Genomic DNA, 110500 nt, shown 5'->3' on the forward strand with positions numbered 1-110500 from the left:
TAGTCACCTGCGTGGGTTGGGTTCGGCGGTTCGGTCACCTGCGTGGGTTGGGTTCGGCGGTTCGGTCACCTGCGTGGGTTGGGTTCGGCGGTTCGGTCACCTGCGTGGGTTGGGTTCGGCGGTTCGGTCGCCTGCGTGGGTTCGGCGGGTGATTCGCGTACCGGCTTGCGTGGGTTGGGCAGTCCGCTCACCTGCGTGGGTTGGTTCGGCTGTTCGGTCACCTGCGTGGGTTCGGCGGGTGGTTCGCGTACCGGCTTGGGTGGGGTTGGCCATTTGGCTCCGCGGGGTGGCTGTGGCCGGCTGCTCACCTCGCAGATCTGCGGAGCTCGCACGGTGCTTGGCCGCACTTTTTGTGTGGGTTGGGCGGTTGGTTGCTTCTGGGGGTGGGTTGGGTGGGTTGCTCGGTGGCTGGGGGCGGATCCTGGGATTGTGTTCGGCCTTCATCGAACTGGTGTACGGTGAAGATCAAACACTAGTGAAGGGGTGGGGTTGTGCGGGCTTTGGAGCAAGGGGGTTGGGGTGGGGCGGGGGAGATGCGGGTGGTGGAGGTTGAGGCTCCTGCGGCTGGGGCTGGGGAAGTGTTGGTGCGGGTGGGGGCTGCGGGGGTGAACTTTGCTGATGTGATGCGGGCGCGGGGGACGTACGACGGTGGGCCGCGGCCGCCGTATCTGGCTGGGTTCGAGGCGGCGGGGGAGGTTGTTGCTGTGGGAGACGGCGTGACCGGCGTGACTGTTGGAGACCACGTGATCGGGACCGGGTATGGGGCGTTTGCGGAGTACATGGTGATGGCCGATTTCGTGCCGGTGCCGGTGGGGTGGGCGGATGAAGAGGCGCTCGGTCTGGTGTTGAACTGGGCGACGGCGCTGGCCGCGCTTCGGTCGCTGGGGCGGGTCAAGCCCGGCGACACGGTCCTTATCCACGCGGCCGCGGGTGGTGTCGGCCAGGCGGCGGTGCGGATCGCCAAGTACTACGGGGCAACGGTGATCGCGACAGCGTCTGCGCCGAAGCATGACGTCGTACGGCGGCTTGGCGCGGATCGGGTGATCGAGCTCGGTGACCTGAAGGCCGAGATGGGCGATGGCAGCGTCGACGTCGTTCTCGAATCGGTGGGTGGTGAAACGTTCCGGCGGAGTATCGAGGTTGCACGGTGGGTGACGGGGAAGGTCATCGTGATCGGTGCCGCCGCAGGAGAGTCCTCGATCAGCAACTGGGAGTTGAACTTCAAGCATCCGGTGCAGGTGATCGGGCATCACCTGACCACGTTCATCCAGCAAGCGCCGGAGCTGTTCGCCGACGTGATGGCCGAGCTCGGCAAGCTCATCGACGCCGGTGTGTACCCGCCCGGCAAGCCGACTGTCTACGACCTGGAGGACGGGCCGAAGGTGCTCGCGGAGCTCGAGGCGGGCGTCACGGTTGGCAAACTCGCCCTCAAGCCGTGAGAACAGACTGCGCGACCCGAAACCCGAGATCCTCGATCGCGAAGGTCGGGTGGGAGCGGCGGCGGACGGTTGAGCCGACGGAGCGTTCCGGGTCCGCGAAGCCGGCGCCGCGGAAGATCCGGTAGGAACCGTAGGTGTCGGGGTCGTACAGATCCCAGCACCACTCCCAGACGTTGCCGAGCATGTCGTGCAGCCCCCAGGCGTTTGCTGCCTTCCCACCGACGGCATGGGCCCGCCCATCGGAGTTCTCGGAGTACCACGCGATCTCGTCGAGCTCCCCATAGCGGTACGCCGGAACGCCCGCCGTGCAGGCCCATTGCCATTCCGCCTCGGTCGGCAACCGGTAGCCCGGGGAAGTCCAATCACAGCTCACGTCCGAGCCGGAGATCTCGTAGGCGACCGGCAGCCCCGCATCCACGGACATTTGGTTGCACAGGGCAACTGCGGAGTACCAGCTGACGCCTGTGAGCGGTACGTCGGCTGCCGTCACGGGATAACGCCCCAGCCGGAACGCGGGCAGGTCGACGTGCCAGCGCCGGCCGGCGCGATCGTCGCGGAGGAAGATCAGGCCGGCAGGAATGTCCACCAGATCCATCAGTAGAACTGCCGGAGCTTCGGCCAGAGCACCGACCACGGCTCCGCCGGCGCGTCGCACAGGACGAGCGCAGTCCCGTCCTCATCGTTGGAGACGATCGCATCGACAGTGCCGACCTGCTTGCAGTCCCGGAAGTGCGCTTCGAAGACCGGCGTCCGCTGGATCTCGACGAGCAGGACCGGGCCCGTGTTCGTGTCCGGCGGGCGTTCCCAGTCGGCGAAGCTCATGTGCCCGGAGTACGCCGTGGGCAGGCCGTGCGACGGTCCGTAGCGTCGCAGGGCGCCGGCCTCGCCGTAGTTACCGGTGAAGATCGTCGCCGTCGACCGCTCGGCCGGCGGGATCTGTTCCCACGCGGTCGCGACCGACTCGGTGAAGGCCGGCCAGCCGATCTGCTCGCCTTGCTCCTTGTTCACCGGGATGACGAAGTCGGCGGCTGATGCGGGGAGCACCGGCAACGTGAAGAGGGCCGAGGTCAATGCCGTGAGCACCAAAGCGATGACGGCCTGGATCCGATGCTTGTCGACCCATCGCAGCGTCGGCTCGGAGCCGGCCGCGACGAGGACGAGCAGCAGCGGCAGGGCGTAGTACGACTTCCCGCCGGCGAGCAGGACTGCCACGCAGAGCACGGGGTAGGCAAGCGCGATGGAGCGGGCCCACTGGAGTTTCCGCCACAGCCGGAGGAACCCGGCCACCCAGATCGGGACCAGGAACGGCGACAGCTGAAGGATCTGCAGCGGGATGAACATGATGCGGTTTTCGGTGCCGTCGTCCTCACTGATCCCGCCGGCTACCGTGAGTTGCGGCCAGCCGTGCTGGAACTGCCACACCACGTTCGGCAGCGCGACCACCCCGGCCACGGCGACGCCCGCGAGCAGCCACCACGAGCGCAGCACGCTGCGCGGTCCGACGATGAGCAGCGCTACGAACAGCGCGCCGACCGGCAGCACCACGAGGTACTTGTTCTCCAAGGCGATCCCGGCCGTGAGCCCGAGCGCGAGCCACCAGCGCCCGTCGCGCGTGCGCAGCAGCTTCACCGCGAACAGCGCGATCAGCATCCAGGCGAGCAGGTCGTACGTCGCTGTGGACACCATGTGACCGACGCCGAGCACGAACCCGGACACGGCGGCGCAGATCGCGGCGAGCACCTGACCGCGCCGAGAACTGCCGAACTCGCGGGCAAGCAGCGCGACCACGATGATCGTCGCGACGCAACTCAGCGTCGACAGCACCCGCAGACCCACGACGGTGTCGCCGAAGATCGTGGTCGAGATGCGAGCGATCAGCGGGGTCAGCGGCGGCTGGTCGATGTACCCCCAGCTGAGGTGCCGTCCCGCAACCAGGAAGTAGAGCTCGTCGCGGTGATAGCCGTAGCGCCCGGACAGCGCCGTGAGTACGACACCGACGAGCACCGCGACGCCCACCACGGGCCGCGCGGCAAACGGGTGCACCGGCTGAAGCGTCGTGGCGTCCGGTGTCTGAGTCGTGGTGGCCGGTGGGCGCGTCATGGGCGCATGTTGTCAGTCGGACGGGGTCGCCGCTAGTAATTCAGGATCGGCGGCGCGATTCAGCAGGAGGACGCGGCCGGTGAGGGTCTGGTCCTCGACGAAACGGATCACGCCGTCGGTCACTGCCTCGAGCGGAACCAAGGCCGGCCCACGCTCCGAAGCAGGGAGCGCCTCGCGCTCGCGCACGCCGCGTTCGGTCGCCACCCAGTCCGGCACGACGCAGTTGACCCGCACACCTTCGAGCGACGCCAGCGTCGTCGTCAAACGGATCAGAGCCGCCTTGGCCGCGCTGTACTCCGGTGACACGTGCGGCCCGAAACCCAGCCCAGCGGTCGATCCCACGTTCACCACCGCGCCGCCACCGGCCGCCCGCATCCCCGGCAGAGCCAGCTGCGTCGTCAGCATCGGCGCCCTGAGATTCACCAGGAGCGAATCGGTCCACCGCTCGACCGAGGCCTCCGGGAAGCACGGTCTGAGCACAGCGCCACCGCCCGCGTTGTTGACCAGGATCTGCGGTTGGCATGCCATCAGCTCGCCGACCGCGTCATCGTCCCGCATGTCCACCTGCACGAATCGCGCGGACGGCCCGATCAGCTCCGCTGTCCGCGCGCCACCCGAAGCGTCGATATCAGCGACGACCACCGACGCGCCCGCCGCGGCGAGGCGTTGGGCGATCGCGCGGCCGATGCCGACCGCGGCTCCGGTAACTATTGCGACCTTTCCGGTGATGTCCATGCCCGAAGGCTGCCACCGGCCACCGACAGTCCGGGATGATTGGATATGTCAACCAGACAACGGGCGAGGGGACACGCAGGTGGCACTGCTGTACGAGCGGATCTGCGCTCACGTCCTGGAGCAGCTCCGGCGCGGCGCCCTCCGGCCGGGGGACCGGGTGCCGTCGGAGATGGAGCTGGCGACCCAGTTCGGGGTCAGCCGGATCACCTCCAAGCGCGCCCTGGAGGTACTGCGTGAGGCCGGTCTGGTGGAGCGCATCCGTGGCAAGGGCACCTTCGTCGTACGCCGGCTGCCGGACCTCACCGACCTGACCATCCCGCTCCGCCCGACCCCGCGTCGGGAGGCCCGCTCGATCGCGCTCATCGTCCCGGACATGTCCGAGGCGTACGGGCTGGACCTGCTCAACGCGATCGAGGAGCGCTGTGCGGAGTACAACGCTCACCTGGTCGTACGGCGAACCCATGGGCGCCAGTCCGATGAGGAGAAGGCAGTCGACTCGCTCGTAGCCACTGTGGACGGCCTGATCGTGTTCCCGGTGCACGGCGACTTCTACAACGCCAGTCTGCTCCGGCAGGTCCTGGACGGGTTCCCAGTGGTCCTTGTCGACCGTCATCTGGCTGGAATCCCAGTAGCCGCCGTTCACACCGACAACGTGGCGGCAGCCCGCGCACTAACAACCCGCCTGCTGGACCAGGGCCATGAACACATCGCCTTCGTCTCGCCACCGCCGGTGAACACGTCCTCGATCGAGGACCGTCTGGAAGGCTTTCGCGCCGCCTTCACCGCTCGCGGCCACGCGTACGAGCTGACCGACCTCCGCAGCACCCTGCCAGGCTCGACGACCACTGAAAGCGTGCGCGCGGACCTGGACGTTATCCGTGCGTTCCGCGACCGCATGCCCCAGGTGACGGCGTACTTCGCCTGTGAGTACAACCTGGCCCGCATGGTCGACCGCGTTCTCGGTGACCGGGTCGTCGCGTGTTTCGACTCGCCTGGAGACTCGATCGGCGGACCGCCGTACCTGCACATCCGGCAGAACCAGACCGAGATGGGACGTCGTGCCGTCGACCTCCTGCTCGCCCAGCTCCGTGGCGAGGCGGTGCCGAACCTCTCGCTGGTCCCGTTCGAGATTGTCGAGGCTGCACCTGACTTTCGGCAGTAGGGCGACCTTCTCGCGACTGTGTAGCGTCTACCGCATGAAGTGGCGGCGTCTGGGGGACGTGGGTCTGTGCGCCGCGTTCAGCTTCCTGGTGCTCGCCGAAAGCGGCGCACGGCACGATCCGTACTGGTTCCGGGCCGCGTGCATCGCAGTACTGGCGTTTGCCGTCTACGGCCGGCGCAGGTGGCCGCTGGTAGCGCTGGCCGCGGTGGCGTGGGCAGAGATCGTCATCCTGGCCCTCGCCCTTGGTACGACGAACGGCGTGCAGATCGCACTGGTACCGGCGATCAGCCTCCTGAGCTATCTGGCCGGTCGCCGCGAGACGCAGCTCAAGCACTTCGTCTTGCTGTGCAGCTGGTCGCTGCTCGGCATGCTGATTCTCGCCTTGACCGTCAGCCGGGGTGCGCAGGCGACTGAAGCCGTTCTGACGTGGCTGTTGATGCTCCTGCTCGCTCTGCTGCTCGTCGTACTGCCCTGGCTGATCGGGCGGTACCGCGCTCAGCAAGCGCTGCTCGCCACGGCCGGCTGGGAGCGGGCCGAGCGGATCGAGCGCGAGCAGCAGATGGAGATCGACCAGGAACGGCTGCGTGAGCGGTCACGCATCGCCGAGGACATGCACGATTCGGTCGGCCATGAGCTCAGCCTGATCGCACTGCGCGCTGCGGCGCTCGAGCTCGACCCCTCGCTGCCCGACGCACACCGGCGGGCGGCGGGGGAGTTGCGTGAGTCCGCAGCCACTGCGACTGAACGGCTCGGCGAGATCGTCGGCGTACTGCGTGATCAGGACGCACCGACGATGCCGCACGACGAATCCGTGCGGGAGCTGGTGGAGCGCGCCGCAGCCTCCGGACTGTCGGTCCAGCTGACCGGAGACGTCGACGGTGAGCTGTCGCCGATGGTGGACCGTGCAGTGCACCGCGTGGTCCAGGAGTCGCTGACGAATGCGAGCAAACACGCACCCGGCGCATCCGTGACGGTCACAGTGTCCACCGAGGACGACGACGTACACGTGGAGGTCGTAGACACCGGAGCTGCCAGGCCGGCGGCTGCGTCATCGGGTGGACGAGGACTCGACGGCCTGCGGGAGCGGGTCCGCCTCGCTGGTGGCTCGCTGGCAGCCGGTCCGAGACCAGATGGCGGCTTCACAGTCAGAGCGACGATGCCTCGAGCCGGCGGTCGACCTGAGCCTCCGACAGCCGCAGTAGAGCGAGCCACGGTACGACGGAGCGCCCAGCGCGGGCTGATCACCGCCATCGCCGCACCGCTGCTGCTCGGTGCCGTAGTAGGCGCGGTTGCCCTTGGCTACTACCTCGTTGCGGGCTACAGCGCGATCCTGCGACCCGCGCAGTACGACCAACTCAGCATCGGCCAGTCCGAGGCAGACGTAGCGAAGGTGCTGCCTCGGATGCAGATGGTCGATGCGCCGTCGGAGGGATACAGCCCACCAGTCGGCTGGAGCTGCCGGTACTACCGTCCGGCCGCGCCGTTCTCCAGCAACTACGTGTACCGCCTGTGCTTCGCCGACGGCGCACTGGTCGCCAAGGCGGTGGTGGCGAGCGGATCCGTCGCACCAACCCCGGAGGGGAACGGATGATCAGGGTGATGCTCGCCGACGACGAGGCGATGGTGCGGGCCGGAGTCCGCGCGATCCTCGGCACCGACGAGGAGATCGAGGTAGTTGCCGAGGCAGCCGATGGTGTCGAGGCCGTCGAGGCGGTACGCCGTCATCGGCCGGACGTCGCCGTACTGGACATCCGGATGCCACGGCTGGACGGACTCGCTGCGGGCGCAGAGATCCGGAAGGCCGTGCCGGAGACGGCGGTCGTCATCCTCACCACGTTCTCGGAGGACGCGTACATCGCCCGTGCGCTCGGCGACGGCGCGAGCGGCTTCCTGCTCAAGTCAGGAGACCCTCGCGAGCTCATCGCCGGACTGAAGGCGGTGGCCGACGGGGCCGCGTACCTGTCGCCCAAAGTGGCGCAACGAGTGATCGCCGAGCTGAGCGCCGGATCCGGTGGCGGAGCGATGGCGCGGGCGGCTGCCGCGAAGGAACAGGTCGCCGTACTGAGCCCGCGTGAGCTGGACGTGCTCGGACTGGTCGGTGCGGGGCTGTCGAACGCCGAGATCGCGGCCCGCCTGTACCTGGTCGAGGGGACCGTGAAGGCGTACGTCAGCGCCGTACTGCTGCGGCTCGGCGTGAAGAACCGGGTCCAGGCCGCGATCGTCGCCCACGAGGCCGGACTGGTCACCTCCTGACCTCTTCGCGTCAGGCCGATGCGTGCCCCTCGCCACTCGGGATACTGGTCACGGAACGCTCCGGGTGGTGACGTGGTGAGGACACCCGGTCATGGGATAGTGGTGCCTCCCGGAGCCCTCACCCTCCGGACAACTCAGGACAACTCAGCAGAAGACTCCAGGGGCCACCCGCCCCCTCACAGAATCGGGGATCCAGGTCGTGACCGACTCGCACAACTCCGGACAGCACAAGGACCGGGAAGCGGCGGCGGCCGAGGTCCGGAGAATGTGGCAGCCGACCCCCTCCTGGACCCAGCCGGACCCTAACGACGCCGAGCCGGCCGAGGAGAAGGACGAGCAGCAGCCCGACGCGCTGTCCCAGGAGTTCCCAGCCGACTCCTGGTCGACACCGGCCGCCGGCCAGCCGGTCGACCAGCCCGCGCCGTGGACCCAGCCGCAGGCCACCCCGCCGGCGCCGTCCTGGACCCAGCCGGTCGCCGAGTCCGCCGCGGCGTCGTGGACTCAGCCGGAGGAGTTCGACGAGGAGCCTGTCGAGTCGCAGTCGACCGACACGGCCGAGCCGGCAGCTGAGCACCCGGACCAGACCCCGGCGGCCCCGAACAGCCCGGTCTTCGGCGGTTCCTCCTTCCACGGCTCGGGTTCCGGTCTCGGGCCGGAGCAGGGCCCCGCCGGCCAGCCCCAGCCCGGCCAGGCTGGCCAGGCAGGCCAGCGCCAGGCGGGTCAGCCGGGTCAGCCCGGTCAAGGCGGACCGCAGCGTGGTCAGGGCGGTCAGCCGTTGTCCCCGGCGGCGCAGCACTTCTTCCCGCAGGGCATCCCCGGCCAGCAGCCTCCGCAGCCGCCGCAGAACCTCTCCTTCCGCACCGACGACCTGATCCAGGCTCTGCCGTTGCCGCGCGAGGCTCCGGCCGAGCGTGGTGTCCGCAGCATGCTGAAGCTCCGTCCGGGCAGCGCCGAACGGTCCGAGCGGATCGCGCGGGCGACGGCTGCGACGGCGTTCCGGCGTCCGGTAACGATCGTCGTGGCCAACCCGAAGGGCGGCTCCGGCAAGACGCCGACCACGCTGCTGCTGTCCGGTGCGCTCGGCCAGGCCCGTGGCGGCGGTGTCGTGGCTTGGGACAACAACGAGCTGCGCGGCAACATGCACCTTCGCACCCACGACACCAACTCACGGTCCACCGTGACGGACATGCTGCAGGCGATGCCGATGCTGACCCAGCCGGATGCCCGGCTCGGTGACGTCGCGGCGTACTTGCGGCACCAGGTGTCCGGTCAGTACGACGTGCTGACGTCGGCGACCACGACGTACGCCCAGATCGAGGCCAACGACTTCGACCTGATCCACCGCTTGCTGAGCCGGTTCTACAAGGTGCTCGTGATCGACACCGGGAACAACGAGGGCTCGAGCAACTGGCGTGAGGCCATGAAGGCGGCCGACGCCCTCGTCATCCCGATCAAGTGGAAGAGCCTGTCCTGCGCGGCCGCGGTACAGATGCTCGAGGAGCTCGACAACCAAGGCCCCGAGGCGCAGCGGCTGATCCGCCGCGCGGTGATCGCGGTCTCGAACGGTCCCGGCGACGTCAACAAGGAGGTCGAGAAGCAGCTCCGTCCGTACTTCGAATCGCGCGCGGCCGCCGTCGTCGACATCCCGATGGACATGCACATCGCCGCCGAGGGCCCGCTCGACCACTCCGCGCTGCAGCCCGCCACCCGGCGCGCTGCGCTGGAGCTGGCCGCCCGGGTGTCGGAGCAGGTGACGATCGCCCTCAACGCTCCGCGGTGAGCACTGCAAGACTCAACCGGCTGAGGCGGGCCGGATCGGCCACCACGTCGTACGACGTGATCCGGTCCGTCTCGCCGGTAAAGGTGAAGGTGAGGGCGAGCAGTAGCTTGCCGTGAGGGGCGAGCACCACGCCGACCCGGCCGTTCACCAGCGCGAGCTCGGCCAGCTGGGAACGTGCGGCCAGCGCCGCCGTGCCTTCGGCGACTGCCCGCGCGCCGCGTAGCTCGGCGGACATGCCGGGAGACAGCACCGTGGCGTCGACCCGCCGGACGACGTCCGGATCCAGCACCGCCAGGATCGCGTGGAGATCGCCTGCTCGAGCGGCATCGAGGAACGCGGACACCACCCGGCGCTGCCGGTTCAGCTCACCGTTGGGCACCGACGGCGTGCCCTGGACTTTCTGACGCGCGCGGCTGGCCAGCTTCTTCGTCGTGACCGGGTTCCGCTCGACGATGGGGGCGATCTGAGCGAACGGCACGGCGAACATGTCGTGCAGCACGAACGCGATCCGCTCGGCCGGCTCCAGCGTGTCCAGTACGACGAGCAGCGCCCGGCTGACCGAGTCCGCGACCAGCGCCTCCTCCTCCGGAGTGCGCCGTACCGTCGGCAGCTGCTCGAGCTCGTCGGGATCCTCGGGCGGGGCTTTGCGACCGCGCAGCATGTCCAAGCAGATCCGCGTCACCACTGTGCGGAGCCAACCGCCCAGATTGTCGATGCCGTCCGTGCGGTCGAGCCGGATCCACGCCTCCTGCACCGCGTCCTGAGCCTCACTGTGCGAGCCCAGCAGGCGGTACGCGATCGCCTCCAGCTTGCTGCGCTCGGCTTCGAAGGCCTCGGTCAGCTGGTCCACTTGGTCACCTTTCCGCGCTACCCGCCGTCACCCAGTCTGACGACCACGAGACGACGAAGGTGACCATGCTGTTGCATCTGGATTCCAGTGCCAATCGCTCCGACGAGTCGGTGACCAGGAGGCTGACCAGACTGTTCGCGGACCGTTGGCGGTCCGACCACGGCTCGACCGAGTACCGGTACCGGGACCTCGCAGCGGACCCGGTGCCGCCCATCGACACGGCGTACTGCCAGCTCGGCCGGCGTTCCGAGCGGGAGGGCCTGGTACCGCTCGAGCTGGTCGGAGCCCTGGTCGAGAACGCCGCCGAAGCTGATGCCTGGGCCTTGACCGAGCCGCTGATCACCGAGGTACTCGGGAGCAGCACGATCCTGATCGGGGCGCCGCTGTACAACTTCTCGCTGCCCGCCGCGCTCAAGGCCTGGATCGACCGCATCACCTTTCCGGGCGTGCTGGCGCTCGGTGACACCGAGGTAGTAGTGATCACCAGCCGCGGCGGCGCCTATGGTCCGGGGACGCCGCGGGAGGGCTGGGACTACGAGGTGCCCTACCTGCGCGCGTACTTCACCAACTACGGCGTCCGAGACGACAACATCCGGTTCATCACCGCGGAGCTCACCCTGGCCGGGCTGGTCCCGCGCCTCGCGCACCTGCGTCCGTTGGCGGAGCAATCCCTGGCCGAGGCGATCTCAAGCATCGCGGCGGGTCAGCACGCGACAGCCGAGCGCTAGACCACCCAAAGCCCAAAGGACCAGGACGACCGCGCTCAGGGTGGGGGAGAGCGGGTCTGTGGTGCCGGTCAGATAGTTCTGACCGGCACCGCCGGGCAGCAGCGCGGCGACCCAGACCAGCGCGCGGAGTGAGCTCTGGCTGAGCATGAGCGGGACGACCAGGAGCAGCAGGAAGGCAGCCGTCAGTGTGCCCGCCGTACTGCGAACCACCCAGGCGATCCCCGCGACGAACAAGCCGGCGACAGTCGCGTAGAAGCCGACCGACAACAGGTCGACGACGAATCCGCTTACGTCCCACTCAGCCCAGGAGCCCGCGGCCAGACCTCCTGTCACGGAAGCGATCGCGGCCACCAGCAGTCCGTAGCAGAACAGAACAGGTGCCAACACGGCCGCCTTCGCCAGCACGACGTTCCGCCGTACCGGAGTCCACTGCAGGGTCGAGCGGATGCTGCCGGTGGCGTACTCGGATGTCACGCTCAGCAGTGCGAAGGCGGCCACCACCACCTGCACGATCAGGATCACCGAGGCGCCGAACTCGCCGACCGGCTGCGACTCGGCGTGCGCGCGATGGGAGTTGTCGTAGGCAAGGCTGAACCCGTACTGCATCCCGAGCAGCGCTGTCAGCAGGACGGCCCCCACGATGTTCAGCCAGCTCGACCGAACCGTCCACAGCTTCGTCCACTCCGACCGGACCGCGTTCATCGCCTGCCTGCTTCCACGGGTTGAGGGTCTACTTGAGGTTGAGGCTTGCGCTTGCGCAGGCGGTGGCGGACCAGCTCGACGATCAGCGTCACGGCGAGCGCGAGACCGATGCCGAGGACGACGCCCTTGAGCGGGTTGTCCTCGAAGGCTTTGCCGCCGATGAAGCCCACCAACGTGCAGTACGCGCCCCAACTGATCGCGGCGAGCGCTGCGAACGGCGTGAAGCTCCGGAGCGGGAAGCGGACGGAGCCCATGGTCAGCGTGACCGCGGTGCGGCCGCCAGGCACGTAGCGCGCGACGACGAGGACCAGACCGCCGCGCTCGTCCAGCGATCGCCGGGCCCATTGGACGGCGGCGTGCCGCTTGGTACCTGGCTTGACCCGGTCGAGTAGCCGCCCGCCGGCGCCGCGGCCGAGGGCGTACGAGACGTGGTCACCGATGAACGCACCGAGCGCCGCGACCACGATCACGGCGTACAGGTTGGGCTCACCGGTCGACGCGGCGAAGACCCCGGCCGTGACGACCAGCGTCTCGCTCGGGATCGCCGGGAAGAAGCCGTCCAGCGCCGCGAAGCCCCACAGCGCCAGGTAGATCCACCACGAGGACATCAGCTCGTCGGCGAAGTGCAGGATCGCGTCACTCACGATGCCACCCCATACTCCACGCTGTCGGCCGTGAGCTCCATGTACGCCTCCTCGAGCGACGCCCGCTCGGTGTGCAGCTCATGCAGCCGTACGCCGAGCTCGTGCGCGAGATCACCGATCCGCTCCACCGGTACTCCGGTCACGATCAGCCGGTCGTCGACGGCGTCCACGCGCTCCGCCTCGGCCGTCAGCCGCTCCCGGAGTACTGCGTGATCCCGCAGATCGGGAACGCGGACGGCGACCGTACTGCGGGACGAGCCCGAGATCACCTCCGCGATCGGTGCGTCGGCGATCAGCCGGCCGCGCCCGACGACGACCAGCTGGTCGGCGGTCAGCTGCATCTCGCTCATCAGGTGGCTGGAGACGAAGACCGTCCGGCCCTCGGCCGCGAGCGAACGCATCAGCTCACGGACCCAGCGGACGCCGTCCGGGTCGAGCCCGTTGACCGGCTCGTCGAACATCAGCACCTCGGGATCCCCGAGCAGCGCGCCGGCGATCCCGAGTCGCTGGCTCATGCCGAGCGAGAACTGTCCGGCCCGCTTCCGGCTGACCGGATCCAGGCCGACGATCGACAGGACGGCATCGACCCGGCTGGCCGGGATGCCGTTGCTGTGCGCCATCGCGATCAGGTGGTTCCGCGCGGACCGCCGCGGGTGCAGCGCCTTGGCGTCGAGCAGGGCGCCGACCTTGGTCAGCGGCGCCGGCCACTCGGCGTACGGGCGGCCGTCGACGAGCGCGACGCCGGCGGTCGGGGCGTCGAGGCCGAGGATCATCCGCATCGTGGTCGACTTGCCGGCGCCGTTCGGGCCGAGGAAGCCGGTCACCCGGCCGGGCGAGACGATGAGGTCGAGCGAGTCCACGGCGCGGGTGGCGCCATAGGTCTTGGTGAGTCGTTCGAGGGTGATCACGCTGTCGAAACTACGAATCCGGGCACCCCCGGCACATCGCACCAACGGCTGGCCCGACCCCCGACTTTCGTCAGGTACGGCGGGCCTGTGGATACGCCGTCGGGTCGGCGTCGCGATGTCGATACCATCTGTGGCGTGACCGGCAATCGGCCGGGAACGCGCAACCAAGGAGTGCACTGTGTCGGAAGTCAAGGTCCATCTGGTCGGCGTCGAGGGCGAGGCTGAGCGGAGTGTGACCGAGACGACGACGATCGGGGAGCTGTTCGCCGAGATCTTCGGTCAGGACCGCTCCGCCATCGCCGCCCGCGTCAACGGTGAGCTGCGCGACCTGTCCCGGGTCGTCGCCGACGGCGACGAGATCGAGCCGGTCAAGGCAGCCTCCGAGGACGGCCGCGCGATCATCCGGCACTCGACCGCGCACGTGCTCGCGCAGGCGGTGCAGGACGTGTTCCCGGACGCCAAGCTCGGCATCGGCCCGCCGGTGGAGAACGGGTTCTACTACGACTTCGACGTGCCGACGCCGTTCACGCCGGAAGACCTGACCAAGCTCGAGAAGAAGATGCAGCAGATCATCAAGGAGCGGCAGCGGTTCAGCCGCCGGGTGGTCAGCGACGACGACGCCCGCGAAGAGCTCGCCTCCGAGCCGTACAAGCTCGAGCTGATCGGCATCAAGGGCTCGGCGGCCGACGCGGCCGAGGGCGCGAGTGTCGAGGTCGGCGGCGGCGAGCTGACGATCTACGACAACGTCCGCCGCGACGACAGCGTCGCGTGGAAGGACCTCTGCCGCGGCCCGCACGTGCCTGCCACGGGATACCTCGGCAACTTCAAGCTGATGCGGACCGCGGCGGCGTACTGGCGGGGCAGCGAGAAGAACCCGCAGCTCCAGCGCATCTACGGCACGGCGTGGGAGTCCCGCGACGAGCTGAAGGCCTACCTGAACCGGTTGGAGGAGGCCGCCAAGCGCGACCACCGCAAGCTCGGCACCGAGCTCGACCTGTTCAGCTTCCCGGACGAGATCGGCTCGGGACTCGCGGTGTTCCACCCCAAGGGCGGCGTCCTGCGGAAGGTGATGGAGGACTACTCCCGCCAGCGGCACGTGGAGGACGACTACGAGTTCGTCTACTCGCCGCACATCACCAAAGCGCAGCTGTTCGAGACCTCCGGCCACCTCGACTGGTACGCCGACGGCATGTATCCGCCCATGCACCTGGACGAGGAGCGTGGCGCGGACGGGCAGATCCGCAAGCAGGGCCAGGACTACTACCTGAAGCCGATGAACTGCCCGATGCACAACCTGATCTTCGCGGCCCGCGGCCGGTCGTACCGCGAGCTGCCGCTGCGGCTGTTCGAGTTCGGCACGGTCTACCGGCTGGAGAAGTCCGGTGTCGTGCACGGCATGACCCGCGCCCGCGGCTTCACCCAGGACGACGCGCACATCTACTGCACCCGTGAGCAGATGCGCGACGAGCTGCGCAACCTGCTGACCTTCGTGCTCGGCCTGCTCGCCGACTACGGCCTGGACGACTTCTACCTCGAGCTCTCGACCAAGAACCCTGACAAGTTCGTCGGCTCCGACGAGGTCTGGGAGGAGGCCACCGAGACGCTCCGTGAAGTTGCCGAGGGCTCCGGTCTGGAGCTGGTCCCGGACCCGGGCGGCGCGGCGTTCTACGGCCCGAAGATCTCGGTCCAGGCCAAGGACGCGATCGGCCGGACCTGGCAGATGTCGACGATCCAGCTGGACTTCAACCTGCCCGAGCGGTTCGAGCTCGAGTACACCGCGCCGGACGGCTCGCGGCAGCGGCCGGTGATGATCCACCGGGCGCTGTTCGGCTCCATCGAGCGGTTCGTCGCGGTGCTGACCGAGCACTACGCGGGCGCCTTCCCTCCGTGGCTCGCCCCGGTCCAGGTCATCGGCATCCCGATCACCGACGGGCATGTCGACTACCTGTTCGAGGTCGCCAAGCAGCTGAAGGCGCAGGGCATCCGGGTCGAGGTCGACGCGTCCGACGACCGCATGCAGAAGAAGATCCGCAACGCCCAGAAGTCCAAGGTGCCGTACATGCTGATCGCCGGCGACGACGACATGGCGGCCGGCTCGGTCTCGTTCCGCTACCGCAACGGTGAGCAGAAGAACGGCGTGCCGATCGCGGACGCGGTGACCGAGATCGTCGAGGCCGTCAAGAAGCGCGTCCAAGTATGACACCGGACCACCCGGACTCGCCGTACCAGCCGGAGGAGCTGGTGCGGCAGGACGGGGTCGGGGAGCCGGACGAGTTCATGCGGCTGTGGACGCCGCACCGGATGGCCTACATCGAGGGCGAGAACAAGCCGACCAGCTCCGAGGCCGGATCGGGCTGCCCGTTCTGCCGGCTGCCGGGGCTGCCCGACGCGGACGGGCTGATCGTGCATCGCGGCGACGCGGCGTACGCCGTCCTGAATCTGTACCCGTACAACCCGGGCCACCTGATGGTCGTGCCCTACCGGCACGTTGCCGACTACACCGAGCTGACCGAGGCCGAGGTCACCGACGTGGCCGAGCTGACCCGGCAGGCGATGCAGGCGATCCGCAGCGTGTCGGGCGCGCAAGGTTTCAACATCGGCCTGAACCAGGGCGAGGTCGCTGGTGCAGGCATCGCTGCGCACCTGCACCAGCACGTCGTCCCCAGATGGGCCGGCGACATGAACTTCATGCCCGTGATCGCCGGCACCAAGGTCCTCCCACAGCTCCTGGCCGACACCAGAGCCCTACTCGCCAAATCCTGGCCGTAAATCCGGATCAGTCGCTACTCCCCGAAGAGCTTCGGGTCGGTGTACTTGTGCCAACTGAAGTACGCCGGGTCCGTGAAGCTGCCCGGCACCTTGCCCAGACCCTTGATGACGGTCGCCAGACCGTTGGCATGGCCAACGGAGTACAGGTAGCCGGCGCCGGTGTCCTTGTCGATCGCGAGAACGGTCGAGCCTTGACCGCACGGCGCCGCGACCAGGGTCTCGAACACCTGCCAGGTCGACATCCGGATCGGCTTCACCGTCGACTGCATGATGTGCCCGCCGGCCACCGGGAACCGCGCGGTGTACAGCCGGCCGGTGCTGTGCGTCATCAGGAACGTGTCGTACGTCGCTGTCTGGCTGATCAACGCCAGACCCTTCACCCCGCGGAAGTTCGACTGCCACCCGTCGTGGTGCCGGTACAGGTGGCCGTTGGCGTCGGTCTTCACCGTCCGGCGTTCCATCGTCCCGTCGTTGCGCAGGGACCACTCGGTCGTCCGGCTGCCGTAGCTCGACCGGTCGAGGCTGCGGTAGTTCTGCCATCCCGGCCCGACGCGGGCGAGCACCTTCTGCGACACGGTTCCGCCACCGACCGGCGTGCGGTACGAGACGTCGTAGAGGACCGATCCGACGACGGTCTGACCGGTGTGCAACTCCGACCCTTCACCCGGGCCGTACCGGACTGCGGCACTGAGCCTCGTCTGACCGTCGGCGAAGATGTCCTTCCCGACGATCTTGTCGGCGATCTTCGTCACCGGCGCCGTCGCGGAGAACGTCTGCATCCGATGATCCCCGCCGGCCGTCACCGAACCGACCGAGATCGTGCACGGCGCCATGATCCTGCCCTGCCCCGCCGTCGCCGTAACCGACGTGAGCAGTCCCGTGGTGAGCACTCCGGCGGCCATCAATCCGCCGTACTTCGCGAACGTGCGCATTACCACCACCCCCTGTGATGATCGTTGGTGGTGGGACGCCGGACTGGACCGGAAAGTTCTCAGGTACTTCTCAGCGCAGGACAGCGCAGGATCAGCGCAGGAACAGCGGCAGCATCGGATCGACGATGGTGGTCAGCTCGTCCAGCGTGACCTCGCGTGGCGGGTTCGTCAGCGCGGAGACGCGGACCACGCGGCGGCCTTGCCGGAAGACGAGTTCGCCGGCCTCGGGAAGGTAGTAGCCGGGCTGGCCGATCGGGGCGAAACGAGGCGGCGGCACGCGTTGCGACTCCGGGATCGTCGCTTGGTCAAACGCCTCGACAATCGACACCGTCGCGTCGAACGTCCCCCAGATGCACGTCAACGCGCCCTTCACCCGATAGTCGCGCCGCAGCTGAACCTGCAGCCGGACGAACTGCTCCGCCTGCGGAGTCGACAGCTGACACGTCTCGTCCGACTGCCGGGCCGGACGACGATTCTTCGGTACGGCGTCCCGCACGGCCAGCGCGATCGCGACCGCCTTCGCCCGGTCGATCCCGTCCGCGTTACTGCGATCGATCCCACCCGCCGGCGTGATCCGCACGGCCCGGTCGCCCACGTGGAAGACCAGCCGCGAGCCCGCGATGAATGCCTCCGGTCCGAGCTCCGGCAAGGCCTCGAGCGCGCCGGCACCGTCCATCAGGCGGCTGAGGGTGTCGGGCTGACTGGGCAGAGCGCTCACGCCGACCGTCACGGCCCGGTCCTCCAGCAACAGCGTGCACAGGTCCATCGCGGGGAGGCCGCCGTCGTTCCAGGCGTTCGGCTTCGCGGTGACCGGGACCCGGAGCTTCGTGGCCAGCGTGCGCGTGATCGCCGTACAGACCTGGGGTCCGGGCGCCCCCGCTGTACCGTCCAGGCCCTCGGGTTGCTGAGGCGCGATGACGGTCGGCACGACCGCGGTCGGAGGAACGGCAGGCGGCCGCGAGTCGTTGGCGCGCTGGGCGACCGTACAGCCGCTGGCCATGAGCAGCACGAGCACGCCGGCCAGCAGACGCATCCCACCCACCTCCTCGCGTCCAGCATTGCGCGGATTCACGTCCCATGCAGGTGGAATCGAGTGGCATGTCACCGGATGGTGACGCGTCTGGACTACGATCGCGTCGCCATGCTTAACAGATTCCGGCAGTTCTGGACCAAGGTGATCACGCCGATCGCCACCCTCCTGCTCAAGCTCGGCGTGACCGCCGACATGGTCACGCTGGTGGGCACCATCGGTGTGTCCGCCGGCGCGCTGATCTTCTTCCCGCGCGGCCAGCTGTGGCTCGGCGTGGTGGTCATCACCTGTTTCGTGTTCTCCGACCTGATCGACGGCTACATGGCCCGGACGTCGGGTACGTCGTCGAAGTGGGGCTCGTTCCTCGACTCGACGCTGGACCGGATCGCCGACGGCGCGATCTACGGCGGCCTGGTGATGTACTACGCGAACTCGCACGAGGGCAACTCGACGCTGATGGCCGCGGTGACGCTGTGGGCGCTGGTGATGGGCGCGGTCACGTCGTACGCCCGGGCCAAGGCGGAGAGCCTCGGCCTGAAGGCGAGCGGCGGCCTGGCCGAGCGCGCCGACCGGCTCGTGTTCACGCTGATCCTGGCGTTCTTCTCGGACGTGTTCAACCTGCCGATCCTGCTGGAGATCGTCATCTGGTACGTCGCCGCGGCGAGCACGATCACCGTCGTCCAGCGGTCGCTCTCGGTGCGGAAGCAGGTCCTGGCCGACCCGGCGAACGCGGGTCTGGACACCCCGCCGCCGGCGGAGCCTAAGAACGACTGACGATGGAGGGTCTCAAGCAGCGGGCGGTCGACGCGGCCTTCGCGCTCGCCTGGACCCTGGTACGACGGTTGCCCGAACGCACCGTCACCTGGCTGTTCCGCCAGGCCGCTGATCGCACGGTCCGCCGCAACGGCCGAGGTGTACGGCGCTTGCGCGGCAACCTGGCCGTCGTACGCCCGGAGGCCACCGAAGCCGAGCTGGACGCGCTCGTGCGGGCTGGTATGCGTTCGTACCTGCGCTACTGGCAGGAGACGTTCCGGCTGCCGGAGTGGTCGGACGAGGAGATCGTCAACAGCGTCCGCACAGTCAATGAGAAGCTGCTCCGCGACGCGCACGCGGCCGGACGCGGCGTGATCTGCGCGCTCCCGCACCTCGCGAACTACGACCACGCCGGCGCCTGGGCCGGCCTGACCGGGATGCCGGTCTCGACCGTCGCCGAACGCCTCAAGCCGGAGTCGCTCTTCGACCGCTTCATCGAGTACCGCAAGAAGCTCGGCATGGAGGTCCTTCCGCTGACCGGCGGTGAGGACGACGTGACCGCCGTGCTCGCGGACCGGCTACGGGCCGGCGGCTTCGTCTGCCTGGTCGCCGACCGGGACCTGTCCGAACGCGGTATCCCGGTCACGTTCTTCGGCCGCCCGTCGCGGATGCCCGTCGGCCCGGCCGCGCTGAGCCTGAAGACCGGCGCGCCGCTGATCCCGGCGACGCTGCACTACGACGGCCCGGACCTCGTCATCACGTTCCACGACGCGATCGAGCCCGACGGCGGCGCGGCCGCGATGACCCAGCGCTGCGCGGACGCGTTCGCGATCGGCATCGCCGCCCACCCGCAGGACTGGCACATGCTGCAGAGGATTTTCCTGCAGGGGTGAGAATCATCCTGTGAGGATCGGCGTGGTGTGCCCGTACTCGCTGGGCACGCCCGGCGGAGTGCAGAACCATGTCCGCGATCTCGCCGATGCGCTGCTCTCGCTCGGCCACGAGATCTCGGTCCTGGCGCCGGTCGACGACTTCGACAAGGTCCCGCCGTACGTCGTCTCGTCGGGTCGCGCAGTCGGCGTGCCGTACAACGGGTCCGTCGCGCGGGTGACGTTCGGCCCGCGTACGGCGGCTCGCGTGAAGGGCTGGCTCGCCGACGGGGACTTCGACGTGGTCCATGTGCACGAGCCGACCACGCCGAGCGCGTCGATCATCGCACTCTGGTCGGCAGACGGGCCGTTCGTCGCGACGTTCCACACCTGGCAGGTCCGCTCCCGCGCGATGAGTGTCGCGTCGAGCCTGCTCCGCCCCGCGCTGGAGAAGATCGACGCCCGGATCGCGGTGTCCGAGAACGCCCGCTCGATGATGGTCCAGCACGTCGGCGGTGAGGCCGTCGTCATCCCGAACGGCCTCTACACCGCCCGGTTCAAGGGCATCCCGCGACCGGAGTGGATGGGCCCGGACGGCACGATCAGCTTCCTCGGCCGGTTGGACGAGCCGCGCAAGGGCCTCGGCGTACTGCTCGACGCCGTACCGCTGCTGCTCGCCGAACGCCCGCACCTGAAGGTGCTCGTCGCGGGCTCGGGACAGGCCGACGAGGCCCGACGCTCGCTACCGCCGCGCTACCGGGAGAACGTTCTGTTTCTCGGCGCGATCGACGACGAGGCACGTGCCGACATGCTCGCCGGATCAGACCTGTACGTCGCGCCGCACCTCGGCGGCGAGTCCTTCGGCATCGTCCTGCTCGAAGCGATGGCCGCCGGCGCACCCGTAGTCGCGAGCGATCTGCCCGCATTCCATCAGGTCCTGGACGGCGGCCGCCTGGGGGAGCTGTTCGAGCCGGGCAACTCCGCCGAGCTTGCTGCCCGCGTCCTGCGCCTGCTCCGGCGCCCCGACGACCGCGAACGCCTCCGCACCGCGGGCCTCGTCGCCGTACCGCAGTACGACTGGTCGGTGCTGCTCCCGGAGCTGCTGTCCGTGTACGAGCTGGTGGCTAGGTGAGCTTCGCTGCGGTGGCGTTGATCTCTTCCAGGTCTCCTGACGTCGGGTGCCAGGGGAGCTGGAGGGGGTCGTCCTTGTAGCGGGGGATCACGTGCAGGTGGGTGTGGAACACCGACTGCCACGCGTCGGCGCCGATGCAGCTGAGCAAGTTGGCGCCGTCGGCGTCGAGACGCTCGATCACCCGGCCGACCAGCGACTGGGCGAGCAGGGTCGCGGCCATCAGGTCCTCGGCGGACGCCTCACGCAGGTCGGTGGAGTGGGTCCGCGGGATCACCAGAAGGTGACCGCGGGTCGCCGGGTTGATGTCCATGAACGCGATCGCGCGGTCGTCGGACGCCACCTGGGTCGACGGGATGGTTCCGGCCACGATCCCGCAGAAGATGCAGTTCTCGCTCATCGGCACAGGCTATACACTGCGCGAGCATCACATGGTGCCGAGCCTGTCCACCCGAGGAGCCCGATGCCGGACGAACTTCTGCGCCCGACGATCGGCGCGGGTGTGGACATGTCCGTGCGCCCTTGGCGGCTGATGTCCCAGGCGTACGTCGCTTTCTTCGGCGGCGTGATCGCATCGACGGCCGTCGCCTTCCTGAACTCGCGCCGGCTCGGTGTCGACGCGGCCAAACGCCGACTGATCCTGCTGACCGGGCTCGTCGGCCTGATCGCGGTTGTTGCCCTGTTCGTCCTGCTCGACGGCGAGAGCCTGCAGGTCAGCTCACGCGTGGTGGCGGTGCTGTGCTTCATGGTCCAGCTCCGGCTGCAACGCCCGATGGACCGTGCGTTCCAGCTCCGCGGCACGGACTACGGCTCGCTCTGGGCCGTCGGGATCGGGCTCACGATCGCCGGGGCTGTGACAGAGGGTCTGATCCTGCTCCTGGTGACGGTGATCCGATGAACGAACCGAGTGAAGCGCGTCTGCAGATGGCGGCGCACTGGCTGCGGATCGGCCACCCGCAGCGCACCCTGGACGAGCTCGAGGGGCTGACCGGCGAGACGGCCCTCGACTACCGCGCGTACCTTTTCCGCGGCGCCGCTCTGCACGCTCTCGACCGAAATGCCGAGGCTGTCGGCGTACTGCGTGACGGCCTGGCGCAGCACGGCCCGTTCCCGGCGCTGCTCCACATGCTCGGCTCGGCCCTGCGCTCCGAGGGGCGCCTGCCCGAGGCGGAGGCCGCGTTCCTCCAGGGGCTGAGCCTCGATCCGAACGATCCCGATCTCCTGCTCGGTTACGCGCGCGTCTGCCTCGCTGCCGGCCAGGCCGACAAGGCCGGTGCACTGGTCGAGCGCGCGGCGTCCCATGCGCCGGAGAGCGCGGCGGTCTCGGCGGCTCGTGCGCAGGTCGCGTTCGCGCTCGGGAAGGACCGCGACATGCATCGCCACAGCACGGAGGCCCTGGCGCACGACCCAGAGGACCCGAACGCGCGGGCCTTGCACGGCACGGCGTCCATGCTCACCGGCGACTCGCGGTCCGGCTACACCTCACTCGCCTCCGCAGCGGCGTCCCAACCTGGTGACGCCGACCTGCGCGCGGCGGCCCGCCAGGCGAAGCTGATCAACCATCCGCTGATGCTTCCGTTGCGCCCGTTCTCCCGGGTGAATCCGCTGGTCGTCTGGATCTGTGTCGTCGCGATCATCTACGGCGTCCGGGCCGTGGGTCTCGCGCCGGTGTCGTTCGCGTTCGCCATGATCTGGCTGGCGTTCTGCGTGTACTCGTGGGTGGTCCCACCGCTGGTCCGCCGCTGGATCAACCGAAAGTGGGGCTCATGACTGTGTTGAATGCCGCGACTCCGTCGCGGGGGTCCTGGGGCTGTTGCTCCCGGCCTTCCCTCGTCGCTCCGGTCGCTTCGCTCCCTCCGCTCCTCAGTCCAGGCCGGGAGGCCCCATGACCGGCGACCGGATCAGCGCGCTGCGCAAGGCTGTCGAGGCGAGCCCGGACGACGTGATGCTGCGGCTGCTCCTCGCCGAGTCGCTGGCCACGGCGGGTGAGCACGAGGAGGCGCTCGACCAGTACGTCGTACTGCTTGACCAGCAAGGTCTTCCCGACGACCAGTTCGTACCGGTGGGCGAGCTGGCCGCGGCGAACGGACGGCTCGCACTGCTGCGGAACCTGCTCGAAGCTGCCCGCCAGCAAGGTGTCGTCGAGGGGACGGGTCGGCTGCAGCAGCTCGTCGACGGCATGATCGCCGAGCGCAGTGGCGTACGGATCAAGGTCGGTCCCGAGGCGGAGGCGGATCCGCTGAGCGCCGAGGCCGCGAAGGAGACGACCACCTTCGACCAGGTCGGCGGGATGGACGAGATCAAGCGGGTGATCCACCGAATGGTGATCCTGCCGCTGAGCCGCCCGGAACTGTACGAGAAGTACGGGCGCAAGTCCGGCGGCGGAGTGATGCTCTACGGCCCGCCCGGCTGCGGCAAGACGCTGCTCGCGCGGGCGACGGCGGGGGAGTGCGGTCTGCCGTTCATCAACGTCCGGATCGAGGACGTGATGGACCCGTACCTCGGGGTGTCCGAGCGCAATCTGCACGCTGCCTTCGAGCGCGCCCGCGCCAACGGGCCGTGCGTGCTGTTCCTCGACGAGCTGGACGCGCTGGCGTTCGCGCGGCACAAGCACGGCGGGTCCGAGGCGCGGCGGCTGGTCGACGTACTGCTGCAGGAGCTCGACGCGATCGGCTCCGAGAACGACGGCCTGCTCGTGCTGGCCGCGACGAACGCGCCGTGGGACGTCGACGAGGCGATGCTCCGGCCGGGCCGCTTCGACCGGGTGATCTTCGTACCGCCGCCGGACGAGCCGGCCCGCGCGGACATCCTGACCGTGCTGACCAAGGACGTGCCGGCCGACGGCCTCGATGTGAAGGCGCTCGCCGCGCAGACACCTATGTTCAGCGGTGCGGATCTGCGGGCGCTGATCGAGCGCGGCGTGGACAAGGTCATCGACGAGGCGCTCACCAGCGGTGGCGAGCCGCCGCTGGACATGCGTCATCTCACCGAGGCGCTGGCCGCGGTGAAGCCGTCGACGCTCGACTGGCTGCACCGCGTCCGTTCGTACATCGAGTTCGCCAACCAGAGCGAGCGGTACGACGATGTGGCGGCGTACCTCAAGTCCCGCGACGTACGCCGCCGCCTCAAGCCTTAACTCATTTCAGTTTGGCCGCGGCCGATTCCGGCATCGGCTCGTAACGGGAGAACTGACGGCTGAACGTCGCCGCGCCGTGGGACAAGGACCGGAGGTCGATCGTGTAGCGAGTGATCTCCACCTGCGGTACTTCGGCCTTCACCAGCGTCTTGTCGTCGCCGACCTTGTCCGTGCCGAGCAGCCGCCCGCGCCGCCCGGACAGGTCGCTCATCACCGCGCCGACCAGGTCGTCCGGCACGAGCACCGAGACCAGATCCACCGGCTCGAGCAGGCTGACGTGCGTAGCGGCCGCCGCCTCGCGGAGAGCGAGCCCGCCGGCCATCTGGAACGCCATATCCGACGAGTCGACGCTGTGCGCCTTCCCGTCCAGCAGCGTGACCCGGATGTTCACCATCGGGTACCCGGCGGCCACGCCCTTCTCCATCTGGGCCCGCACACCCTTCTCGACGCTCGGGATGAACTGCCGCGGCACCGCCCCGCCGACCACCTTGTCGACGAACTCGAAATCCGATCCCTCCGGCAGCGGCTCCACCTCGATGTCGCAGACGGCGTACTGACCGTGGCCCCCGGATTGCTTCACATGCCGCCCGTGGCCCTTCGCCTTCCCGCCGAAGGTCTCCCGCAGCGGCACCCGCAACTCCACGGTGTCGACGGTCACGCCGTACCGGCTGGACAGAGCGTCGAGTACGACATCGGAGTGCGCCTCGCCCATGCACCACAGCACGATCTGGTGGGTCTCCGGGTTCTGCTCGATCCGCAGTGTCGGATCCTCGGCCGCCAGCCGCTGCAACCCGACCCCGAGCTTGTCCTCGTCGGTCTTCGCGTGCGCCTGGACGGCGATCGGCAGCAACGGCTCGGGCATGTTCCACGGCTTCAGGAGCAGTGGATCCGCCTTGTCGGACAGCGTGTCACCGGTCTCCGCCCGGGTCAGCCGGCCGATCGCGCAGATGTCACCGGCGACCACCTGACCGGCCGGGCGCTGGGTCTTGCCGAGCGGGAACGACAGCGCGCCGATCCGCTCGTCCTCGTCGTGGTCCTCGTGCGAGTTGTGCTCACCGAAGAACGACGTGAAATGGCCCGACACGTGAACCGTCGTGTCGGGCCTGATGGTGCCGGAGAACACCCGCACCAGGCTGACCCTGCCGACGTAGGGGTCCGACGTCGTCTTCACCACCTCGGCGAGCAGCGGACCGTCCGGGTCGCAGGTCAGCCCCTTACGGGCGACACCGTGCGGCGTGAAGACGTCCGGGATGGTGTGCTCGGGCGGCGACGGGAATCCGCTGGTGATCACCTCGAGCAGCTCGAACGTGCCGATGCCGGAGGCGCTGCAGACCGGGATGACCGGGAAGAACGAGCCGCGGGCGACCGCCCGCTCGAGGTCCTCGATCAGCACCTTCTGGTCGATCTCCTCGCCACCGAGGTAACGGTCCATCAGCGACTCGTCCTCGGACTCCTCGATGATTCCTTCGATCAGCGTGCCGCGCAGTTCCTCGATCTCATCGGCGTACGCCGCATCCGGCGCCGAGGTCGAACGTTTGCCTCCGGAATAGCCGTAGTACGTCTGGGAGAGCAGCCCGATCAGCCCGTCACCAGCGGGCAGGTAGAGCGGGAGGACCTTGTCGCCGAAGGCGGCCTGCGCGGTGGCGAGCGCGTTCTGGTAGTTGGCCCGGGCGTGGTCGAGCTTGGTGATCACGACCGCTCGCGGCACCCCGACCTGCGCACACTCCTGCCAGACCGCCTTGGTCGGCTCGTCGACGCCCTCACTGGCCGAGACGACGAACAGCGCGCAGTCCGCGGCGCGGAGGCCGGCGCGCAGCTCGCCGACGAAATCGGCGTACCCAGGGGTGTCGATCAGGTTGACCTTGACGCCGTCGTGCGGCAGCGAGGCGAGCGACAGGCCCACCGAGCGCTGCTGCCGGAGCTCGGCGTCGTCGAAGTCGCACACCGTGGTTCCGTCCAGGACGGTGCCGGGTCTGTTCAGGACTCCGGAGGCCACCAGCAGGGCCTCGACGAGGGTGGTCTTGCCGGAGCCCGACGGGCCGACCAGGACCACATTGCGGATGGCGGCCGGACTGTCCACAGCGGGCGCGGCTCCGGTGCCTTGGGAAGCATTCGTCTTGTCTGCCATGACGTTCCTCCTGGTCCACCCACGATTCCCCTAACAGACACTTCGCACAAGAGTCTTCAGGTCGCGGATTCGTGACCGCCTCCCACTCCCGGACCCTCGCGCTCTGTAGTGTCGCCGCCATGCTTAGAGCGCGTCTCCCGATCCCACGCCTACTGCGCGGCACTCGGCGGGCACCTCGCCGTGCTGGAGCGAAGGGAACGATGGCACCGCATCGACCCCTCCGCTCCAGCACGCCGAGGCACTCCGCCGAGCACCTGCTCGCTACGGCGTGGAATCGGGAGACGCGCTCTAGGGCACTCGGGGTCGTCGTCAGCACGTTGTTCGCCGTTCTGGCGCTGGCCGGTTTCGCGGTACCGGCGAGCGCCGGGACGGCGGACGCCGGTGACGAGATCAGGAACTTCCGGATCGACTACACCGTCACGGCTGACGGCGTGCTGCAGGTGAAGGAGACGATCGACTACGTCTTCGGGAGCACCGGCCGGCACGGCATCTACCGGGACCTGGTCACCCGCGAGCCGTACAAGGACGACGACTCGAAGGACCAGGAGTATCAGGTCTCGGAGATCAAGGTCGCCTCGCCGACGCCCGGAGTGAGCACCGAGTTCACCACGCAGACGTTCAAAGAGAACAACCAGCGCAACCAGAACACCCAGATCAAGATCGGTTCGGCGGACCGCACGGTCCCCGGCAACGAGGCGACGTACGTGATCTCGTACGACGTACGCGGTGCGCTGCGGCACTTCGCCGACCACAGCGAGCTGTACTGGGACGCGACCGGCAGCGCTTGGTCCGCAGTGATCAACCAGGTGACGGTCAACGCCACAGTCCCACAGGGCGTGACCCGGGTCGACTGCTTCGCAGGTGTGGCCGGGTCGACGCAGACGTGCCCGCAGAAGTCCATCGTCGGTCAGCGCGGCGTGTTCGGCGCCTCCCAGCTCGAACGCGGACAGCAGCTCACGATCGTCGCCGGCATCACCGCGGGCGCCGTACAGAACGACACCCCGATCCTGGTCGACCCGCCGAACTGGCTCGAGCGCAACGGGCTGTCCTGGCTCTCGCTCATCGGCGCCGGCGTGGTCACCGCGGTCTCGATCGTCCTCGCCGCCGTCTACGCCAAGTTCGGCAACAAGGACCAGCGGTACGCCGGAATGCCGCCGGGCACGTTCCCGCCGGACGGCGTTGCGGCCGAGCCGGTGAAGGACGAGCTGAGCAAGGACCAGATTCCGGTCGCGTTCTCGCCCCCGAGGATCCCGGTCGCCGAGGGAGGCCTGCTGATCGACGCCAAGGCCACCACGGTCGAGACCGCGGCGACGCTGATCGACATGGCGGTGCGCGGCGGCGTACGGATCGACAACACCGGTGACTCGCAGAAGGCCGTTCTGCTGAACCCGGCGGTCGCGACCGCACCGCACGAGCAGGCGCTGATGTCCGGGCTGTTCCCGACGCTGCAGCCGGGCTCGGAGGTGCTGCTCCAGCGCGGTGCCGTCGGCGACAACACCATGCGGAACGCGCACAACGCGATGATCGCCGCGCTGCGGGAGCAGGTGAAGCAGCGCGGGTGGTACCTGCGGATGCCGCGGGCCGGCGGCGGATCGCCGTTCAAGAGCGGCTTCGGATGCGCCTGCATGGCCATGATCGGGCTGTGGGTGGTCGGCGCGGGCTTCGCCGGCACGATCACCGCGGCGGCGACCGGCGGTGCCGGCCGGGCGGTGGTGATCGCGATCCCGGTGATCGCCGTGATCGTTGCCATCGGCATCTGGATCGGGATCCGTGGCCGCGGGCAACGGAACCCGGCCGGACGAGCGGTGACCGACCAGCTGGTCGGCTTCGAGAAGTACCTGGCCACGGCCGAGGCGGACCAGCTGCGGTTCGAGGAGGGCGAGGACATCTTCTCGAAGTACTTGCCCTGGGCCATCGCTTTCGGGATCGCCGACCGCTGGCAGCGGGTGTGCGAGCAGCTCGTGGCCGCGGGCCGGCTGACGCCGGACCCGGTCTGGTACTACGGTCCGTCCTACTACACGTCAGGCTGGACCGCGGGCGCGGTGGGCGCGACCCTCGCGAGCACCTTCGACCCGCCGCCCACACCGTCCAGCTCGGGCGGAGGAGGCGGCAGCTCGTCAGGCTTCAGCGGCGGGTCCTCCGGCGGCGGAGGCGGCGGCGGGGGCGGCGGCAGCTGGTAGGCGGCGCCGCCTTGCGCGCGGTCGGAGCGACGACCGTCAGACGGTCCCACCGGCGGCCACCGGAGCCGTCGGGTCGCTCGCGGCCTGGGCGACGACCTCGCGGGCGAGGAAGTCCTCGAGGTGGAACAGGTTCTCGCCGGCCCGGTTGGCCACGTTCACCAGGGTCTTCATCGCGGCGACCTCCTCGACCTGCTCCTTGAGGAACCACTGCATGAATTGCTCGCCGATGTAGTCGCTCTCGTCCCGCGCGGTCCGGGCCAGCGTCTCGATCTGCTTGGTGACGGTGATCTCCTGTGCCAGCGCGAGCTCGAGCGGCTCGAGCGCGGTCTTGAAGTCGGACTCGACCTCGCCCACCGACGGGATCTGCGGCCGGATGTCGTTGTCGAGCAGGTACTGCACCATCATCATCGCGTGATTGCGCTCTTCCAGGGACTGCTTGTAGAAGTGCGAAGCCAGCCGGGGCAGGTCCTGCTCGTCGTACCAGACAGCCACTGCCACGTACTGCTGTGACGCCGTGAATTCGTTACGGATCTGCTCCTGCAGAAGTTTTTCGTACGTGCTCATGGCGTCAATCTAGTGCCGACGTCCCAGTTGGACGACGCGGACACTGCCGTCCGGCAGGCCGATCCGCACCGTCGTACCGTCCACCGTCACGTCGAGACCCTCGGCAAGCGCCTCCGGTCGCAGCGCGTCCCGCGTCAGCAGCACCGCGTTCACCAGCACGAGCGGTTCGCCGTGATGCGGGGCGGTGAGGTACGGCGTAGCCGAGTGCGCACCGAACGGGTTCGCGCCGAGCCCGCGATGCACGCCGGCCTCGTCGTACCCGTGCAGGCCGACGACTGCCGACACCAGCCCGTCCGCGTTCCGCGCCGATGCGGCCGCCGTACCAACTGTTGCCTCAGGCAATGGCTCGCCGGCGACCGCGAAGCCGCCGCTGCGCACCGACGCACCGTCCGGCCCCTCGACCAGCGCACACCGGATCTCCCACCCGTTGTGCACCACGGACGTGATCTCGATCGCCCACGGACCTTCGGAACCAAGCCATGCCTTGTGCCATGAGGACGCCGTCTGCTCATCCACTCCGAGCCGCCGGATCCGGCCGCGGCCGCTGGTGACACCGTCGGGCGAGACGAGCGAGATCAGGTTGTCCACCTGCGGCTCGTGGTCGGACAGGTCCGGACCGGCGTGGTTCGCGTACGCGAGCCGGTTGTAGTGCGGGTCGCCCGCGGGCTCCACGCCCTCCGGCTCGGCGACCGGCGCGTGGTCGGCCCCGTGGTTCACCAGCTGCACGACCTGGTCGTGGCGGCTCGCGTGGACGATCCATCCCGGCTTCGGCATCGCCCGTTGCTGATCCGCGTCGTCGAGCGGGATCGAGTCCTCCGGGTCGGACCACACCGGGTGCTCCGGCGGCAGGATAAGCCCCACGAACCCCTTCGAAGCCCAATACGGCGAGCCGGGTCCGGAGTACTGCTGTGTCGTCGGCAGGAACGTGTCGTACCACCCGAGGGTCAGTACGCCGCGCTCATCCGGCACGCCATGCTGTACGAAGTGCCGCGCGATCCCCGAGCACAGCCGCCGCGTCTGACCCGGCGTCAGGGGAGTGGAGTCGAGCAAAGCGCCCATCCAGTACGGCGCAGCCGCGGCCATGCGGTAGGTGAGCGACCGGCCCTGGTAGATCGGTGCGCCGTCGTTGCCGACGAGGTGCACCGCGTCTTCCAGGAAGAGATTGATCCGCTCGCGGTACAGCTTCAGCCGGTCCTCGTACTGCGCACCCGGCGTCGCGGCGGCCATCCGCGCCCAGAGGCCCGGGTAGAGGTGCATCGCCCAGCCGATGTAGTTGTCGAAGTTCTGCCCGTCGCCGTCGGAGTACCAGCCGTCACCGACGTACCAGTCCTCGATCCGGTCGAGGCCGCCGTCGATGTCGTCCTGCGAGTACGGCGCACCGACGGACGCGAGGAACTGTTCGCTCACGACCTGGAACAGCCGCCAGTTGTTGTCGTGCGTCGTGGACCCGTTGAACCCACCGAGCCATTCCGCGACGTGCTCCTGCGCCCGCGTGTCGAGCCGGTCCCAGATCCACTCGCGCGTCTCGTGCAGCGACACCGCGATCGCCGCCGCCTCGACCATCTGCTGCGACCGCGGGGTGAGCCGCAGCCACGCCTCGGGGTGGTCCGGATTCGCTCCGTTCGCGACACCGCGCGCGTACCGCTCGATCAGGTCTTCGCAGCCCTTGCCCTGTACGCCGGCGATCCGGAACGCGGCCAGCATGAACGACCGGGCGAAGCCTTCGAGCGCGTCCGACGCCGTACCCGATCGACTCGGCCGGCCGGGCAGCTCGACGAGCGAGGCGCCGGGGGAGAAGTACGGCACGAGCGAGTCGAGGAGGTGATCCGCCAACGCCTCCCAGTGCGCACGGCTCCACCCGGTCTGGCGGGAGAGCACACGGTCGGTATCGGGCAGTACGAGGCGGCTCATGCCAGCCTTCCGAGTTCGTTGGCGGTGATGGCGTGTTGGAGGGGCTGACCGGTCGCTAGGCGTTCGAGTTCGCTGACGGCCATCTCGCCCAGGCGGGCGATTTCGTTGCCGACGGCACCGGCGACGTGCGGGGTAACGAAGACGTTGGGCAGGTCGAGCAGCGGCGAGTCCGGCGGGAGCGGCTCGGGATCGGTGACGTCGAGTACGGCGTCGATCCGGCCGGAAACGCACTCGTTCAGCAGCGCGTCGGCATCGATGATCTTGCCCCGGGCGGTGTTGATCAGCACCGCGCCGTCCTTGAGCAGACCGAGCAGCCGCCCGTCCACCAGGCCGACCGTCTCGGGAATCAGCGGCGCGTGCACGCTGAGAATGTCGCTGCGCTCGAACAGCGCGTCGTTGCCGACCAACTCCGCACCGAGCGCGGCAGCCTCGTCCGCGGTCAGGTACGGGTCGCTGATCAGCACCTTGAGATCGAACCCGCGCAGCCGCTCCGCGACCATCTTCCCGATCCGTGACGCTCCGAGCAGGCCGACCGTCGTACCGTAACTGCCCGGCATCCCGTGCGGGTCGGCCTTCCGCCGTTCGATCCGGTACTGCGCCGCGAGCCGGAACGCCCGCTTCCCGGCGAGCACGATCGCGGCGACCGTGAACTCGGCGACCGGCTGTGCGTTCGCGGTGGCCGCCGACGAGACCCGGATGCCGCGGTCGAACGCGGCCGGGTCGACGATCGCCTTGACCGAACCGGCCGCGTGCAGGATCGCCTGCAGCTTCGGCGCCGCGTCGAGCACCTCCGGACCGATCCGCGGGCAGCCCCAGCCGGTGAGCAGTACGTCGACGTCCGGCAGTGCCGCCCGGACGGCGGGATCGGCGAGGAAGCTGGACCCGGGGCCGACCGGGAGCACGGTGGCGATCGCCTCGAGCCGCTCCCGGACGTGTGGCACGAGGACGCGGGACCTGGCGTCGTCGTGCATCGCCAGCATGACGGTCAGGGCGGAATCTGGTTCGCTGCTCACGACGCTAACCTAGCAAGCGCTTTCCCGCCTGTCTCGGCGATGGCCGAGTCTTGGAACATCCTGAATCTTCGCCGCGGCCGGAATTTGTGCCCCGAGTGACGGCGTTGGACTGGATGAACGGCAGGATAGAGGGGCCTACCCGCCCTGTTGGCGACTGCGTGAAGGAGAACGACGATGCTGCGACCGGACGACCTCTACGAGATCGTCGACGAGTCGGTGGCGACCGGCCCGGCGGCGACGCCGAAGGTCATGGTGCACTCGCTGGACGGGTTCATGGACGCGGGACAGGCCGGCCGGGTGACCGCCGACCACCTGCTCGAGGTGCTCGACCACCGGCTGCTCGCGCGCTTCGACATCGACCTGTTGCACGACTACCGGGCCCGGCGGCCCGAGGTGACGTTCGCCGAGGACCGGTTCACCGACTACACGCCGCCGCACCTGAGCCTGCACCTGCTCACCGACGACGCCGGCGTCGAATTCCTGCTGCTCGAGGGCGCGGAGCCGGACAACCACTGGGACCGGTTCGCCGGGGCAGTGCGCCAGCTGATCGAGCGGTACAACGTGACGCTGACGGTCGGCGTCCATGGCATCCCGATGGGCGTGCCGCACACCCGTCCGCTCGGCCTGACCGCGCACGCGACCCGGCCCGAGCTGGTCACCCGCTCGAACATCTGGGACGGCGAGATGGTGCTGCCCGCGAGCGCCGGCACGATGCTGCAGGTGCGACTGGGTGAAGCCGGCAAGGACGCGATGGGCTTCGCCGTCCACGTCCCGCACTACCTGGCCGAGAACCGCTTCCCGGGCGCCGCGCTGGCCCTGGTGCACGCGATCTCCGCCGCGACGGGCCTGCTCCTCCCTAGTAAGGCCCTGCTCGACGAGGCCGCCGTCACCGGTCGGCTGGTCGACGAGCAGGTCGAGGCTTCCGAGGACGCAAGTGCGGTCGTGAAGGCGCTCGAGACGCAGTACGACGCCGCTGAGGGTTCCTTGTCCCGCAAGAGTCTGCTGGCTGACTCGACGCCGTCGGCCGACGAGCTGGGCGCCGAGGTGGAGCAGTTCCTGGCGGAGCTGAACCGCGAGGACAACGACTAGCCCGCTGCGGGTTCTGCGTACGGGCCTGTCAGGATGAGGCATGCCTGAGTCGCTGGAGGACCTGGTCGAGCTGCTCGACCTGGAGATGATCGACGTCGACCTGTTCCGGGGCCGTCAGCCGCAGACCTCTATGCAGCGGGTGTTCGGCGGTCAGGTGCTGGGACAGGCGCTGGCCGCCGCCAGCCGCACTGTGGATCCGGAGCGAGTCGTGCATTCGCTGCACGGCTACTTCCTGCGGGCGGGCGACACGTCCGTGCCGATCGTTTACCGTCCGGAGCCGACCCGCGACGGTGGCTCGTTCAGCAGCCGGCGCGTCGTGGCCTCGCAGAACGGCAAGCCGATCTTCTACATGTCGGCGTCCTTCCAGCGCCCGGAGCCAGGCCTCGATCACCAGGATCCGATGCCGGACGACGTCGTACCGCCGGAGGAGGCGCCGCGATTGGCGACCGTCCTCGAAGCGCGGTCGGGCCGGCCGGCGGCGGACTGGGATCGTGAGTGGGCGGCGCTCGACGTACGACTTGCCGGGTTGACGGGCCGCCAGTTCTGGATCCGTGCCGCGGGCAAGCTTCCCGACGATCCCGCATTGCACGCGTGTGTGCTCGCTTATGCGAGTGACCTCACGCTGCTCGGTGCCAGCCTCCTGCCGCATGGCATCGTGATCGGCGACCGTCGCATCCAGCCCGCGTCGCTGGACCACGCGCTCTGGTTCCACCGCCCGTTCCGCGCCGACGAGTGGCTCCTCTACGACCAGTCGTCCCCGTCGGCCTCGGGCGCCCGGGGCTTCGCGACCGGCCGCCTGTACGCGCAGACCGGCGCGCTGATCGCGTCGGTTGCGCAAGAGGGTCTCATCAGGCCCGTTGGCCTGGACTCCGATCTGCTAACGTAGAAACGTGATTAAGCGCGCAGTAGTGACGACGACGCCGAGGTTCGTCCCGGCGCGCTGACATCTGACTGTCTACCGAAGCCCCGGGGCGAGTGCCCCGGGGCTTTGTTGTGCTCGGTGGTCGCTCGCTCCAACTCTCTTGGAGGAATCATGTACGACCACCGCAAGATCGGCCGCGAGCTCGGCCTGTTCGACTCCGACCCGCTGATCGGCGCCGGCCTGCCGTACTGGCTGCCCGCCGGTGCCGCTGTCCGGCGTGCCCTGGAGAGCTACATCTCCGAGGTCGAGCGAAGAGCCGGCTATCAGCAGGTCTATTCGCCCGTACTCGCGAAGCGTGAGCTGTACGAGATCTCGGGCCACTGGGCGAAGTACCACGACGACATGTACCCGCCGATGGATATGGGCGCTGAGCAACTGATCCTGCGGCCGAGCATCTGCCCGCACCACGCGCTCATGTATCGCTCTCGCTCGCACAGCTACCGCGAACTCCCGCTCCGGTACTCCGAACTCGGCGGCCAGTACCGCGCCGAGCTGTCCGGCGCGATCGGAGGTCTCAGCCGGGTCCGCGCGATGCAACTCAACGACGCGCACATCTTCTGCCGCCTCGACCAGGTCGCTTCGGAGGCCGCTTCCGCGTTGGCCCTGATCAACCAGGCGTACGCCGACATGGGCATCAGCGCGTCGCGCTACGTCCTCGCTCTCCCCGCGGAGGACGCGCAGTTCGGCGATCCATCCAGCAAGTACGTCGGCGACGCCGCGAGCTGGGCCGAAGCCGCTTCGTTGCTCCGGGACGTCCTGGAGGCGGCCGGCATCGACTACGAGGAGGTGCCCGGCGACGCGGCGTTCTACGGGCCGAAGATCGACATCCAGCTGGAGGATTCGGCCGGCCGCGAGTTCAGCCTGTCGACCGTCCAGATCGACTTCCACCAGCCGGCGGCGTTCGGCCTCGAGTACATCGGTGCCGATGGCAACAAGCATCGTCCGGTGATGGTGCACCGGGCGATCGTCGGCAGCATCGAGCGGGCGATGGCGCAGCTGATCGAAGTACACGGCGGGGCGTTCCCGGCGTGGCTCGCCCCGGTGCAGCTCGTCGTACTCCCGATCTCGGACGACGAGGAGAAGCGTGCCGTCGAGGTGGCCCGCCGGGCGGTGGATCGTGGTCTTCGGGTGGAGATCGCGCACGCGGACGAGGGCAGCCTCGGCGCACGGATCCGCGAGAACCGGTTGGCGCCGTACCAGGCGGTCATCGGTGCGCGCGAGGACGAGGCCGGTCTGCTCGCGATCCGTGAGCGCGACGGCGGCCGGTGGGATCCGGAGGCGATCGGCGAGGTGCTCGATCGGATCGTGGAGCTCAGTTCTCCTGCAGCTGTCCGATCAGGTGAGTGACCTCATGGGACTCGTCGTACAGCGCGAAGTCGATCGTCTTGCCGGTTTGCTGGTACCCGAACTGGACCCGGGACGGCAGTAGCAATGGCTTGCGGAAGTCGACGCGGACCGTGAAGGCGTCAGGCAGGTGCCCGGCGCGCTGGAGGGACGCGAGCGCGGCAGCCTTGGCCCACATCCCGTGCGCGATCTGGCGCGGGAACCCGAACGCCTGAGCGGTCAGCTTGAACAGGTGGATCGGGTTCCGGTCGCCGGAGGCGCCGGCGTACCGGCGGCCGAGGTTGCCGCGCAGATCCCACCACGCGTCCGCCGGCAGGACCGGGTCGGTGAGCAGGTCCGCGTGCGCGCCCGGAGTGCCGGCCGTGCGGCTGAGTAGCGTGGTCAGATCGCTCCACACCAGCTCGTGGTCGACGAAGACCTCGCTGATGATGTCGAAGACCGTGCCCTTCGGGTGCGCGCGTTCGGGCGTGCTGTGCACGCGGATGGCCGGTTCGGCGTGGATCGGGATCGGCTGCTTCTGCGTGATCGTGTTGGACAGATGCACGATCCCCATTGGCTTGTACGGGAACGAGGGGTCGGACATCAGGTCCAGGTGCAGCGGAAACGCCAGCACATGCGGGTACGTCGGCGGCACCGCCGGCCCGGCCTGGAACCCGGTGACATCGCGGTACGCCGTGAGGTGGTCCTGGTCGATCGCCGACCGGGGCAGCTCGAGCGTCAGCCCGTCCTCGTCGGGCTCGTAGTCGGCCCTGCGCAACGTGGCCCGCACGGTGCGGGCGTAGAGCGCGCCGAACTTGGGGGAGTCGTCGTACCGACGGGTCGGCATGTCATGCGCCCAGGATGCTCTGGCCGCAGACGCGGACCACGTTGCCGGTCACGCCGGCCGACGCCGGATCCGCGAACCACGCGATGGTCTCGGCCACGTCGATCGGCAGCCCGCCCTGTTGCAGCGAGTTGATCCGGCGGCCGACCTCGCGGATCGTGAACGGGATCTTCGCGGTCATCTCGGTCTCGATGAACCCGGGCGCGACCGCGTTGATCCGGATGTTCCGCTCGGCCAGCTTCGGCGCCAGCGCCTGGACCAGACCGATCACGCCGGCCTTCGAGGTCGCGTAGTTCGTCTGGCCGTTGTTGCCCGCGATCCCCGCCATCGACGAGACCCCGATGATCGAGCCGCCGTCCTTGAGCGCGCCGGACTCGATCAGGTACTCCGTGATGCGCTCCGGGGCGCGGAGGTTCACGTCGAGGACGGCGTCCCAGGCGTCTGTCCGCATGTTTGCCAGCCGCTTGTCCCGCGTGATCCCGGCGTTGTGGACGATGATGTCGAGCCCGCCGTACTGCTCCTGCGCGTGGGCTGCGATCCGCTGTGGGGCGTCGACCGCGGTGACGTCGAGGAGGAGCTCGGAGCCTCCGAGCCGGGTCATGACCTTGCGCAGCGCGTCCGCGTTCTGCGGTACGTCGACGCCGATGATCGTCGCGCCGTCGCGGGCGAGCGTGTCCGCGATCGACGCACCGATACCGCGGGCCGCGCCGGTCACCAGGGCTGTGCGACCGCTCAAGGGTCGGGTCGGGTCGTTGCTTACTAGCGGGCCGGTCCCGATCCGCGCGACCTGGCCATCGACGTACGCGGACTTGGGGGAGAGGAAGAAGCGGAGCGTCGAGTCGAGCTGCTCGTGGGCGTCCGGGGCGACGTACACCAGGTTGACCGTGGCGCCGCGCTTCACCTCCTTGCCCAGCGAGCGGGTGAAGCCCTCGAGCGCGCGCTGCGCGACGTGCTGCTCGGTGGAGGTGGCGAGCTCCGGCGTACGGCCGACGACGATCACGCGGCCGGCCGGCGCGAGCTGGCGGATGACGGGGGAGAAGAAGCGCTGCAGGCTGGTCAGCTCCGCGGTCGTGGCGGCGCCGGTCGCGTCGAAGACGAGTGCCTTCGGGCGGATGCCGATCGACGCGACGCCTTCGGTCGCCGTACTGAACGAGGCGCCGATGTCGCGCAGCAGGGCCTGGATCGCCTTGCCGGCGTCGGTCTCCCCGATCGCGCCGAAGACGACCGGCCCGTCGATCACCGGTGACCCCTCGACCCAGCGCTGCAACGGCGTCGGGTCGGGCAGGCCGAGGTTCTTCACCAAGGTCTGCCCGAGCGGTGTCCGGGTGAAGGTCTGGTAGCGGTCCGTCATCTCAGCTCCTACTTCTCGAGGATGGCGACGACACCCTGGCCGCCCGCGGCGCAGATCGAGATCAGGCCCCGGCCGCCGCCGTTCTCGTCCAGTTGCTTGGCCAGCGCGGCGACGATCCGCCCGCCGGTCGCCGCGAACGGGTGGCCCGCGGCCAGCGAGCTGCCGTTCACGTTCAGCTTGTCGCGATCGATCTCGCCGAGCGGCGCGTCCAGGCCGAGCCGCTCCTTGCAGAAGATCGGATCCTCCCACGCCTTCAGCGTCGACAGCACCTGGGACGCGAACGCTTCGTGGATCTCGTAGTAGTCGAAGTCCTGCAGCGTCAGCCCCGCCCGCTGCAGCATGCGGGGCACGGCGTACGCCGGTGCCATCAGCAGGCCCTCGGCACCCTTCACGTAGTCGACCGCGGCGGTCTGCGAGTGCGTCAGGTACGCGAGGGGCCTCAGCCCGTGCTCCTGCGCCCACTCATCGGTGCTCAGGAGAACGGTCGACGCGCCGTCGGTCAGCGGGGTCGAGTTGCCGGCCGTCATGGTTGCGGTTTCGCCTTTGCCGAAGACCGGCTTGAGTTTGGCGAGCTTCTCGAGTGTCGTGTCGGGCCGCAGGTTCTGGTCCTTCTCGAGGCCGAGGTACGGCGTGATCAGGTCGTGCTGGAAGCCGCGGTCGTAGGACTTCGCGAGGTTGATGTGGGAGTTGTAGGCGAGCTCGTCCTGCGCCTCGCGGGTGATGCCCCACTCGAGCGCGGTCAGCGCGGCGTGATCACCCATCGACTTGCCGGTCCGCGGCTCGGCGTTGCGCGGGATCTCCGGCACGACATCCTTAGGACGGACGCGGGCGAGGACCTTCAGGCGGTCCGGGTACGTCTTGGCGCGATTGAGGTCGAGGAGGACGTTGCGCAGGTGATCGTTGACCGCCACCGGCGCGTCACTCGCGGTGTCGACGCCACCCGCGATGCCGACGTCGATCTGACCGAGCGCGATCTTGTTGCCGACCAGGATCGCCGCCTCGAGCCCGGTCCCGCAGGCCTGCTGGATGTCGTACGCCGGGGTGGTGGCGGCGAGCTTGGAGCCGAGGACCACCTCGCGGACCATGTTCCAGTCGCGGGCGTGCTTCAGCACCGCGCCGGCGACCACCTCGCCCACCTCCTGACCGCCGAGGCCGGCCCGGTCGACCAGACCGTTCAGCGCGGCGGTGAGCATGTCGGAGTTGGAGGCGTGCCGATACGTCTTGTCCTGCCGGGCGAACGGAATCCGGTTTCCGGCGACGACGGCCACCTTGCGGGTCTCGGTCACGATGTCTCTCCTTTGGACTTTCGTGCGGTGGCGGAAGTTCGCTGGATCTTGAGTGCTTTGCGTCCAACAGCTGTTGCGAGTGTTGCCGTGATGGCAGTCTCTCGCACGGTACCGACATCCGCGTGATGCACCACCGGGTGTCCGGGCTGTCCGCTCGACACGATCAGTCCGACCCTTGCCATATGCAACGATCCGAGTGTCTGTGTGTACAGGTGATTGGCCAGGTAGGCGGTGTCGACCTCGTCGAACACACCGGTCCGCTGCCCGGCCTTGAGGATCGCCGCGATCCGCTCCAGCGGCGCGGCCATCGCCGTACCGAGTTTCAGCATCACCGGCTCGGTGATCTCGCCGAACAGCTCCTCGCCGGTCCTTCGGAGCAGGCTCATCGCGCAGTCCGTGAACGCCGGGTAGGCCAAGCAGAAGTCGACGAAGGTCTCGCTCAGCGCCTTGAGCCGGTTGAGCGGCGCTTTGCGCGGGTTGTCGGCGCTCGTCAGCTGGTCGTTCAGCTCGCTCAGGTAGTCGACCAGCGTGAGCGCGAACAGCTCTTCCTTGCCGGCGAAGTGCCGGTAGATCAGCGCCTTGTTGATACCGACCCGCTTGGCGATATCGTCGATCTGGGCGTCGATCGTGCCTCGCTCGTCGAACAGTTCGCGGGTGGCCCGGATGATGTCCCGCTCCCGGTCGCGACGACGCTCCGCCGTGGTCCGGCGGCGTCCGATCGCGAGCAGCGCGGAGCTCATGGATCGATCTTAGCCACAGCGGTACCCCTCAGTGCAAACGACGGTTACACTCATCGGTAACATCGTACTGCCGCCTGTTGGAGGATGTTGATGACCATGACCGATCCGAAGTCCGCGGTCTCCGCCGACGTGATGGCGTTGGCCGGCGAACTCGGCGCCGAGCGGTCCCGAGCGGGCTGGAGTTCGTTCTCGCTCCAGCTGAACGACGAGCAGCGCGAGATCCGCGACTGGGCCCACGCGTTCGCCGCGGACGTGATCCGCCCGGCCGCCGCCGAGTGGGACGAGCGCGAGGAAACGCCCTGGCCGGTCATCCAGGAAGCCGCCAAGATCGGTCTGTACGGCCTGGACGCCAACATCAACCTCTTCATCGACCCGTCCGGTCTGCTGATGCCGCTCGTCCACGAAGAACTCTTCTGGGGCGACGCCGGTATCGGCATGTCCCTGAAGGGCACCGGCCTCGCGTCGTCCGCCATCTTCTCCAACGGCACCCCGGAGCAGTGGAGCGAGTGGATGCCCCGCTGCTACGGCACGGCGGACGACGTACGTGTGGCTGCCTTCTGTTCTTCCGAGCCGGGAGCCGGCTCCGACGTCTCCGCGATCCGCACGCGGGCCGTCTACGACTCGGTCAGTGACGAGTGGGTCATCAACGGCCAGAAGGCCTGGGCCACGAACGGCGGCATCGCCGACATCCACGTCGTCGTCGCGACCGTCGATCCTTCGCTGGGCACCAAGGGCCAGGCCGCGTTCGTCGTACCGCGCACCGAGGTTCGTGGCCTCGAAATGGGCACGAAACTCAAGAAACACGGCCTCCGCGCCTCCCACACCGCCGACGTCTTCTTCGACAACGTCCGCATCCCCGCCGCAAACGTCCTAGGCGGCAAGCAAAAACTCGACGAGCGATTGGCGCGCGCCCACGAGGCTCGCAAGTCCGCCGCTGCCGGCTCGTCCGGCCGCAACGCTTCCATGGCCACCTTCGAAATGACCCGCCACATCGTCGGCGCCCAAGCCATCGGCATCGCCCGCGCCGCGTACGAAGTGGCGCTGGACTACGCCAAAACCCGAGAACAATTCGGCCGCCCCATCATCGACAACCAAGGCATCGCCTTCAAACTCGCCGACATGGCAATGGAGATCGACGCCGCAAGGTTGTTGGTCTGGCGAGCCGCCAACATGTCCGCCGCCCTCATGCGAGGCGAAACCCCCGACTACCGCCACGGCGAAGGCTCCATGGCCAAACTGAAGGCCGGCGAAGTAGCGGTCAAGGTCACCGAAGAAGCCATCCAAATCCTAGGCGGCAACGGCTACACCCGCGAATACCCAGTAGAACGCATGCACCGAGACGCCAAGATCTACACCATCTTCGAAGGCACCTCCGAAATCCAGCGCCTGGTAATAGCCCGAGCCATCTCCGGCATGCGCATCCGGTAGACGTTTCCGCAGGTCACAGGCTGATCTGAGGTTGGTCAGGGTACAGGCCGTCGTCCGGCTCCCAGGAGGTAGTGGGGGATCGTACGACGGCCTGCTCCGTGACTGCTCCGTGAGATTTCAGAGAGAAGAGACGAGAGAGTCTGGAATCCACAGCCTTCCGCGCCCGCTCGTGCGACGACGGCAGCATGTGCGTGTAGAGCCTCAGCGTGAACCCCGGGTTGCTGTGACCTAGGTACTCGGCCAGCTCCTTGATGTTGACGCCGTCCGCGAGGGTGATGCTCGCGAAGTAGTGCCGAAGCGCGTGCATCCCATTCTTCCGGCTCGAGACGTACTGCCGCCGACCCCGCCGGTCCGTTTTCTCCCAAGGCAAGGTGTACGGGCGTGGCTCGCGCGCCTCGATGTGCTCCTTGAGAATCAGCGCCGTCCCGTCAGACATCGGCACCGTCCGCTCGGTGTCGTTCTTGGGCAGCGCAAACACGAACTCTCTCCCGAGCTTCTTCACCTGCCGCCGAACGTGGATGACCATCTCCTCGAAGTCGATGTCCTCCTCAGCCAGCCCAAACAACTCACCCTGCCGCAGCCCACACGCCGCCCCGACGGATGCAATCGGCCGGTACTCCGGGGCGTGACCCTCAACGATCCGGAGCACGACATCGTCGCTCCATGCGATCGTCCGTCCACCCTTCTCCGCGGGCACCTTGACCGCCCGCCCCTTCGCCGGATTCTTCTTGATCGCCTCGTCATCCACCGCGATCTCCAACGTCCCGTGCAAGACAAGAAACGCCGTACGCGCAGTCGACGGCCCGAACCGCGCATCCAGATCAGCGACCCATGCAGCAATCTCCGACGGCTTGATCGTCCGCAACTGCCGCCGCCCAAACACCGGCTCCACATGCAGCCTCAACGACGATTCGTACCGGATCAGCGAAGCCGGATCCACCACCCGCGAAGCCAACCACCGCCCCGCAACCTCCGCGAACCGAACCTTCCCCGCCTCCGGATCGATGTACTCCCCACGCTCCCGATCCGTCTCCATAGCATTCGCATGCCGCTCAGCCGGCCCCTTCGTACTGAACGCCTTCGTCCGCTCCCGCCCCTCCGGATCCACCCACCCCGCCAACCACCGCTTCCCCTTCCCCCACCGCTCATTCCGAACCCGCACCGTGCTGCCGTCAGCCTGCTCCACCGGCCGAGTCCACAGATCCTTCACAAAAGCCACCGCACCGCACCTCCGCCGTTGTCGATGTGTGGCTGATCAACGCATGGGGGGAGCGGATCTGGGAGCAGGTACGACTGTATCGCTGCGGTGTCGCGGCCTTCGAGACATCTGGGAGTGCCGCCTTGACGCGGTCTACTGCTGGAAGATTCCGGCCAGATCGGTCGCTGCCGAGACCAGGCCGGCGAGCGTCGCTATGATGGCAGCCCAGAAGAGGACACTGTCCCGCACATCGTGCGGTCGCCTGGCGCTCTTGCCCTCCTGGCGAAGCTGCGGGTCAGGTCGTGCACTGGCTGTCCGGCCCGGCGGGTTTGGCTGTGCGGATTTTCGACGCCAGCCGAAATGACCGAAAAACTTCGCCCAGGTATGGCCTTCGGCGTTACCACATCCGAACAGCACGCCGTTGCTCGGGTTGGGACACCGTCGGCCAGTTCGCGTTGTCACGCCGCAGCTGGTCGGCGCCTTGAGGGCAATCAACCAGCAAGGCACCGCGACGGCCACGGAGCCTGTCCACAGCGCGGAACTCCAGTCGTGCTGGTCGATCGAATAGATCGAATATGCGGCGGCGGCAATCGCTGTCACGACGACCGCGAACGCGGTCTCGTGTTTCCGCTGTCGTGATCTGGCCATCTATCACCCCCGTGTCGCGTGAAAGGATCATGCGGCGGAGCACGATTCTCTACCCGGTGGCGCCGCGTGGCACCTCGTCCGGCGAGTCATGGTCGACCGAACGAAGTTCAGACCGGTGTGCCATCGAGGCCTCTCAGGTGATGGCCCGACGGCAGGTCGTGACGTCTGTCGGGTATTCGACGGCGAATCCGAGGATCGCTCGGGCCTCTCTAGCAGGTCGGCATACGTCGAGACTTGAGCCGACTGAGGTGCGCGTTGTACGAGCATGTCGAGGCGGTGACAGGATCTTAACCACACGCCTTGACCTTGAACCGGCGTCCAGGAGTTGCACCGTGTGGTGGCAAGTGGGCCGGTCTGCATGCTCTCCTACGCAACGGTCGTGGGTAGATGGCCGCTGTCCCGACCGAGCTCCTGGGCGGACCTACGGCTCGGAAGACCCGCCCTACCGCGTAGGCCCTGCGGCTAGGTGAGTCGATGGGTGGCCTGTTGCGACTCCGAGTTGGCACTCCAGATCACAACCGTCGTTTAATGCGCACGATCCGCAACTCTGAGCTTGGCAACAGAACGTGATGGGTGCATAGTGCTATGCCAAGCAGGCTGCGTGCGGCAACTGGGGGGCCAGGGCCGCACCTGCTCGGAACGTTGGGGGGTTCGGTTTGTTGCGGTACATCTGCATGCAGTCCCCTCAGCACATAGGGGAGGAACTGGATGTACGAGATCGACTTTCTACCTGTAGAGAGTGCCAACGGCCCAGGCAGCAAGAGCGGCGACGCTATCGCGATGAGGTTCAGCGTCGGCTCGGATTCAGCCGTGGTCGTGATCGATGGCGGGTTCACAGACACGGGCGACGACCTTGCGGCCCATATCAAGAAGTACTACGAGACAGCTTATATCGACCTGATGATCTCAACTCACCCCGACGCAGATCACATCAACGGTCTTGCGCGCCTGATGGAGCAGACCACCGTCGGGGAGCTGCTAGTGCATCGCCCCAGACTCCACGCTCGTGATGTCACAGAGTTCAGCAACATCGAGGCGGTGGACAACCTCATCAAAGTGGCGACTGACGCTGGCGTCAAGGTGACTGAGCCGTTCACCGGACTGACTCGATTTGGTGATCAGATACGGATACTAGGCCCGACTGAGGCGTACTATGAAGATCTTCTTACACAGTCGCTGGACCAAGAACGTTCTGGTTTTGCCGCGAAGTCTCGCCTGCTTGCCTCGCTAGAACTGTCGAGTGAAGTGGACTTCCTGAAACGTTTCCTCCAGTTCATGCCAGAGGAAACTCTGACTGATGAAGTCGAGACTAGCCCAAGAAACAGCACGTCCGTAATCACACTTCTCACAGTTGATGGTCATCGGTTCATGTTCACCGGCGACGCCGGCATTCAGTCCTTGGAAAAAGCAGCGGATGAATATGAAAGAGTATACGGAGCATTCAATGTTCGTGGACTGAAATTTTTCCAGGGGCCGCATCACGGTAGCCGACGCAATCTCGGGCCCACTATCCTCGATCGGATGTTCGGCACCGAGAGTTCGCCCTTCGGTTCGTTCGATTCAATCATCAGTTCGGCAAAGGCCTCGACGAAACACCCGTCGCCGAAGGTCGTCAACGCATTGAAGCGGCGTGGCGGCAGAGTGTACGCCACTGAGGGGACGACGATTTGCGAGCCTAGTATCGATGCTCCGAGTCGGGGATGGATTACGTTGGACCCGCTGCCGACGCTCGTTGAGGACGACGATGCCGAGTAGTCTTGCCGATCTGTTCGATCTTTATAGCCTTCGGGCTCGGGTCTATCCAGGCCTTCTGGCGCTCGCTCCTGCCGTTGGCGCCGTCTACCTCATCTGGAGTCCGCCCGGTTTTCAAAAAATCTGGCCAGCATTCGTTGGGGCTGGAGGTTCCTTTCTTCTGGCAAATCTGGTCCGAGGTCGCGGAAACAGCGTTGAGGGCAGATTGATCGAAGATTGGGGCGGTTGGCCCACCACCCATGCGCTCCGCATGGCGACGCATCAGAACACAATCATTCGGGATCGTCGCCGTAAGCGGCTTGAGGAAATCGCCGACGTTAGACTTCCCGACCTTGCTATGGAGCGATTGAATCCGAAGGCAGCGGATGACGAATATTATGCGGCAACCCGTAGGCTAATCGTACTTGTACGCGCCAAGGCCGAGAAGTTTCCTCGTGTTCAAGAAGAGAACACTCACTTCGGCTTTCGACGAAACATGTATGCGATAAAGCCCGTCGCGTTGGGAATCTTGACGCTGACCCTCATTCTGTGCGCCGCCAGCATAGGTACTCGTGGGCTGCATTGGCCGACGGCCGTCAGTGTCGCAGTCGCTTTGGCGCTGGCTCCGGTGTGGGCGTTCGCGGTTAGGTCAGGATGGGTGCGACAGGCAGGCGAGAAGTATGCGGAGCGACTACTCGAAACGTTGGACGACCCCACCTTGACCGAATAGCGCGATTCTGTCGCGTTACTTGCCAGGGTATGTTTCTCCTCTCCAGGACACATTGGCTTGAGGTCGGCGAGTAGATGCAGTCGGTCGAGGTTGGAAGCCGTCAGGTCGCTGTCGAGAAGGGTGCGGCGGCTGGAGAGACGGGCCGGCTTGTGGTGGAGGTCGATGTTGGGGCGTGGGGTCGCTCGTGGTTGGTTCTCGTCTCCGGGCGAGTTGGGCTGTTTGGCCTCAAGGTCGCCTGGCCGTCGGTGAGAGCGTTGATGGGGTAGTGACTCTTTACGCTGTTGAGGTGCAGGGCTGGAGTCGGGCGCGGGAGACGTGATTCGTACAGGCCGGGCGTGTCAGAATGCCTTGCATGCCCCTCGAAGGACTCGGTGACTCCGGTCCACTGTTGGAGACTAGCGCCGCAGTCGGCGCAACCCAGGTGGCCATGACGTCGCCGGCTGCGTGACGACCATGTACCTGGTACGCCGCGCGAGCTTCGCAGTTGACGGCCCTCCCAAGCAGGCCGCGGTGACAGTCCCGAGGACGTACTCTGGCTCCGATCCGCCGCAGGCGAGACCGACGAGATCCGTACCTGCAGCGTCTGTCCGGCCTCAGCCAACCCTGGTGAGGTCCCTTCAGCGTTGTGGAAATGCGCTTGGAAAGAGCGTCTTTCGTGGCCAAGCCATCGACTGCGGGCGACTTATACTGCGTGGCCGTCGTGGAGGTAGGCGACTGTCTTGGACTCGTCTGCGTCGAGAGCTGCTTGAAGACGTAGCCACACATATGGCCGTAGGCGATTCCGTGCTTCGTCTGGCGTGAGGAGTGCGTATCGCGCTAGCTCGTTGTGGTTCGGCTCGAGGTCTGAGATCTGCCCGGACGTAAGCTGGCCGGCGTCGAAGATGAGCATCAAAGAGTCGTCCCAAGGACCATGGGGTGAGACCCAGTCGATGCACACGAGCGTCAATTGGCCAGCTGTCACCTCGAGGTTCAGCTCCTCCTTGAGTTCCCTGATGAGGCCGTCGATTGGTGGTTCGTTTGCCTCGATCATGCCTCCGGGAAGGTCCCAGTCGGGTTTGTAGTCGGGGTCGACGAGGAGGATTCTGCCTTGTTCGTCTCGGAGGATCGCGTCGGCGCCGACCCGTTTTCTGGCCTGCCTGGCGTTTCCTTCGGCGAGGTGTTTCTGCCACGCCTCGGGGTCGCGTCGGTAGAGCGGTTCGTCGGCAGTCATCGTGGCGTTGCCTGGGCTTCGAAGGCGTCTGAGGCGATCCATTGCTGGAGCCAAGTCCGCTGTCGCATGGTGTCCGCGAGGAGCTGTCTGGTTTCGTTGACGGTTGGCGAGTCGGCGTACGGCGAGAGTTGGTCGTTGATCTCTCTGAGTTGCTGAACGACGAGCTGGGAGCCTAGCGATTGGCTTGAGTCGATGACGTCGCGTGTGACGCGGCACGCCTCGTCAGTCTCGCCTTGTTCGATCAGGGAGGTGATCAGGAAGAGCTGTCCGAACGCGTGGCTCCGTGTGCGATTGGACGGGCGGAGTTCGAGGATGAGCTGCGCGTGCTTCTGCGCCTCCGCCGGCTTTCCGAGGTGCTGCATGCATCGCGCAGCCTCGCTTGCGAGGCTTCCACGGTCGAAATGGCTGACCCAATCGGACGGCGCCTCCTCCTGAGACCCGCCGAGCGCAGCTTCAGCCTGTCCCAGGAGCACGCGGGTCTCCTGATCGTCTCCAAGGGCGGCTCGTCCTCTGGCTTTCATTGCTAGGAGACGCGCAGCTAACTCGGGATTCCGGGGGCCTTCGGCGAGCGCATCTTGGCCGGCTTGGGCGAAGCGAATGGCGTCGTGCGGGTCGACTCGGTGGTGTGCGAGGTGACTGAGACTGGCGAGTACGTGGACGCCGAGCTGGCGGTCCTGGCCGGCCTTGGAGAGGTGGAAGGCGCGCAGGAAGTGGCTGTACGCCCGGTCGTCGCGTCCCGCGTCGTGAGCCATCCAACCGGCCATCTCGGTCAGCCCCGCGGCGGCCGTGAACACGGCGGGGTCTTCGACCACCGAATCGCCGCCGAACAGCCGCGGACCTACCTGAGTGTGCAGGTACTTGACCACGGCGGCGTACAGGTGGCCGCCACCGACTTGCCGGTCAGCGGACCGGAAGGCCTGCATTGCGAGCACGTCCGGTCCTTCGGCGCGCTTCGCCAAGAATGCGTTAGCCCCGTGTTGCTGCGGCCGCAGTTCAGTGGAAGGCAGGGGCGTAGGCCCGTTTCGAATCGCCTCCGGCTCAGACGTCGCCCCTGGACTCAAGAGAGTCTCCAATCGAGCGGCGAACCGCGACTTCTCGTCATCGCTCGCCGCCGCAAGGAGCGAGTCCAGACCTTCTTGGTTAATCGGTCTCGGGCGGATGTTGGCTCCGCCGGCCTCCCAGCGGGACACCATTCGTTCGCTCACGCCGATGCGTTGGGCGAACTCGCGAATGCTCAAGCGCTGCGATTCGCGCAGCGCCCGTACTTCGCGGCCGGACCAGGCCTGGACCATCACGGCCTCAGTCTCCCATCGTCCGACCCGCGCATCTACCTGGGCCGCGCCGTGCAGGTTCGGTGGAAGTTCAGTGCTGCGTCAGCGGCAATCCATGGTGCGTGCTGTGCGGTCTGCTCGACGCTTACGTGTACCGATCAACAGCCAATCGAGCGCTGAAGAGCAACGGGGTTAGAGACAGATGCGAGTGGCCTTCGGGTACTTCAAGAAGCACTTCCTGATGAGCGATCCCGAGATCGCGGCGCGTCGGCAGGCGATCGTCGGTTGCGCGGGAGCGAACGATTGCGTGCTTGTCGCGCTCTTCATCGATGAATTGGAGACTGCGGCCGATGAACTGCACAAGGCGCTCGCTGCCGTGTTGGAGGTCGACGAGGGCGTCCTGATCCTGCCGAACCTTCTTCATCTTGCGGCAGCCGGAAATCCGATCGAGCTTCGTCGGCACCTCCTTGCCAGCCACGTCGAAGTCCTGCTGTCGGAGGTTCCCAAGCTGGCGGGGCGGGTGTGCTGAGAGGGGTCCCCTCCTCAATGGCCCTGCACTCCGCGCCCGTTCCGCCCTCCATCAGAGCCTCATCGCCGGATCTCCTCACGGATCACGGGGCGAGGATCTGAGCCCGGTCCGGTTGGCGCTGACACCTCTCAGCGCCAACCGAACCGGAGCACCGCTCGCTGCCGACACTCGCGGACCATTTGGTGAGCTGAAGCGGAGTTCCGCCTACATCCGATCCCACCTGCGGTACGGGTTTCGAGCCGATATCAGGCGCGTCTGTGCGCGGCGTACGGCATCGCGGAGGTTTGCGTTGGCGCGCTGAAGTTCGGTGACTTGGTGCTGCAAACGCACCACTTCTGTGAGCAGCAGGGTCACGTGTTCGGCCTCGAGCGCTTCTGCTGAGCGGACCCGTTTTCGGCTTCGCCAGTTGCGGAGGCGGCACCGATCTGAGCAGAACCGTTGGTCGGATCTGGAGGCGGTGTAGGTGTCGGCGCAGTGCTCGCAGACGTGTTGGCGGGCGGTCAGATCGTGGCCGAGCGGGGGTGGGAGGTCGTCCATATATGTTCAACGTGCGGCGCGTGAAGTTGACGAAATACGCGTTGCACATCGCCGAAACGCCTCGAATGCCAGATGTGTGCCGGTCGTGCTGTCGTCGTTTCGGCGGGGCGAGGGTGTGTTGGCTGCCTCGAACGTCTGGCAACTTGTTGAGCCTTCACCTACAGGTCAGGTGACCAAGCCGCGCTGGTTGGTGGCAGAGTGTGCAGGGTCTCGAGTTGGATCTGGACCCCGAATCCGATTGGTGGAGATAGCGGCCTGCGCGGGTTACGCATACGAATGCGTGCCGAGCTCGTGCAGGTTGGGGCAACTCGTCGACGGCGCGATCTTCAGTCGAACGGCTGACTGCGACTGCGTCGAGGAGAGCAGGTTGCCGGAAGCGCTCGCACCGGCGGACTCTTTGACGACTCGGTCAGTCGGCATGCGCTGAGCCGGGTCGACCTGGCGGGGGTCGCGTCGATCCTCCGGAGCGGGGTGCAGCCGAGCAGAACCCGACCGAGACCAGTTGGGAGATGCAGGTCTGCGTCTCCGTTCGCCGGAGATTTCGCTTGCTCACGGCACGCGGCAGCCTCGGTCGTCGCGTTCACGATGAATGAGTCGTCGTTGTCGTTGGCTCTCGACGCCATCGGACACTACGAACCGAACCGGGGTACGCCAATCGAGTACTCCGACGACGCCGGATCGACCTGGCGCCAGGCGCCGATCGTCGGCGGCAAGGCAATGTTCCCGACAGCCGCCGGGAACATCGTCTCAGTGCGCTCGACAGCAACCGACGCAATCGGCAACACCACGAAACAGATCGTGATAGCCCCGTACAGCACGCGGCAAAGCAGGTGAGGGCTCCGGGACTCGGTCCCGGAGCCTTTCACTGCCCGGGAGGTGGTTGCGCCGCTTTCGCCTGTGAGTGTTTGGCTTTTGCGACGCCGGACAGCGCGTCGAACAGCTCGTGATAGCCGGAGCCGGCGGCTCCGATCGCGAGGCCGGTCAGTAACGGTCCCCAGTTGCGTTCGCCGGTGCCGGAGAACGCGTTGACCTCGAAGGCGTACGCGAGACCGATACCGATCGCGAACCCGCAGACCTGCCAGACCCAACGGGGGACTGGCCGATCTCCCCAGGTGCCGTCAGTCTTTTCCTTCCCGATGGTGTTGCGGAGAAGGTCAACCAGTTTCGTCACGATCGCGCCGTAGGCAGTGACTGTTGCCAGTAAGACGCTCAGATCCATCTCCATCTGATTCCGCCTAGACCAGCGCGGCGATGACTGGCGCGACGACCTTGACCACCTCGATGATCTGGCCGATGGCGCGCGCCTGGAATTCCCAGTCCAGGTTCATCATGACCCGGACCGGCGGTCCGCCCATGCCGCTCCGGATCAGCGGCTCGTTCCAGAAGACCGTCCGGTCGCTGCGTTCGGCGCCGAAGATCGTGCCGTCGACACCGAGCGTCTGGGGGTTTGTCCATCCGACCACGGTGCCGGCGGCGTCCACGACGATGGCCTGGTGGACGTACACGATTCCGCCGAACCAGGTGTGTACCTTGCCTCGGGTGCGGCCGATGACGCGGTCGTCATAGTACAGATCGGCGTACGCCCACATCGAGTGGCCGGAGCCCAGGTACCTGTAGACCTCCTGCCCGGGGTCTCCGCCGGTGGATGCGATGACTGGCCAGGTGGGCATCAGGACCACCTCCTGTCCGCCGGTGCGGTGTCTTCGGGCGCAGGGTCGTCGGCGTACATCGACCGCACCAGGGACTCCTGCAGCCATACCGCGGTGACCTGTCCGTCGTAGGCCGCCTGCTGCAGCGACATCGGGTCTGGAATCGGGTGGAGGCGGTTCTGCTTCGCGCGCCACAGACCTGTGTCGGTCTCCACGATCGTGTCGTCGTCCAGCTTCGGCGCCGGCACGGCTGACGGTATGGCGTCGCCGAGCTCGAGTTCGGCGAAGTCAGCGTCTTCGAGCACTTGGAGAGATGTCGGTGACAATCCCTCCGCTTGCATCGTCCACGCATCCGGTATCCATCGCAGCTTCCCGTCCCTGAGCACGTACACGTGATGGTCGCTTCTGCTCGTGACGAGCGCGTTGTCCTGCAGGTCGTTCATGCCAGCCCCCAATCGATCTGTCTGGATCAGCAACACCTTCACGATGCGGCGACGAGGCATGCGTCTGAAATGGGCACATCTGCTCATGCCGCGGGAGCGTTGGCCGGCAGTACCGTTGGACGAACCAACTATGATCGGAGGATCGGTCATGCCGGCTGTACGAACCGTCCAGCTACCCGCTCGAGCCGACGCCGTCTGGTCGGGCGGCGCAGCGGAATACCGGAGGCTTCTCGAGTTCCCGGCGGGCCAGTTGGCTCACCTTCGCCTTCCTGCCGGCGCAGTGTCGGGGGCGAGTCGCATGTCGGCCAGCGTCGAGTGGCTCTTTGTCATCTCGGGGCGCGGCCGGCTCTGGCGCGGGGACGGCAATGAAGCATCGGTCGACCTGGTCCCTGACCGGTCCATCCGGATCGCACCGGGTACGCCGACGCAGTTCCGAGCTGATGACGCGACCGTCCTTGAGATCGTGGTGGCTGTTGTACCGGCCGTTTCTGATCCCATGTCCGGCGAGGCACAGCTGCAGGTCTGGGATCCCGCGCCGGATGACAAGTCCCGCAGCTACAGGGCGCCCGACGGCTCGCACATCCTGACGATGGGTGAGGGGCCTGCTGGTGGTGTGGCGATCTGCATCCTGAAGCCGGGCGGGGTCTCCAGGCCGGTCCGGCATCGAACCGTCGAGGAGATCTGGTACGTCGTGAACGGCAGCGGGCAGATCAGCCGCCGGCACGGGACGCTGAATCCCTGGATCGACGATCTCTCGCCCGGAACGGCCGTCGACATCGGAACGGGTCTGACCTTCCAGTTCCGATCCTCGGGGACGGAGCCGCTACGAGTGGTGATCCTGACCCTGCCACGATGGCCGGGCGCCGACGAGTCGATCGACGAACCCGGGTTGGCTACGTGGTGACCCCAACTGGGATCGGCGACAGACCACCTGCGCCGTATGGACGAATCGGGCTGGCTGCCGTCGGCAGGAGACCTCCCGACTCGAAGTTCGGGTAGGCGACCGGTGACGCGAATACTCGCACGGTGACCTCGCTGCTGATCTCAGGCTCAGAGTCGAGTTCGCGGAGCAGCCCGCCCTCGTGGGCCACCGCCACAGCTCGGAGACGGTCGGAGACAGCAAGCTTCCGATAGATGCTCTGCAGGTGGCGATGGACGGTCCGCGGCGAAATCCTCAGCCGGTGCCCGATCGCCGACGCGGTCAATCCGTCGGCCAAGAGCCGCAGTACGGCGAGCTCGCGTCCCGTAAGCGAACTCATGTTCTCAGCCGTACAGCGTCGCAGTACCGCGCATTGCCGATCGAGCAGCAGAAGAAGCGTCTGAATTCGCAGCGCGACCCGGAGATCCTCTTCGCTGAAGTCGTCGTCCCCGCGAGCCAGGATGAATGCCCGGTGCTCGCATGGACCGAAACGATAGGGAATGGACAACTGTTGCTCCATCGCGATCGGCACGAGGTAGTCCTTGACGGTCTGGCGCCCGAGGTCGGTGATCAATGACTGCGGAACCCGGCCGATGGACATCGGTGCGGGATCCCCGCTGGCCACGTACCACGCGACGATCGGATGGTGACCGATTGCATTGCGAAAGTGGGAGACGACATCCGGTGTGGGCCATCCTCGGATCGGGGTATGGAGATCGAATCCTGTCTCCCCGCTCGGATCCATCCAGTCCCACGACACCTGGGTTCCGAATGTTGTGGCCAGTTCGTTCGACACCGCGATACGTGGGAACGTGCTGGTTGGTCGCGCAAGCAACTCGCAGACAACCTCGAGCCACCAAGCAGTACGCCGTTCGGCCGCGCTCATGTCAGATTCTCCCTTCGCGCCCTCACATCTCTCGATGCGACGCTCCGCGCGGGAGTTGCTTCACCACCGCTGCCGTGACGCCGCCAGTTCTCTTCAAGCGCCTGAGTTAGCCCGACGAGGGTCGACGTTGTTGGTCCAAGATTGTGAGGATGGCGGGGATGTCGGCGACAGTACGAGCGGCGAGGCCGGCGATCGTCTCCTGGGCCAGGATGCACCAGAGGTCCTTGACCTGGGCAACCAATTCCTCGCCGCTCTCGGTGACAGTGACCGAGAACAACGGGTTCAGGCGCGTGCCCTTCGTGTTCTCGTTAGCTGGGACTCTCCACGACGAGGGCCTCCACACACTGCAGGTGACGTGCAATACCGGTGCGCGACTTGGCCAAAGACCTGAACGTTCGCATCAAGCCCATCAGCGCGGGACGCTCCCGAGTGAGCTCCGCTCTCGACCCCGGAGGTCGGTTGCCGCTCGCAACAAGTCAGGTTGCCGGTGCGTCCGCCGCGCAGTTCCCGCCGGTCTGCGCCAGCCGTGGCTGGGCCGCCGGATTGACTTCTTCAGAATCAGTGCGCGCCGCAAGCGGCGCGCTGCGCAGCCCGGGCTTACGACTAGCGGCCGACGCCCTCGACCTCGCGCACCATCTGCGTGCTGTAATCCTGAACTGCCACTACTCGCCGGAGCGGAGTGGCCTCGAACCGAACGCTGGCGGCTGGCCCCTTGGCCGCTCGATTGTCCGGCCATCAAGAGCGCTCCTCATGTCTCCGGGTTCGGCAAGCCGACTCTTGACGCGCACCGCGCTGACCTGGTTGGGCAGCTATGAGGGGACGGGGCAAGAATGGTCGAAGGCTGAGGAGACTGCGAAGTGACCGAATCGGACGAGTGGGACAAGATCGAGCGGCTGTGTCAACAGGCCATGGATCATCCCGGCCGCCGCGCGTTCGTTCAGTGGTCCGCGTGGCGGACAGTCGTCGACATCCTCATTCTGAACCATCGTGATCTGGTTGCTCACCTCAACGAGCCGAACGAGAAGCTCTGCGCAGCGCTGGAGGTCATCCGGAACGTTGGGCCTCGCAAGGACCCGGACTACCACACAGAGTTCTACCGACTGCTGCACAACTACCTGGCCTCGGTGAAGACCCTCGTCGATCACTCGCGGAATCTCTCCAAGCGGCATCCCGACAGGACCGAATTCCAGAGCGAGTACCAGGATCGCGTGGACCGCATCCGGGAGATTCCACTCGCGAAGTTCGTCCAGGAACTCCGGAACGTGGTGCTCCATGCACAGCTCCCTCAAATCGTCAGCACCGTCACCTTCGACGCGGCAGGAGGTCCGCTGCACGAGCTGACGGTCGATCGGGCCGCTCTCCTCCAGGCGTCGGACTGGTCGGCTCCCGCGCGTGAGTACATCCAGGGCCAGCCGGATCAGTTCGCCCTCCGGACCGCGATCGACGCCTACATGACCGAGGCGATGACGCTCTCGGCCTGGATCGACCGGCAGTTCCGGGAGCTGCATGGGCCTGAGTACGAGGATTACGAACGACTGCTCGACGAGCTGCGGGGACCCAACGCAGGGCGCGACTGACTTTCGCGGGCCGGTCCGACCCTGGGGACAGGATGTCAGGCTCGCCGGACGGTGGCCACACTCCGCAGCGTTGCTAACAAGGGTGCTGGATCAAAATGGACGAGTGTGGACGGACGGGCCCGTTGCTGCGCCTGGGCCGGCGATCTGAAAGGGGGGCGGTGTACGCCGGTCGGGGCACACGTAATGAGACGGTCGACAGACGGGTACGAGAACGGGTCTTGGAGGCCATCCAGCGCCGGCCAAGGCCTATTAGAACTATGTAACGGTCACGTCGTGGCTACCTGCTGGCAACGCCTCCAGCCGTTCGGCTGGCTGCTGCCGTTCCTTCTGTGAGAGATTTCGAACCTGTCTAGGACCAGGTGGGGGGCGCCGCAGAGTGCCCAATCGGGCTCCTGGCTGAATGCACTGGACTGCCTTCGAACTCACGGCTCTGCTGCCGTCCAAACGTTGCTATGGGCAAGTGCCTGCTCCGTCACAGCTCCGTGGAACGTTGACAGACCGTGGTCACTGCTGAGCATTGACGCCACAAGAAGCCGCAGGTCAGAGGCCCTATTCGCCGACTGGCGCCGAGGCGACCGCCACAGTGGAAGAGATCTACTCCATCTTCGAAGGCACCAGCGAAATCCAACGCCTGGTAATAGCCCGAGCCATCTCCGGCATGCGAATCAGGTAGTTGAGAGCCGGGCGAGTGGATGAAAGTCCCCGCACCCACCGCAGGCGCTCCGTCGCTCCGCTCCTCCCGCACCTGCTACGCGTGCCCCCACCCACCCCCCGGCTCATCGCCGGCGCATCCCTTCCGGCTACCGCCGGGACCTGCGGGCTGCCGCCCGCGCTGCGGTCGCTATCGCTCGCCTGTGACGGCCGCGTGCTGCCGCCCGACCGCCATGAGGCGCGTCCGCACCCACCGGGTCGCCCGCTCGGTGGCCGATCGCTGACTACCTCTGAGTGGCCTTGCCCGTCGTGTCGGCGTCTACGACCAACTGTTGCCGCTCGTCTGGGTCAAGCAAATCGTCGGTGGCGACCGTGTGGCCATGGAGGTTGCTCGAACGTGGGAGCGCTGTCTCACCTTCACCCACAACGGTGAGCAGAATGTGAGTCAATCGCGGATCGAACAGGCGCGAGCCGCGAAGCGAAGCTTCAGCCCCGTATCCGGCGCTGCGCCGATGATTTGGGCCCTTGTCCACACCCGTACATCGCTCCGCCCTTCGAGCCACTGCCACCCTGCGCTGAGCCGACGAGAGTTCCTGCTGGATGGCCACTGTGGAGACGTGCCACCGTCTGCGATTGGGCGGCCCTTAGGGCATGGCCATACGGGCAGATCCTCGTACTCTCAGTCTCTGGCCGACCGGAAGTACCACGGGTGTCATATTGCGGCGTGTCGGCGCCGGAGGTAGTAATAGCCCCTATTCATCCTACCGCTTGCCCCTTGCAGCGGCCTGCCGTCAAGGGTGGACTGTTCTCAACCGCCTGTTGGCGTCGTCTTGAAGGCGGCAACTGGAGCGCTCGTCGAGGCTAAGGGGAAATGATGGCGGCATCTTTCCGCTCCCGAAAGACTGCGTCGAGATTGGCGCTGTCACCCACGCTCGAGCGGCAGAAACTCTCGGGTCGCGCCCGCTTCCTCGTGATCCTGCTGCTCAGCCTCACGATCGCTGCGATCGTGATCGCAGTCGCCATGGCTCGTCGGGATCTCGACCACGACACGCTGTGGTATGAGATCGGAAAGCTCGTGGCCCAGGCCGGCATCCTGACGGGGTTCGGTGCACTCTTATCACTCCTTATTCATGAATTCCAACAGGACCAAGTGCAGGCGCGGCAGCGCGTGGACGAGGCAAGCCAACGATTGTCCAGTCGGCACGAGTGGCTACGTGACTTCGCGGCACGTGTTACCGACGCCTACACCAACCTTAAGCAGGCACGCCGCCGTCTTCAGTGGGCTTTGTCCTCAACGTCCGAAGGTAGGTTCATTGACGGGCGTGTATACGAGCATCAGATGCGGAGGATTAGCGCCGTTCAGGCAGAATTCGAGGCCCTGCTCACGCAGGCTCAGACCTACTTCACGGAGGGGGATTGCGCGAAGCATGTCGAGACTTACCTCAAATTCATCGAGGACCGCCTATCCGACCTCGTTTCTGAGCGGAAGGACCAGCCTGCCGTAGATTCTCTGCAACCGGCTCGGGTGTTCCTAAGCGATCGAGAGTCGATGAGGAAGTTCGTCGCCGAGTCGGATGATCTCGATTCGGATTTTAACAGGACAGGTGGTTTCGGTGAGATCAAAACCAACTACAAAGCAGTCTTGGTTTGGATCATCACCGAACTCCGCGGGGGACACCGCGCTAATGGTGAGTAGTCCTCGATAGCTCACTGGGACGCAACGGGTGAGATGAAAATTCGAATCCTCGGCCAGGCTTGACACCGGGTTCCGCAGGCGTGGATCGAATCACCCGATAACCACACGTCCGACGGACGCTCTTAGCGTTATAGGCGTGTTCCCACGAATACGCGACCTTACCTGAGTGCTTCCTGGCAGAATTGTGATCACGCCGACCGTCGCCGCACCCCGAGCGGCGGAAGGATCGCTCGGTGGTGGTGCCGCAGCGTTGGACCGCTCCGGCATCTGCCAGGGCTGCCGCCGGAGCTGCCAGGGTATTTCACAGGCTGACAGGCGCCGCCTCCGTCGGCCCGTCCACCTGATGTCAAGCCAACCTGCCGACGGGTCCGACCTGCCCGATCTCGACGGTCGGTTGTGCATCCGATGAATGCGGGCGGGTCGAGTCGTGCTTCGATGCCGTCGGGATAAAGATTCGGTGATAGATCGCGAGATAGAGCGCGTGAAGTCGCCGCGGACTCGATTCGATCTATGGAAGTTCCCGAGTGCGGCCCCGTGTCAGAGCGACGAGCGGTGTATGTCGGATTCCAAGAGTGCTGAGGCCGCGACCGCCATCATCTGTCATGAGTTGTGGCGGCTTCGCTGCTTAGACGGGTGGGCCTGCGGCGATGCGGTGATGGAGTTCGGTTGGTGAGATCTCGGAGCCGTCTTGGAACCACCAGGTAACGCCGGCCTCCTCGTACTGTGCGGCTGTTTCGGCGTTGGGCGCGCTGGCCTCGTTCGGGGACCAGATCGCGATGTCGGCGTGCGGGCGTCCGCCGGCTTTCTCGAAGTCGGCGCGGATGGTGGCCAATTCGTCGATGGTGGGCAGCCGGAAGTCGTCGGCCTCATCCCTGATCTGCGGGAAGAGTCCAGTCGCGTCGCGCGCACCTCGTACGGGGCCGGTCCGTGGCCAGAATCCACTGGTCCAAATGGGTACGTCGCTGGCTGGCATACGGACGTCTGTGGCCTGGTAGTACTTGCCGGCGTGCTCAACGGGGTCCCCGGCAAGGAACTTGTGTAAGAGCTCGGCCCCGTCGTCGAGGCGTTCAGCGAGTTCCTTGCGCCTGGCGGACTCACCGAACCGGGTGTAATCCCATCCGGCTCCTGTGCCGAGGCCGAGGATCAGACGCCCGTCCGAGAGCTCCTGAAGCGTGCCGGCCTCCAGCGCCAACTTCGCCGGTCGTCGCCGCGGCAAGGGCACAACCATCGGGCCGATGAAGATCCTGCTGGTCGCTTGGGCGATCGCGGCAAGCGTGACCCAAGGATCGGCAACTGGTGGTTCGTAGGTGGGTGCACTGAGCAGGTCCCAGACAAAGAAGCCGTCCCATCCGTGCTCCTCGCTGGCTACGGCAAGATCCCGCAACACTTTCGGGCTCCCGTACTCACCGAACGACTTCGTATAGACCCCATAGCGCATGGCGCTGACAACCTCCCTCTTCCAGACGCTATTCCCCGCAAGTCCCGAAGGCCCGCTTCCGGCTGGTCAGCCATACGTAGCCTCGGTGCGGTGATCGTCCTCGATGGTGGTGGGGTCTTCGTCGGGGAAGTACGCCTCGATTCCTACGACAGTTGCGCGAGCCGGTGGCCGCGTGCTGCCGACCGCGATGAGGCTCGTCTGTGCCAGCGGGCGCGGACGAGCGTCATGGGTTCGCAGCACCAACGTGTTCGATTGCGGGTGATGCCCGCTCGTGCCGGATCGCTGACTGTCTCCCGGTGGTTTGCCCGCCGTGTCGGCTTTTACACTGAAGCGATTGCCGCCCACGTAACAGGCGCATAGCCCGCGGCGTACCTTCTCCGAAGATCGACCCCGCGCTGCCCGGCGCGAGCTCAGCATCCCGGATGGCCATCGTGGAGGTATGCCACCGTCTGAGCCTCGGCGGACTTCAGGGCGGCTTCCACGCGGAGCCGAACGTGTGGTCGTCGACGCTGTTGCGCTTCCTCGATGTTGGCGAAGTAGTTCGTCGCGGTTGCCTGCGCTGCGATCTGTACCGGCTCATTTGCTCTCACGCGTTTGGTGTCGTGGGCCCACATTGCGATCTCCACGCGGTTGCGGGTGCCGAGCTTGGTCATCAGGGATGCGACGTGGGACTTGACCGTGCTCAGGCCGACGAAGAGTTCGGTGGCGATCTCGGCGTTGGTCCGGCCCCGGGCCACCAACGCGAGTACCTCCTCCTCGCGCTCGGTGAGCGGGGTGATGGGCTGGACCGGTACCTCCGACGCCTGGCCCGCGAAGGTCGCGAGGAGCCGGCGGGTGACGTTGGGGGCGATCAGCGCGTCCCCGCTGGCTGCCGTGTGGATGGCCTGTACGAGGAGTTCCGGACCGGCATCTTTGAGCAGGAAGCCGCGGGCGCCGGCGCGTAGCGCGCCGAGGACGTACTCGTCGAGGTCGAATGTGGTGATCACGACGACCGCCATCGGGTCCGTCACGTCGGGACCGGCCAGGCGCCGCGTCACCTCGACGCCGTCGAGCCCGGGCATCCGGATGTCGACGAGGAGGACATCGGGACGCAACCGGGTCGCCATGTCGAGTGCCGCGAGCCCATCTGCTGCCTCGCCGACGACCTCGAGGTCGGGTTGCGTGCCGAGGATCATTACCAACCCGGTCCGGACCAGGTCCTGGTCGTCGGCTACGACGACACGGATGCTCATCCCAACGCCTCCACCGGCAGTACGGCCTCGACCACCCAGCCGCCCCCGCGCCCCGGGCCGGCGGAGAGCGATCCGCCGAGGAGCTGGGCGCGCTCTGTCATGCCCAGCAGGCCGAACCCATGTCCCAGGACCGGCCCTGGCTCGGCCCGTCCATCGTCGCTGACACGCAGTCTGACGGCGTCGCCCTCCCGGCGTACGTCGATCCCGACGCGGGTCGCGCTCCGGGCATGTCGTACGGCGTTCGTCAGCGACTCCTGCGCGAGTCGATAGAGCGCGGCGTCCACGGGTGGTGCCAGCCGGGGCAACGAAGCGTCCAGCGTGACCTCGACGGTGGGCGTCGCGTTCGCGCGCGCCAGAGCAGGCAGGTCCGCGACACCCGGCTGCGGTGAGTAGGCGATGGCTTCCTCCTCACGCAGTACGCGCACCATGGATCTCATCTCCGTCAGGGTTCGCGACGCCTCACGCTCGATCGCGGTCAGGACCTCGGCAGCCTTCTCAGGCTGGATGCCGGCGACCACACGACCGGCCTGCGCTTGCACCGCGATGGCCGAGACGTGGTGGGCCACGGTGTCGTGTAGCTCGCGCGCCAGCGCCACCCGCTCCTGATTGCGGATCTCGCGCTGCTGGCGACGCCAGAGGTCAGCGCGATAGCGGAACACCACGGCGAGGGCGACGAACAACAGCACGAGGACGGTCCCGCCGAAAACCTCGGCCCGGCCCGCGGAGGCGGCGTACATCCCCAGCGCGACGACGACTGCCACGAACGCCGTACCCAAGACGATCTCCCGGCCCGAGCCCCACCGCACCAGGGAGTACAGCAAGATCACGACGGCCGTCATGGAGTCGAGGCCGAGGTCCCCGGCGTTGGCAGCCAACTGGAGGACCGAAAGCAGCCCTGCGACGCCCCACCCGACCAGGGCAGCCGTCAGGGGGCGGTACCGCCGCCAGAGCAGGGCAGGTATCAGCGCCAGCGCGAGTACCGTCACAACGGGTCGCCAGGCCAAGCCGGGCCGAGCGATGCCCTCGAGCAAGGCGGCGGCCGCGAACACGCCCACCAGCAGCCAGTCGAGCCGACCGACGGGTGGGGCGTCAGCAGGCCGCGGCTCATGCCAGATGGAGCGCCGGAGAGTCACCACGGCTCCAGCCTAGAGATCGGCGTGCCTCGGCGTACCAGCCGAAAGAACTAGAGCCAGACCATGCCATCGGCCAGGCGAAAGCGAGCCTCCGGGCCGAGGCGCCCGCCGCCGGGCCAGGCGATCGTGGATCTACCGATCCAGACCACGACAACGGAGGTCATGATGAGAACACGTACCACCCTGGAAGAGCAGCCGATCCCAGTGCGAGCCAAGCTCGCCGCGACGTGGACAAGCTTCATGTTCCTCTACGCGTACGTGGACATTCTCAACTTCTTCACCCCCGGCGTAGTCGAAGACATCCTCGACGGCAGGGTCTTCGAGTTCGACCTCTCCCAGACCTTCTCGACCGCGGCGCTGGCCCTGATGGCCATCCCGATCCTCATGGTCGTCCTGTCGGCGACGCTGCCCGCCAGGGCGAACCGCATCACGAACCTCATCGTGGCTTCGCTCTTCGTCCCCGTCACGGCATTCAACGCGGTGGGCGAGTCCTGGCTGTACTTCTACGGTCTTGGCATCGTCCTGGAATTGATCCTTCTCGCCCTCATCCTGCGGTTCGCCTGGACCTGGCCCCGCGCCGCACCGTCCGCGATCAGCCCGGACCACGAAACCGTTCGCGCGCAACAGCAAGCGTGAACCAACAGCAGTCCGTCCTGTTCGGAGCCAACCGACTACCCACTGAGTCGGCTCTGTCGGCTTCTACGGTGAATCGTTGTCGCTCGGGATCGGCACCTCTTAGGTCGAGCGGCCGGTGAGTTTGTCGCGGAGGCGGTCGACCAGTCCTACGCCGGGGCCGACGAGTTTGTGGAAGAGCTCGGCGTTCGGTGCCCCGGGGTGTGGCCTGGTGGGGGCGAGCTTTTTCGCGTGCTCGACCTTGTCCTTCAGTTCGACCAGGGTGGCGGCGGGCAGGTTGGCCCGCAGCTGCGGGAAGTGCTCGGTCTCCTCGTCCTGCACATGGTCGATGAGTACCTGTTGTAGTTGCCGGAGCGTGTCCTCGAACTCCGTGGTTCCGGCGTCAGCGCCCTCGAGCTGCTTCATGAGCGTCTCGAGTTCTTTGTGCTCCCTGATGTCGTGCTCGACAGCCTGGTCGCCGTCGGGGAGGTGGTCGCGCATCGCGGGGTAGACGTACATCTCCTCAGCGACGGAGTGCCTGACGAGCTCGGCGATGAGCTGGTCGGTCAGTTCCCGGCGTTCGTCGGCGTCGCTGGATGCGCTGATCTGGTTAGCAAGCTCCCGGGCCTCTCTATGGTCCTCGGTCAGGACGTCGATCACATCCTGGTCAGTGCTGCCGCCGGTGGAAACCATCAGCTTCTCCTTTGTTCTCAGTGATGATCCGCGCCGGTACCCACCCCGGAAAGTCGAAAGCTCCCGAGGCTGCGCCGTTCAGAGGCAAGCGCGCAGTCAGCTCTTCGAGGCAGCCTTGCCGCCCTTGCGGCCGGCCTTCTTCTTCTGGGCGGTCGTGCCGCCCTGGCTGCTGTTGCCGCCCTTGCCGCTCTGCTTGCCGCCGTGTTCGCTCGACTTCCGGGAGTTGGCGATCTTCGCCGCCCGCTGTTTCGACATCCCCTTGTCCTTCAGGGCTTCGTACTGCTTCTCGTTCTTCACGTTCGCTGACTTTCCGGGCATCGGTACCTCCACAAAGACGTGGTCCGTTGTGTCGCCGGTACCCAATCGCGAAGCCCGAGCAACTGAACAGCCGGAGTCGGTGCCGCTTCCATCGGCCGGCGCGTCGTTGAAGGTTGGCTCTCGAGTTTGGGGGTACCGAGGGGCTGGGTTCGAAGGAAAGCCCTACGACGACGGGCGCGGCAGCGCTCGGCATCGACGAGGGGCTTTCCATGACCGACGCCAGGTCCGCCCACTCCCATAGTGGGGTGGGGATCTGCGATCCGCTGCTCAGGCCGCCCGGGCGGGATCCAAGAGGAGCGCAGGCGTCCGTCGGGGTCTCGACCTCCGGCCCGCGGGGTGGCGAACCGTTCGACGCCGCGCTGGTTGGGTCGTTGTTCTCGAGCACTGTCCCGGGCACGGTCGGGTTCGAGGAGAAACTCGTTCACCGCCCCCTCCGCGACGCCGCCGAGCCCTGCGCGCCCAACGGTCTAGACGACGTACGTGAGCTGGTCGGGAACCAACCGGTGGACCGCCTGCGCGCGCTCGGCCCCGCACACGTGGTCCCGCGGCTCGCGGAGGCGTTCACCTCATGAAGCTGCTGACTCTTCCCGGTGTCTTCGCTCCCATCTCCGACTCCTGGATGCTCGCTGACGCCATTCGCGAGGAGGCCATCGGCCCAGGATCGCTTGCGCTCGACGTCTGTACCGGAAGCGGTGTCCTCGCCCTGGCCGCGGCGAAGTGCGGTGCGACCACGACCGCGATCGATGTCTCTCGGCGAGCTCTGCTCACCGTCCGGCTCAACGCGATCCGGTCCGGCGTCCGTGTCCGGACGCTCCGGGGGCGAACGTTCGCGCCGGTGGCCGGCCAGCGGTTCGACCTGATCGTGAGTAACCCGCCGTACGTACCGTCGCCCAGGCGCGAGGTGCCTCGTTATGGTGCGTGCCGGGCGTGGGAGGCGGGCCACGACGGCCGGATCGTCGTCGACGCGCTGTGCGACGAAGTCGCCGCCCATCTGAACCCCGGTGGAGTGCTGCTCCTCGTGCATTCGTCTCTCATCGGTACCGATGCCACCTTGAGCCGGCTGCGCCGGACCGGCCTGGTCGACGTCGAGGTGCGAGCGTGCGTCCGAGGCCCGCTGGGTCCGCTGATGCGAGCGCAGCAAGCCGTAGGAACGGTCCCGGCCGATGTCGACGAGGAGGACGTAGTGATCATCCGGGCGAGTGCCCCACGGACCTCACGTCTGAACGGCAGTGCGTGAATGACAACCTGACCGAGGTGCTGGGAACGTTTCTGCCTGGGGGACACGACGCCGACGAGAGGGCCGTCGTCGACGCCTGAGGTGGTTGCCGCTCGTGTGGATCAGGCGTCGGTCGTGGCAGCTCGGATCGGGATTCAGCCGTTGTTGCTAAGGGCAACAAGGCGATGTCGGATGGCATTACCGGTCATTGTGGCTTGCCGTTCTCGCTCCACTGCTGGAACAGGTCGACCCGCTCGCTCGGCCAGGCGCTGTCGCACGGCATCGTGCCTTCCCGGAGACGGGCCAGGATCCGGTCGGCGTGCAGGCTGGCGTCGTCGTACGACCAGAGGTCGAAGCGGTTCAGCATCGAGTTGCGGTCGCGTTCCCGGAACAAGGGTTTGATGGCGGCCTCGAAGCCCGTTGGATCATTGGTGTTGTCGGCCATGTCTCCTCCTGCCGTCCAGCGTGGACCACAGCGTAACCCCTGGCCGGACTCGTGCTAGCTGTCTCGGCGGGCGAGGTGGATGTCTATTTGGGCGTTGATTTCTACGGTTTGGGGGAGGGCCTCTAGGGATCGGCGGAAGACTTGGGCTCGGTCGGTGGGTGGGAGCATTACGTACGCCGAGACGGTTGAGAGGTAGCCGATGTAGTCGTGGGCCGTCATTGTCAGGCGGCGTTCGATCGTCGTCTGCTGGACGTCGGTGAACCGCTTGGACTGCTGGAGTTCTGTGCCGGGCCATTTCATGGGGCGGTCTGCGGGTGTGCCGTCCGGGGACGGGACGCCGTCATCCTGCAGGTACGGCGCACGGGCGGCGCGTGCGGCCTCATCGAGCTCTGGGTCGGCCAGCCCGATAGGTACGCCGAACGAGGCGAACACGCCACCGGGCCGGACGAGCGCGGCCATGCGGTCCCAGCGGCCTTCTGGGTTGGTCCAGTGGAGGGCAGCGGCCGAATAGACCAGGTCGTACGCCGTGTCCAGCGGCAGGTCTTCGAACGCGGACTGCAGCGTGGTGACGTTGGCGGACAGGTGCTTGTGGATCTCCGCGAGCATGGCCGCGTCGGGCTCGGTCGCGGTGATCGCGATCCCGCCCTGCGCGAACAGGCGGGTCGCCTTGCCCGTCCCGGCGCCGATCTCGAGCGCGGTCCGGATCGGCTCACCGGCGTACGACGTCACCAGATCGAGGAGTTCGACGGGATACCCGGGCCGGAATCGTTCGTACGCCTCTGCCACGGCCCCGAAACTCAACGCGCGCACAACCATGCCCGGCATCCTGGCACCATCCGCGACTCAGCGCTTGTCAATTTCCGGCCATCAGGCGGTCGCCGAGGTCGGAGCGGTGGTAGAGGACTGAGCGGCCGTGGCGGGCTGAGGTCAGGAGGCCGGCGGCTTGTAGGGCTCGCAGGTGTTGGTTGATGGCGGTGGGGGTGACGTCGAGGCGGACGGCCAGTTCTGTTGTGGACGTTGGGGTTTCCAGTAGCGACAGGAGGCGGGCTCGGGCTCGGCCGATCAGGTTTGCCAGGGCAGCCGGAGCCGTTGCTGTGGAGGTTTGCCAGAGGGTGCCCAGGCCTCGGGCTGGATAGATGAGGTGAGGTGGCTCGTCGGGGGAGATGGGGGTTGCGGCGCGGCGGCTGAAGAGGGAGGGGGTGAGCGTGAGGCCGCGGCCGGCAGTTGAGGTGCGGTACGAGAGGTCGCTGCGGAGGTGGATCCGGAGAACGGTGTCGTCCAGCCGGACATGGGGGTCTATGTCGGTGAACATCGCCGCCAGGCCGGCGTTCGCCATGACTCGGCCGCGGTAGACGATGTCGGCCTCGAGGATCGTGCGCATCCGCGTCCAGTACGGCTCGAAGCAGGCGTCCCAGTAGTCGCGCAGCGCGGCCAGCAGACGGCGGAGGACCGTGGCCGGGCGACCCCGGAGTGCCGACGGCAGAGCGCCAGGATGGACCTCAGCGAGGTCCGCGCGGACGACGCCAGGATGAGTGTCCACGAGAGCCGTCAGCTCGTCCTCGATCCGACCCAACGGGCTGTAGGGCCGTGGAGTGAGGAAGTCGGGCGTCCACAACGCCTCGTTGGTCAGTGCCTGGAGCAGCTCCAGGTCGAGCCCACTGCGTGCCGGCTCGGTGGCCCGCAGCCAGGGCAGTTGCAAGGGGAAGCGGCCGGGGTCGCGCAGGGTCCGTAGGGAGAGCACCAGCTCGTGCAGCGGCGAGATCGCGAACCGCACCTCGCCGAGATCGTTGCCCGCGAGCTCGTACTCGATCATGAAGTAATACGCTACATCTCTGGCCCTCGAAAGCATCCGATGCGACAACTGTCGGGTGCCTGAACTCCTCCGTGATCCCGTCGAACGCGCGCTCGCCTCAGCCGTGGCCGCGCTGTCGCTGTCCCGCGGCATGTTCTTCGCCGTCAGCGCCCTGTACTTCACCCGCGGAGTCGGACTGTCCGCAGCCACCGTCGGCCTCGGGCTCACCACGGCCGGCGCGGTTGGCGTCCTGGCGTCGTACGTCGGTGGGCGGCTGAGCGATCGCTACGGCGCAGACCGGCTGCAGCAGTGGACGCTGACCGCGAACGGAGCCGCATTGCTGGCCTATGCCCTTGCGGGCAACGTCGTCAGCTTCATCCTCATCGCAGCCTGCGTCTCGGCCACGCGTGGGCTGCAAAGCACCGCTCAGGTGACGTTGCTCGCCCGCTGGTACGTCGGCCCTGAGCGGGTCACGGTCCGAGCCAGGCTGCGGGTGGTGATGAACGTCTTCATCGGCGGAGGCAGCCTCCTCGCGGGACTAGCGCTGATGGTCGACACGACAGCGGCGTACCGCCTGACGGTGGTCCTCGTCGGCGCGGTCACAATGCTGGGCACACTGCCGTTGATCGGTCTGCGCCGCAGGGTCAAGGGATTGGCCGCACGCATGGACGCGTCGAGCGGCGCCGTGGCATCTGTGAGTGGACGATCCCCGTTGCGCGATCGTACGTACGTCGCCTCGACGATCCTCAACGCCATACTCGCGATCCAATTCGGACTGACGTCGGTCGCCATACCGCTGTGGGTCGCTGACCACACCGAAGCACCAACGGTCGTCGTATCTGCGCTGCTGCTGGTCAATACCGCTTATGTGGCGCTCTTCCAGGTCCGTGCCTCCCGCCGTGCACAGAACCTCCGGACCGCTGGGCAGTCGGTACGACGAGCAGGCCTGTTCCTGCTGGTCGCCTGCGTGCTCTTCGCGTTCGCTGGGTACGTCGGCGCAGCAGCAGCAACTGCCATCCTGCTCATTGCCGCACTTGCTGCCTCCGCGGCCGAGACCCAGGGCGAGGCCGGAGGGTGGACCATGGCGTTCGATCTCGCCGACCCCGCTCGCGCCGGCGCGTACCAAGGGCTCAGCCAAACCGGCTACGCGGTCGCTCAGATGCTGAGCCCGGCCGTTGTCACCACCAGCGCGATCGACCACGGCACACCCGGCTGGATCGCCCTCGGCGCCCTCTTCGCAGCCACCGGCGCTGCCACCGCAGTACTCGCCAACCACGCAGCCACGCGCAGAAACCAGCCCCAACCCATCTCCGGAATGTCTGTCAGCCAATAGAGTCGGTTCCGGACCAGCACGATGAGGAGTTCCGGATGGACAGCGTGGGTGTTCGCTACATCGTGGACGACGTGGCAGCGGCGGTGACGTTCTATACCGAACGGCTCGGTTTCACCGTGGAGATGGACTATTCGCCAGGGTTCGCTGCGGTGACGCGGGACGGGCTGCGGTTGATGCTGAACAACGTCGGAGGCGTCGGCGGAGCGTCCCAGCCGATGCCGGACGGCCGGCTGCCTGAGCCCGGCGGCTGGAACAGGTTCCAGCTTGTCGTCGACGACCTCGCCGCAGAGGTCGCGCGACTCCACGCCGAAGGCGCGACCTTCCGCAACGAGATGGTCGTCGGTATCGGCGGCTCCCAGATCCTCCTCGAGGACCCGGCGGGTAACGTGATCGAGCTGTTCCAGCCGGGACAGGGGTGAGCAACCGGTCGTGCGCGGCGACGACCGTCGGGTCATTCGAGGGTGTGTTGGACCGGGATGGTTTGCGGTAGGTCGGTGAGTTCGAGGGCGGCTCGGAGTGGGGAGTCCGGTGGGACGACGATGCGGAGTTCCTGGCGGCTGTGGGTGAGTCGTTCGGCGAGTCGGAACAGCATCGCGATGCCGGAGCTGTCGAGGTAGGCGGTCTCGGTCAGATCGACGGCGATGACGGTTGCGTCGAGGGACGCCACGCGACTGATGGCGTCCCGTACCTCGGCGGCGTTGGTGAGGTCGACTTCGCCGGAGATCCGCACAACCTGGACGCCATTGCTCGTCCAGGCATCGACCTCCGCGTACGCCGTCACTGCTCGTCCCCGACGGCTACGTTTCGTCGCATGAAGATCGTCGTACCTTCCGGATCGCTGTCGATGTCCACCGAGTCCGACAGCCCGTGGATCAGTGTCAGGCCCAAGCCTCCGCCGCGGTCCGCCGGGAGCCGCCACTGACCCTGATCGCGTACGGTCAGCTCGACCGAGCCGTCCACCAGCCGCGCCTCGATGTGCATGTCGCCCGGCGAGGCGCCGTACGCGTGGCGTACGACGTTGCTGCAGGCCTCTCCGCAGGCGATCGCGATCTCCCCGGCAATCTGCGCAGTGACACCCGACTCGCGGAGCCAGCGACGCAACGCATGCCGGACCTGGAAGAGCATGCGCGCCTCGGCGGGTACGTCGAGTGACAGCGGCGCTCCGGCCAGCGCGAGAGGTCTGAGCGCGATCAGTGCGATGTCGTCGGCCACCTTGCCCGTCTCCGCCAGCGCCGAGAGCAGATGGTCGCAGAGCGCGTCGAGGTCCGGCCATTCGGAGCCACTCGCCTCGGCGAGCAGCCGATCGAGTCCGTCCTGGATCGACAGCGTGCGCTTCTCGACCAGTCCGTCGGTGTAGAGCAGCAGAGTCGCGCCGGGCTGCAGCCGGTGCGTCGCCTCGGCATAGTCCCAGTGCGCGAGTACGCCGAGTGGTGGGGCGAGCCCGCCGTCGAGGTACTGCGTGCTCGCGTCGTCGATCAAGAGAGCCGGCGGGTGTCCGGCGCTCGCGAAGCGCACGGTCCCGGTGTCCGGGTCGTACAGGACGTACAGCAGGGTCACCATCTCGGCCATCGGCAGTTCGCGGGCCAACTCGTGCAGTCGGCTCATCACCGCTACTGGAGAGGGATCGTGGATGGCGTACGCGCGCACCGCCATCCGCAGCTGGGTCATCGCCGCCGCGGCCTGGAGACCGTGGCCGGCAACATCACCGATGACGAGACCTATCAGGCCGGCGCGGAGCTGGATCACGTCGTACCAGTCGCCGCCGACGTGCAGGTCGGCGGTCGCGGGGACGTAGCGGGCGGCCACCACCAGGCCGGGGATCTCGGGCATCCGGTCTGGGAGCAGGCTGCGCTGGAGAGTTTCCGCGATCTGGTGCTCCCGGCGGGTCTTGGCCTCCTCCCTGCTCAGCTGCTGCTGGGCCTCGTGCCGGTGGTCGATCTCGCGCCCCAGCCGGTCGTTGGCCGCTTCCAGCTCGGCGGTGCGCTCCTTGACGCGTACCTCCAAATCGGCGGCCGCGGTCATCAGCGCGCGAGCAAACCCGATCCGCTCGGTCACGAGCGCGGCGAGGAAGAACGATGTCAGCGCCACGGTGGCGTTGAAGGCCTGCAGCGTCAGCATCTGCTCCAGCAGCGACTTACCCGCGAACGGGCCGAGGTCGCGCGTCGCCGACCAGGTCGCGATCAGTGACGCGGTCAGCGCAGCGGGTGCGGCTCCGCGCAATTGCAGACGCCACGACGCCCAGCCGAGTAGCGGCAGCACCAGGAACATCAGGGGTACGTCGATGTGGGTCGTCCACCACACCAGGACGATCGTCAGCGCGAGGATGACGCCGGCCTCGAGCCAGCGCGCGGTCGACCACCGTTCGAGCTCCCAGAACAGAGGGATGCACAGCAGGAACGGGGTCACGGTGAGGACGCCCATTGCGTCACCGGTCCACCAGACCGCCCAGGCGCCCCCCAGTCCATCGGTGCCTTTCGACGTCGTGAGCGTGACGGCGCCGATGGTCGCGCTGATCGTCATACTCGCGAGCGCACCCAGGAAGACGATGGCCAGGGCATCACGCCAACGATCCAGCTGACGGCGGAACCCGACGCGCTCGAGCACGATCGCTGCCACCAGCGGTGCAAGCGTGTTGCCCATTGCGGTCAGAAGCGCGGGAACCGGGCCGGTGCTGATCGGCAGATTCACGGCCAGAGCGGCAAGCGCGACGCCCGGCCACATCTGCCTCCCCAGAATCAGGAAAGCTGCCAATGCGATCCCGCTGGGCGGCCAGAGCGGCGTGACGTTCCGCTCCACCAGCGACAGGCTCAGACCCAGACGCGCGCCGAGATAGTAGGCCGCGCCGACCAGCACCACGGCCGCGGCGGTACGGCCCAGATCCGCCGGTAGGCGCGGCCTGCGTGCCGTCGAGGCCCAGGAACCGTGCGTGCGCTCAGCCATGGCTCTTCTACGGCGTCACTGTCGACACGTGTGCGGTGGCTGTAGACACCCTGTCCAACTCCCCGGCCGAGCCCCTCGGCGCTTTAGCTCATGGGACGCTGCGGAACCCGGCTACGTCAACCCATCACCCTGGGGCGGCGGCCTGAGGGGCTGAGCCGGACAGGGACGTAACTGTCAACGTGTCGAGCCGCGACCCACCTGTTGCAGTAGGTTGCCTAACGCAACGAAACCGTAGTCGTCGCGTCACCGACAGTTCCTTTCGGCATTGACGTTTCGCGGTCAGAGGGAGACGCGACGGCGCGAGCGCAGTACTCTCGATCGGTGGCATCGAGCCGGTCGGGCGCCGGACTGGTCGGTCGGCGAGACGTGTGTCAGGTCCTGGACGACCTTGTGGCAGGCGCCAGGGCCGGCCGGAGCGCGGCTTTGGTGCTCCGCGGCGAGGCCGGCATCGGTAAGACCGAGCTGCTGGACTACCTGGCCGGACGTGCTGCGGGGTGCCGGATCGTGCGGGCGGCCGGCATCCAGTCCGAGATGGAACTCTCGTACGCCGGTCTGCACCAGCTGTGCTCGCCGCTGCTCTCCGGGCTGGATCAGCTGCCGGAACCGCAACGGAATGCGCTCGGTGCAGCCTTCGGTCTTCGGGCTGGGACCGCGCCTGATCCGTTTCTCGTCGGCCTCGCCGCGCTGACCCTGCTCGCGCACGCCGGTGCGGACCAGCCGCTGGTCTGCCTGGTCGATGACGCGCAGTGGCTCGACCAGGCGTCCTCGCTGACACTGGGGTTCGTCGGCCGGCGACTACTCGCGGAGTCGGTCGTCCTGGTCCTCGCGGTGCGCGAGCCGGTAGCGCGGGAGTCGTTCGCAGGCGTCCCCGACCTGACTGTCGACGCGTTGCTCGAGCGCGACTCCCGGACGCTGCTCGACTCGGTCGTCACGGCGCCGCTCGACAGACAGGTCCGCGACCGTATCCTCGCCGAGGCACGCGGGAACCCCCTCGCCCTGATCGAGCTGCCGCGCAGATGGACCGCGGCAGAGCTGGCCGGCGGATTCGCCCCGACCAGGGCGAACCGCGTGGCCGGCCGGCTGGAGCAGGAGTTCGGCCACCGGATCGAGGCGCTTGCGGACCAGACCCGTTGGGTGATGCTGATCGCGGCGGCCGAACCGCTCGGTGACGTCGAGCTGTTGCGGCGCGCGGCCGGACGGCTGGGCGTCGACATCGACTCCGCGACCGCCGGCGCGGACGATCTGATCACGCTGGACTCCAGGGTGCGCTTCCGGCATCCGCTGGTGCGCTCGGCGACGTACCAGGTCGCATCGCCGGCCGATCGCCGTACGGCGCATCGTGCGCTGGCCGAGTCGATCGACGCCGACGTGGATCCCGATCGCCGTGCCTGGCACCGGGCGCAGGCTGTGACCGGCTTCGACGAGGACGTCGCCCTCGAGCTCGAGCGGTCGGCCGCCCGCGCCCAGGCCCGCGGCGGTCGCGCTGCCGTCGCCGCGTTCCTCGAGCGGGCGGCAGAGCTGACAGGAGATCCAGGTCGCCGGGCGGGCAGAGCGCTGGAGGCCGCTCAGGCCAACTACCAGGCCGGAGCGTTCGAGGCGGCGGCGGATCTCCTGACCACCGCCGGTGCGGACCCGCCGAACGAGCTGGCGCACGCGCGGATCGAGGTACTGAATGCCGGTCTCGCGTTCGCCCAGGGGCGGGGCCTGGAGGCTCCGGCGCAGCTGCTCGCCGCGGCGCACCGGCTGTCCGGACTCGACGTACGGATGGCTCGCGACACCTACCTGGAGGCTGTGTCGGCGGTGATCTTCGCCGGTCACCTGGCGCGGAGTCCCGGGTGGGAAGAGGTGGGAACGGCGGCGCGCGGTGCGCCGCCGTCGCCGCAGGCGAGTGCCGCGGACAAGCTTCTGGACGCATTGGCCGTACGTCTGACGGGCGGTTTCACAGCATCCGTCCCGATGATCAGGAGCGCCCTGGAGGCATTCTCCGCCGACGACTTGCCGGTCGAGGAGTCTCTGCGATGGCTCCTGCTCGCCGGGGTCATCGCCGCGGATCTGTGGGATCTCGAAGGTTGGCAGGCGGTCACGACTCGGCATGTGGCGCTGACACGGAGCACCGGCACCATCAGTGGACTGCCACTGGCCCTGGACTCGTCCGCCGTCGTACTCGTCTTCGCCGGTCAGCTGACCGCGGCCGCGTCGGTGGTCGAGGAGGTGCGAACGGCGAGTACTGCGACCGGAACCGTCCAACCGCCCTTCGGGGCACTCGCACTGGCCGCGATCCGTGGCCACGAGACCGAGGCACGCGCGCTCATCGACGCGGCAGTCACCGAGGGGGCGTTGCACGGGCAGGGTCTCGGTGTCACCGTCGCGCACTGTCATCAGGCAGTGCTGTGCAACGGCCTCGCCCAGTACGGCGAGGCGATGACCGCTGCTCGGGCGGCCGCGAGTCACCAGGAGCAGTTCGGTGCGCCGAGGTGGGCCTTGGCGGAGCTGATCGAGGCGGCGGTGCGCGGTGGATCGCCCGAGGCCGTGGGGGACGCGCTGGAGCAGCTCTCCGAGGCCGCACGGGCCAGCGGCACGGACTGGGCGCTCGGCGCCGAGACGTGTGCACACGCTCTGCTGAGTCAGGGAACAGCCGCCGAGGACCTGTATCGAGAGGCGATCACGCGACTCGAGCGGACCAGAGTGCGCGTGAACCTTGCTCGCGCGCATCTCTTGTACGGCGAGTGGCTTCGCCGCGAGGACCGTCTTGCTGACGCCCGTGAGCAGCTCACGGTCGCGTACGACATGCTGAGCCGGTTCGGCGCCGAGGCATTCGCCGAACGTGCCCGGCGGGAGCTCCGAGCGGCAGGGAAGAAGGTTGGCGAGCGCAATGTCGTGAACCGTCCGACGCTCACTGTCCAGGAGGCGCAGGTCGCGCGGCTCGCGGGTGACGGCCTGACCAATCCCGAGATCGGAGCCAGGCTGTTCCTCAGCCCGCATACCGTGGATTGGCATCTCCGCAAGGTCTTCTCGAAGCTCGGCATCGCGTCCCGCCGGGAGATCGCGGCCCGGCTTGCCCAGGTTGCCACCGCAGGATCGTGAGCCCCGCAGCTGTTTTGGGTACTAACGGGTAATAGGAGACTGCAAGCGAGGAGGCGGACCGGTGACGGCTACGACGCGGCAGGTTGGGGAGCGGGAGGCTCGGGAGGTTGCGGAGGCGGCGCGGGAGAGCGAGTGGACCCGGCCGAGTTTCGCCAAGGGGCTGTACCTCGGTGACTTCGACCTGTCGCTGATCCATCCGCAACCGCATGCCGTCGCGCCCGATGACGCCGTCCGCGGCGAGGAGTTCATCGCCCGGTTGGCGACGTACTGCGAGACGCTCGACGGTCTGCTGATCGAGCGGGAGGCCAAGATTCCGGACGAGTACCTGCGCGGCCTCGCCGAGCTGGGGACGTTCGGTATCAAGATCCCGACCGAGTACGGCGGTCTCGGCCTGCCGATGTCGTACTACGGCAAGGCGCTGATGCTCGTCGCGTCGGTGCACCCGAGTCTGAGCGCCCTCGTCTCCGCGCATCAGTCGATCGGTGTTCCGGAGCCGGTGAAGATGTTCGGGACCGACGAGCAGAAGCAGCGGTTCCTGCCTCGCTGCGCTGCCGGCGCGGTGACGGCGTTCCTGCTCACGGAGCCCGATGTGGGTTCGGATCCGGCCCGGCTGGCGTCGACCGCAACGCCGACCGACGACGGTACGGCGTACATCCTGGACGGAGTGAAGCTCTGGACGACGAACGGCGTCATCGCCGAGCTGGTCGTGGTGATGGCACGTGTACCCGAGCACGAAGGCGGACGGGGTGGCATCAGCGCGTTTGTCGTCGAGGCCGACTCGCCGGGGATCACGGTCGAGAACCGCAACGCGTTCATGGGGTTGCGCGGGATCGAGAACGGCGTGACCCGCTTCCACCAGGTCCGGGTGCCGGCCGAGAACCGGCTGGGCAGGGAGGGCGACGGTCTGCGGATCGCTCTCACCACGCTGAACACCGGCCGCTTGTCGATCCCGGCGACCACCACGGCGGCGGCCAAGTGGTGCCTGAAGATCGCCCGGGAGTGGTCCGCGGAGCGCGTCCAATGGGGCCGGCCGATCGGCGCCCACGCAGCCGTCGCCGAGAAGATCTCGTTCATCGCCGCGACCACGTTCGCGCTCGAGGCCGTGCTCGACCTGTCGGCGAACCTGGCCGACGCCGGCACCAAGGACATCCGGATCGAGGCGGCGCTGGCCAAGCTGTGGTCCAGCGAGATGGCCTGGCGGATCGCCGACGAGCTGGTGCAGATCCGCGGCGGACGCGGGTACGAGACCGCCGACTCGCTGGCGGCCCGGGGCGAGCGCGCCGTACCGGCAGAGCAGATCCTGCGCGATCTGCGGATCAACCGGATCTTCGAGGGCTCGACCGAGATCATGCATCTGCTGATCGCGCGGGAGGCCGTCGACGCCCACCTGTCCGCGGCCGGCGACCTGGCCTCACCGGACGCCGATTTGCAGGCCAAGGCGAAGGCCGCGGTGAACGCGAGCGGGTTCTACGCCAAGTGGCTGCCCAAGCTGGCCGTCGGCAAGGGATCGGACCCTCGGTCGTACGGCGAGTTCGGGCCGCTGGCCAAGCACTTGCGGTATGTCGAGCGGGCGTCGCGCAAACTCGCGCGGCAGACGTTCTACGGCATGGGCCGCTGGCAGGCGAAGCTCGAGTACCGGCAGGGCTTCCTGGCCAGGATCGTGGACATCGGCGCGGAGTTGTTCGCGATGGCCGCGTCGTGTTCGCGGGCCGAAACGCTGCGCGAGCGGGACGCTGCCCAGGGCCAGTCGGCGTACGAGCTGGCGGCGGTGTTCTGCGATCAGGCGCGGCTGAGGGTCGATCACCTCTTCGAGCAACTGTGGAACAACACCGACGATGACGACCGACGGCTGGCTCAACGGGTACTCGAGGGAAACTACAGCTGGCTCGAGGCCGGCATCGTCGACCCCTCGGAGGGAACCGGCCCATGGATCGCGCAATGGCAGCCCGGCGAATCGACGGCGGAGAACAAGTCGCGCCGCTACCACTAGCGTCAATCGGCCGGTGTTTGCGCCGCGTCGAGGCGTTCGAAGGGTGTTGGGCCGCTCCGGTTTTTGGGTGGAGCGCCTAGATGGCGCGCGCGGAGGTCGTCCATCAGGGCTTCGATGAAGGGCCGGCCCTGGTCGTGCATGAACTGCTGGCGGGCGTGGAGTTCGTTGGCCGCGGGACGCCAGGTGAGTGACCAGTTGCCTAGGGCATCGAGGATGGGCAGGGTCTGGATGCCGGCCTCGGTGAGGCTGTACTGCGCTCGCTGGCCGCGGGCCGCCGTGCCGCGGCTGAGCAGGCCGGCTTCGACCAGGCGGACCAGCCGGTCGGCGAGGATGTTCGAGGCGATGCCTTCGGGGGAGCCGGTGAGCAGCGCCCGGAAGTAACGGCGGTCGCTGAAGATGACGTCGCGCAGTACGAGCAACGACCAGCGATCGCCCAGTACCTCGACGGCTGCGTTGATCGGACAGTCTGATCGTGGTTCCACGACTCCTCCTTGACAGCTCCGGGCATCGCCATAATAGTGATTGCAGATTGCAAGCACTAGTCGGAAGGGGGGACGATGGGCAAGTTCGTATACGCGATGAACGTGTCCCTCGACCTGCGGATCGAGCAGGTGCCCGAGGACAACGGCGCGGGCGAGTGGGTGCGCATCGACGAGGAACTGCACCGCGAGGCCAACGCGCGGACCCGGGAACTGGCGATGATCGCTCACGGCCGCGTCATGTACGAGGTGATGGAGGAGTACTGGCCGCGATCCCGCGAGGACGAATCGCTGCCCGACTTCATGCGTGAGTATGGCGAGATTTGGACCGCCATACCCAAGGTGCTCGTCTCGCGCACGCGGCAGACCGCTGATCACAACACCCGGATCATCGGGGGAGACGACGCGATCGAGCAGCTCGCCGTACTTCGTGCCGAGACCGAAGGCACGATCGCGGTCGGCGGCGCGGCACTCGCCACCCAACTGCTCCGCGCCGGGCTGCTCGACGAGCTGCTGCTCACTACGCATCCCGCGATCCTCGGCTTCGGCCGACCGCTGTTCGACGACTACGACCTGCCGATCGACCTCGAACTGCTCGATCAGCAATTGTTCGGATCGGGCGTCACGATGAACCGCTACGCGATCCTGAAAGAGGCCGGCTGATGCTGACGCACCTTGCGGACGGCGTACGCGTCCACCAGAGCGAACCGATCCGGAACAACACCGTCGTCGTACGAGGCAGCGCCGGTGTACTGCTCATCGATCCCGGAATCACCGGCGACGAAATGGCTTGCCTCGCGAAAGATCTCGCGGGCGAACCCGTCGTAGCAGGGTTTGCGACGCATCCCCACTGGGATCACGTGCTCTGGTACGCCGACCTCGGCGAGGCGCCTCGGTACGGCACGGCGCGCTGCGCGGCTGATCTCGAAGAGTTCCTGTCGGAGGCTGACTGGAAGTCCGGCATGACCGAGGGGGTGCCACCGGACATCGTCGACGATGTACCGCTCGACCTGTTCGGTCTCATCACCGGTCTGCCCGCCGGAACCACTCATCTCCCGTGGGACGGCCCACGAATCCGCATCATCGAACACCAGGCCCACGCCCCCGGCCACGCGGCGCTGCTGATCGAGGAGCACGGCGTTTTAGTTGCCGGAGACATGCTTTCCGACGTCCTGATCCCGATGCTCGACGCCGAAAGCCCCGTCGACCCGATCGACGAGTACCTCGCCGCTTTGCAACTGTTCGACGACGTGGCCGACGACGTCCAGGTCGTCGTACCGGGGCACGGATCCGTCGGCGGAGCGGACGAACTGCGCATCCGGATCGACCAGGACCGCGCCTACGTCCAGGCCTTACGCGACGACCGAGACATCACCGACCCACGCATCGGCCCATCCGCCAAGACCGGCTGGGAATGGGTAACCGACGTACACACGGGCCAACTCCAACGCCTCGCCGAAAGAACCACCCGCGACGCATTGTGAACAGGGCGTCCGGCGGGGGATGAGCCGCTGAGCGGACGCCACCTCAGCAACTCCTGCAGCCATGGCCGGGTTTAGAGTGAGTTTCTCGCTTGGACGTGGGGGCTGCCGATGGAAAGACCTGGTGGGCGGCGTTCCTTCAGTCGACCGCATCGCTCGGTGGAGATGCGGGACCGGCAGGCGGAGCGCCAGGTGATGACGGAGTTCCTGGGGGCGGTCCGGGCTGGCGATGGCCGGGCGAGTCCGCGCTCCTGGACTATCTGGTGGAGAGCGCGTCCGGCTGCAGGTTGGCACGTGCCGCGGGCGTCGAGTCCGAGATGGAACTGGCGTACGCCGGTCTGCATCAGTTGCTGCAGGCGACGGCCGAAAAGGGACAGCAGCACTGAATCCCCCGATGTGGCGTCTGGGGGCCATCGTCTGCGCGATGGCCTCCAGAGTCCGTGGCGAGTCAAGAGACTGCGTGGGCGAAGCGGTTGAGGTTCTTCTCGATCGTGCGGCCTTCGCGGCGGGCGACGAGGGCGGAGACGCCGTAGAAGATGCTGTAGAGGCCGAAGACGATGGCCAGGGAGACGGCGCCCAGGTCCGGGCGGATGAACAGCGCCACGGCGAAGACGATGGAGACCAGGCCGCCCAGGATGAACCAGGCGCGTTGCCCGGCCCTCTGGCCGCTCCGGAACGCCATCGCGATCTCGACCAGACCGGTGAACAGCGCCCACCAGCCGATGATCAGTGTCAGTACGAGCGCGGTCGGGCCCGGGTAGACCAGCGCGATGACCCCGGCCGCCAGCGACACCAGCGAAAGCAGGAGGTGGCCGACGACCGACCAACCACCGTCACTGCTGAATGCGCGAACCGCGTCCATCACGGCGGCCATGAAGGCGTAGACAGCGAAGAGGATGACGAAGGCGCCGACGGTGATGTTCGGCCAGATAACGGCAACTGCCCCAACCGCGATCGCCAGCAATCCACGCCACAACACAGCGTTCGAGATCCGGCTGGCCACCTTCGAGTCGGTGCTTGTGGTGGTACTCATGATGCACTCCCTACTCTCGATCTGGTTGCGGTATCAATTGATCCCGCTACCCATGAGGCTGGCAGTCGCCGGCCGGCCTTCGAGCCAGTAGGAGCCCCTGGCCCGTCCACTGGTGAGTAGTAGGGTGCTCGGATGCCTGTTACTCGTGTGCGGCGGCCTCGGCCGGCTGATATGACGGTGCCGGTGGGCGCTCGGTCCGTGTTTACGGATGGGGCTTGTTCGGGGAATCCGGGGCCGGGTGGGTGGGCCTGGGCGTTGTCGACGACGGAGTACGCCGCTGGGCACGAGGCGGTGTCGACGAATCAGCGGATGGAGATTCGGGCGGCGCTGGAGGCTGTGCGGGCCAACGCGGGGCCGCTGCTGGTGGTGTCCGATTCGACGTACGTCGTGAACTGCTTCCGCGACCGCTGGCACCAGGGGTGGCTCGAGCGCGGCTGGCTGACGTCCGCCAGGAAGCCGGTTGCCAACCAGGACTTGTGGGAACCGCTGGTCGCGCTGGTGATGGAGCGCGGCGACGTGGCCTTCCGCTGGGTGAAAGGCCACTCCGGACATGAGATGAACGACTTCGTGGACCGGTTGGCGGTGGCTGCGGCTCAGACCGCGGGATAGAGCGCGGCCTAGCGGGGTTCGGCAAGCGCAGCTCGCCACTCGGGGGCTTCGAACGGGTCAGCGAAGTACTGCGTCTCGCGGATGACGTGGTCGCCGTCGAACTCCATCACGGAGATCGAGTACGTCGGCACGCCGTCGTACCTGATCGTGCACTCGCTCACCCAGAGGTCGTCCCGGCCGACGATGCGCAGCACGGTGAAGTGGCGGTCCGCCGGGTGGCCGCCGCGCTGTGCCGCGATCGTCGCCCGGCCCCGGAACCGTTCCCCGGACTGCGGGTACTCGAGCAAGGCGTCGACCGCATAGATCGCGTGCTCCGTATCGACGTCGCCGCTCTCCGAGGCGCGCCAGTGCTCCTCGACGACGGCCCGCCGCGCGCGGTCCGGGCCGAGGTCGGGATTCTTGGTTTTCACGGTGATGCTCCCTGCTGTCCTGTGAGTAGTCATGACGGTGAGCTCGCAGACCGGATGTGTGTCCAGGCGGCGTCGGCGACGAGGAACCCGAGCGCCATCGCCAGCAGTACGAGCGCTGCCGAGCTCGCGTTGTCCGCGGTCTCGACCAGGAGTTGTCCGCCGGGCGCACCTGCTGTCGACGGCAGCTGCGCGAAGCCGGCCAGCGCCCGGAAGAGGAGCACGCCCGGCAGGAGTGATACGACCGACGCGAAGCCGATGGTGGAGAACGGCAATTGCCATCGCGCGCAGACGGGCACGAGCACCAGCCCGGCGAACAAGCAGGCAAGGCCTGCGCCGACCCAGGCATCTGCTCCCGTTTGGGCGACGGTCCAACGCACGGCGTGAGCCGCGCCTCCGACCAGGCACGGCCAATAGAGCACCCGGAGTGGTACGCCGTAGAAGACGCCGTACGCGACAGCGAGAAATCCAGCAGTCGGTACCTCGACCCAGAGCGGCACGCCAGGTCCGGAGATGTCGGTGGCGAGGTGGGCCTGGCCGAGCCGGAGACCCACGAGGAGGCCGGCGGTGATTGCGGTCATCACGGCTGCGGCGTACACCAGACGACTGGCGCCGAGGGGGATCCGCAGGGCGGCGATGTCCAGGCTCCCGTTGAGCAGGTGCGGTCCGGGTACGAGGATCAGGCACGGACACAGGGCGATGAGTCCGACGGCCGAGCCGGCGCCGCCCGATATCGCTGCGCCGAGACCGGCGACCAGCGCGGCCGCCGCTGACTGGGTGTAGGCGTTGGCGCCTCGGTGTGCCAGGCCGCGGCGGACGAACGCGCCAGCCGCGCAGCACACGGCGATGACAGCAAGCGCCGTCGTGCCGCGGATGCCGAAGATCACCGCCAGCCCGCACCCTCCGGCAACGCACGCCGCCGCGAACACCGCGAGATGAGGCGGCGGCAGTACAGCGGCCCACCGCAGCCGCTCCCACGCATCGGCGAGTGCGGCCAGGCCGGTGTCGAGCTCGTTGATGATCCGGTCGACGGCGAAGACGCGGTTCGACGCAACGCCACTCGGGACCGCGCTGCTCCCGCGGACGCTGTGGTCGCCGAACGAGAAGTCCGACCACGACCAGCCGAGCTCGACCCGGGCGTTCAGACCGAGCGCGTGCGCCAACTGACGGGTACGCCGCTCGGCCCGCTCCGACTCGGCGCCGTTGGCGTGCAGGACGCTGATCGCCTCGACCAGGAAGCTCTCGGCGTCCCGCCCCGGACTCACGATCGTCTGGCGCAGAGTGTCCATCGTGGTCGACCGGCTAGCCGTCGATGCCGGGGTAGCGGACAGGTACGCCGAGGAACGGGAACTCGGTGAGCATGTCGTCATGCGGTTTCAGACCGTCAGGTTCGATCCGTCCGTTCGACATCCACGCGAAGCGGGCGCTGAACACGTCGTCGGTGATCGCCCGGCCGTTCGGGTACGCCGCCGGCCGGCTCCGGTCGTAGCGGAGGATGTCGGGCAGCACGATCAACGCCGCGCGCCGGGCCTCCTCGGGCGAGTAACCCCCGTTGTCCTCGAGGAACTTCGCCCACAACTCCAGGTAGTTGGCCACGTCGTCGACCGGTTGCCGCAGGTTGTACTCGTTCTTGACGTTGTTGGGGTTCACGAACGGGTTGATGGTCGGATGGCCGCCGCGATCCACCTGCACGACTGTGCCGTCCCGCCGTACGCCGACCGTGGCCCACAGACCGATCGCGGGATCCGCGCCGAGCAGCTCGTTCGGCACCTCGAGCGCGATCGACAGGATGTTGCGATCCGCGAACGCGTCCTGCCCGGTCCACTTGAAGCCGTGGAAGGAGCCGTCGGCGTCGGCGAAGAACGGGTCGCTGCGTACGCCGATGAACAGTCTGACCGGGCCCGCGACGACCGGCTGGGCGGTGTCGTCGAAGCCGACCGGCGCACCGGTGACGATCAGTTCACCGGCCGGCTCGGGGTTGCGGGCGTCGCGCCCGGTACCGAAGTACACCGATCCGGTCTGCCGGCCGTCGGTCAGTTCGGAGAACACGAACGTGAACGCGGCGTCGGCCTGTGCGTCCCCGTCGGTGTCGATGTTGATCCGGTAGACGCCCGCCGGGTGGAACTCCCGCTTCATCAGGAACGGCGGCATCGCGCTCATCCCGGTCGTGTACGGGTTCACGTCGATGATCACGACCGTCCGGCCGGGATCTCCCGGGGCGGCGAAGACGAACAGATCGGTCAGATCCAGGCGGGCGTCGTCGCCGGGGAACCTGAGATTGGCAGCGCTGTAGTGGTTGGACATGAAGACTCCTTCAGCTGTGTGACTCCTTCGAAGGAACTGACCTTTCCCTGTCGAGAGTCGACGACGAAGCCCGCTGTCCGCACCCGGGTGGCTCCCTGGTCCGTGGAGCGGGAAGTCCCCGGGCTGCCTGGCCCGCTAGCCGCTCGCGGTCTCGAAGTCGCTCTGGAAGAGCACGTCCCGCAGCTGCCGGCGCGAGGTGATGGAGAGCTTCTCGAAGATCTTGCCGAGGTGCCATTCGACGGTGCGCGGACTGAGGAACAGCCGGTTACCGACCTCGGGATTCGACAGTCCGTCCCGGACGAGCAGCGCGATCTGCCGCTCCTGCGGTGTCAGTGTTTCTCCGGTCGCTGCCGTCGCCGTGCGCTTGCGGACGGTCTCGCCGGATGCGTGTAGTTCTCGACGTGCTCGCTCCGCGAAGGCATCCATGCCGATCGAGGACAACATGGCGTACGCCGACCGCAGTTGCGCCCTCGCGTCGGTCCGGCGGGCCTTCCGGCGCAGCCACTCGCCGTACAGCAGGTGGGTGCGGGCCAGGTCCGGTCGCAGCCGGGTGCGGCTGAGGTACTCGATAGCCTCGAGATACGCGGCGTCGGCCGCATCGTCGTCGTGCACGAGCGCACGTCCACGTGCCTCGACACCGCGGGCCCAGGGTTCGTCGGTGGACCGCGTGCTCTCCTGGAGGCGTGCCAGCGCGGCGGCAGCCTCGTCAGGGTGCCCGGCGCGCGTCGCTGCCTCGATCTGCTCGCACAGCGCCCACGACGACACCCACAGCTCCGGCGTGTCCTCACTCGCCAGGCGGGCCAGCGCCAGTGCTTCGTCGTGGCGGCGCAGCGCGTTCAGGATGACCGACTTCGCCCACTGCGCGTACTGCACCGCCGTGCCCTGACCCTCGGCCGTCGCGCCCGCGATCGTGTCGTCGATCAGCCGGAATGCCTCGTCCTCGTGACCGCGGAACGCGGCCAATGTGAGGGCGCCGTACGGCGCGACGTGGGTGCCGGTGGCTTCTCGTACGGCGTCGGCCTCGGCCCGCAGCGCATTCGCCTCGGCGAAATCACCGGCGAACGCGGCCACCTGCTCGAGGACGTTGACACCGACGACGAGGACGGCGAGCGCCCCGGTGCTGCGCGCTGCCTCGACCTGCCGGTTCGCGGTCGCGAAGCAGGCCTCGAAGTTCCACGCCGTGGCGGCCGCGGCCGTGCCGAGCCATCCCCAGCGCAACGTCTCGTCGGCCGAGATGTCCGGCTGACCGAACGCGAGGGCCGCCTTCTCGAGCACCGGTACGGCCTGCTCGCGTCCCTCCACGAACACCATCGCGAGTCCGTCGAGGAGCAGGTCGGAACTTCTCGGCTCACCCTCCGGCGCAGCCGTGGCCCGGGCGGCCCGCGAGACCTCGCGGAGTCCGACCGTCCGGGCAAGGCGGCCGGCGAACAGCGCTGCGCTCCACGCGTCGAGATAGGTGTCCCGGGCGAGGCGGGCGTCGAGCGGCTCGAGCGTCTGCGCCGCGCGCAGCAGCAGTCCGGGGGCATCGCGCCCGCGCTGCTGCGAGAACGCTGCTTCCGCCCGAACCAGATCGATCTGGGCACGACCGAGATCGTCGAGCTGACCCGCCTCGGCCGTCGCGAGCAGCATCGACGCCGTCGTGAAAGCGCCGGCCCGGAGACTTGCGTGTGCACCGGCCAGGGCGCGCTGAGTGCGACGAGCGGGATCGAGAGTCAACGCGACCGCGCGTTGCAGACAGGCCGCGGCGGCCGCGAATCCACCTCGGGCCTGGGCGCGGTCGGCCGACCGCGCCAGTGCGATGGCGACCTCCTCGTCAGGCCCGGTCGCGGCAGCGGCGAGATGCCAGGCGCGTCGATCGGGATCGGCCGTCGCGTCCGTCGCCGCCGCGAGAGCCAGATGCACCGCTCTGCGCTCCACGTCGGACGCGGCGCCGTACAGCGCGGAGCGCACCAACGGGTGCCGGAACGTGACCCGCTCGCCCAGGGTGAGCAGGCTGGACACCTCCGCCAGGTCGGCCGCGACCCCGAGCTCGTCGGCGGCCCGGCGTACCACGACCGGATCTCCCTCGGGCTCGGCGGCCGCAACGAGCAGCAGTTGCCGGGCCGCCGCGGGCAGCCCGTCGGCCTGCCGCAGGAAGCTCTGCTCGATCCGCACCGGCAGACCCAGGCCGCCGACAAGGCCGAACCCGGCCGCCAGCTGGGTCGCGGTGAGACCGCGCGGCAGTTCGAGCAGTGCCAAGGGGTTGCCGCGGGTCTCGGCCACGATCCGGTCCCGGATCGGGCCGTCGAGCAGGAACTCGACCGACGATCCGAGCAGCGCGCGGGCATCGCGGTCCGGAAGCCCGTCGACTGTGAGCTCGGGCAGGTCGTACAGCTCCAGGCGGGCCTCGCGCGCGCCGAAGACCAGGCCGACCGCCTCGGCGCCCAGCCGGCGGGCCACGAAACCGAGCGTCTGGGCGGTCGCCGTGTCGAGCCACTGGGCGTCGTCGACCACGACCAGCACCGCCCGTTCGCCGGCGAGGTCCGAGATCAGGCTCAGTACGCCGAGACCGACCATGAAACGGTCGGGGGTAGGTCCGTGTGCCAGTCCGAAGATCGTCGCGAGCGCTCGCCGCTGAGGCTCGGGAATCCGGTCCAGACGGGCCAGGAGCGGTGCGCAGAGCTGGTGCAGTGCGGCGAAGGGCAGCTCCATCTCCGACTGGACGCCGACCGCGCGCAGGATCCGGAGCGTCGCGGCGGACTCCGCGAGATAGTCCAGCAGCGCGGTCTTCCCGACCCCGGCCTCGCCCCGGACGACGAGGGTGCGGCTCTCACCGGCGCGCAGTCCGGCGACGACACGATCGAGCTCGGCGCGCTCGGATTCGCGTCCGAGCAGTTTCGGCGCCGGGACTCGTGCCGCGGCCGGACCGCGCACCCCGCCTTCTGGACCCAACGTCCGCCGCCCTTCAAGCGGTGAGCACACGACGCCCACTCTGCGATTCGCGGGCGCAGCCGGTCGAACTGGCTCAGCGTAAGTCGCGGCAGCGCCGTTGCCAACAGACGATCTGCGCGGGCGAGATCGCTGCCTACGCAACAGGAAGCCGGCAGCGGGCGGAGGGCGGTGCGTCAGCAGAAGGCGGGAGGTGTGCCGTGGAGGGAGCGGTGGGTGGCGGCGGGGTCGGTGAAGAAGTTCGGGAGTTGGAGCTCGGGGGAGTAGTAGCGGTGGAAGACCGGGGTCAGGGAGCCGGACATCGGCGGGACGATCCAGGTCCAGTCCGCGGGGCACTGGCGGCCGGCTCGTTCCTCTCGCTCCACGTGGATGAGGAACCTGCGGGACTCGGTGTGGTGATCGGTGATCGTGACGCCGTTCCGGCTGAACGAGTGCAGCACGGCGCGGTTGATCTCGACCAGCGCGCGGTCGCGCCATAACGACGTCTCGTCGGTGGTGTCCAGGCCCATGCGTTCGGCGACCTCGGGGACCATCGCATAGCGATCGGTGTCGCCGAAGTTGCGGGCGCCGATCTCGGTGCCCATGTACCAGCCGTTGAAGGGCGCGGCGGGGTACGAGACACCGCCGATGACGAGGCGGTTGTTGCTGATCACCGGTACGGCGTGCCAGCGCATGCCCAGGTCGGCGAACCACGGCAGCTCGGGGTGTGCCAGCGGGACTTCGTGAACGGCTTCGACCGGAAGCTCGAACATCCGCGGTCCCTCCTCGACGGTCTCCACGACGAGCGGGAGTACGTCGAAGGCGCCCGTGCGGTCGGGCTGCTTCCAGCCGCGCCGGATGAGTTCACTGGTGAAGGCGCGATAGCGAGGATCGCCGAGAACGCGTCCGTCCGGCTGCTCGTATCCGGCGTACCGGATGAGTTGCTCGTTCCAGATCCTGGGCGCGGGGCGGGACGGCGTCTCCGGAGCGAAGACGCTGATCATCGGGCGGATCTTCCCGCCGTTGTGGGCCTCGCGCAGATGGTCGAAGCAGTGCCCGGCGACGCCGCGGGCGTCGGAGACCGTCCTCAGGTCGCGGACCTGCAGACTGCGCCAGTACAGCCGGCCAATGCAGCGGGCGTTGTTGCGCCAGGCGACCCGGGCGCCGAAAGCCAGCTCCTCGGGAGTGTGCCAGTAGGTCCCGGTGAGGTCGATCTCGCGCATCACCGCGGCGAGCCGTGGCCCCATCCAGCCGGCCTTGGGGTTCTCGGCGTGAAAGAGCTCGAGGAACTCCTTGGCTGCCGTCCGAACCAGCTCGGTGTCGCTGCTGCCGGGACCCGGCACCGGCTCGGGCCGGTTGATCGGGTGGGCGGCCCGCGCCCGGATCCGCCCGGGACCCGGCGAGGCCCGCCGGCCGGTCCGCGGAGCTTTGCCCCAGGATCTCTCAGCGGGGTTCATGGGGTACCTGGACGTCGGGTCTGCCAGTCGCCGGAGTTGTCGAAGAACGGATCGTGCTGGGTCAGCGGCTCGCCGGGCACGGGCTTGCTCCCGAGCTGCTCGACCTCGGTCGCGAACGAGTCCACGATCGACTGCATATGCGCCTGTGCCGACTTGGCGTACGAGCGAACCTGCTCGCCGGCCGTGTCCATGGCATCGGCGACGATCCTGCGCTCGTGCGCGCGTGCCTGTCCGATCCGCTCGCGGGCGTCCCGGCTGACGTCCTGGACCATCTCCTCGACCACGAGCTGGGCCTGGCTGAACATCTGGACGACCTGCTCGTTGACGCGGTCACCGGCCTGCTCGTACTGGTCCAGCTCCGCCTGGACCCGCTGCAGCTCCGCCTGTCCGCGCTGGAGCTCGCTCTGGAGACGTTCGTTCCTGGCCCGGGTCTCGCCGAGCTCGCGTTCGGTTTTCTGGACCTGGTCAGCCAGCTGATCGAGGTATCCGTAGACCGTGTCGGCGTCGAGACCCCGCATCCTGCGCCGGAACCTCTCCTCCCGGATCGAGCGGGGTGTCTGATAACGCGGCGAGCCTTGGCGGTGGCTGTTGTGCGTCACGTGTCGTCTCCTGACCTGAGAGTGCCGGCGCCACGGTGTGCTCACCCGCGGCTGCGTAGTAGAAGTGCTCGTACTTGATGTGTTCGGGCTGCATGCCCGCGGCGGCCAGCTGCTCCAGCGTGTGCGCGACCATCTGCGGGCCGCCGCACACCATCGCCGTCCGGCCGTACAGGACCTGGCGGGCCGCGACCGTGCCGACCTTCCCGCGGGTGCCGGGATAGGAGGCGTCGTCGGACACGACCTCGGTGTAGTCGAACCAGGCCCGGTCCTGGGCCAGCGCTTTGAGCCGCGGACGGTCGTACAGATGCCAGGGCAGCCGTACGCCGTGCAGCAGGTGGACCAGCGGTCCGTTGCCGGTGCGGGTCCATTCGTTGTCGACCTGCTCAAGGACGGCCAGGAGCGGAGCGAGGCCGGTGCCGCCGGCGACCATCAGCAGTTCCCGCTGGTCACCGTCCCGCCGGGTCAACCGCTCACCGATCGGTGCGCCGAGCTTCACGGTGTCGCCGGGCTTGAGGCTGCGGACCACGGCCGGGCTCACCTGGCCGCCGTCGATCTGCTGCACGTGCAGATCGATCGAGCCGTCGGCGCGTGGGGCGTTGGCCGGACTGAAGTACCGCCACTGCCGCGGCCGCTGCGGTATCTCCATCGACACCGACTGGCCGGGACGGAACCGGAACACGTGCCGCGGCTGGACCTTCAGCAGGGTGAGGTCCATGGTCCGGCGTTCGACCGAGACCACGTCGGCGTCCCACCAGTCAGGGCTGGTCTCCTCCGACGTCTCGGCCGCCTCGACCATGATCCGCGCGACCACCTGGTACGCCGCTGTCCAGTGTGCGGCGAGGTCCTCGTCCCATTCGGGCCCGAGGAAGTGCTTCAGGGTGGCGCAGAGCGAGGCCCCGACGGCGTTGTAGTGCTCCGCGACGACGGCGTACTTGCGATGATCGCGGCCGAGGTGCTGGAGGAAGTTCGCATCGTTCTCGAGCTGGTCGGCATGACTGACGATCCGGCCGAGTGCGCTGACGAACTTGTCCCGCTGGTTCGACATCGAGAGCGGGAACATCGCCCGCACCTCGGGATGGGACACGAAGATGTGGGAGTAGAAGTACAGCGCTACCTGATCTCCGTACGCCGACACGCGGTCCCAGCTGCTTTGTAATGCGTAGGCATCCATGGGGCTTGACTATCCGGCTCGGAACGGCAGCTCCTCGAAGAAGACGGACATGTGCTCCGGGTCGTCGGCAGGTCGCACCGACGGGTACTGCGTTGACAAGAGTTCCCTCCAACTTTCAATCCCCGAGGCTGTCCACTCTTCGTGATCCTCCCGATCTACCCCCGGGTTCGCGGCTTGAAACGGCGTGTCGGACTGAAACGTCTCGAAAATCTAGAGCTGGGGTCGAGACTCAATCGCTTGATCTACAAGGCGATCCGGAAACCATCCAGTTGCTTATGGCAACTAATGTCGTGGTGCCCTCAGTTAATCGATTGACTCGGTCGGGGGCGGGCTGATCTGCTGGGACGCTGATGCGCCGGAGCGGCCGGTGCGGACCGGGAGGAGGAGAGCCATGTCTGTTCTGTCCTGCAGCTTTGCTCTGAAAGGTTCATCGGTTTGGCTTTCGCACGTTCGTTCAGTTGTGAACACTGCGGCGTAGAGGTCTCCCTCGACGCCCCTGGAACCACCCATCGCAATCACTGCCCGAGTTGCCTGTGGTCGCGTCATCTCGACCGCAACGTGCCGGGTGATCGCAAGGCAGACTGCTCCGGCGGCATGGAGCCGATCGCGGTCACGGTCCGCGGGGAGGGCCGTTGGGTCCTCATCCACAGGTGCACCAACTGCGGGCGCCTTCGGCTCAACAAGACCGCCGGTGACGACAACGTCCTGCTGCTGATGCGGCTCGCGGCGCTGCCGCTCACGATGCCGTTCATCCCGTTCGCCGCCGAGCCGGTGACTGAGCCCGCGCCTCAGGTCAACGGCGCTACTCGCAAGCCGAGGGCCCGCAAGGCGAAGACCTGAGCTCAGCCCGGCAGCCTGCGTTTGACGAGGCCCCAGAGGGTCTGGGGCCAGGTGTAGAGGAACAGCACGCAGAGGCCGACGTACATGGCCACTGTGAACCAGCCCAGCGCCTCGATCCCGCTGTGGTGGCTGATGACGCTCATCCCGGTGACGATCGTCCCCCAGGAGAACGGCGTCGCCCACCACGCCATCGAGAACTTGAGCCCCTTCCCGAAGGCCCAGACGATCATCGCGACGCACAGGGCTGCCCACAGCAGTGTGAATCCCATGATCGGTACGCCGGCGACGATGGACAGGGTCTGGAGCCCGGTGTCGAACGGTGCGGGTAGGCCCGCCTTCGTCGCCTGATCGCCGAGGTTGCCGAGGGCGTTGACGCCCTGCCCGAACGGCGCGATGCCGATGAACAGGATCGGCGTCGCCTGGATCGGGAGCGGACCGTGGACGAAGAGCCGTTGCAGCACGAGCGGCAGGACCACGATCGTCATGATCAGGTCGAGGCCGAACATCGCGTACAGGCAGAGGACGAACAGCTCCTTCCCCTGCCCCGGGTCGAGATGTTGCAGCAGCGGCAGGGCGAAGGCGGCTGACACCATCGTCCCGGTCGGCGGCAGCAGCCAGGCGGGGGACTGGCCGATGATGCTCAGGTCGTGCTTGATGATCATCAGCAGCGTCAGCCCGACCGCACAGACGAGACCCACGACGGTGCCGATCGTCCACAACGTCGCACTCAGGCCGATCGCCAGGCCGTCCGGCAGGAACGTGTGCCCGACGGTGTAGCAGATCAGTCCGGTGGCGAGAAAGGCCAGCGAGATGCACGCGTAGAACGGCGCGACCGTGGGGTCGAGCAGATCGGCCCGGGCCTGATCGGAGTGCGCGTACCAATGGATGCCGCGGGCAACTACCAGTGCGACGAGCTCGACGAAGGCCAGTACGGCGACGACCTGCCAGACCCGCAGCGCGCCGGGGAACTGGTGTGGCAGCGAGATGCCGGCACCCGGAATGATGGCCGTCCCCATGATCGCCGCGTACCAGTTCGGGCCCAGGTGGCGGAACGCCGGCCAGCGCCGGTCGTCGGCACTCATCAGATGTCGATCAGTGCAGCGTCGAGGAGGCGCGTGAGCTGGGACGCTGGCCGACCGGCCTTGGCCAGCACGTTGGTCCCGATCACCACCGCCAGGAGGGCGCTCGCGGCGTCAACCGGATCACGACCGGGGATCAGTTCGCCGCGGGCCTGACCGCGCTCGATGGAGGCCCGGAACGCGTCCTGGACCAGGTCGAACATTTCCTTCGAGACGTCCGCGACGGCTTCGTCCGAGCTGCCCAGCTCGGCGACCGAGTTGACGATCAGACAACCCAGCTGATGCTCACCGACGCCGGCCAGGTTCCGCATCGCGGTCCGCAGCTTGGGGCGCTCGGCCCCCGGCCCGTCGAGAGCCTCCGCCAGCTCGGCGGCGCGATGGGCGCAGTACCGTCGCATGGCCAGCTGGAACAGGTGGTGCTTGCTCCTGAACGTGTTGTAGAGGCTGCCTTTGCCGATGCCGAGCTCGTCGACCAGGTTCTGCGGTGTGGTCGCGCCGAAGCCGCGCTGCCAGAAAACCTCCACCGCTCTCTCGATGGTCTCCTCGGCGTCGAACGTCATGGGTCTCGCCACAGCCTCATCCTAAGGTTCTGTACCCTGAAGTCAAGAATTCGGACCCGGAGGACAAACAGAGTGCGGATCGGTTCACATGTTGCCGTCGCCGGCGGCCTGGTCAAGGTCGGGTTGGGGGAGGCTGCGGCGGTCGGCGCCGAGATCATCCAGCTGTTCGCCGGCAATCCACGCAGCTGGACACCGGCGGCGGTCGATCCGGCGGTCGACGAGGCGTTCCGTACGGCGTGCGCCGAGCGGGACCTGCCAGTCGTCGTCCACGCCCCGCACCTGATCAATCTGTGCTCGCCCTCCGACCTGGTGCTGAGCCGCTCAACGGCCGCCCTCGAATTCACCATGCAGCGAGCCGCATCGCTCGGCGCGTCCGCGGTTGTCGTTCATGCCGGCTCGCTGGTCACCACGGGTCGCCGTGCAGAGGTACTCCGTGGCCTGCGCGATCTCGTCGTACCGATCGCCCACCGGTGGCACGACGTACGGCTGCTGATCGAGCCGACGGCAGGAGCCGGCGAGGCGGCCGCGTCGACCATCGACAGCAGCATGGAGTACCTCGACGCTCTGGCGGACCCGGAGATCGGGCTGTGTCTGGACACGTGCCATTTGCACGCAGCCGGCGAGGAGCTGATCGCCATCAAGCAGGTGGCAGACCGGGTCGGGCTGATTCATGTGAACGACAGCCGCGATCCCGCCGGTTCACGCCGCGACCGGCACGAGTCGCTCGGCTGCGGCACGATCGGACTGGCCGCGCTGGAGACGGTGCTGTCGGCCGTGCCGGGCATTCCGCTGCTCGTGGAGACGCCGACGCATGGGCGTGACGTCGCCGTACTCAAGGACATGCGTGCGGCGGCCCAGCTGTCTGTCGTACCGTGAAGCATGCCGTGGTTCCCGGAGTTCTCCACTGCGATCGAGCTGGCGCGTCGTGATGCCCGGGCGCGAGAGCAGGCGGATCCGGTCGCGCAGTACCTGAAGGCGCTGTACGACGATGCGCCGGGCGCGCTGGAGAAGACGTGGCCAGGCGACGTGGTTGTGCATGACCCGCGGGCCGGGGAGATTCGCGGGCATCGCGACTTGCGGGCGTTCATCCACAGCAACCGCGAGTGGATGGCCGCGCACCACGCCCGGCTGAAGGTGGTCGGCTCGATCACGGTCGGTGGGCGCGCGGCGGTCGAGCTGCTCGTCCACGTCCTGCATGAGGGCGACGAGGTGGCGTGGCCGGTAGCTGTGGTCGCCGAGTCGTGGGACGAGCGGTCCGTCGAGTTCCGCACGTACTGCAGCCAGTGGCCGGTCGACGGATTGCGCCACCTGCGGCCGGCTTTCCTGGAGGCTGGGGCCGTCGAGACCACGGACGTCGTGGCGCGCCACCTGGATGCGCTGGGCGCGGGCGATGTCGAGTCGGTCGTCAAGACGTTCCAGCCGGACGGCTACGTGCAGGAGCCGCTGGACAACGTCCACCGCGGCGTGGACGGACTCCGCGCGTTCTACGCCGGCGCCGGCGGAACCGCAGTACAGCCTTGTGCTGTCACCGATGACGGCGTCGGCTGCGCGCTGGAATACAACGTCGACGGACCGCCTCAGGCAGGTCTGGCCGTCTTCGAACGCGGCACGGACGGCCTCCTCGCAGCGGTGCGCCTGTACGACGACATCACGCGTTAGGCCGCTTGTTCCACCCGTGGAAGGCGCTGTGGTCGCCGCTGTCCCACGCCTCGCGCAGCCCTGGCTTGCTGAGATCCCAGTCCGGACGTACTTCGCTGCTCGCTGCCCGGAGGTCCTGCCACAGCTCGGAGATCGTCGGACGTCCCCAGAACCAGTAGCCGTTGTAGATGCTGTGCACCACCAGCCCGGGCTTGAGCACGAGCGTGTACGGGATCATCGGGTCGTTGTCCGGATCGGTGTACTCCTGGATATCGAGATCCCGCTGCACGATCCGCCCCGGATCGGACAGGAACGGCCACTGCGCGCCGACCGAGGCCCGGAACTCCTGCAGCGTGTGGTGCTCGTCGGTCGCGATCGTCACGATCTGCGTGTAGCTGACCGCGATCTTCGGGTAGAAGGCCGCAAGCTCGAGATGCTGCTGGTGCTCCTTGGGACAGTAGTGCCCGCGCGCGAGAGTGAGGATCATCGGATCCTCACCCTGGAGATCGCTCAGCTTCCGCGGTACGTCCTCCTGGTCGGGCAGCTCGTAGTCGGGGAACACGGCGCCGGGCACGATGTCAGCTCGCATGCTCGTCACTGTAGACCTGGGCCGTGCCGACGCGGTGGCCGTCGACCGACTGGTGCGGAGTCCTCGGACCCTGGTGGATGAGACCAGGGAGTGACCCGGGTCCGGTGGACCGGTGGCGGGGAGCATCGTCGGTGCGGAACGCATCCGGGAGGAGAAGACCTATGTGTTTCGCTCACTCGGCAACCGCCAGCGACGCCGTGCACGTTCAGGCAGGGGTCGGTCCCGAGGCCGCCGCCAGCTTCGCCCAGTTGGCCGGCGAGGGCGGCCTCGGCACGGTTGACGTTGCCGGATCGGGTACGCCGGAGACCGTCGCCGCTCCGCGCGGGGATCGGGTCCTGGACGGCTACGGGCAGGTCCTGCACAACCGCTGGAACCGCGACCTGGAGCCGGCCGTCACCGTCCGCCCCGGCGAGGAGATCCAGCTGCTGTGCCGCGATGCGCTGGACATCGGCGATCAGGCGCAGACCTTGACGCCGGACGGATCGCTGACGCTCGACCTCGGCCGGATCCATCCGCTCACCGGCCCGGTGCACATCGAGGGCGCCGAGCCGGGAGACATCCTCGAGGTCGAGGTGCTCGACGTCAGCCCGCTGGTCGACTTCGGCTACACGACGGTCAGTCCCGCTCTGGGTCTGTTCGGAACCCTCCGTCCGGATGTGCTCGGCGTGTTCGCCCCGTGGATCGAGGCGGCACAGCTGAGCGATCCGAGTCCCGGGCGGGTACCGTCGGCGATCCCTGAGAACCAGCCGTTCGGCACCGGAGCGGCGTACGTCCAGCTCTACCGGTTCGAACGCGGGCAGTCGTCCGGCTACGCCACGTTCGTCGGCTCCGACAGCGGGAAGCGTGCGCAGATCCCGATCGCGCCGTTCCTGGGGATCATGGGCAACGCGCCGATGCGCAAGGGTATGTACCGGACGTTCCCGCCCAGCTTCAGCGGCGGGATGGGCGGCAACATCGACGTACGCCAGATCACCACCGGCTCCCGGCTGCAGCTTCCGGTGTACGCCGAAGGCGCTCTGTTCTCGGCCGGCGACGGGCACATGGCGCAAGGCGACGGCGAGATCTCCGGGACTGCCATCGAGACGCTGATGTCGGCGACGCTGCGGTTCCAGGTCATCAAGAACACCGTGATCAGCGCACCGCGGGCGATCGTTCCCGCCGCGGACCCGACCCAGCGGGCGATGTCCGCCGAGATGGCCGCACAGGGGTACTACGTCACCACCGGCGCCGGTCCGGACCTGATGGAGGACGTGAAGAACGCCGTCCGCGACATGATCGACTGGCTGGTCACCGACCAGGGCGTGAGCATGCATGAGGCGTATGCACTGTGCAGCGTCGCCGGCGACCTGAAGATCAGCGAGCTGGTCGACCTCCCGAACTGGCTGGTCTCGATGACCGTGCCGCGCGGAATCTTCGAAGAAGCCGCGTGATGACGGTCGCCGACCTGCTGGTGGCTACGCTCAAAGCGTCCGGTGTCCGGCGCGTCTACGGTCTGCCGGGTGACTCGCTCAACGGCCTCACGGACGCGCTGCGTCGTGACGGCGGACTGAGTTGGCAGCATGTCCGTCACGAGGAGGCGGCCGCACTGGCGGCGGCGGGAGAAGCCGCGACGACCGGCGAGCTGGCAGTGTGCGCGGCGAGCTGCGGGCCGGGCAACCTGCATCTGATCAACGGTCTCTTCGAGGCGCAGCGCAGCCGGGTGCCGGTGCTCGCTGTCGCCGCGCACATCCCGTTGGCGGAGGTCGGGAGCGGGTACTTCCAGGAGACCCATCCGCAGGAATTGTTCCGCGAATGCAGCGTGTACGCCGAGATGGTCAGCGCCGCCGAGCAGTTCCCGCGGATCCTCCGGGTGGCGATGCGTACGGCGGTCGAGCGGCGCGGCGTCGCGGTCGTCGTCGTACCCGGGGAGGTGTTCAAGGCGGCAGCGCCTGAAGACGCGGTACACGGCGTACGGGCCGCGTCCGCGCGGGTGCTGCCCGCCGACGCGGATCTGGTGGCCGCGGCCCAGGTGCTGAACTCGGCCGGCGCGGTCACGATCCTGGCCGGGGCCGGGTGCCAGGGCGCGCACGGCGAGGTCGTCGCGATCGCCGAGCGGTTGAAGGCTCCGGTCGTGCATGCCCTCCGCGGCAAGGAGTTCGTCGAGTACGACAATCCGTACGACGTGGGGATGACCGGTCTGCTCGGCTTCGTATCCGGCTATCGCGCGATGGAACACTGCGATGCGTTGCTGATGCTCGGCACCGACTTCCCGTACCGGCCGTTCTTCCCCGAGAACGCCCGGATCGTGCAGGTCGACGTCCGCGGCGAGCAGATCGGCCGCCGGGTGCCGGTCGACGTGCCGCTGGTCGGGACGGTGAAGGACACGGTCGAGGCCCTTCTTCCGCATCTCGCGGCACGGGCGGATCTGAAGCATCTCGAGACGATGACCGCGCACTACCAACGGACTCGTCGCCGGTTCGACAAGCTGGCCGAGCCCGGGCGGCGCAGGGGTCCGCTGCATCCCGAGACGGTCGCGGCGGCGGTCGATCGACTGGCCGACGACGACGCTGTACTCATCCCTGATGTGGGTACGCCGACGCTGTGGGCCGCGCGGTACTTCCGGATGAACGGCCGACGGCGACTGATCGGCTCCTTCACTCACGGCACGATGGCCAACGCCCTGCCGCAGGCTCTCGGTGTGCAGTCCGCCTTCCCGGATCGTCAGGTCGTTGCCTTCTCCGGCGACGGCGGGCTGGCGATGCTGATGGGGGAGCTCCTGACACTGCGTCAGCTCAATCTCCCGGTGAAGATCGTGATGCTCGACAACGGTGCGCTCAGTTTCGTCGAGCTGGAGATGAAGGCCGACGGCATCGTGAACTACGGCACGGACCTCGACAACCCGGATTTCGCCGCGGTGGCGCGGGCCGTCGGCCTGCACGGCATCCGGGTCGACAACGCGAGGGACCTGGACGGCGCGTTGAAGGACGCGTTCTCGCATCGCGGGCCGGCGCTGGTCGACGTACGGACGTTGCGGCACGAGGTCGCCATCCCGCCGAAGATCGCGTTGAACCAGGCCGCGGGCTTCACCCTGTGGGCAACCCGGAGCGTCCTGAACGGCGACTCCAGCGCGGTCCTCGAGGTCGCCCGGACGAACGCTAGGCAACTCGCGCGCGAGTGACTCAGGCCTGGTCGGCGGGCAGAGCCACGGTGACGTGGAGGCCGCCGCCCAGGCGGGCCATCAGGGTGAGCGTGCCGTTGTGGGCCTCGGTGATGCTTTTGACGATCGCCAGGCCCAGGCCGACGCCCGGCTGATGGGTGCGGGCGCCGCGCTGGAACGGTTCGGTCAGGGTGGAGACCAGTTGCCGGCTGAGGACCTCGCCGGTGTTCTCGACGGTCAGTACGACGCTGTCGAAGCGTGCCGCGGTGGTGACGGAGATCGTGCCGTGCTCGGGCAGGTTGTGGACGATCGCGTTGTGGATGAGGTTCGTCGCGAGTTGGAGCAGGAGCGTGTGGGAGCCGTTGGTCGGCGTGAGCTCGCCGGCGGTCTCGATGGTGATGCCGCGCTTCTCCGCGAAAGGGAGCAGGGTTTCGGTGGCCTCTTCGACGATGAGCGAAAGGTCGACGCGTTCCTGGGTGAAGGACCGTTGATCGGCACGGCTGAGCAGCAGGAGCGCTTCGGTCAGGTTGATCGCCCGGGTGTTGATGGCGCGCAGGCGTTCGTCGAGGTCGCCGCTGTCGCGGTTCGGGTCGTTGATGGCGACGTCGAGGAGTGTCTGCGTGATCGCGAGCGGCGTACGCAGTTCGTGGGAGGCGTTGGCGGCGAATCGCTTCTGTTCGGCGACGTGGGCCTCGAGCTGCGCGAGCATCCGGTCGAAACCGTCGGCGAGTTCCCGGAACTCGTCGGTCGGTCCTTCGAGCTCGATCCGATGCGACAGCGATCCGTTCTCGGCAAGCCGGGTGGCGTTGGTGATGCGGGTCAGCGGCGCGAGCATCCGGCCCGAGAGGATCCACCCGCCCAGCAGGCCGAAGATCAACAGCAGCATGAACACCGCGGCGGCCCGCGGCGCGAACACGTCCAGCAGACGCGACCGGACCGGGAAGACATCGCTGCCGGCCGTCCCGTTGGGCACCGTCAGTACCGCTTGCTCGGGGACGTAGCGCAGGAGGAACAGCCACACCGCCGCGAGCAGCAAGGTGCCCGCGAGCATGAGGAAGGCGGCGTAGCTGAGGGTGAGCTTGAGGCGGACGCTCAACCCGGGCTGCCTACGCATGACCTGCTTCCCCAGTGAGCACACACATACCCACGACGCTACCGGGCGGCGCATATCGTTCGCATATCCAAAACCACATACATTGCGACAACACCAGGCAGGCTTCACTGGAAGACCGGAGCAGACGGAGGTAGTGCGATCATCAGAGGCTGGCACGGTTGGCTCGGTACGCTCACGGGCGTTTCTGTCCTAACGGTGCTCGCGCTGCCAGTGGCCGCGCTGCTCGTGTGCATGCTCGCACGCCGCCGAGGTACGTGGCGCACAGCGCTGGCCGACGTCGGCATCGTCTACGGCACGGTGCCGTGGGTGTGGATGACCCTGTTGCCGGGCAGCCGCGCCGGCGTCGCTCCTGCCCGCGTCAGCCTCGTTCCGCTGCACGATCTGCTCACGATGCCGGCCGACCAGATCATCGGCAATCTGTTGGTGTTCGCAGCGCTCGGCTTCCTCGCGCCGCTGCGGTTCGCGGCCCTGGCGTCCGTACCGCGGATCCTGGCGCTCGCGGCGGGCTGTTCGATTCTGATCGAGGTCTCGCAGTACGCGTTTCGGTTGGACCGGGTGTCCTCGGTGGACGACGTACTGCTCAACACCGCCGGCGCCGGGCTGGCCGCGGTCGCATCGCGCCGCTGGTGGCTGGTCAGGGCTGAGGAGCCGGAAGCCGCACAGTCTGTCCGGAGCTGATCGACTCCTCGATCGCGCAGATGAGTTCCGTGACCAGTACGCCGTGATCGATCCCCGGCCCGAGGTCGCCGCCGTCGACGAGCCCTGCCGCGAAGTCCTGGACCATCCACACCGCCGGACCGACCTGGGACCGGCCGATCCGACCGGCGACGGGCCAGGTCGACCGGTACTTGTCGCTGACCACGGTCAAGCCCTGGTGCGACAGGTCTGCCGTCACCGATCCCTCGGTGCCGACCACCTGGAACCGGAAGTCGACGATCCCGTCACCGGCGTCCGGCAGCGTCCACGCCGACGAGAGCGTCGCAGTCGATCCGTCCTCGAAGCTGACCAGCGCGTGGACGACGTCCCACGTGTCGATACCGCGCTTGGCCAGCACACCACGAGATCCGACCGCGGTCACCGACACGGCCCGACGGCCGGTGAGGTAGAGGATGAGGTCGACGGTGTGCGGCATGAGGAACCACGCCGGCGACGACTTCGCGGCCCACGACAGCATGGTGGTCGGCACGAAGTACGAGTTGCTCAGGGTGGCCGTTGCCGTGATCGGATCGCCGACGGAATCCATCGCGGCCTTGGCCTGCACCACGTGCGGATTCCACCGGTTCTCGAAGCCGACCAGGCATCGCACGCCCGAGCGATGAACCGCCGCCGCGATGGCCTGAGCGTCGTCGAGATTCGTGGCGACCGGCTTCTCGATCAGCAGATGCTTACCGGCCTCGGCCACATCGACAGCAACCTCGCGATGGGCGAAATCCGGCGTCGCGACGATCACGGCTTCCGGGTCGAGGCTCTCGAGCAACTCGGCGTGTGACGAGACGACGGGCAGGCCCGTGGCCGCCCGCGCCTGGGAGGCCACCTCTTCCGAGGGCTCTGCCAGACCGACGACAGTGACGTCCGGCTGGTTATGGAGTGCCTCGGCGAACAGCCTCCCGCGGAGCCCGGCGCCGACGATGCCTATGGTGACCATCAGAACAGTGTGAAGCCGCCGTCGACCTTGACGATAGAGCCGGTCATGAAACTGGACGCCTCGCTCGCCAGGAAGATTGCCACCGGCCCCAACTCCGGCGGCAGCCCGTAGCGCTTCATCGCCGCCGGATCGACGCACCACTGTTTGAACTCGGGCTGGTCGACCGGCGACATCTCGGTCAGGAAGTACCCCGGCGCCATCGCGTTCACGCGGATCCCGTGCGGCGCCCACTCGGCCGCCAGCGCCTTGGTCAGCTGATGTACGGCGGCCTTCGACGAGAGGTACGACGCCTGCCAGCGCGGCTGGTTCACGATCTCCGCCGACATCGACCCGACGTTCACGATCGTGCCGCCGCCGCGCTCGGCCATCCGGCGGGCGACCGCACGACTGCAGTACCACAGGCCGTCGACGTTGACCGAGAACACTTCGTGCCACGCGGTATCGGGTGTCTCGAACGCGCGACCGGCGACTCCGATCCCCGCGTTGTTGAGCAACACGTCGATCTCGCCGAACTCGCTGCTCACCTGCTCCACCGCGCGCTCCACGTCCTCGACGTCGGACACCTCGAGCTGGACGCCGTACGCGCGGATGCCGAGCGCGGTGAGCTCCGCCGCGGAGGCTTCGGCCGCGGCGAGCGTCCGCGCGGTGACCGCGACCGCGGCACCGGCATCCCCGAGCGCCTCGGCCATCGCGCGTCCCAGCCCCCGGCTGCCACCGGTGACGAGAGCGACCTTGCCCTCGAGAGAGAACTTCTGCATCGCGTTCATGGTGGCCCTTCTGTGGTTGGCCGGAGCGGAGCCAGGCCGGAGGAGAGGAGGGTGGTGTCAGCGCGGAGTGAGGAGGCAGAACTCGTTGCCCTCCGGGTCGGCCAGGACTGTCCACGGGACATCGCCCTGACCGATGTCGAGCCTGGTGGCACCCAGCGACTCCAGTCGGGCAACCTCTACCGCAGGGTCGTCGCCGGGGTACGGGCGGAGGTCGAGGTGGATGCGGTCGAGCCCGGTCTTCGGGTCGGGGGAGCGAAGGAACTCGAGGTACGGGCCGACGCCCTTGGATGAGCGCAGCGAGGCGGCGTCGTCGGTCTCCTCGTGCAGGGTCCAGTCCATCGCCTCGCTCCAGAACCGGGCCATGGCGTGCGGATCCACACAGTCGACCACGATCGCGGCGATCGGCCTGGTGTCGCTGTAGATCGGCCGCGGCTCGAGTACGCAGAACTCGTTGCCCTCGGGATCGGCGAGGACCGTCCACGGCACGTCACCCTGGCCGATGTCGGCGGGGGTTGCGCCGAGCTCCTGGAGGCGCGCGACGAGGTCTGCCTGGTGAGTCGCGGAGGTGGTGGCCAGGTCGAGGTGCACGCGATTCTTGGCCGGCTTGGGCTCCGCGCCTGGGATGAGGTCGACGCACACGGCGCTCGGGTCCGGGTAGGTGACACCCTCAGGCTCGAGGTTGGTCTCTTCGGGTTTGTCGCCGGTGACCTGCCAACCGAGGGCCTCCGCCCAGAACCGCCCGAGCGCGGAGTTGTCCCGAGCCTTGATCACCGCCTGCACGAGTCGCGTCGCCATACCGGGATCTTATGTCTCACGGCGAGTGGTATTTGAGAAGGCCGATCAACACCAGACTGGCAACCACGATCACTACGAGCATTGCCGCTCGGGGCGGGGGTTCGTTCACCGAGCCTTGGCCGCCAATGCCAATGACAGCATCCGGTCGATCACCTCGGTGCGGGACAGGCCGGTGGCGTCCATCATCCGCGGATACCGGCTGTACGACGTCATTCCGGGCAGGGTGTTGACCTCGTTCAGCACGACGGTTCCGTCCGCCGTGAGGAACATGTCCACCCGCGACAAACCACGGCACCCCAGCGCGCGGTAGATGGCTTTCGCCGTCTCCTGGACGAGCGCACGCGACTCGGCCGGAATGTCCGCGGGCACGATCACCGTCGAGTTGTCGGAGCCGCTTTCCGGCGTACTCTCCTGGTGGATCTTGAAGAAGCCGTGCGAGAGCGCGATCTGGTCGACCTCACCCGCGAGCAGTTCGGGATCGTTGCCGAGGATCGCGCAGCCGATCTCGCTGCCGACGACGGCCTCCTCGAGCAGCACCTTCGAGTCGAACGCCCGGGCGGCCTCGACCGCGGCCGGCAGCTCCTCCTTGCCTGCGACCTTGCTGACGCCGAAGGACGAGCCCGAGCGGGCCGGTTTCACGAAGATCGGGTAGGTGAACTGGTCGGGGTCGATGGCCTGGCTCGCCGTGAACGTCCAGAAGTTCGGCGTCGCGATCCCTGCACTCGCGGCGACGGTGTAGGCGAGGGACTTGTCCATGCACAGCACGGAGCTCTGGATGTCGCAGCCGACGTACGGAAGGCCGGAGAGCTCGAGCAGACCTTGGATCGCGCCGTCCTCGCCTTGTTTGCCGTGCAGGACCGGGAAGAGGACGTCGAGGCTGATCGTCTCGTACTTCCCGTCGTCCAGGACGAGCAGCCCGGGAGTCGTGCTGTCGGGTGACAGCATGGCCGGGCGGCAGGCGCCGTTCTCCCAATCCGTCGCCGGGCCGTCGCACAGCTTCCAGGCCCCGTCCTCGGTGATCCCGATGTAGAACGGTTCGTACTTCGCGGTGTCGATGTTCTCCGCGACCTGTTGGGCAGACTTCACCGAGATGGGGTGTTCCTCGGAACGGCCTCCGAAGATGATGCCGATCTTCATATCCACTGCTGCTTCCTGTTCTCGAATTTCCGGCAGTTGATGATCGAGTTCTCGACCGTGTCGCTCAGGGCGTGATCGGTGTAGTACGCGGTGTGCGGACTGACGATCACGTTCGGCAGTTCCTGGAGTCGCAGCAGCTGTTTGCTTTCGACGGGCTCGTTGCTGCGGTCGGCGTAGAAGATGCCGTCTTCGCCTTCGAGGACGTCCAGCGCGGCGCCGCCGAGACGCCCGTCTTCCAGCGCCGCGAGCAGCGCCTCGGTGTCGAGGAGCGGGCCGCGTCCGGTGTTGACGACGTACGCGCCGGGCTTCAGCTGCTCGATCCGCCGACGGTCGAGCAGATGGTGGGTGTCGGGGGTGAGCGGCGTGTGCAGCGTCACGAGGTCGCTGACGCGCAGCAACTCGTCGAGGGGGACGTAGTCGGCCGAGGTCGCGGGACGGTTGTCATAGGCAACGGTACGGCAGCCGAAGCCGCGCAACCGGTCGATCACGGCTGCACCGATGCGCCCGGTCCCGACGACTCCGACTGTCAGATCGCGCAGCTCTTTCCCGCGTACGTCGTTCAGCCGGTAGTCGTGAATGTCGGCACGTCGGATCATCGACTTCGCGTTGCGTATCGCCATCAACATCAGCATCAGCGTGTAGTCGGCGACGCTGTCGGGGGAGTAGGCAACGTTCTCGACAGTGATGCCGACGCTGTCCGCGTAGTCCACGTCGAGGTGGTTGTAACCGATGCTCCTGGTGGAGATGTACTCGACGCCGGCTCGGGCGAGAGCCAGCAGCGTTCGGTTGGTGATGTGCGTCTTGTGCCCGACGCTGATACATCTTCTGCCGAGGGCAAGTTCGATGGTGGCCTCGGACACGGGTTCCTCGGTGATGGTCGGTACGACGCCGAGGCGAGGCGCGAGCTCGCGGAACAGAATGGCCTCGTCCGGCCCGCACCCGTAGATCGTCATCGCGACGTCCGGCGGGGTCGCGGACGACAACCAGGACGCCAGCGATTGCGTACGGCGTACCGGTTCGCTGTAGGTCATACGTCCAGTGAAGGAAGAGTGGTGTTGCCGGCGCGTATCGGAATTTCGATATGCCGACGAAACACTGCGGCTCCTTTACTGGGCGGATGATCCCGCTCAGCCTCGATGAGATCGCGACGGTCGTCGGCGGCACGGTCGTCGGAGACGGCTCCGTCAAAATGACCGCCCCCGCAGTACTGGACGGTCGCGAGGCCGAGCCTGGCGGCCTGTTCGTCGCCTTTGCCGGCGAACACTCCGACGGACACGACTACGCCACACAGGCCGGCCAAGCCGGCGCGGTAGGTGTGCTCGGCTCGCGTCCCACGGCACTGCCCACGGTCGTCGTCGAGGACGCTCAAGCGGCACTACAAACGCTCGCCGCTCACGTCGCCGCACAGCTGCGCAAGGGGCTGACTGTCGTGGGCCTCACGGGCTCCCAGGGCAAAACCAGCACCAAGGACCTACTGACGGCGGTCCTCTCCAACGTGGCGCCCACGGTCGCAACGATCGGTTCGCTCAACAACGAGCTCGGCGTACCGCTGACGATCCTGCGTGCCGATCCGGCCACCCGCTTCCTGGTCATCGAGATGGGCGCGCGGCGGATGGGCGATATCGCTCACCTCTCCGGCCTGGTCCCACCTGATGTGGCGGTCGTGCTGAACGTCGGGCAGGCGCACCTGGGCGAGTTCGGCTCACGCAGTGCGATTGCCAGGGCGAAGGGCGAACTCGTACAGGGCCTCGCACCGGGAGGCACCGCGGTACTCAATGCCGACGATCCCCGGGTTGTCGCGATGCGCGCTCTGACGGACGGCCGGGTGCTCACCTTCGGCCGGGCGGAGCACGCCGACGTACGCGTGGTCGACTTGACGCTCGATCGCCTCGGGCGGCCATCGTTTACGCTGCGGTCCGTCGACGCTTCGGCTCCCGTAGTACTGCCACTTGTCGGTGCGCATCAGGCGTTCAACGCGGCAGCAGCGGCAACGGCCGGGTTGGCCATCGGCGTACCGCTCGAGCTGACCGCGGCTGCGTTGGCGACCGCGTCAGTGTCGAAGTGGCGGATGGAACTGTGCGAACTGCCCGGCGGCATCACGCTCCTCAACGACTCGTTCAATGCCAACCCCGACTCCACCCGCGCCGCTCTGGACGCGATGGCGGTGATCGAGGGCGGCCGCCGCATCGCCGTCCTCGGCGAGATGCTCGAACTCGGCGACGAAAGCGAGTCCGAACACCGCGTCATCGGCGAGTACGCCGCGACTCGCGCCGACGTCATCATCGCAGTCGGCGAAGGTGCGCGCGCGATCGCGGCCGGCGCCGGGGAGCACGCAGTGGCGCTGCCCGACAACAACGCAGCAATCGATTGGCTCCGCCGAACCCTCGCCCCTGGCGACGTAGTCCTGGTCAAAGCTTCACGGGAATCCCGCCTGGACGAGGTGGCCGCCGCGCTCACGTAGCCGCGCTGCCTCAAGTCGGCTGCGGTAAGCAGCGGAGGAAGCGGGTCGAGGTGTCGGTCTGGTCGGCGTAGCCGTGGTGTTGGTAGAACGCGTGGGCGTCGTGTCGGTGGTTGGCGCTGTTGAGGTCTATGCGGACGCAGCCTCGGCTGATGGCGAAGGATTCCGCAGCGGCCATGAGCTGGGTGGCAATGCCCTGGCGGCGGGCCTGGCTGGACACGACCAGGGCGACGATGCGTGCCCACGAGCCGTCGCGTTGGAAGAACGGGGCCACATGAACAGCGACCAGGCCCAGCACGTCGCCGGCCGACTCCGCGACGTACGCTGCCAGCGCTGGATCGTCCGCCCAGACCTGGATTCGATCGGCTGTCGCGGCTGCGCCGTCCTGGGGGTAGCCCAGCTGACCGAGGAGCGCGTTGATGGCGATCGCGTCGGCGCGGGTTGCAGGTCGGATGTTCATCGGCGCCGCCGCTTCATGTAGAGGTCGAAGGCGCGATACACCATCGGGCGCAGCGGGAGGTCCCACTCGCCGACGTACCGCACTGCTTGTCCGCCGGTGCCGACCTTGAACTGAATCAGCCCGACATGGGAGTCCTGCAGATCAAGGGTCGGCGTGATGCCGCGCAGGTCGTACACGTCGCATCCGGCGGCCAGCGAGTCGCGGATCATCGCCCACTGGCACGCGTTCGACCCGCGAACCTCACGCTTCGACGTCGACGAAGCGCCGTACAGGTACCACGCATGCGCGCCGACCTGGACCAGGATCGTCGCGGCGACCAGCTCACCCTGATGATGCGCCAGATACAACTTGGCCGAACTCATCGCGGCGAACAGGTTCTCGAAGTACTGCACCGGCCGCGGCGTGAACCGATCGCGCTCTGCAGTGTGGACGTAGAGGTCGTGGAACGCCTTCACATCCGTGCCGACCGAGGCCTCCACACCCTCCTTCGCCGCCTTCTTGATGTTGCGCCGCCACTGCTGGTTCATCCCTCGGAGTACGTCGTCCGCGGTACGCCCGGCCAGCGGAAGCTCATAGATGTACTGCGGTTGCCCGTCGCCGAACCCGTCCTCCGGACTCTGCGGCAGCCACCCCGCCTCCTCGAGCCACCGCGTCACCCGATCCCCGCCCCGTCCGGCGAGCCGCTTGACCTCTGGATCCGCGATTCCCGCCTTGACCTCGGCGGCGCTCCAGACGTCTGTGCGCACGGGCGGCCCGAGCCGGACAGCGAACGCTCCCTGCACCTTCAGGTACTCCGTGAGCGGGTCGATCCACTCACCGAGCGACCCGCTCCAGTCGATCACCGGCCCCTGCGGCAGGTACGCCAGCGTGTAGCGCTCCAACCGGGGTACGGGCCGATGCAGCACGAGGCCCGCGCCGACGAGCCGGCGGCCGTCGTACCAGCCGAGTGACTCGCTACGCCACTCGGTCTTCACCGCGCCCCACTCCGGTGTCTGCAGGAAGCTGACCGACCGCTGCGCTTCGACGAATTCCTGATGGTCGCGGGTGCTGATACGGGAGAGGGTCAGCCTCACCGCTGCATCCTCGGATCGTGCGTGGGGTCGGCGTACATCGGCTCACACCCGTCCGGCCGAAGCTCGTAGTGCCACGGTTCGTTGCGATAGATCTGGCACAGCCCGTACGCCGCGCCGTGCTCCGCCAGCCACGCCTTCGCGTCGGAGTGCCCGATGTCGACCGCCGCGCCGCGTACATGTTGGGACGTCTCGGGCGTAGCGACCCAGCGGGCCGCTTCCGCTTCGGAGCCATACTTCACAATCGCTTCGCGCAACAGTTCATTCTGGTACTGCGGAGAACGCCAGCCACTGTTCACGTAGAACGTGACCCCGTCCGCCAAGGCATCCGAAGCAGCCTTGCGCAGCGCCGCGAGCAGCGCCGGATCGAGGTTGGCCACGGCCGGGTAGTCGTCGTCGAACACCGTCACCCCGGCCGGGACGGCGCCGTCATCCTTGCTGGGCGCACCAATTGCCGCTCGAGTCATGCTCCCAGTCAAGGCAGCGCGGTGTTGCCGGTACGTATGGGGAATTCGATATACGGACGATACGGAGCACCTCGTAGCATCGGGAGTATGCGTGTGCTGCTGGTCGAGGACGAGCCGGAGATGGCCGGCGCGATCCGCGACGGCCTGCGCCTCGAGGCGATCGCGGCCGATATCGCCGGCGACGGCGACACCGCGCTCGAACTGCTCAGCATCAACGCCTACGACATCGCGGTCCTGGACCGCGACATCCCCGGCCCGTCGGGGGACGAGATCGCCAAGCGGATCGTTGCCTCCGGCAGCGGTATGCCGATCCTCATGCTGACCGCGGCCGACCGGCTCGACGACAAGGCCTCCGGCTTCGAGCTCGGCGCCGACGACTACCTCACCAAGCCCTTCGCGCTCCAGGAACTGGTACTGCGGCTCCGCGCGCTCGACCGCCGACGCGGCCACAACCGGCCGCCCGTGCGCGAGATCGCGGGCCTGCGCGTCGACCCGTTCCGCCGCGAGGTCTACCGCGACGGCCGGTACGTCGCGCTGACCCGCAAGCAGTTCGCCGTACTCGAAGTTCTCGTCGGGGCGGAAGGCGGGGTCGTCAGCGCCGAGGAGCTGCTGGAGCGGGCCTGGGACGAGAACGCCGACCCGTTCACGAACGCGGTCCGCATCACCGTCTCCGCGTTGCGCAAACGCCTCGGTGAACCGTGGATCATCGCCACCGTGGCGGGCGTCGGCTATCGCATCGACACCCCCGAGGAAGGCGAGCGTGGGTAGGGAGCCGGGGCTGAGCGTTCGGCTGAAGCTCACCCTCAGCTATGCGGCGGTCATCATGATCGCTGGTGCCGGGCTGCTCGCGGTCGTCTGGGTCTTCCTGCTGCGCTACGTTCCCGCGCGGATGGGTCGCGCACCGATGAGTGGCCCGGACCGTGCCGACCTGCTCGCCGCGTTCGTGCCGAAGGCGATCCTGATGCTGACGCTGCTGCTGATCGCCGCTCTGGTGGGAGGCTGGATCCTGGCCGGCAGCATGCTCGCGCCGCTGACCCGGATCACCAACGCCGCCCGCTTGACCACGAACGGATCGCTGTCCCACCGGATCCAGCTCGAAGGCCGCCAGGACGAGTTCCGCGAGCTTTCGGACGCGTTCGACACGATGCTCGAGCGGCTCGAAGCCCACGATGCCGAGCAACAGCGGTTCGCCGCCAACGCCTCCCACGAACTGCGTACTCCGCTCGCGATCACCCAGACCCTGCTCGACGTGGCCCGCAAGGATCCCCACCGCGATCCCGCCGAGCTCGTCGACCGTCTCGATTTCGTGAACAGCCGGGCGATCGACCTCACCGAAGCCTTGCTGCTGCTCAGCCGCGCCAACCAGCGGACCTTCACGCGCGGCGACGTCGACCTGTCCCTGGTCGCGGAGGAGGCCGTCGAGACTCTCCTCCCACTCGCGGAAAAGCGCGGCCTGACGGTAGAAACCTCGGGTGACGTTGCCCCGACCGTCGGCTCGCACACCCTGCTGCTGCAACTGGCCACGAACCTCGTCCACAACGCGATCGTCCACAACCTGCCCGCGGACGGCGCCGTGTGGATCACCACGACCGTTCACCCGAAAACCGTGGTGCTCACGGTCGAGAACACCGGCGAGATCCTGCCCCCGACCGTGGTTTCCACGCTGATCGAGCCGTTCCAGCGCGGCAGCGGACGTGTCCGCACCGACCACGCCGGCGTCGGCCTGGGCCTCGCGATCGTCAACAGCATCACCCAGGCGCACGACGGAATCCTGATCCTCGCCGCCCGCCCGTCCGGCGGCCTCCGCGTCACGGTCCAGCTCCCCGCCGTAGGTCGCTGACCGACTCGTAGCTGTCAATCCTCCGGGGGACAGTGCTACCTTGTGTCCGGAATGGTTTTCATTATCAATTGGCAATGAGGGACGGGTGCGCTGTGAGGCTGCGTAGTTCTGCTGGATTCCTGGCCGGTGCGGCGGCGGTGGCGCTGCTGGCGGCGTGTGGTTCGTCGGCGGCCGACGAGAGTGCCGCGTCGACCTCCAAGGCCGGGGTGCAGGTCGTGGCGTCGACCAACGTGTACGGCGACATCGTGCGGCAGATCGCAGGGGACAAGGCCGAGGTGACGTCGATCATCTCCGACCCCGACCAGGACCCGCATTCGTACGAGGCGAACGCCCAGACCCAACTCTCGCTCTCGAAGGCGAAGGTCGTGATCGAGAACGGTGGCGGCTACGACGACTTCGTGGACACGATGCTCAAGTCGGCGGGCAACACCTCGGCGAAGGTGCTGAACGTGGTCGACATCTCCGGCCACAAGGCGCCCGCCGGCGGTGAGCTCAACGAGCACGTCTGGTACGACTTCCCGACCGTCGAGAAGCTGGCCGCCCAGCTGGCCTCCACCCTGTCCGAGGTCGACGCCGCGAACAGTGCGACGTACGCCGCGAACGCTGCCGCGTTCACCGGCAAGGTGAAGCAACTGGAGGCGACCGAGGCCTCGATCAAGGCAGCTCATGACGGCGCCGGTGCCGCGATCACCGAACCGGTGCCGTTGTATCTGCTGACCGCCTGCGGGCTCGTGAACAAGACGCCGAGCGAGTTCAGCGAGGCGATCGAGGAAGGGACGGACGTTCCGGCGGCGGTGCTGCAGGAGACGCTCACGTTGTTCAGTGCGAAGCAGGTCAAGTTGCTGGCCTACAACGAGCAGACGTCGGGTCCGGAGACGGAGAAGGTGCTCGCGGCGGCGAAGGCGAACGGCGTCGCCGTCGTACCCGTGACCGAGACGCTGCCTGACGGCAAGGATTACCTGGGCTGGATGACGGCCAACCTGGACGCGATCCGTTCGGCCCTGGCCTGATGAACGTCCTGAGGTTCGAGAAGGCTTCGTTCGGATACGGAGGGCGGCGGTTGTGGGGCGGCCTGACGATGAGCCTGCAGGCAGGGGAGTTCCTCGCGATCCTCGGCGCGAACGGATCGGGCAAGACCAGCCTGCTGAAGGCCGTTCTCGGACTGCATCCGCTGATGTCCGGGACCGTTGAGGTCGCCGGTGCGCCGCCGCACCGGGGCAGCACGCAGATCGGGTACGTGCCGCAGCACCGACGGATCGACACGCTCACACCGCTCCGGGCCCGGGATGTCGTCGGCCAGGGCCTGGACGGCCATCGCTGGGGGATCGGCCGCCCCGACCCGCGGCGTCGGCGGCGGATCGACGAGCTGCTCGAGTCGGTCGGCGCCGACGCCTTCGCGGATCGTCCGATCGGACAGTTGTCCGGCGGCGAACAGCAGCGGGTGCGGATCGCGCAAGCCTTGGTCTCCGACCCGAAGCTCCTGCTCTGTGACGAGCCCTTGTTGTCGCTGGATCTGAATAGTCAGCGCACGATCTCCGGCCTGGTCGATCGCCGTCGCCGTACGCATGACACCGCGATCGTCTTCGTCACCCACGACATCAACCCGGTGCTGCCGTACGTCGACCGCGTGCTCTACCTGGCCAACGGGCGCTTCCGGACGGGGACGGTCGACGAGGTGATGACGTCGGCGACTTTGAGCGACCTGTACCGGTCGCCGGTGGAGGTGGTTCGTTCCGGCGGCCGGGTGCTGGTGGCAGGAGTTCCCGAGGACACGCATCACACCTCGGTGCTGCGGGCCGGGTGAAGTCGATGCTCACGGCAACTGTCTGGCACGAGATCTTCAACTTCACCAACTACGGTGAGTTGCTGGCGCTGGTCCGCAACTCGATCGTCGCCGGCGCGGCGCTCGGCATCGTCGGCGGTCTGATCGGCGTCTTCGTGATGATGCGCGACCTGCCGTTCGCGGTCCACGGCATCAGCGAACTCTCGTTCGCCGGCGCCTCGGGTGCGCTGTTGCTGGGCGTGAACGTGGTCGCCGGCTCGCTGACCGGGTCGATCATCGCGGCGGTCCTGATCGGCGTACTGGGAAGTCGTGCGCGAGATCGCAACTCGATCATCGGGGTGCTGATGCCGTTCGGGCTCGGGCTCGGCGTGCTGTTCCTGGCCCTCTACAAGGGGCGTGCGGCCAACAAGTTCGGCCTGTTGACGGGGCAGATCGTGGCGGTGGACACGCCCCAGTTGTCGTGGCTGATCGTCACCGGCATCGTCGTACTGCTCGGGCTCCTGATCGTCTGGCGGCCGTTGATGTTCGCCAGCTCGGACCCGGAACAGGCCGCGGCCCGCGGTGTGCCGGTGCGGGTGCTCTCGCTGGTGTTCATGGTGCTGCTCGGCCTGGCGGTCGCCATCTCGGTCCAGATCGTGGGCGCATTACTTGTCCTCAGCATCGTGGTCACCCCCGCGGCCGCCGCTCTCCGAGTCGCAACCTCCCCATGGCTCGTCCCAGTACTGAGCGTCACCTTCGCGACCGTCTCCCTCGTCGGCGGCATCCTCCTGGCGCTCGGCGGCAGCCTCCCGATCAGCCCCTACGTGACCACAATCTCCTTCCTCATCTACCTGATCTGCCGGACCGTCCCGGCCTCCAGGAGATAACCACCGGAGGCCAGGACGTCCAGCGAGGGTCCGGACTGACACGGCGCAGTCACCGGCGGATCGGCCAGACCGGCGGCCACGCAGGCGACACTGAGGGGATGGACAGGGGCCGGTGGCAGATTTCTGGGGTCGAGACGCTGCGGCAGTACGAGCGGGGCTGGCTGCGGCCGGATGTCGTCGCGGGCCTGACGGTCGCTGCGTACTTCGTTCCGCAGGTGATGGCGTACGCCGAACTCGCCGGCCTGCCCGCGGTGGTCGGACTCTGGGTCGCGCTCGGGCCGCTCGTGCTGTACTTCCTGCTCGGCTCGTCGCGGTTGCTGTCGCTCGGCCCGGAGTCGACGACGGCATTGCTGACCGCGACGGCGATCGGTCCGCTGGCTGCCGGTGATCCGGCTCGCTACGCGGCGCTGGCCGCGGTACTGGCTCTGCTGGTCGGTGTGATCTGCGTGGTTGGGTGGGCCGCACGCCTCGGATTTCTGGCTGACCTGCTGTCGAAGCCGGTGCTGATCGGCTACCTGACCGGGATCGCGGTGATCATGATGACCGGCCAGCTCGGACGGCTGACCGGTGCTCCGGTGGAAGGCGATTCGCCGCCCGCCGAGGTGGTGTCGGCGATCCGGCTGATCGATCAGTGGAAGCTCGCGCCGGTGCTGCTGTCGGTGGTCGCGCTCACATTGCTGCTTGCGCTGGCTCGATGGGCGCCGCGGCTTCCGGGGCCGCTCGTTGTCGTGGCGCTCGCTGCGTTCGTGACCTGGGCGGCAGAGCTGGGCGACAAGGGAGTGGCGGTGGTCGGCACGGTGCCGAGCGGCCTGCCGACACCGCACGTACCGTCGATGTCCCTTCACGACGTCGGTCTGCTGGCCCTGCCCGCGGTGGGCGTGGCACTGGTCGGCTACACCGACACGGTCCTGACCGGCCGCGCGTTCGCCAACCGCGGCGGCGGGCCGACCGACCCGGGCCGGGAGTTGCTCGTCCTCGGGCTGGCCAACGTCTCCGCGGGCCTCCTCCGCGGCTTCCCGATCAGCAGCAGCGGCAGCCGCACCGCTCTCGCTACGGCATCCGGGGCGAAGAGTCAGGTCTACTCCCTGGTCGCCGCGGCGGCGATCGTCGCGACCCTGCTTTTCGCCGGCCCGCTGCTCGCCACGTTTCCGATCCCCGCCCTCGGTGCGTTGGTGGTGTTCGCCGCGATCCGGCTGATCGAGCTGGGCGA

At 67.7% G+C, this 110500-nt stretch carries 108 protein-coding genes and 1 pseudogene (1 of these 109 only partly in view); 49 read left to right on the forward strand and 60 right to left on the reverse strand.

Going from position 1 to position 110500, the window contains the following annotated elements; translation table 11 throughout:
* Positions 1-491 precede the first annotated feature (491 nt).
* Positions 492-1439 (forward strand): zinc-binding dehydrogenase, encoded by a 948-nt coding sequence (locus AB0J62_RS23860; protein ID WP_363875005.1) that lies wholly within the window; start codon positions 492-494, stop codon positions 1437-1439.
* Here the strand turns inward: AB0J62_RS23860 and AB0J62_RS23865 are convergent.
* From AB0J62_RS23865 to AB0J62_RS23875, 3 genes are read right to left on the reverse strand one after another with little or no spacing between them, the layout of a single operon-like run.
* Entirely contained in the window at positions 1429-2034 is a 606-nt protein-coding gene (locus AB0J62_RS23865) for an SUMF1/EgtB/PvdO family nonheme iron enzyme (RefSeq protein WP_363875008.1), read from the reverse strand. The two genes, AB0J62_RS23860 and AB0J62_RS23865, sit on opposite strands and share 11 nt — an antisense overlap.
* Positions 2034-3539 carry a glycosyltransferase family 39 protein gene (locus tag AB0J62_RS23870; RefSeq protein ID WP_363875011.1) on the reverse strand — a complete coding sequence of 502 codons (1506 nt, stop codon included), beginning with the start codon at positions 3537-3539 and terminating at the stop codon, positions 2034-2036. Before AB0J62_RS23870 ends, AB0J62_RS23865 begins: the two co-directional genes overlap by 1 nt.
* A 12-nt stretch (positions 3540-3551) precedes the next feature.
* Positions 3552-4274, reverse strand: coding sequence for an SDR family NAD(P)-dependent oxidoreductase (locus AB0J62_RS23875; RefSeq protein WP_363875014.1), 723 nt, complete (start codon positions 4272-4274; stop codon positions 3552-3554).
* Positions 4275-4353: 79 nt separating this feature from the next.
* Between AB0J62_RS23875 and AB0J62_RS23880 the strand changes: the two genes are divergently transcribed.
* From AB0J62_RS23880 to AB0J62_RS23895, 4 genes are all read left to right on the forward strand, one after another.
* Complete coding sequence (locus AB0J62_RS23880; RefSeq protein ID WP_363875018.1) at positions 4354-5436, forward strand: GntR family transcriptional regulator; 1083 nt, start codon at positions 4354-4356, stop codon at positions 5434-5436.
* Positions 5437-5470: 34 nt separating this feature from the next.
* Positions 5471-7027, forward strand: a complete 1557-nt coding sequence (locus AB0J62_RS23885) for an ATP-binding protein (RefSeq protein WP_363875021.1) — start codon at positions 5471-5473, stop codon at positions 7025-7027.
* On the forward strand, positions 7024-7689 hold the full coding sequence (locus AB0J62_RS23890; RefSeq protein ID WP_363875024.1) for a response regulator transcription factor: 666 nt from the start codon (positions 7024-7026) through the stop codon (positions 7687-7689). The genes AB0J62_RS23885 and AB0J62_RS23890 overlap by 4 nt, the downstream gene beginning before the upstream one ends.
* 199 nt (positions 7690-7888) lie before the next feature.
* Positions 7889-9469, forward strand: a complete 1581-nt coding sequence (locus tag AB0J62_RS23895) for an AAA family ATPase (RefSeq protein WP_363875027.1) — start codon at positions 7889-7891, stop codon at positions 9467-9469.
* Here AB0J62_RS23895 and AB0J62_RS23900 read toward each other — a convergent pair.
* A complete protein-coding gene (locus AB0J62_RS23900; RefSeq protein ID WP_363875030.1) occupies positions 9453-10319 on the reverse strand; it encodes a sigma-70 family RNA polymerase sigma factor in 867 nt (288 codons plus the stop codon). The genes AB0J62_RS23895 and AB0J62_RS23900 overlap by 17 nt on opposite strands.
* A 65-nt stretch (positions 10320-10384) precedes the next feature.
* Between AB0J62_RS23900 and AB0J62_RS23905 the strand changes: the two genes are divergently transcribed.
* Positions 10385-11047 carry an NAD(P)H-dependent oxidoreductase gene (locus tag AB0J62_RS23905; protein WP_363875033.1) on the forward strand — a complete coding sequence of 221 codons (663 nt, stop codon included), beginning with the start codon at positions 10385-10387 and terminating at the stop codon, positions 11045-11047.
* Here AB0J62_RS23905 and AB0J62_RS23910 read toward each other — a convergent pair.
* The 3 genes from AB0J62_RS23910 to AB0J62_RS23920 are packed head-to-tail and all read right to left on the reverse strand — an operon-like array spanning position 11006 to position 13301.
* Positions 11006-11749 carry an ABC transporter permease gene (locus AB0J62_RS23910; protein WP_363875036.1) on the reverse strand — a complete coding sequence of 248 codons (744 nt, stop codon included), beginning with the start codon at positions 11747-11749 and terminating at the stop codon, positions 11006-11008. The genes AB0J62_RS23905 and AB0J62_RS23910 overlap by 42 nt on opposite strands.
* Positions 11746-12393, reverse strand: a complete 648-nt coding sequence (locus AB0J62_RS23915) for a DedA family protein (protein WP_363875039.1) — start codon at positions 12391-12393, stop codon at positions 11746-11748. The genes AB0J62_RS23910 and AB0J62_RS23915 overlap by 4 nt, the downstream gene beginning before the upstream one ends.
* Positions 12390-13301, reverse strand: a complete 912-nt coding sequence (locus AB0J62_RS23920; RefSeq protein WP_363875042.1) for an ATP-binding cassette domain-containing protein — start codon at positions 13299-13301, stop codon at positions 12390-12392. The genes AB0J62_RS23915 and AB0J62_RS23920 overlap by 4 nt, the downstream gene beginning before the upstream one ends.
* A gap of 178 nt (positions 13302-13479) precedes the next feature.
* Here AB0J62_RS23920 and thrS (AB0J62_RS23925) point away from each other — a divergent pair, with 178 nt between their 5' ends.
* Both thrS (AB0J62_RS23925) and AB0J62_RS23930 read left to right on the forward strand, forming a co-directional pair.
* On the forward strand, positions 13480-15501 hold the full coding sequence (gene thrS, locus AB0J62_RS23925; RefSeq protein WP_363875045.1) for a threonine--tRNA ligase: 2022 nt from the start codon (positions 13480-13482) through the stop codon (positions 15499-15501).
* Positions 15498-16070, forward strand: coding sequence for an HIT domain-containing protein (locus tag AB0J62_RS23930; protein WP_363875048.1), 573 nt, complete (start codon positions 15498-15500; stop codon positions 16068-16070). Before thrS (AB0J62_RS23925) ends, AB0J62_RS23930 begins: the two co-directional genes overlap by 4 nt.
* A 14-nt stretch (positions 16071-16084) precedes the next feature.
* Here AB0J62_RS23930 and AB0J62_RS23935 read toward each other — a convergent pair whose 3' ends face one another.
* Positions 16085-17002 (reverse strand): hypothetical protein, encoded by a 918-nt coding sequence (locus tag AB0J62_RS23935; RefSeq protein ID WP_363875051.1) that lies wholly within the window; start codon positions 17000-17002, stop codon positions 16085-16087.
* Positions 17003-17093: 91 nt separating this feature from the next.
* On the reverse strand, positions 17094-18035 hold the full coding sequence (locus tag AB0J62_RS23940; protein ID WP_363875054.1) for a hypothetical protein: 942 nt from the start codon (positions 18033-18035) through the stop codon (positions 17094-17096).
* A 108-nt stretch (positions 18036-18143) separates the two neighbouring features.
* Between AB0J62_RS23940 and pgsA the strand changes: the two genes are divergently transcribed.
* The 3 genes from pgsA to AB0J62_RS23955 are packed head-to-tail and all read left to right on the forward strand — an operon-like array spanning position 18144 to position 20786.
* Positions 18144-18806 (forward strand): phosphatidylinositol phosphate synthase, encoded by a 663-nt coding sequence (gene pgsA, locus AB0J62_RS23945; RefSeq protein WP_134099440.1) that lies wholly within the window; start codon positions 18144-18146, stop codon positions 18804-18806.
* A 2-nt stretch (positions 18807-18808) separates the two neighbouring features.
* Positions 18809-19678 (forward strand): phosphatidylinositol mannoside acyltransferase, encoded by an 870-nt coding sequence (locus AB0J62_RS23950; RefSeq protein ID WP_363875058.1) that lies wholly within the window; start codon positions 18809-18811, stop codon positions 19676-19678.
* 10 nt (positions 19679-19688) lie between these two features.
* Positions 19689-20786: a glycosyltransferase family 4 protein gene (locus AB0J62_RS23955; RefSeq protein WP_363875061.1), complete on the forward strand. Its 1098-nt coding sequence runs from the start codon at positions 19689-19691 to the stop codon at positions 20784-20786.
* Here the strand turns inward: AB0J62_RS23955 and AB0J62_RS23960 are convergent.
* The gene (locus AB0J62_RS23960; RefSeq protein ID WP_363875064.1) at positions 20779-21183 is read right to left on the reverse strand and encodes an HIT domain-containing protein; all 405 of its coding nucleotides are present in this window, start codon (positions 21181-21183) and stop codon (positions 20779-20781) included. The two genes, AB0J62_RS23955 and AB0J62_RS23960, sit on opposite strands and share 8 nt — an antisense overlap.
* A 63-nt stretch (positions 21184-21246) precedes the next feature.
* Between AB0J62_RS23960 and AB0J62_RS23965 the strand changes: the two genes are divergently transcribed.
* The 3 genes from AB0J62_RS23965 to AB0J62_RS23975 all read left to right on the forward strand — a co-directional run bounded on the left by AB0J62_RS23965 (position 21247) and on the right by AB0J62_RS23975 (position 23919).
* Complete coding sequence (locus tag AB0J62_RS23965; RefSeq protein WP_363875067.1) at positions 21247-21681, forward strand: hypothetical protein; 435 nt, start codon at positions 21247-21249, stop codon at positions 21679-21681.
* The gene (locus tag AB0J62_RS23970; RefSeq protein ID WP_363875070.1) at positions 21678-22553 is read left to right on the forward strand and encodes a tetratricopeptide repeat protein; all 876 of its coding nucleotides are present in this window, start codon (positions 21678-21680) and stop codon (positions 22551-22553) included. Before AB0J62_RS23965 ends, AB0J62_RS23970 begins: the two co-directional genes overlap by 4 nt.
* A gap of 115 nt (positions 22554-22668) precedes the next feature.
* Complete coding sequence (locus AB0J62_RS23975; RefSeq protein WP_363875073.1) at positions 22669-23919, forward strand: tetratricopeptide repeat protein; 1251 nt, start codon at positions 22669-22671, stop codon at positions 23917-23919.
* Position 23920: 1 nt separating this feature from the next.
* Here AB0J62_RS23975 and AB0J62_RS23980 read toward each other — a convergent pair whose 3' ends face one another.
* Positions 23921-26047 carry an elongation factor G-like protein EF-G2 gene (locus tag AB0J62_RS23980; protein WP_363875076.1) on the reverse strand — a complete coding sequence of 709 codons (2127 nt, stop codon included), beginning with the start codon at positions 26045-26047 and terminating at the stop codon, positions 23921-23923.
* A 200-nt stretch (positions 26048-26247) separates the two neighbouring features.
* On the opposite strand from AB0J62_RS23980, the gene AB0J62_RS23985 reads away from it, so the two are divergent.
* Positions 26248-28227: a DUF2207 domain-containing protein gene (locus tag AB0J62_RS23985; protein WP_363875079.1), complete on the forward strand. Its 1980-nt coding sequence runs from the start codon at positions 26248-26250 to the stop codon at positions 28225-28227.
* Positions 28228-28263: 36 nt separating this feature from the next.
* Here the strand turns inward: AB0J62_RS23985 and AB0J62_RS23990 are convergent, their stop codons facing one another.
* From AB0J62_RS23990 to AB0J62_RS24000, 3 genes are read right to left on the reverse strand one after another with little or no spacing between them, the layout of a single operon-like run.
* Positions 28264-28791: a ferritin gene (locus AB0J62_RS23990; protein ID WP_363875082.1), complete on the reverse strand. Its 528-nt coding sequence runs from the start codon at positions 28789-28791 to the stop codon at positions 28264-28266.
* Between the two features lie 9 nt (positions 28792-28800).
* Positions 28801-30702, reverse strand: coding sequence for a DUF2264 domain-containing protein (locus AB0J62_RS23995; RefSeq protein WP_363875085.1), 1902 nt, complete (start codon positions 30700-30702; stop codon positions 28801-28803).
* Entirely contained in the window at positions 30699-31715 is a 1017-nt protein-coding gene (locus AB0J62_RS24000) for a hydroxyacid dehydrogenase (RefSeq protein ID WP_363875088.1), read from the reverse strand. Before AB0J62_RS24000 ends, AB0J62_RS23995 begins: the two co-directional genes overlap by 4 nt.
* Positions 31716-31889: 174 nt before the next feature.
* On the opposite strand from AB0J62_RS24000, the gene AB0J62_RS24005 reads away from it, so the two are divergent.
* From AB0J62_RS24005 to thrS (AB0J62_RS24015), 3 genes are all read left to right on the forward strand, one after another.
* Positions 31890-32804 carry a PAC2 family protein gene (locus AB0J62_RS24005; protein ID WP_134099475.1) on the forward strand — a complete coding sequence of 305 codons (915 nt, stop codon included), beginning with the start codon at positions 31890-31892 and terminating at the stop codon, positions 32802-32804.
* A 40-nt stretch (positions 32805-32844) separates the two neighbouring features.
* Positions 32845-33690, forward strand: coding sequence for an acyl-CoA thioesterase II (locus AB0J62_RS24010; protein WP_363875092.1), 846 nt, complete (start codon positions 32845-32847; stop codon positions 33688-33690).
* Positions 33691-33837: 147 nt separating this feature from the next.
* Positions 33838-35073: a threonine--tRNA ligase gene (gene thrS / locus AB0J62_RS24015; protein ID WP_363875095.1), complete on the forward strand. Its 1236-nt coding sequence runs from the start codon at positions 33838-33840 to the stop codon at positions 35071-35073.
* Here the strand turns inward: thrS (AB0J62_RS24015) and AB0J62_RS24020 are convergent.
* Genes AB0J62_RS24020 through AB0J62_RS24035 form a run of 4 tightly spaced genes read right to left on the reverse strand, consistent with a single transcriptional unit; the run spans position 35039 to position 39270 of the window.
* Positions 35039-35896: a MaoC/PaaZ C-terminal domain-containing protein gene (locus AB0J62_RS24020; protein WP_363875098.1), complete on the reverse strand. Its 858-nt coding sequence runs from the start codon at positions 35894-35896 to the stop codon at positions 35039-35041. The two genes, thrS (AB0J62_RS24015) and AB0J62_RS24020, sit on opposite strands and share 35 nt — an antisense overlap.
* A gap of 1 nt (position 35897) precedes the next feature.
* Positions 35898-37244, reverse strand: a complete 1347-nt coding sequence (locus AB0J62_RS24025; protein WP_363875101.1) for a 3-oxoacyl-ACP reductase — start codon at positions 37242-37244, stop codon at positions 35898-35900.
* Positions 37245-37252: 8 nt separating this feature from the next.
* The gene (locus AB0J62_RS24030) at positions 37253-38530 is read right to left on the reverse strand and encodes an acetyl-CoA C-acetyltransferase (RefSeq protein WP_363875104.1); all 1278 of its coding nucleotides are present in this window, start codon (positions 38528-38530) and stop codon (positions 37253-37255) included.
* Positions 38527-39270, reverse strand: coding sequence for a TetR/AcrR family transcriptional regulator (locus AB0J62_RS24035; RefSeq protein ID WP_363875107.1), 744 nt, complete (start codon positions 39268-39270; stop codon positions 38527-38529). Before AB0J62_RS24035 ends, AB0J62_RS24030 begins: the two co-directional genes overlap by 4 nt.
* 132 nt (positions 39271-39402) lie before the next feature.
* On the opposite strand from AB0J62_RS24035, the gene AB0J62_RS24040 reads away from it, so the two are divergent.
* Entirely contained in the window at positions 39403-40698 is a 1296-nt protein-coding gene (locus AB0J62_RS24040; RefSeq protein ID WP_363875110.1) for an acyl-CoA dehydrogenase family protein, read from the forward strand.
* Positions 40699-40711: 13 nt separating this feature from the next.
* Here the strand turns inward: AB0J62_RS24040 and AB0J62_RS24045 are convergent, their stop codons facing one another.
* Positions 40712-41734, reverse strand: coding sequence for a tyrosine-type recombinase/integrase (locus AB0J62_RS24045; protein WP_363875113.1), 1023 nt, complete (start codon positions 41732-41734; stop codon positions 40712-40714).
* 315 nt (positions 41735-42049) lie between these two features.
* Positions 42050-42544 carry a hypothetical protein gene (locus AB0J62_RS24050; RefSeq protein WP_363875116.1) on the reverse strand — a complete coding sequence of 165 codons (495 nt, stop codon included), beginning with the start codon at positions 42542-42544 and terminating at the stop codon, positions 42050-42052.
* Positions 42545-43252: 708 nt separating this feature from the next.
* On the opposite strand from AB0J62_RS24050, the gene AB0J62_RS24055 reads away from it, so the two are divergent.
* A complete protein-coding gene (locus AB0J62_RS24055; protein ID WP_363875119.1) occupies positions 43253-44299 on the forward strand; it encodes an MBL fold metallo-hydrolase in 1047 nt (348 codons plus the stop codon).
* The gene (locus AB0J62_RS24060) at positions 44289-45005 is read left to right on the forward strand and encodes a hypothetical protein (RefSeq protein WP_363875122.1); all 717 of its coding nucleotides are present in this window, start codon (positions 44289-44291) and stop codon (positions 45003-45005) included. The genes AB0J62_RS24055 and AB0J62_RS24060 overlap by 11 nt, the downstream gene beginning before the upstream one ends.
* A gap of 682 nt (positions 45006-45687) precedes the next feature.
* Here AB0J62_RS24060 and AB0J62_RS24065 read toward each other — a convergent pair.
* Complete coding sequence (locus AB0J62_RS24065; protein WP_363875125.1) at positions 45688-46215, reverse strand: NUDIX hydrolase; 528 nt, start codon at positions 46213-46215, stop codon at positions 45688-45690.
* Positions 46212-47507 (reverse strand): helix-turn-helix transcriptional regulator, encoded by a 1296-nt coding sequence (locus AB0J62_RS24070; protein WP_363875886.1) that lies wholly within the window; start codon positions 47505-47507, stop codon positions 46212-46214. The genes AB0J62_RS24065 and AB0J62_RS24070 overlap by 4 nt, the downstream gene beginning before the upstream one ends.
* Before the next feature lie 220 nt (positions 47508-47727).
* On the opposite strand from AB0J62_RS24070, the gene AB0J62_RS24075 reads away from it, so the two are divergent.
* Positions 47728-48015 (forward strand): hypothetical protein, encoded by a 288-nt coding sequence (locus tag AB0J62_RS24075; RefSeq protein WP_363875128.1) that lies wholly within the window; start codon positions 47728-47730, stop codon positions 48013-48015.
* 204 nt (positions 48016-48219) lie between these two features.
* Here AB0J62_RS24075 and AB0J62_RS24080 read toward each other — a convergent pair whose 3' ends face one another.
* The 6 genes from AB0J62_RS24080 to AB0J62_RS24105 form a co-directional block, all read right to left on the reverse strand.
* Positions 48220-48552, reverse strand: a complete 333-nt coding sequence (locus AB0J62_RS24080) for a DUF2116 family Zn-ribbon domain-containing protein (protein WP_363875131.1) — start codon at positions 48550-48552, stop codon at positions 48220-48222.
* Positions 48553-48816: 264 nt separating this feature from the next.
* A complete protein-coding gene (locus AB0J62_RS24085; RefSeq protein ID WP_363875134.1) occupies positions 48817-48972 on the reverse strand; it encodes a hypothetical protein in 156 nt (51 codons plus the stop codon).
* Positions 48973-49181: 209 nt separating this feature from the next.
* Positions 49182-49340: a hypothetical protein gene (locus AB0J62_RS24090; protein WP_363875137.1), complete on the reverse strand. Its 159-nt coding sequence runs from the start codon at positions 49338-49340 to the stop codon at positions 49182-49184.
* Positions 49341-49414: 74 nt separating this feature from the next.
* Positions 49415-49723: a hypothetical protein gene (locus AB0J62_RS24095; RefSeq protein ID WP_363875140.1), complete on the reverse strand. Its 309-nt coding sequence runs from the start codon at positions 49721-49723 to the stop codon at positions 49415-49417.
* 64 nt (positions 49724-49787) lie between these two features.
* On the reverse strand, positions 49788-50222 hold the full coding sequence (locus AB0J62_RS24100) for a hypothetical protein (protein ID WP_363875143.1): 435 nt from the start codon (positions 50220-50222) through the stop codon (positions 49788-49790).
* Positions 50222-50644 carry a hypothetical protein gene (locus AB0J62_RS24105; RefSeq protein WP_363875146.1) on the reverse strand — a complete coding sequence of 141 codons (423 nt, stop codon included), beginning with the start codon at positions 50642-50644 and terminating at the stop codon, positions 50222-50224. The genes AB0J62_RS24100 and AB0J62_RS24105 overlap by 1 nt, the downstream gene beginning before the upstream one ends.
* Positions 50645-50942: 298 nt before the next feature.
* Between AB0J62_RS24105 and AB0J62_RS24110 the strand changes: the two genes are divergently transcribed.
* Complete coding sequence (locus tag AB0J62_RS24110) at positions 50943-51548, forward strand: hypothetical protein (protein WP_363875149.1); 606 nt, start codon at positions 50943-50945, stop codon at positions 51546-51548.
* Here the strand turns inward: AB0J62_RS24110 and AB0J62_RS24115 are convergent.
* Complete coding sequence (locus tag AB0J62_RS24115; RefSeq protein WP_363875152.1) at positions 51538-52449, reverse strand: helix-turn-helix transcriptional regulator; 912 nt, start codon at positions 52447-52449, stop codon at positions 51538-51540. The genes AB0J62_RS24110 and AB0J62_RS24115 overlap by 11 nt on opposite strands.
* An 857-nt stretch (positions 52450-53306) precedes the next feature.
* On the opposite strand from AB0J62_RS24115, the gene AB0J62_RS24120 reads away from it, so the two are divergent.
* Both AB0J62_RS24120 and AB0J62_RS24125 read left to right on the forward strand, forming a co-directional pair.
* Positions 53307-54026 carry a hypothetical protein gene (locus AB0J62_RS24120; protein WP_363875155.1) on the forward strand — a complete coding sequence of 240 codons (720 nt, stop codon included), beginning with the start codon at positions 53307-53309 and terminating at the stop codon, positions 54024-54026.
* Positions 54027-55551: 1525 nt separating this feature from the next.
* The gene (locus tag AB0J62_RS24125; protein WP_363875158.1) at positions 55552-56373 is read left to right on the forward strand and encodes a hypothetical protein; all 822 of its coding nucleotides are present in this window, start codon (positions 55552-55554) and stop codon (positions 56371-56373) included.
* A gap of 625 nt (positions 56374-56998) precedes the next feature.
* Here AB0J62_RS24125 and AB0J62_RS24130 read toward each other — a convergent pair.
* The 3 genes and pseudogenes from AB0J62_RS24130 to AB0J62_RS24140 form a co-directional block, all read right to left on the reverse strand.
* Positions 56999-57811 (reverse strand): LLM class flavin-dependent oxidoreductase, encoded by an 813-nt coding sequence (locus AB0J62_RS24130; protein ID WP_363875161.1) that lies wholly within the window; start codon positions 57809-57811, stop codon positions 56999-57001.
* A 587-nt stretch (positions 57812-58398) separates the two neighbouring features.
* Positions 58399-59043: pseudogene (locus AB0J62_RS24135) on the reverse strand (response regulator transcription factor); the annotation flags it as partial.
* Entirely contained in the window at positions 59040-60179 is a 1140-nt protein-coding gene (locus AB0J62_RS24140; protein ID WP_363875164.1) for a sensor histidine kinase, read from the reverse strand. The gene AB0J62_RS24140 and the pseudogene AB0J62_RS24135, both read right to left, overlap by 4 nt.
* 162 nt (positions 60180-60341) lie before the next feature.
* On the opposite strand from AB0J62_RS24140, the gene AB0J62_RS24145 reads away from it, so the two are divergent.
* Positions 60342-60812 carry a DUF6326 family protein gene (locus tag AB0J62_RS24145; protein ID WP_363875167.1) on the forward strand — a complete coding sequence of 157 codons (471 nt, stop codon included), beginning with the start codon at positions 60342-60344 and terminating at the stop codon, positions 60810-60812.
* Between the two features lie 99 nt (positions 60813-60911).
* Here AB0J62_RS24145 and AB0J62_RS24150 read toward each other — a convergent pair whose 3' ends face one another.
* The gene (locus AB0J62_RS24150) at positions 60912-61481 is read right to left on the reverse strand and encodes a hemerythrin domain-containing protein (protein WP_363875170.1); all 570 of its coding nucleotides are present in this window, start codon (positions 61479-61481) and stop codon (positions 60912-60914) included.
* A gap of 96 nt (positions 61482-61577) precedes the next feature.
* A complete protein-coding gene (locus AB0J62_RS24155) occupies positions 61578-61799 on the reverse strand; it encodes a hypothetical protein (RefSeq protein WP_363875173.1) in 222 nt (73 codons plus the stop codon).
* Positions 61800-62008: 209 nt separating this feature from the next.
* On the opposite strand from AB0J62_RS24155, the gene AB0J62_RS24160 reads away from it, so the two are divergent.
* Together AB0J62_RS24160 and AB0J62_RS24165 are read left to right on the forward strand one after the other, a co-directional pair.
* Entirely contained in the window at positions 62009-62371 is a 363-nt protein-coding gene (locus AB0J62_RS24160; protein WP_363875176.1) for a hypothetical protein, read from the forward strand.
* Positions 62368-63036 carry a HemK2/MTQ2 family protein methyltransferase gene (locus AB0J62_RS24165; protein WP_363875179.1) on the forward strand — a complete coding sequence of 223 codons (669 nt, stop codon included), beginning with the start codon at positions 62368-62370 and terminating at the stop codon, positions 63034-63036. The genes AB0J62_RS24160 and AB0J62_RS24165 overlap by 4 nt, the downstream gene beginning before the upstream one ends.
* 184 nt (positions 63037-63220) lie before the next feature.
* Here AB0J62_RS24165 and AB0J62_RS24170 read toward each other — a convergent pair whose 3' ends face one another.
* Genes AB0J62_RS24170 through AB0J62_RS24180 form a run of 3 tightly spaced genes read right to left on the reverse strand, consistent with a single transcriptional unit; the run spans position 63221 to position 65273 of the window.
* Positions 63221-63460 (reverse strand): hypothetical protein, encoded by a 240-nt coding sequence (locus tag AB0J62_RS24170; RefSeq protein ID WP_363875182.1) that lies wholly within the window; start codon positions 63458-63460, stop codon positions 63221-63223.
* Between the two features lie 54 nt (positions 63461-63514).
* Positions 63515-64285, reverse strand: coding sequence for a class I SAM-dependent methyltransferase (locus AB0J62_RS24175; RefSeq protein WP_363875185.1), 771 nt, complete (start codon positions 64283-64285; stop codon positions 63515-63517).
* A 28-nt stretch (positions 64286-64313) separates the two neighbouring features.
* Positions 64314-65273 (reverse strand): DUF5937 family protein, encoded by a 960-nt coding sequence (locus AB0J62_RS24180; RefSeq protein WP_363875188.1) that lies wholly within the window; start codon positions 65271-65273, stop codon positions 64314-64316.
* Positions 65274-65328: 55 nt separating this feature from the next.
* Here AB0J62_RS24180 and AB0J62_RS24185 point away from each other — a divergent pair, with 55 nt between their 5' ends.
* Entirely contained in the window at positions 65329-66585 is a 1257-nt protein-coding gene (locus tag AB0J62_RS24185) for an MFS transporter (RefSeq protein WP_363875191.1), read from the forward strand.
* Between the two features lie 35 nt (positions 66586-66620).
* On the forward strand, positions 66621-67004 hold the full coding sequence (locus tag AB0J62_RS24190) for a VOC family protein (RefSeq protein WP_363875194.1): 384 nt from the start codon (positions 66621-66623) through the stop codon (positions 67002-67004).
* 32 nt (positions 67005-67036) lie between these two features.
* Here the strand turns inward: AB0J62_RS24190 and AB0J62_RS24195 are convergent, their stop codons facing one another.
* Both AB0J62_RS24195 and AB0J62_RS24200 read right to left on the reverse strand, forming a co-directional pair.
* Complete coding sequence (locus AB0J62_RS24195; RefSeq protein WP_363875197.1) at positions 67037-67366, reverse strand: STAS domain-containing protein; 330 nt, start codon at positions 67364-67366, stop codon at positions 67037-67039.
* Positions 67363-69525 (reverse strand): SpoIIE family protein phosphatase, encoded by a 2163-nt coding sequence (locus AB0J62_RS24200; protein ID WP_363875200.1) that lies wholly within the window; start codon positions 69523-69525, stop codon positions 67363-67365. The genes AB0J62_RS24195 and AB0J62_RS24200 overlap by 4 nt, the downstream gene beginning before the upstream one ends.
* Positions 69526-69846: 321 nt before the next feature.
* Here AB0J62_RS24200 and AB0J62_RS24205 point away from each other — a divergent pair, with 321 nt between their 5' ends.
* Positions 69847-72609, forward strand: a complete 2763-nt coding sequence (locus tag AB0J62_RS24205; RefSeq protein ID WP_363875203.1) for an AAA family ATPase — start codon at positions 69847-69849, stop codon at positions 72607-72609.
* A gap of 61 nt (positions 72610-72670) precedes the next feature.
* A complete protein-coding gene (locus tag AB0J62_RS24210; RefSeq protein ID WP_363875206.1) occupies positions 72671-74599 on the forward strand; it encodes an acyl-CoA dehydrogenase family protein in 1929 nt (642 codons plus the stop codon).
* A 2-nt stretch (positions 74600-74601) separates the two neighbouring features.
* Here the strand turns inward: AB0J62_RS24210 and AB0J62_RS24215 are convergent, their stop codons facing one another.
* A complete protein-coding gene (locus AB0J62_RS24215) occupies positions 74602-75081 on the reverse strand; it encodes a helix-turn-helix domain-containing protein (protein WP_363875209.1) in 480 nt (159 codons plus the stop codon).
* Positions 75082-75156: 75 nt separating this feature from the next.
* Here AB0J62_RS24215 and AB0J62_RS24220 point away from each other — a divergent pair, with 75 nt between their 5' ends.
* The 3 genes from AB0J62_RS24220 (at position 75157) to AB0J62_RS24230 (ending at position 76945) form a co-directional block, all read left to right on the forward strand.
* A complete protein-coding gene (locus AB0J62_RS24220) occupies positions 75157-75741 on the forward strand; it encodes a dihydrofolate reductase family protein (RefSeq protein ID WP_363875212.1) in 585 nt (194 codons plus the stop codon).
* Entirely contained in the window at positions 75741-76562 is an 822-nt protein-coding gene (locus AB0J62_RS24225) for an MBL fold metallo-hydrolase (protein ID WP_363875216.1), read from the forward strand. The genes AB0J62_RS24220 and AB0J62_RS24225 overlap by 1 nt, the downstream gene beginning before the upstream one ends.
* An 89-nt stretch (positions 76563-76651) precedes the next feature.
* Positions 76652-76945: a hypothetical protein gene (locus tag AB0J62_RS24230; protein WP_363875219.1), complete on the forward strand. Its 294-nt coding sequence runs from the start codon at positions 76652-76654 to the stop codon at positions 76943-76945.
* A 62-nt stretch (positions 76946-77007) separates the two neighbouring features.
* Here AB0J62_RS24230 and AB0J62_RS24235 read toward each other — a convergent pair whose 3' ends face one another.
* Positions 77008-77592 carry a DUF308 domain-containing protein gene (locus tag AB0J62_RS24235; RefSeq protein WP_363875222.1) on the reverse strand — a complete coding sequence of 195 codons (585 nt, stop codon included), beginning with the start codon at positions 77590-77592 and terminating at the stop codon, positions 77008-77010.
* Between the two features lie 171 nt (positions 77593-77763).
* Here AB0J62_RS24235 and AB0J62_RS24240 point away from each other — a divergent pair, with 171 nt between their 5' ends.
* The gene (locus AB0J62_RS24240) at positions 77764-78201 is read left to right on the forward strand and encodes a ribonuclease H (protein WP_363875889.1); all 438 of its coding nucleotides are present in this window, start codon (positions 77764-77766) and stop codon (positions 78199-78201) included.
* 8 nt (positions 78202-78209) lie between these two features.
* Here AB0J62_RS24240 and AB0J62_RS24245 read toward each other — a convergent pair whose 3' ends face one another.
* From AB0J62_RS24245 to AB0J62_RS24275, 7 genes are all read right to left on the reverse strand, one after another.
* A complete protein-coding gene (locus AB0J62_RS24245; RefSeq protein ID WP_363875225.1) occupies positions 78210-78611 on the reverse strand; it encodes a nuclear transport factor 2 family protein in 402 nt (133 codons plus the stop codon).
* Positions 78612-78640: 29 nt separating this feature from the next.
* Entirely contained in the window at positions 78641-79897 is a 1257-nt protein-coding gene (locus AB0J62_RS24250; protein WP_363875229.1) for a threonine/serine exporter family protein, read from the reverse strand.
* 13 nt (positions 79898-79910) lie between these two features.
* Positions 79911-80912 (reverse strand): DUF4331 family protein, encoded by a 1002-nt coding sequence (locus AB0J62_RS24255; protein WP_363875232.1) that lies wholly within the window; start codon positions 80910-80912, stop codon positions 79911-79913.
* Positions 80913-81047: 135 nt separating this feature from the next.
* A complete protein-coding gene (locus AB0J62_RS24260; protein WP_363875235.1) occupies positions 81048-83873 on the reverse strand; it encodes an AAA family ATPase in 2826 nt (941 codons plus the stop codon).
* Positions 83874-84016: 143 nt separating this feature from the next.
* Positions 84017-85276 carry a nitric oxide synthase oxygenase gene (locus AB0J62_RS24265; RefSeq protein ID WP_363875237.1) on the reverse strand — a complete coding sequence of 420 codons (1260 nt, stop codon included), beginning with the start codon at positions 85274-85276 and terminating at the stop codon, positions 84017-84019.
* Positions 85273-85794 carry a hypothetical protein gene (locus tag AB0J62_RS24270; RefSeq protein WP_363875239.1) on the reverse strand — a complete coding sequence of 174 codons (522 nt, stop codon included), beginning with the start codon at positions 85792-85794 and terminating at the stop codon, positions 85273-85275. The genes AB0J62_RS24265 and AB0J62_RS24270 overlap by 4 nt, the downstream gene beginning before the upstream one ends.
* On the reverse strand, positions 85742-87046 hold the full coding sequence (locus tag AB0J62_RS24275; RefSeq protein ID WP_363875242.1) for a globin domain-containing protein: 1305 nt from the start codon (positions 87044-87046) through the stop codon (positions 85742-85744). The genes AB0J62_RS24270 and AB0J62_RS24275 overlap by 53 nt, the downstream gene beginning before the upstream one ends.
* A 435-nt stretch (positions 87047-87481) precedes the next feature.
* On the opposite strand from AB0J62_RS24275, the gene AB0J62_RS24280 reads away from it, so the two are divergent.
* Complete coding sequence (locus AB0J62_RS24280; protein ID WP_363875245.1) at positions 87482-87886, forward strand: RNHCP domain-containing protein; 405 nt, start codon at positions 87482-87484, stop codon at positions 87884-87886.
* A 2-nt stretch (positions 87887-87888) separates the two neighbouring features.
* Here the strand turns inward: AB0J62_RS24280 and AB0J62_RS24285 are convergent, their stop codons facing one another.
* Together AB0J62_RS24285 and AB0J62_RS24290 are read right to left on the reverse strand one after the other, a co-directional pair.
* A complete protein-coding gene (locus tag AB0J62_RS24285) occupies positions 87889-88968 on the reverse strand; it encodes a hypothetical protein (RefSeq protein ID WP_363875248.1) in 1080 nt (359 codons plus the stop codon).
* Complete coding sequence (locus AB0J62_RS24290; protein WP_363875251.1) at positions 88968-89537, reverse strand: TetR/AcrR family transcriptional regulator; 570 nt, start codon at positions 89535-89537, stop codon at positions 88968-88970. The genes AB0J62_RS24285 and AB0J62_RS24290 overlap by 1 nt, the downstream gene beginning before the upstream one ends.
* Positions 89538-89597: 60 nt before the next feature.
* Between AB0J62_RS24290 and AB0J62_RS24295 the strand changes: the two genes are divergently transcribed.
* Positions 89598-90401, forward strand: coding sequence for a deoxyribonuclease IV (locus AB0J62_RS24295; RefSeq protein ID WP_363875254.1), 804 nt, complete (start codon positions 89598-89600; stop codon positions 90399-90401).
* 3 nt (positions 90402-90404) lie between these two features.
* The gene (locus tag AB0J62_RS24300; RefSeq protein WP_363875257.1) at positions 90405-91184 is read left to right on the forward strand and encodes a nuclear transport factor 2 family protein; all 780 of its coding nucleotides are present in this window, start codon (positions 90405-90407) and stop codon (positions 91182-91184) included.
* Here the strand turns inward: AB0J62_RS24300 and AB0J62_RS24305 are convergent.
* Positions 91174-91752, reverse strand: coding sequence for a redoxin domain-containing protein (locus tag AB0J62_RS24305; protein ID WP_363875260.1), 579 nt, complete (start codon positions 91750-91752; stop codon positions 91174-91176). The two genes, AB0J62_RS24300 and AB0J62_RS24305, sit on opposite strands and share 11 nt — an antisense overlap.
* A gap of 161 nt (positions 91753-91913) precedes the next feature.
* Here AB0J62_RS24305 and AB0J62_RS24310 point away from each other — a divergent pair, with 161 nt between their 5' ends.
* Together AB0J62_RS24310 and poxB are read left to right on the forward strand one after the other, a co-directional pair.
* Positions 91914-93182 carry an acetamidase/formamidase family protein gene (locus AB0J62_RS24310; protein ID WP_363875263.1) on the forward strand — a complete coding sequence of 423 codons (1269 nt, stop codon included), beginning with the start codon at positions 91914-91916 and terminating at the stop codon, positions 93180-93182.
* Positions 93182-94909, forward strand: coding sequence for a ubiquinone-dependent pyruvate dehydrogenase (gene poxB / locus AB0J62_RS24315; RefSeq protein WP_363875266.1), 1728 nt, complete (start codon positions 93182-93184; stop codon positions 94907-94909). Before AB0J62_RS24310 ends, poxB begins: the two co-directional genes overlap by 1 nt.
* Position 94910: 1 nt before the next feature.
* Here poxB and AB0J62_RS24320 read toward each other — a convergent pair whose 3' ends face one another.
* Positions 94911-96002 (reverse strand): HAMP domain-containing sensor histidine kinase, encoded by a 1092-nt coding sequence (locus AB0J62_RS24320; protein ID WP_363875269.1) that lies wholly within the window; start codon positions 96000-96002, stop codon positions 94911-94913.
* Between the two features lie 195 nt (positions 96003-96197).
* Here AB0J62_RS24320 and AB0J62_RS24325 point away from each other — a divergent pair, with 195 nt between their 5' ends.
* Positions 96198-96680, forward strand: a complete 483-nt coding sequence (locus AB0J62_RS24325) for a VanZ family protein (protein ID WP_363875273.1) — start codon at positions 96198-96200, stop codon at positions 96678-96680.
* Here AB0J62_RS24325 and AB0J62_RS24330 read toward each other — a convergent pair.
* The 5 genes from AB0J62_RS24330 to AB0J62_RS24350 form a co-directional block, all read right to left on the reverse strand.
* Positions 96637-97647 (reverse strand): Gfo/Idh/MocA family oxidoreductase, encoded by a 1011-nt coding sequence (locus AB0J62_RS24330; RefSeq protein ID WP_363875277.1) that lies wholly within the window; start codon positions 97645-97647, stop codon positions 96637-96639. The genes AB0J62_RS24325 and AB0J62_RS24330 overlap by 44 nt on opposite strands.
* Entirely contained in the window at positions 97647-98405 is a 759-nt protein-coding gene (locus AB0J62_RS24335) for an SDR family oxidoreductase (protein WP_242000810.1), read from the reverse strand. The genes AB0J62_RS24330 and AB0J62_RS24335 overlap by 1 nt, the downstream gene beginning before the upstream one ends.
* Before the next feature lie 66 nt (positions 98406-98471).
* The gene (locus tag AB0J62_RS24340) at positions 98472-99209 is read right to left on the reverse strand and encodes a VOC family protein (RefSeq protein WP_363875281.1); all 738 of its coding nucleotides are present in this window, start codon (positions 99207-99209) and stop codon (positions 98472-98474) included.
* 105 nt (positions 99210-99314) lie between these two features.
* Positions 99315-100346, reverse strand: a complete 1032-nt coding sequence (vanA, locus tag AB0J62_RS24345) for a D-alanine--(R)-lactate ligase (RefSeq protein ID WP_363875284.1) — start codon at positions 100344-100346, stop codon at positions 99315-99317.
* Positions 100343-101299 (reverse strand): D-isomer specific 2-hydroxyacid dehydrogenase family protein, encoded by a 957-nt coding sequence (locus tag AB0J62_RS24350; protein ID WP_363875892.1) that lies wholly within the window; start codon positions 101297-101299, stop codon positions 100343-100345. The genes vanA and AB0J62_RS24350 overlap by 4 nt, the downstream gene beginning before the upstream one ends.
* Before the next feature lie 164 nt (positions 101300-101463).
* Between AB0J62_RS24350 and murF the strand changes: the two genes are divergently transcribed.
* The gene (gene murF, locus AB0J62_RS24355) at positions 101464-102807 is read left to right on the forward strand and encodes a UDP-N-acetylmuramoyl-tripeptide--D-alanyl-D-alanine ligase (RefSeq protein WP_363875287.1); all 1344 of its coding nucleotides are present in this window, start codon (positions 101464-101466) and stop codon (positions 102805-102807) included.
* A gap of 10 nt (positions 102808-102817) precedes the next feature.
* Here the strand turns inward: murF and AB0J62_RS24360 are convergent, their stop codons facing one another.
* Genes AB0J62_RS24360 through AB0J62_RS24370 form a run of 3 tightly spaced genes read right to left on the reverse strand, consistent with a single transcriptional unit; the run spans position 102818 to position 104801 of the window.
* Positions 102818-103264: a GNAT family N-acetyltransferase gene (locus AB0J62_RS24360; RefSeq protein ID WP_363875290.1), complete on the reverse strand. Its 447-nt coding sequence runs from the start codon at positions 103262-103264 to the stop codon at positions 102818-102820.
* On the reverse strand, positions 103261-104337 hold the full coding sequence (locus tag AB0J62_RS24365; RefSeq protein ID WP_363875293.1) for a peptidoglycan bridge formation glycyltransferase FemA/FemB family protein: 1077 nt from the start codon (positions 104335-104337) through the stop codon (positions 103261-103263). The genes AB0J62_RS24360 and AB0J62_RS24365 overlap by 4 nt, the downstream gene beginning before the upstream one ends.
* Entirely contained in the window at positions 104334-104801 is a 468-nt protein-coding gene (locus tag AB0J62_RS24370; protein WP_363875296.1) for a M15 family metallopeptidase, read from the reverse strand. The genes AB0J62_RS24365 and AB0J62_RS24370 overlap by 4 nt, the downstream gene beginning before the upstream one ends.
* Before the next feature lie 87 nt (positions 104802-104888).
* Here AB0J62_RS24370 and AB0J62_RS24375 point away from each other — a divergent pair, with 87 nt between their 5' ends.
* The 6 genes from AB0J62_RS24375 to sulP form a co-directional block, all read left to right on the forward strand.
* Entirely contained in the window at positions 104889-105569 is a 681-nt protein-coding gene (locus tag AB0J62_RS24375) for a response regulator transcription factor (protein WP_363875299.1), read from the forward strand.
* Positions 105562-106641 (forward strand): HAMP domain-containing sensor histidine kinase, encoded by a 1080-nt coding sequence (locus AB0J62_RS24380; RefSeq protein ID WP_363875302.1) that lies wholly within the window; start codon positions 105562-105564, stop codon positions 106639-106641. Before AB0J62_RS24375 ends, AB0J62_RS24380 begins: the two co-directional genes overlap by 8 nt.
* Before the next feature lie 92 nt (positions 106642-106733).
* Positions 106734-107651, forward strand: a complete 918-nt coding sequence (locus AB0J62_RS24385) for a zinc ABC transporter substrate-binding protein (protein ID WP_363875306.1) — start codon at positions 106734-106736, stop codon at positions 107649-107651.
* Positions 107651-108445, forward strand: coding sequence for an ABC transporter ATP-binding protein (locus AB0J62_RS24390; protein WP_363875310.1), 795 nt, complete (start codon positions 107651-107653; stop codon positions 108443-108445). Before AB0J62_RS24385 ends, AB0J62_RS24390 begins: the two co-directional genes overlap by 1 nt.
* 5 nt (positions 108446-108450) lie before the next feature.
* Positions 108451-109290, forward strand: coding sequence for a metal ABC transporter permease (locus AB0J62_RS24395; protein WP_363875313.1), 840 nt, complete (start codon positions 108451-108453; stop codon positions 109288-109290).
* A gap of 98 nt (positions 109291-109388) precedes the next feature.
* Positions 109389-110500 carry the 5' portion of a sulfate permease gene (gene sulP / locus AB0J62_RS24400; RefSeq protein WP_363875316.1) on the forward strand. 571 nt of this gene lie beyond the right edge of the window, so 1112 of the gene's 1683 nt are visible here — the first part of the coding sequence; the start codon lies at positions 109389-109391; the stop codon falls past the right edge of the window.

Origin of the sequence: Kribbella sp. NPDC049584, from assembly GCF_040675555.1 — a bacterium.
Lineage (GTDB): Bacteria > Actinomycetota > Actinomycetes > Propionibacteriales > Kribbellaceae > Kribbella.

What these genes read in the sequence shown, in the direction of transcription:
- AB0J62_RS24145 (WP_363875167.1), top strand. Translation starts at nt 60,342, where the DNA reads ATGAGAACACGTACCACCCTGGAAGAGCAGCCGATCCCAGTGCGAGCC.
- AB0J62_RS24175 (WP_363875185.1), bottom strand. Translation starts at nt 64,285, where the DNA reads ATGCCGGGCATGGTTGTGCGCGCGTTGAGTTTCGGGGCCGTGGCAGAG.
- AB0J62_RS23985 (WP_363875079.1), top strand. Translation starts at nt 26,248, where the DNA reads ATGGCACCGCATCGACCCCTCCGCTCCAGCACGCCGAGGCACTCCGCC.
- AB0J62_RS24335 (WP_242000810.1), bottom strand. Translation starts at nt 98,405, where the DNA reads ATGCAGAAGTTCTCTCTCGAGGGCAAGGTCGCTCTCGTCACCGGTGGC.
- AB0J62_RS23980 (WP_363875076.1), bottom strand. Translation starts at nt 26,047, where the DNA reads ATGGCAGACAAGACGAATGCTTCCCAAGGCACCGGAGCCGCGCCCGCT.
- AB0J62_RS24310 (WP_363875263.1), top strand. Translation starts at nt 91,914, where the DNA reads ATGTGTTTCGCTCACTCGGCAACCGCCAGCGACGCCGTGCACGTTCAG.
- AB0J62_RS24170 (WP_363875182.1), bottom strand. Translation starts at nt 63,460, where the DNA reads ATGGCCGACAACACCAATGATCCAACGGGCTTCGAGGCCGCCATCAAA.
- AB0J62_RS24065 (WP_363875125.1), bottom strand. Translation starts at nt 46,215, where the DNA reads ATGACTGCCGACGAACCGCTCTACCGACGCGACCCCGAGGCGTGGCAG.
- AB0J62_RS24240 (WP_363875889.1), top strand. Translation starts at nt 77,764, where the DNA reads ATGACGGTGCCGGTGGGCGCTCGGTCCGTGTTTACGGATGGGGCTTGT.
- AB0J62_RS24150 (WP_363875170.1), bottom strand. Translation starts at nt 61,481, where the DNA reads ATGGTTTCCACCGGCGGCAGCACTGACCAGGATGTGATCGACGTCCTG.
- AB0J62_RS24375 (WP_363875299.1), top strand. Translation starts at nt 104,889, where the DNA reads ATGCGTGTGCTGCTGGTCGAGGACGAGCCGGAGATGGCCGGCGCGATC.
- AB0J62_RS23975 (WP_363875073.1), top strand. Translation starts at nt 22,669, where the DNA reads ATGACCGGCGACCGGATCAGCGCGCTGCGCAAGGCTGTCGAGGCGAGC.
- AB0J62_RS24100 (WP_363875143.1), bottom strand. Translation starts at nt 50,222, where the DNA reads ATGCCCACCTGGCCAGTCATCGCATCCACCGGCGGAGACCCCGGGCAG.
- AB0J62_RS23935 (WP_363875051.1), bottom strand. Translation starts at nt 17,002, where the DNA reads ATGCGCACGTTCGCGAAGTACGGCGGATTGATGGCCGCCGGAGTGCTC.
- AB0J62_RS24025 (WP_363875101.1), bottom strand. Translation starts at nt 37,244, where the DNA reads ATGACGGACCGCTACCAGACCTTCACCCGGACACCGCTCGGGCAGACC.
- murF (WP_363875287.1), top strand. Translation starts at nt 101,464, where the DNA reads ATGATCCCGCTCAGCCTCGATGAGATCGCGACGGTCGTCGGCGGCACG.
- AB0J62_RS24080 (WP_363875131.1), bottom strand. Translation starts at nt 48,552, where the DNA reads ATGGACGACCTCCCACCCCCGCTCGGCCACGATCTGACCGCCCGCCAA.
- AB0J62_RS24270 (WP_363875239.1), bottom strand. Translation starts at nt 85,794, where the DNA reads ATGCGGGGTCTCGACGCCGACACGGTCTACGGATACCTCGATCAGCTG.
- AB0J62_RS23875 (WP_363875014.1), bottom strand. Translation starts at nt 4,274, where the DNA reads ATGGACATCACCGGAAAGGTCGCAATAGTTACCGGAGCCGCGGTCGGC.
- AB0J62_RS24225 (WP_363875216.1), top strand. Translation starts at nt 75,741, where the DNA reads ATGCTGACGCACCTTGCGGACGGCGTACGCGTCCACCAGAGCGAACCG.
- AB0J62_RS24350 (WP_363875892.1), bottom strand. Translation starts at nt 101,299, where the DNA reads ATGACGATCTACGGGTGCGGGCCGGACGAGGCCATTCTGTTCCGCGAG.
- AB0J62_RS24330 (WP_363875277.1), bottom strand. Translation starts at nt 97,647, where the DNA reads ATGGTCACCATAGGCATCGTCGGCGCCGGGCTCCGCGGGAGGCTGTTC.
- AB0J62_RS24305 (WP_363875260.1), bottom strand. Translation starts at nt 91,752, where the DNA reads ATGCGAGCTGACATCGTGCCCGGCGCCGTGTTCCCCGACTACGAGCTG.
- AB0J62_RS24035 (WP_363875107.1), bottom strand. Translation starts at nt 39,270, where the DNA reads ATGAGCTCCGCGCTGCTCGCGATCGGACGCCGCCGGACCACGGCGGAG.
- pgsA (WP_134099440.1), top strand. Translation starts at nt 18,144, where the DNA reads ATGCTTAACAGATTCCGGCAGTTCTGGACCAAGGTGATCACGCCGATC.
- AB0J62_RS24250 (WP_363875229.1), bottom strand. Translation starts at nt 79,897, where the DNA reads ATGGACACTCTGCGCCAGACGATCGTGAGTCCGGGGCGGGACGCCGAG.
- AB0J62_RS24085 (WP_363875134.1), bottom strand. Translation starts at nt 48,972, where the DNA reads ATGCCGACTGACCGAGTCGTCAAAGAGTCCGCCGGTGCGAGCGCTTCC.
- AB0J62_RS24255 (WP_363875232.1), bottom strand. Translation starts at nt 80,912, where the DNA reads ATGTCCAACCACTACAGCGCTGCCAATCTCAGGTTCCCCGGCGACGAC.
- AB0J62_RS24050 (WP_363875116.1), bottom strand. Translation starts at nt 42,544, where the DNA reads ATGGCCAGATCACGACAGCGGAAACACGAGACCGCGTTCGCGGTCGTC.
- AB0J62_RS24110 (WP_363875149.1), top strand. Translation starts at nt 50,943, where the DNA reads ATGTCGGCCAGCGTCGAGTGGCTCTTTGTCATCTCGGGGCGCGGCCGG.
- AB0J62_RS24300 (WP_363875257.1), top strand. Translation starts at nt 90,405, where the DNA reads ATGCCGTGGTTCCCGGAGTTCTCCACTGCGATCGAGCTGGCGCGTCGT.
- AB0J62_RS23885 (WP_363875021.1), top strand. Translation starts at nt 5,471, where the DNA reads ATGAAGTGGCGGCGTCTGGGGGACGTGGGTCTGTGCGCCGCGTTCAGC.
- vanA (WP_363875284.1), bottom strand. Translation starts at nt 100,346, where the DNA reads ATGAAGATCGGCATCATCTTCGGAGGCCGTTCCGAGGAACACCCCATC.
- thrS (WP_363875095.1), top strand. Translation starts at nt 33,838, where the DNA reads ATGTACGACCACCGCAAGATCGGCCGCGAGCTCGGCCTGTTCGACTCC.
- AB0J62_RS24340 (WP_363875281.1), bottom strand. Translation starts at nt 99,209, where the DNA reads ATGGCGACGCGACTCGTGCAGGCGGTGATCAAGGCTCGGGACAACTCC.
- AB0J62_RS23930 (WP_363875048.1), top strand. Translation starts at nt 15,498, where the DNA reads ATGACACCGGACCACCCGGACTCGCCGTACCAGCCGGAGGAGCTGGTG.
- AB0J62_RS24005 (WP_134099475.1), top strand. Translation starts at nt 31,890, where the DNA reads ATGCTGCGACCGGACGACCTCTACGAGATCGTCGACGAGTCGGTGGCG.
- AB0J62_RS23960 (WP_363875064.1), bottom strand. Translation starts at nt 21,183, where the DNA reads ATGAGCGAGAACTGCATCTTCTGCGGGATCGTGGCCGGAACCATCCCG.
- AB0J62_RS24075 (WP_363875128.1), top strand. Translation starts at nt 47,728, where the DNA reads ATGAGCGATCCCGAGATCGCGGCGCGTCGGCAGGCGATCGTCGGTTGC.
- AB0J62_RS24360 (WP_363875290.1), bottom strand. Translation starts at nt 103,264, where the DNA reads ATGAACATCCGACCTGCAACCCGCGCCGACGCGATCGCCATCAACGCG.
- AB0J62_RS24395 (WP_363875313.1), top strand. Translation starts at nt 108,451, where the DNA reads ATGCTCACGGCAACTGTCTGGCACGAGATCTTCAACTTCACCAACTAC.
- AB0J62_RS24045 (WP_363875113.1), bottom strand. Translation starts at nt 41,734, where the DNA reads ATGGAGACGGATCGGGAGCGTGGGGAGTACATCGATCCGGAGGCGGGG.
- AB0J62_RS24105 (WP_363875146.1), bottom strand. Translation starts at nt 50,644, where the DNA reads ATGAACGACCTGCAGGACAACGCGCTCGTCACGAGCAGAAGCGACCAT.
- AB0J62_RS24180 (WP_363875188.1), bottom strand. Translation starts at nt 65,273, where the DNA reads ATGATCGAGTACGAGCTCGCGGGCAACGATCTCGGCGAGGTGCGGTTC.
- AB0J62_RS23890 (WP_363875024.1), top strand. Translation starts at nt 7,024, where the DNA reads ATGATCAGGGTGATGCTCGCCGACGACGAGGCGATGGTGCGGGCCGGA.
- AB0J62_RS24055 (WP_363875119.1), top strand. Translation starts at nt 43,253, where the DNA reads ATGTACGAGATCGACTTTCTACCTGTAGAGAGTGCCAACGGCCCAGGC.
- AB0J62_RS24275 (WP_363875242.1), bottom strand. Translation starts at nt 87,046, where the DNA reads ATGGATGCCTACGCATTACAAAGCAGCTGGGACCGCGTGTCGGCGTAC.
- AB0J62_RS23995 (WP_363875085.1), bottom strand. Translation starts at nt 30,702, where the DNA reads ATGAGCCGCCTCGTACTGCCCGATACCGACCGTGTGCTCTCCCGCCAG.
- AB0J62_RS24040 (WP_363875110.1), top strand. Translation starts at nt 39,403, where the DNA reads ATGGCGTTGGCCGGCGAACTCGGCGCCGAGCGGTCCCGAGCGGGCTGG.
- AB0J62_RS24020 (WP_363875098.1), bottom strand. Translation starts at nt 35,896, where the DNA reads ATGCCGACCCGTCGGTACGACGACTCCCCCAAGTTCGGCGCGCTCTAC.
- AB0J62_RS24125 (WP_363875158.1), top strand. Translation starts at nt 55,552, where the DNA reads ATGGCGGCATCTTTCCGCTCCCGAAAGACTGCGTCGAGATTGGCGCTG.
- AB0J62_RS24390 (WP_363875310.1), top strand. Translation starts at nt 107,651, where the DNA reads ATGAACGTCCTGAGGTTCGAGAAGGCTTCGTTCGGATACGGAGGGCGG.
- AB0J62_RS24370 (WP_363875296.1), bottom strand. Translation starts at nt 104,801, where the DNA reads ATGACTCGAGCGGCAATTGGTGCGCCCAGCAAGGATGACGGCGCCGTC.
- AB0J62_RS24165 (WP_363875179.1), top strand. Translation starts at nt 62,368, where the DNA reads ATGAAGCTGCTGACTCTTCCCGGTGTCTTCGCTCCCATCTCCGACTCC.
- poxB (WP_363875266.1), top strand. Translation starts at nt 93,182, where the DNA reads ATGACGGTCGCCGACCTGCTGGTGGCTACGCTCAAAGCGTCCGGTGTC.
- AB0J62_RS24320 (WP_363875269.1), bottom strand. Translation starts at nt 96,002, where the DNA reads ATGCGTAGGCAGCCCGGGTTGAGCGTCCGCCTCAAGCTCACCCTCAGC.
- AB0J62_RS23940 (WP_363875054.1), bottom strand. Translation starts at nt 18,035, where the DNA reads ATGCGTCTGCTGGCCGGCGTGCTCGTGCTGCTCATGGCCAGCGGCTGT.
- AB0J62_RS23990 (WP_363875082.1), bottom strand. Translation starts at nt 28,791, where the DNA reads ATGAGCACGTACGAAAAACTTCTGCAGGAGCAGATCCGTAACGAATTC.
- AB0J62_RS23865 (WP_363875008.1), bottom strand. Translation starts at nt 2,034, where the DNA reads ATGGATCTGGTGGACATTCCTGCCGGCCTGATCTTCCTCCGCGACGAT.
- AB0J62_RS24115 (WP_363875152.1), bottom strand. Translation starts at nt 52,449, where the DNA reads ATGAGCGCGGCCGAACGGCGTACTGCTTGGTGGCTCGAGGTTGTCTGC.
- AB0J62_RS23870 (WP_363875011.1), bottom strand. Translation starts at nt 3,539, where the DNA reads ATGACGCGCCCACCGGCCACCACGACTCAGACACCGGACGCCACGACG.
- AB0J62_RS24200 (WP_363875200.1), bottom strand. Translation starts at nt 69,525, where the DNA reads ATGGCTGAGCGCACGCACGGTTCCTGGGCCTCGACGGCACGCAGGCCG.
- AB0J62_RS24190 (WP_363875194.1), top strand. Translation starts at nt 66,621, where the DNA reads ATGGACAGCGTGGGTGTTCGCTACATCGTGGACGACGTGGCAGCGGCG.
- AB0J62_RS23965 (WP_363875067.1), top strand. Translation starts at nt 21,247, where the DNA reads ATGCCGGACGAACTTCTGCGCCCGACGATCGGCGCGGGTGTGGACATG.
- AB0J62_RS24155 (WP_363875173.1), bottom strand. Translation starts at nt 61,799, where the DNA reads ATGCCCGGAAAGTCAGCGAACGTGAAGAACGAGAAGCAGTACGAAGCC.
- AB0J62_RS24070 (WP_363875886.1), bottom strand. Translation starts at nt 47,507, where the DNA reads ATGGTCCAGGCCTGGTCCGGCCGCGAAGTACGGGCGCTGCGCGAATCG.
- AB0J62_RS24010 (WP_363875092.1), top strand. Translation starts at nt 32,845, where the DNA reads ATGCCTGAGTCGCTGGAGGACCTGGTCGAGCTGCTCGACCTGGAGATG.
- AB0J62_RS24220 (WP_363875212.1), top strand. Translation starts at nt 75,157, where the DNA reads ATGGGCAAGTTCGTATACGCGATGAACGTGTCCCTCGACCTGCGGATC.
- AB0J62_RS24060 (WP_363875122.1), top strand. Translation starts at nt 44,289, where the DNA reads ATGCCGAGTAGTCTTGCCGATCTGTTCGATCTTTATAGCCTTCGGGCT.
- AB0J62_RS24160 (WP_363875176.1), top strand. Translation starts at nt 62,009, where the DNA reads ATGACCGACGCCAGGTCCGCCCACTCCCATAGTGGGGTGGGGATCTGC.
- AB0J62_RS23950 (WP_363875058.1), top strand. Translation starts at nt 18,809, where the DNA reads ATGGAGGGTCTCAAGCAGCGGGCGGTCGACGCGGCCTTCGCGCTCGCC.
- AB0J62_RS23910 (WP_363875036.1), bottom strand. Translation starts at nt 11,749, where the DNA reads ATGAACGCGGTCCGGTCGGAGTGGACGAAGCTGTGGACGGTTCGGTCG.
- AB0J62_RS23905 (WP_363875033.1), top strand. Translation starts at nt 10,385, where the DNA reads ATGCTGTTGCATCTGGATTCCAGTGCCAATCGCTCCGACGAGTCGGTG.
- AB0J62_RS24235 (WP_363875222.1), bottom strand. Translation starts at nt 77,592, where the DNA reads ATGAGTACCACCACAAGCACCGACTCGAAGGTGGCCAGCCGGATCTCG.
- AB0J62_RS23970 (WP_363875070.1), top strand. Translation starts at nt 21,678, where the DNA reads ATGAACGAACCGAGTGAAGCGCGTCTGCAGATGGCGGCGCACTGGCTG.
- AB0J62_RS24285 (WP_363875248.1), bottom strand. Translation starts at nt 88,968, where the DNA reads ATGAGTGCCGACGACCGGCGCTGGCCGGCGTTCCGCCACCTGGGCCCG.
- AB0J62_RS24265 (WP_363875237.1), bottom strand. Translation starts at nt 85,276, where the DNA reads ATGAACCCCGCTGAGAGATCCTGGGGCAAAGCTCCGCGGACCGGCCGG.
- AB0J62_RS24130 (WP_363875161.1), bottom strand. Translation starts at nt 57,811, where the DNA reads ATGCGCTATGGGGTCTATACGAAGTCGTTCGGTGAGTACGGGAGCCCG.